The organism is Streptomyces erythrochromogenes, from assembly GCF_040684695.1.
Lineage (GTDB): Bacteria > Actinomycetota > Actinomycetes > Streptomycetales > Streptomycetaceae > Streptomyces > Streptomyces erythrochromogenes_C.
This window is the reverse complement of record NZ_JBFBGM010000022.1, coordinates 1-115,343: the sequence shown is the minus strand read 5'-3', so window position 1 is coordinate 115,343 and position 115,343 is coordinate 1. Positions and strand designations below refer to the sequence as shown.

At 74.2% G+C, this 115,343-nt stretch carries 89 protein-coding genes and 1 riboswitch (1 of these 90 running past the window's edge); of the genes, 39 read left to right on the top strand and 50 right to left on the bottom strand.

Features of this window, described 5'->3' with window-relative positions; translation table 11 throughout:
* The 10 genes from AB0O53_RS27885 to AB0O53_RS27840 all read right to left on the bottom strand — a co-directional run.
* Window positions 1-208: the 5' portion of a hypothetical protein gene (locus AB0O53_RS27885; protein WP_350992520.1), read on the bottom strand. Its footprint begins 857 nt before the window's first position; 208 of the gene's 1,065 nt are visible here — the first part of the coding sequence; its start codon is at window positions 206-208; the stop codon falls past the left edge of the window.
* A gap of 10 nt (window positions 209-218) precedes the next feature.
* Window positions 219-1,667, bottom strand: a complete 1,449-nt coding sequence (locus tag AB0O53_RS27880) for an oligosaccharide flippase family protein (RefSeq protein ID WP_365199142.1) — start codon at window positions 1,665-1,667, stop codon at window positions 219-221.
* Complete coding sequence (locus AB0O53_RS27875; protein ID WP_350992524.1) at window positions 1,664-2,401, bottom strand: YveK family protein; 738 nt, start codon at window positions 2,399-2,401, stop codon at window positions 1,664-1,666. Before AB0O53_RS27875 ends, AB0O53_RS27880 begins: the two co-directional genes overlap by 4 nt.
* 30 nt (window positions 2,402-2,431) lie before the next feature.
* Entirely contained in the window at window positions 2,432-3,562 is a 1,131-nt protein-coding gene (gene wecB, locus AB0O53_RS27870; protein ID WP_350992526.1) for a non-hydrolyzing UDP-N-acetylglucosamine 2-epimerase, read from the bottom strand.
* 4 nt (window positions 3,563-3,566) lie between these two features.
* On the bottom strand, window positions 3,567-4,823 hold the full coding sequence (locus AB0O53_RS27865; protein ID WP_350992528.1) for a nucleotide sugar dehydrogenase: 1,257 nt from the start codon (window positions 4,821-4,823) through the stop codon (window positions 3,567-3,569).
* Window positions 4,823-5,593 carry a WecB/TagA/CpsF family glycosyltransferase gene (locus AB0O53_RS27860; protein WP_350992530.1) on the bottom strand — a complete coding sequence of 257 codons (771 nt, stop codon included), beginning with the start codon at window positions 5,591-5,593 and terminating at the stop codon, window positions 4,823-4,825. Before AB0O53_RS27860 ends, AB0O53_RS27865 begins: the two co-directional genes overlap by 1 nt.
* Window positions 5,590-6,759 carry a hypothetical protein gene (locus AB0O53_RS27855; protein ID WP_365199137.1) on the bottom strand — a complete coding sequence of 390 codons (1,170 nt, stop codon included), beginning with the start codon at window positions 6,757-6,759 and terminating at the stop codon, window positions 5,590-5,592. Before AB0O53_RS27855 ends, AB0O53_RS27860 begins: the two co-directional genes overlap by 4 nt.
* A gap of 431 nt (window positions 6,760-7,190) precedes the next feature.
* Entirely contained in the window at window positions 7,191-7,790 is a 600-nt protein-coding gene (locus tag AB0O53_RS27850) for an acyltransferase (RefSeq protein WP_350992534.1), read from the bottom strand.
* Window positions 7,791-7,968: 178 nt separating this feature from the next.
* The gene (locus tag AB0O53_RS27845; protein ID WP_365199134.1) at window positions 7,969-8,916 is read right to left on the bottom strand and encodes an AIR synthase-related protein; all 948 of its coding nucleotides are present in this window, start codon (window positions 8,914-8,916) and stop codon (window positions 7,969-7,971) included.
* A gap of 92 nt (window positions 8,917-9,008) precedes the next feature.
* Complete coding sequence (locus AB0O53_RS27840) at window positions 9,009-10,496, bottom strand: MFS transporter (RefSeq protein ID WP_350992538.1); 1,488 nt, start codon at window positions 10,494-10,496, stop codon at window positions 9,009-9,011.
* 334 nt (window positions 10,497-10,830) lie between these two features.
* Between AB0O53_RS27840 and AB0O53_RS27835 the strand changes: the two genes are divergently transcribed.
* The 4 genes from AB0O53_RS27835 to AB0O53_RS27820 are packed head-to-tail and all read left to right on the top strand — an operon-like array spanning window position 10,831 to window position 18,605.
* Entirely contained in the window at window positions 10,831-11,835 is a 1,005-nt protein-coding gene (locus AB0O53_RS27835) for an AfsA-related hotdog domain-containing protein (RefSeq protein ID WP_350992540.1), read from the top strand.
* Between the two features lie 5 nt (window positions 11,836-11,840).
* Entirely contained in the window at window positions 11,841-14,540 is a 2,700-nt protein-coding gene (locus tag AB0O53_RS27830; protein WP_365199130.1) for an AfsR/SARP family transcriptional regulator, read from the top strand.
* 10 nt (window positions 14,541-14,550) lie between these two features.
* Window positions 14,551-16,881, top strand: a complete 2,331-nt coding sequence (locus tag AB0O53_RS27825; protein ID WP_365199127.1) for an ATP-binding protein — start codon at window positions 14,551-14,553, stop codon at window positions 16,879-16,881.
* Window positions 16,872-18,605, top strand: a complete 1,734-nt coding sequence (locus AB0O53_RS27820) for an AMP-binding protein (protein WP_365199124.1) — start codon at window positions 16,872-16,874, stop codon at window positions 18,603-18,605. The genes AB0O53_RS27825 and AB0O53_RS27820 overlap by 10 nt, the downstream gene beginning before the upstream one ends.
* A gap of 104 nt (window positions 18,606-18,709) precedes the next feature.
* Here AB0O53_RS27820 and AB0O53_RS27815 read toward each other — a convergent pair whose 3' ends face one another.
* The 3 genes from AB0O53_RS27815 to AB0O53_RS27805 all read right to left on the bottom strand — a co-directional run bounded on the left by AB0O53_RS27815 (window position 18,710) and on the right by AB0O53_RS27805 (window position 23,545).
* Window positions 18,710-19,657, bottom strand: a complete 948-nt coding sequence (locus tag AB0O53_RS27815) for a polyprenyl synthetase family protein (protein ID WP_365199121.1) — start codon at window positions 19,655-19,657, stop codon at window positions 18,710-18,712.
* 225 nt (window positions 19,658-19,882) lie between these two features.
* Window positions 19,883-22,573, bottom strand: coding sequence for a helix-turn-helix transcriptional regulator (locus tag AB0O53_RS27810; RefSeq protein ID WP_365199118.1), 2,691 nt, complete (start codon window positions 22,571-22,573; stop codon window positions 19,883-19,885).
* Between the two features lie 144 nt (window positions 22,574-22,717).
* Window positions 22,718-23,545 (bottom strand): metallophosphoesterase family protein, encoded by an 828-nt coding sequence (locus AB0O53_RS27805; protein WP_350992550.1) that lies wholly within the window; start codon window positions 23,543-23,545, stop codon window positions 22,718-22,720.
* 311 nt (window positions 23,546-23,856) lie between these two features.
* On the opposite strand from AB0O53_RS27805, the gene AB0O53_RS27800 reads away from it, so the two are divergent.
* Both AB0O53_RS27800 and AB0O53_RS27795 read left to right on the top strand, forming a co-directional pair.
* Window positions 23,857-24,585, top strand: coding sequence for a 4'-phosphopantetheinyl transferase family protein (locus tag AB0O53_RS27800; protein ID WP_350992552.1), 729 nt, complete (start codon window positions 23,857-23,859; stop codon window positions 24,583-24,585).
* A gap of 388 nt (window positions 24,586-24,973) precedes the next feature.
* On the top strand, window positions 24,974-26,005 hold the full coding sequence (locus AB0O53_RS27795) for a LuxR C-terminal-related transcriptional regulator (RefSeq protein ID WP_350992554.1): 1,032 nt from the start codon (window positions 24,974-24,976) through the stop codon (window positions 26,003-26,005).
* On the opposite strand, the gene AB0O53_RS27790 is transcribed toward AB0O53_RS27795, so the two are convergent.
* The 8 genes from AB0O53_RS27790 to AB0O53_RS27755 are packed head-to-tail and all read right to left on the bottom strand — an operon-like array spanning window position 26,002 to window position 36,896.
* Complete coding sequence (locus AB0O53_RS27790; RefSeq protein WP_350992556.1) at window positions 26,002-26,859, bottom strand: 4'-phosphopantetheinyl transferase family protein; 858 nt, start codon at window positions 26,857-26,859, stop codon at window positions 26,002-26,004. The genes AB0O53_RS27795 and AB0O53_RS27790 overlap by 4 nt on opposite strands.
* Window positions 26,856-27,092, bottom strand: coding sequence for a hypothetical protein (locus tag AB0O53_RS27785; RefSeq protein ID WP_350992558.1), 237 nt, complete (start codon window positions 27,090-27,092; stop codon window positions 26,856-26,858). The genes AB0O53_RS27790 and AB0O53_RS27785 overlap by 4 nt, the downstream gene beginning before the upstream one ends.
* Window positions 27,079-28,986: an HAD-IIIC family phosphatase gene (locus tag AB0O53_RS27780; RefSeq protein WP_365199113.1), complete on the bottom strand. Its 1,908-nt coding sequence runs from the start codon at window positions 28,984-28,986 to the stop codon at window positions 27,079-27,081. The genes AB0O53_RS27785 and AB0O53_RS27780 overlap by 14 nt, the downstream gene beginning before the upstream one ends.
* Before the next feature lie 8 nt (window positions 28,987-28,994).
* Window positions 28,995-30,035 carry a 3-oxoacyl-ACP synthase III family protein gene (locus AB0O53_RS27775; protein WP_365199110.1) on the bottom strand — a complete coding sequence of 347 codons (1,041 nt, stop codon included), beginning with the start codon at window positions 30,033-30,035 and terminating at the stop codon, window positions 28,995-28,997.
* Window positions 30,032-32,977, bottom strand: a complete 2,946-nt coding sequence (locus tag AB0O53_RS27770; protein ID WP_365199108.1) for a type I polyketide synthase — start codon at window positions 32,975-32,977, stop codon at window positions 30,032-30,034. Before AB0O53_RS27770 ends, AB0O53_RS27775 begins: the two co-directional genes overlap by 4 nt.
* Window positions 32,977-33,276 carry an acyl carrier protein gene (locus tag AB0O53_RS27765; RefSeq protein WP_350992565.1) on the bottom strand — a complete coding sequence of 100 codons (300 nt, stop codon included), beginning with the start codon at window positions 33,274-33,276 and terminating at the stop codon, window positions 32,977-32,979. Before AB0O53_RS27765 ends, AB0O53_RS27770 begins: the two co-directional genes overlap by 1 nt.
* A 54-nt stretch (window positions 33,277-33,330) precedes the next feature.
* Window positions 33,331-35,091, bottom strand: coding sequence for an acyl-CoA dehydrogenase family protein (locus AB0O53_RS27760; RefSeq protein WP_365199105.1), 1,761 nt, complete (start codon window positions 35,089-35,091; stop codon window positions 33,331-33,333).
* Window positions 35,085-36,896, bottom strand: a complete 1,812-nt coding sequence (locus AB0O53_RS27755) for a fatty acyl-AMP ligase (RefSeq protein WP_365199102.1) — start codon at window positions 36,894-36,896, stop codon at window positions 35,085-35,087. Before AB0O53_RS27755 ends, AB0O53_RS27760 begins: the two co-directional genes overlap by 7 nt.
* A gap of 251 nt (window positions 36,897-37,147) precedes the next feature.
* On the opposite strand from AB0O53_RS27755, the gene AB0O53_RS27750 reads away from it, so the two are divergent.
* From AB0O53_RS27750 to AB0O53_RS27735, 4 genes are all read left to right on the top strand, one after another.
* Window positions 37,148-38,707, top strand: coding sequence for an acyl-CoA carboxylase subunit beta (locus tag AB0O53_RS27750; protein ID WP_365199099.1), 1,560 nt, complete (start codon window positions 37,148-37,150; stop codon window positions 38,705-38,707).
* Between the two features lie 23 nt (window positions 38,708-38,730).
* Entirely contained in the window at window positions 38,731-38,907 is a 177-nt protein-coding gene (locus AB0O53_RS27745) for a hypothetical protein (protein WP_350992573.1), read from the top strand.
* A 37-nt stretch (window positions 38,908-38,944) separates the two neighbouring features.
* On the top strand, window positions 38,945-39,715 hold the full coding sequence (locus tag AB0O53_RS27740) for a thioesterase II family protein (RefSeq protein WP_350992575.1): 771 nt from the start codon (window positions 38,945-38,947) through the stop codon (window positions 39,713-39,715).
* 150 nt (window positions 39,716-39,865) lie between these two features.
* A complete protein-coding gene (locus AB0O53_RS27735) occupies window positions 39,866-40,774 on the top strand; it encodes an ion transporter (protein WP_365199096.1) in 909 nt (302 codons plus the stop codon).
* A gap of 16 nt (window positions 40,775-40,790) precedes the next feature.
* Here the strand turns inward: AB0O53_RS27735 and AB0O53_RS27730 are convergent, their stop codons facing one another.
* The 5 genes from AB0O53_RS27730 to AB0O53_RS27710 all read right to left on the bottom strand — a co-directional run bounded on the left by AB0O53_RS27730 (window position 40,791) and on the right by AB0O53_RS27710 (window position 50,165).
* The gene (locus AB0O53_RS27730) at window positions 40,791-44,390 is read right to left on the bottom strand and encodes an SAV_2336 N-terminal domain-related protein (protein ID WP_365199093.1); all 3,600 of its coding nucleotides are present in this window, start codon (window positions 44,388-44,390) and stop codon (window positions 40,791-40,793) included.
* Complete coding sequence (locus tag AB0O53_RS27725; protein ID WP_350992580.1) at window positions 44,387-45,517, bottom strand: AAA family ATPase; 1,131 nt, start codon at window positions 45,515-45,517, stop codon at window positions 44,387-44,389. The genes AB0O53_RS27730 and AB0O53_RS27725 overlap by 4 nt, the downstream gene beginning before the upstream one ends.
* Before the next feature lie 30 nt (window positions 45,518-45,547).
* On the bottom strand, window positions 45,548-47,620 hold the full coding sequence (locus AB0O53_RS27720) for a VMAP-C domain-containing protein (protein WP_350992582.1): 2,073 nt from the start codon (window positions 47,618-47,620) through the stop codon (window positions 45,548-45,550).
* Window positions 47,617-48,891, bottom strand: a complete 1,275-nt coding sequence (locus AB0O53_RS27715; protein ID WP_365199089.1) for a hypothetical protein — start codon at window positions 48,889-48,891, stop codon at window positions 47,617-47,619. Before AB0O53_RS27715 ends, AB0O53_RS27720 begins: the two co-directional genes overlap by 4 nt.
* An 89-nt stretch (window positions 48,892-48,980) precedes the next feature.
* Entirely contained in the window at window positions 48,981-50,165 is a 1,185-nt protein-coding gene (locus AB0O53_RS27710; RefSeq protein WP_365199086.1) for a GDSL-type esterase/lipase family protein, read from the bottom strand.
* Window positions 50,166-50,420: 255 nt separating this feature from the next.
* On the opposite strand from AB0O53_RS27710, the gene AB0O53_RS27705 reads away from it, so the two are divergent.
* Window positions 50,421-51,380 carry a trypsin-like serine peptidase gene (locus AB0O53_RS27705; RefSeq protein WP_365199083.1) on the top strand — a complete coding sequence of 320 codons (960 nt, stop codon included), beginning with the start codon at window positions 50,421-50,423 and terminating at the stop codon, window positions 51,378-51,380.
* A 74-nt stretch (window positions 51,381-51,454) separates the two neighbouring features.
* Window positions 51,455-51,991 carry a proline dehydrogenase gene (locus tag AB0O53_RS27700; RefSeq protein ID WP_350992590.1) on the top strand — a complete coding sequence of 179 codons (537 nt, stop codon included), beginning with the start codon at window positions 51,455-51,457 and terminating at the stop codon, window positions 51,989-51,991.
* Window positions 51,992-52,273: 282 nt separating this feature from the next.
* Here the strand turns inward: AB0O53_RS27700 and AB0O53_RS27695 are convergent, their stop codons facing one another.
* Window positions 52,274-53,248 carry an oxidoreductase gene (locus tag AB0O53_RS27695; RefSeq protein ID WP_365199080.1) on the bottom strand — a complete coding sequence of 325 codons (975 nt, stop codon included), beginning with the start codon at window positions 53,246-53,248 and terminating at the stop codon, window positions 52,274-52,276.
* Window positions 53,249-53,394: 146 nt separating this feature from the next.
* Between AB0O53_RS27695 and cbiE the strand changes: the two genes are divergently transcribed.
* From cbiE to AB0O53_RS27680, 3 genes are read left to right on the top strand one after another with little or no spacing between them, the layout of a single operon-like run.
* The gene (cbiE, locus tag AB0O53_RS27690; RefSeq protein WP_365199077.1) at window positions 53,395-54,702 is read left to right on the top strand and encodes a precorrin-6y C5,15-methyltransferase (decarboxylating) subunit CbiE; all 1,308 of its coding nucleotides are present in this window, start codon (window positions 53,395-53,397) and stop codon (window positions 54,700-54,702) included.
* Window positions 54,699-55,448 carry a precorrin-4 C(11)-methyltransferase gene (gene cobM, locus AB0O53_RS27685; RefSeq protein ID WP_350992595.1) on the top strand — a complete coding sequence of 250 codons (750 nt, stop codon included), beginning with the start codon at window positions 54,699-54,701 and terminating at the stop codon, window positions 55,446-55,448. The genes cbiE and cobM overlap by 4 nt, the downstream gene beginning before the upstream one ends.
* Window positions 55,438-56,223 (top strand): cobalt-precorrin-6A reductase, encoded by a 786-nt coding sequence (locus AB0O53_RS27680; RefSeq protein ID WP_365199074.1) that lies wholly within the window; start codon window positions 55,438-55,440, stop codon window positions 56,221-56,223. Before cobM ends, AB0O53_RS27680 begins: the two co-directional genes overlap by 11 nt.
* Before the next feature lie 112 nt (window positions 56,224-56,335).
* Here AB0O53_RS27680 and AB0O53_RS27675 read toward each other — a convergent pair whose 3' ends face one another.
* The 3 genes from AB0O53_RS27675 to AB0O53_RS27665 are packed head-to-tail and all read right to left on the bottom strand — an operon-like array spanning window position 56,336 to window position 59,780.
* Window positions 56,336-57,835 carry a precorrin-2 C(20)-methyltransferase gene (locus tag AB0O53_RS27675; protein WP_365199071.1) on the bottom strand — a complete coding sequence of 500 codons (1,500 nt, stop codon included), beginning with the start codon at window positions 57,833-57,835 and terminating at the stop codon, window positions 56,336-56,338.
* Entirely contained in the window at window positions 57,832-58,479 is a 648-nt protein-coding gene (locus AB0O53_RS27670) for a precorrin-8X methylmutase (RefSeq protein ID WP_031152007.1), read from the bottom strand. The genes AB0O53_RS27675 and AB0O53_RS27670 overlap by 4 nt, the downstream gene beginning before the upstream one ends.
* Window positions 58,476-59,780, bottom strand: coding sequence for a ferredoxin-like domain-containing protein (locus AB0O53_RS27665; RefSeq protein ID WP_365199068.1), 1,305 nt, complete (start codon window positions 59,778-59,780; stop codon window positions 58,476-58,478). Before AB0O53_RS27665 ends, AB0O53_RS27670 begins: the two co-directional genes overlap by 4 nt.
* A gap of 471 nt (window positions 59,781-60,251) precedes the next feature.
* Window positions 60,252-60,379, top strand: a riboswitch (cobalamin riboswitch).
* Window positions 60,380-60,419: 40 nt separating this feature from the next.
* On the opposite strand from AB0O53_RS27665, the gene cobN reads away from it, so the two are divergent.
* Entirely contained in the window at window positions 60,420-64,037 is a 3,618-nt protein-coding gene (cobN, locus tag AB0O53_RS27660) for a cobaltochelatase subunit CobN (RefSeq protein ID WP_350992602.1), read from the top strand.
* 118 nt (window positions 64,038-64,155) lie between these two features.
* Here cobN and AB0O53_RS27655 read toward each other — a convergent pair whose 3' ends face one another.
* The 4 genes from AB0O53_RS27655 to AB0O53_RS27640 form a co-directional block, all read right to left on the bottom strand.
* Window positions 64,156-64,377, bottom strand: coding sequence for a hypothetical protein (locus tag AB0O53_RS27655; protein WP_031152000.1), 222 nt, complete (start codon window positions 64,375-64,377; stop codon window positions 64,156-64,158).
* Between the two features lie 91 nt (window positions 64,378-64,468).
* Complete coding sequence (locus tag AB0O53_RS27650; protein ID WP_350992603.1) at window positions 64,469-65,986, bottom strand: immunity 49 family protein; 1,518 nt, start codon at window positions 65,984-65,986, stop codon at window positions 64,469-64,471.
* Window positions 65,987-67,163: 1,177 nt separating this feature from the next.
* Entirely contained in the window at window positions 67,164-67,466 is a 303-nt protein-coding gene (locus tag AB0O53_RS27645; protein WP_350992606.1) for a hypothetical protein, read from the bottom strand.
* Window positions 67,453-67,956, bottom strand: coding sequence for a hypothetical protein (locus AB0O53_RS27640; protein ID WP_365199063.1), 504 nt, complete (start codon window positions 67,954-67,956; stop codon window positions 67,453-67,455). Before AB0O53_RS27640 ends, AB0O53_RS27645 begins: the two co-directional genes overlap by 14 nt.
* Here AB0O53_RS27640 and AB0O53_RS27635 point away from each other — a divergent pair.
* The 3 genes from AB0O53_RS27635 (at window position 67,913) to AB0O53_RS27625 (ending at window position 73,571) form a co-directional block, all read left to right on the top strand.
* Window positions 67,913-68,806 carry a ricin-type beta-trefoil lectin domain protein gene (locus AB0O53_RS27635; RefSeq protein WP_365199060.1) on the top strand — a complete coding sequence of 298 codons (894 nt, stop codon included), beginning with the start codon at window positions 67,913-67,915 and terminating at the stop codon, window positions 68,804-68,806. The two genes, AB0O53_RS27640 and AB0O53_RS27635, sit on opposite strands and share 44 nt — an antisense overlap.
* A 338-nt stretch (window positions 68,807-69,144) precedes the next feature.
* Window positions 69,145-71,205: an ABC transporter ATP-binding protein gene (locus AB0O53_RS27630; protein ID WP_365199057.1), complete on the top strand. Its 2,061-nt coding sequence runs from the start codon at window positions 69,145-69,147 to the stop codon at window positions 71,203-71,205.
* 110 nt (window positions 71,206-71,315) lie between these two features.
* Window positions 71,316-73,571, top strand: coding sequence for a terpene synthase family protein (locus tag AB0O53_RS27625; RefSeq protein ID WP_365199054.1), 2,256 nt, complete (start codon window positions 71,316-71,318; stop codon window positions 73,569-73,571).
* Window positions 73,572-73,621: 50 nt separating this feature from the next.
* Here AB0O53_RS27625 and AB0O53_RS27620 read toward each other — a convergent pair whose 3' ends face one another.
* The 6 genes from AB0O53_RS27620 to AB0O53_RS27595 all read right to left on the bottom strand — a co-directional run bounded on the left by AB0O53_RS27620 (window position 73,622) and on the right by AB0O53_RS27595 (window position 82,071).
* Window positions 73,622-74,854 (bottom strand): GNAT family N-acetyltransferase, encoded by a 1,233-nt coding sequence (locus tag AB0O53_RS27620; protein ID WP_350992614.1) that lies wholly within the window; start codon window positions 74,852-74,854, stop codon window positions 73,622-73,624.
* A 261-nt stretch (window positions 74,855-75,115) separates the two neighbouring features.
* A complete protein-coding gene (locus AB0O53_RS27615; protein WP_350992616.1) occupies window positions 75,116-76,267 on the bottom strand; it encodes an XdhC family protein in 1,152 nt (383 codons plus the stop codon).
* 107 nt (window positions 76,268-76,374) lie between these two features.
* Window positions 76,375-77,838, bottom strand: coding sequence for an NCS2 family permease (locus AB0O53_RS27610; RefSeq protein WP_350992618.1), 1,464 nt, complete (start codon window positions 77,836-77,838; stop codon window positions 76,375-76,377).
* A 326-nt stretch (window positions 77,839-78,164) separates the two neighbouring features.
* Window positions 78,165-80,561 carry a xanthine dehydrogenase subunit D gene (pucD, locus tag AB0O53_RS27605; RefSeq protein ID WP_350992620.1) on the bottom strand — a complete coding sequence of 799 codons (2,397 nt, stop codon included), beginning with the start codon at window positions 80,559-80,561 and terminating at the stop codon, window positions 78,165-78,167.
* A gap of 2 nt (window positions 80,562-80,563) precedes the next feature.
* Window positions 80,564-81,175, bottom strand: coding sequence for a (2Fe-2S)-binding protein (locus AB0O53_RS27600; RefSeq protein ID WP_365199049.1), 612 nt, complete (start codon window positions 81,173-81,175; stop codon window positions 80,564-80,566).
* Between the two features lie 2 nt (window positions 81,176-81,177).
* Window positions 81,178-82,071, bottom strand: coding sequence for an FAD binding domain-containing protein (locus AB0O53_RS27595; RefSeq protein WP_030665373.1), 894 nt, complete (start codon window positions 82,069-82,071; stop codon window positions 81,178-81,180).
* Between the two features lie 253 nt (window positions 82,072-82,324).
* Between AB0O53_RS27595 and AB0O53_RS27590 the strand changes: the two genes are divergently transcribed.
* Together AB0O53_RS27590 and AB0O53_RS27585 are read left to right on the top strand one after the other, a co-directional pair.
* On the top strand, window positions 82,325-84,004 hold the full coding sequence (locus AB0O53_RS27590) for a PucR family transcriptional regulator (RefSeq protein ID WP_350992624.1): 1,680 nt from the start codon (window positions 82,325-82,327) through the stop codon (window positions 84,002-84,004).
* 166 nt (window positions 84,005-84,170) lie between these two features.
* Window positions 84,171-84,956, top strand: coding sequence for a hypothetical protein (locus AB0O53_RS27585; protein ID WP_350992625.1), 786 nt, complete (start codon window positions 84,171-84,173; stop codon window positions 84,954-84,956).
* A gap of 111 nt (window positions 84,957-85,067) precedes the next feature.
* Here AB0O53_RS27585 and AB0O53_RS27580 read toward each other — a convergent pair whose 3' ends face one another.
* Window positions 85,068-85,679, bottom strand: coding sequence for a GntR family transcriptional regulator (locus AB0O53_RS27580; RefSeq protein WP_365199178.1), 612 nt, complete (start codon window positions 85,677-85,679; stop codon window positions 85,068-85,070).
* A 180-nt stretch (window positions 85,680-85,859) separates the two neighbouring features.
* Here AB0O53_RS27580 and AB0O53_RS27575 point away from each other — a divergent pair, with 180 nt between their 5' ends.
* Together AB0O53_RS27575 and AB0O53_RS27570 are read left to right on the top strand one after the other, a co-directional pair.
* Complete coding sequence (locus AB0O53_RS27575) at window positions 85,860-86,720, top strand: (2Fe-2S)-binding protein (RefSeq protein WP_350992627.1); 861 nt, start codon at window positions 85,860-85,862, stop codon at window positions 86,718-86,720.
* Window positions 86,721-86,968: 248 nt separating this feature from the next.
* Complete coding sequence (locus AB0O53_RS27570) at window positions 86,969-88,027, top strand: DUF2637 domain-containing protein (RefSeq protein ID WP_350992628.1); 1,059 nt, start codon at window positions 86,969-86,971, stop codon at window positions 88,025-88,027.
* Between the two features lie 39 nt (window positions 88,028-88,066).
* Here the strand turns inward: AB0O53_RS27570 and AB0O53_RS27565 are convergent, their stop codons facing one another.
* From AB0O53_RS27565 to AB0O53_RS27550, 4 genes are all read right to left on the bottom strand, one after another.
* On the bottom strand, window positions 88,067-88,624 hold the full coding sequence (locus tag AB0O53_RS27565; RefSeq protein ID WP_350992630.1) for an ATP-binding protein: 558 nt from the start codon (window positions 88,622-88,624) through the stop codon (window positions 88,067-88,069).
* 31 nt (window positions 88,625-88,655) lie between these two features.
* Entirely contained in the window at window positions 88,656-90,398 is a 1,743-nt protein-coding gene (locus AB0O53_RS27560) for a pyruvate dehydrogenase (protein WP_350992631.1), read from the bottom strand.
* A gap of 28 nt (window positions 90,399-90,426) precedes the next feature.
* A complete protein-coding gene (locus AB0O53_RS27555) occupies window positions 90,427-92,439 on the bottom strand; it encodes a protein phosphatase 2C domain-containing protein (RefSeq protein WP_365199042.1) in 2,013 nt (670 codons plus the stop codon).
* 102 nt (window positions 92,440-92,541) lie between these two features.
* Window positions 92,542-96,312, bottom strand: a complete 3,771-nt coding sequence (locus tag AB0O53_RS27550; RefSeq protein ID WP_365199039.1) for a S8 family peptidase — start codon at window positions 96,310-96,312, stop codon at window positions 92,542-92,544.
* A gap of 198 nt (window positions 96,313-96,510) precedes the next feature.
* Between AB0O53_RS27550 and AB0O53_RS27545 the strand changes: the two genes are divergently transcribed.
* The 4 genes from AB0O53_RS27545 to AB0O53_RS27530 all read left to right on the top strand — a co-directional run bounded on the left by AB0O53_RS27545 (window position 96,511) and on the right by AB0O53_RS27530 (window position 99,021).
* Window positions 96,511-97,488 carry a helix-turn-helix domain-containing protein gene (locus AB0O53_RS27545; RefSeq protein WP_359122322.1) on the top strand — a complete coding sequence of 326 codons (978 nt, stop codon included), beginning with the start codon at window positions 96,511-96,513 and terminating at the stop codon, window positions 97,486-97,488.
* Between the two features lie 24 nt (window positions 97,489-97,512).
* A complete protein-coding gene (locus tag AB0O53_RS27540; protein WP_350992639.1) occupies window positions 97,513-97,995 on the top strand; it encodes a DUF456 domain-containing protein in 483 nt (160 codons plus the stop codon).
* A gap of 118 nt (window positions 97,996-98,113) precedes the next feature.
* A complete protein-coding gene (locus AB0O53_RS27535) occupies window positions 98,114-98,731 on the top strand; it encodes a GNAT family N-acetyltransferase (RefSeq protein ID WP_365199035.1) in 618 nt (205 codons plus the stop codon).
* 110 nt (window positions 98,732-98,841) lie between these two features.
* Window positions 98,842-99,021, top strand: a complete 180-nt coding sequence (locus AB0O53_RS27530; protein ID WP_350992643.1) for a hypothetical protein — start codon at window positions 98,842-98,844, stop codon at window positions 99,019-99,021.
* 8 nt (window positions 99,022-99,029) lie between these two features.
* Here AB0O53_RS27530 and AB0O53_RS27525 read toward each other — a convergent pair whose 3' ends face one another.
* The 3 genes from AB0O53_RS27525 to AB0O53_RS27515 all read right to left on the bottom strand — a co-directional run bounded on the left by AB0O53_RS27525 (window position 99,030) and on the right by AB0O53_RS27515 (window position 101,631).
* Window positions 99,030-99,590, bottom strand: a complete 561-nt coding sequence (locus AB0O53_RS27525; protein WP_350992645.1) for a DUF4352 domain-containing protein — start codon at window positions 99,588-99,590, stop codon at window positions 99,030-99,032.
* Between the two features lie 109 nt (window positions 99,591-99,699).
* Entirely contained in the window at window positions 99,700-100,806 is a 1,107-nt protein-coding gene (gene rsgA, locus AB0O53_RS27520) for a ribosome small subunit-dependent GTPase A (protein ID WP_365199030.1), read from the bottom strand.
* Between the two features lie 282 nt (window positions 100,807-101,088).
* Entirely contained in the window at window positions 101,089-101,631 is a 543-nt protein-coding gene (locus AB0O53_RS27515) for a GNAT family N-acetyltransferase (protein ID WP_350992649.1), read from the bottom strand.
* 683 nt (window positions 101,632-102,314) lie between these two features.
* Here AB0O53_RS27515 and AB0O53_RS27510 point away from each other — a divergent pair.
* Window positions 102,315-102,716 (top strand): VOC family protein, encoded by a 402-nt coding sequence (locus AB0O53_RS27510; RefSeq protein ID WP_350993779.1) that lies wholly within the window; start codon window positions 102,315-102,317, stop codon window positions 102,714-102,716.
* On the opposite strand, the gene AB0O53_RS27505 is transcribed toward AB0O53_RS27510, so the two are convergent.
* The gene (locus AB0O53_RS27505) at window positions 102,647-103,381 is read right to left on the bottom strand and encodes a helix-turn-helix domain-containing protein (RefSeq protein ID WP_365199026.1); all 735 of its coding nucleotides are present in this window, start codon (window positions 103,379-103,381) and stop codon (window positions 102,647-102,649) included. The two genes, AB0O53_RS27510 and AB0O53_RS27505, sit on opposite strands and share 70 nt — an antisense overlap.
* 30 nt (window positions 103,382-103,411) lie before the next feature.
* Window positions 103,412-104,527 (bottom strand): YihY/virulence factor BrkB family protein, encoded by a 1,116-nt coding sequence (locus tag AB0O53_RS27500; RefSeq protein WP_350993783.1) that lies wholly within the window; start codon window positions 104,525-104,527, stop codon window positions 103,412-103,414.
* Between the two features lie 17 nt (window positions 104,528-104,544).
* On the opposite strand from AB0O53_RS27500, the gene AB0O53_RS27495 reads away from it, so the two are divergent.
* The 11 genes from AB0O53_RS27495 to AB0O53_RS27445 form a co-directional block, all read left to right on the top strand.
* On the top strand, window positions 104,545-106,188 hold the full coding sequence (locus AB0O53_RS27495; RefSeq protein WP_365199023.1) for an acyl-CoA dehydrogenase family protein: 1,644 nt from the start codon (window positions 104,545-104,547) through the stop codon (window positions 106,186-106,188).
* A 336-nt stretch (window positions 106,189-106,524) separates the two neighbouring features.
* Window positions 106,525-107,817, top strand: a complete 1,293-nt coding sequence (locus AB0O53_RS27490) for a GAF domain-containing protein (RefSeq protein ID WP_365199175.1) — start codon at window positions 106,525-106,527, stop codon at window positions 107,815-107,817.
* 5 nt (window positions 107,818-107,822) lie between these two features.
* Window positions 107,823-108,386 carry a GNAT family N-acetyltransferase gene (locus tag AB0O53_RS27485; protein WP_350993787.1) on the top strand — a complete coding sequence of 188 codons (564 nt, stop codon included), beginning with the start codon at window positions 107,823-107,825 and terminating at the stop codon, window positions 108,384-108,386.
* Window positions 108,387-108,950: 564 nt separating this feature from the next.
* Window positions 108,951-109,127 carry a hypothetical protein gene (locus tag AB0O53_RS38365; RefSeq protein WP_434094411.1) on the top strand — a complete coding sequence of 59 codons (177 nt, stop codon included), beginning with the start codon at window positions 108,951-108,953 and terminating at the stop codon, window positions 109,125-109,127.
* Between the two features lie 140 nt (window positions 109,128-109,267).
* Window positions 109,268-110,974, top strand: coding sequence for a nitrite/sulfite reductase (locus AB0O53_RS27475; RefSeq protein ID WP_365199018.1), 1,707 nt, complete (start codon window positions 109,268-109,270; stop codon window positions 110,972-110,974).
* On the top strand, window positions 110,971-111,168 hold the full coding sequence (locus AB0O53_RS27470) for a hypothetical protein (RefSeq protein WP_365199015.1): 198 nt from the start codon (window positions 110,971-110,973) through the stop codon (window positions 111,166-111,168). The genes AB0O53_RS27475 and AB0O53_RS27470 overlap by 4 nt, the downstream gene beginning before the upstream one ends.
* Window positions 111,165-111,893: a phosphoadenylyl-sulfate reductase gene (locus tag AB0O53_RS27465; RefSeq protein ID WP_365199012.1), complete on the top strand. Its 729-nt coding sequence runs from the start codon at window positions 111,165-111,167 to the stop codon at window positions 111,891-111,893. Before AB0O53_RS27470 ends, AB0O53_RS27465 begins: the two co-directional genes overlap by 4 nt.
* A 44-nt stretch (window positions 111,894-111,937) precedes the next feature.
* Window positions 111,938-112,483, top strand: coding sequence for an adenylyl-sulfate kinase (gene cysC / locus AB0O53_RS27460; RefSeq protein WP_350993795.1), 546 nt, complete (start codon window positions 111,938-111,940; stop codon window positions 112,481-112,483).
* The gene (cysD, locus tag AB0O53_RS27455; RefSeq protein WP_365199007.1) at window positions 112,480-113,418 is read left to right on the top strand and encodes a sulfate adenylyltransferase subunit CysD; all 939 of its coding nucleotides are present in this window, start codon (window positions 112,480-112,482) and stop codon (window positions 113,416-113,418) included. Before cysC ends, cysD begins: the two co-directional genes overlap by 4 nt.
* A 2-nt stretch (window positions 113,419-113,420) precedes the next feature.
* Complete coding sequence (locus AB0O53_RS27450; protein ID WP_350993799.1) at window positions 113,421-114,770, top strand: sulfate adenylyltransferase subunit 1; 1,350 nt, start codon at window positions 113,421-113,423, stop codon at window positions 114,768-114,770.
* Window positions 114,771-114,966: 196 nt separating this feature from the next.
* A partial coding sequence (locus tag AB0O53_RS27445; protein ID WP_365199004.1) for an ABC transporter substrate-binding protein occupies window positions 114,967-115,343 on the top strand: 377 nt, incomplete at its 3' end.

Below are 115,343 nucleotides of genomic sequence, written 5' to 3'. Positions count from 1 at the left end.
GGGCCGTCGGGGAGGGTGTGGCCGTCGGGCCCGGTGTGGTGGTGGGAGCGGGCGTCGCCGTATCGGGCAGGGCGCCCGAAGGCGCCGCGGAAGGCGCGGCCTTCGGGTCGCTCACGCCGGTGCGGTCGGCGTCGTAGAGGGTGAGGACGACGGCCAGGACCACCCCGGCGAGCAGCCACGCCACGAGGCGCCTTCGGTTCCGTAACATGGCCGGTCGCCTATCCTCGGAGCGTTTTTCGGGCGGGCAGGAGGCACACGGCGTACACCAGGGTGCCGGCGGCCGCGGTGGCCAGGAGCGCGGGCACGGAGTCGCCGAGGTAGCGCTCCAGTACGAGGAGCGCCGCGGCCATCACGGCTCCGCCGAGCAGCGGCCAGACGCAGGCCCGGACGAGGGTGCCCAGGGGGATGCCGCCGCGGTGCAGGGCGAGGAGGAACACCGGGACCACCACGGCCCCGGCGACCACGACGTGGCCCTGGGCCACGCCGACGATGCCGCCGCCGCGGGCGCCGATCACCAGGGCCGGGATCAGCAGGACGAGCCACAGGCCCTGGACGGCGATGAGCGAGCTGCGCCGGCCGATGGCCACCAGGCAGTCGTAGGCGAGTTCGCAGCCGATGCGGACCAGGCCCAGGGCCATCAGCCAGGGCAGGGCGCCGGCCGCGGGCAGCCAGCGTTCGCCGTAGACGAGCCCGATGACGGGTGCGGCGAGGGCGGCCAGCAGGACGCAGAGGGGGACGGTGGCCGCGGTCACCACGCCGAGGGCGCGGGCGAATCCGGCGGCCAGGGCCTGTGGTGTGTCGGCCAGCCGGGAGAAGCCGGCGAAGGAGACGCGGCGGGCGGCTTCGGAGATGATGCGGACGGGCCAGCCGGAGATGTTGAAGGCGAGCACGTAGAAGCCGAGGGCGAGGGGGTCCAGGGTGGAGCCCACGACCATGGTGTCCACGTTGACCACGCCGAGGGCGAGCATGCTGGCCCCGGCGAGCGGCAGGCCGAACTTCAGCAGGGCGCGGGCCTGTTCCCGGTCCCAGCCGAACCTCAGGGTGCCGGGAGCGGCGAGGCAGCAGCCGATGAGGGCGGCGACGTTGCCGACGACGGATCCCCAGGCGAAGCTCATCGCGCCCCAGCCCTGGACGGCCAGCAGCAGGGTCACGGCGGTGCTGAGGACGAAGTTGAGGCCGTCGACCGCCATCCTGCGGCCCTGGGCGAACTCGCGTGTGAGGAAGCCGGCCGGTACCTGGGAGAGTCCGTCGAGGACCACGCACAGGCACATGACCCGCAGGACCCCGGAGGCTTCGGGTGAGCCGAGCACGTCGGCGACGGCCGGGGCGGTCAGGAAGAGCACGGCGTAGAGCAGGCAGCTGGAGGCGGCGCTCAGGGTCAGGACGGTGGGGGCGAAGCGGCGCGGGTCGCCCTCCCAGCGGACGATGGCGAGGGAGACGCCGAGTTCGTTCGCGGAGAGCAGGACGAGCAGGACGGTCTGGGCGATGCCGTACACGCCCCAGGCCTCGGGCCCGAGGAAGTAGCGGGCGAGGACGATGCCGGTCGCGAAGTTGCCCAGGCGCATCACGACGGTGTTGATCAGGCTCCACTTGGCGGCGGAGCCGACCTTGCGCCCCAGGGAGGGCGCCGCGGGGGCGGTCTGCGTGCTCGTGCCGGTGTCGGTCACGTCGCCCCCGCCCCGCCCGGGCCGACCGTGCGCAGGGCCATGGTCTCGTCGGTCGCGCCGGCTGCCGCGCCGACGGGTACGGGAGCCTGCGTGGCGGTGGGCGTCCCGGCGGGGGCCGGGCGGTTCTTCCCGCGCGGGGTGCGCCTGCGGGCCTCCACGAAGAAGACGGCGACCAGGCTGAGGACGAAGCCCAGCGCGCCCACCATCACGATGTACTGGATGCGGGTCTTGGTCTGTGCCTCCGGCTTCTGCGGGGGCACGATCGTCGCCATCCGGATCATGGCCTCGGGGGCCACGGACTGCTGGGTCTGGAACTCCTTGAGCCGCTTGTCGGCGTAGCCGGCGAGGAGTTCGTCGGACTTCAGGACGGCCGCCGGGTCGGTGCCGGTGACGGTCAGCCACATGAAGGGGCCCTGGGCGTTGTCGGCGATCTTCACTTCGTGCTTGCCGGTGACGCCGAGGGCCTTCAGGTCGGCCTTGGCCCCGTCCGAGTTGAGGTTGCGGGCGAGGCCGTCGGCCATGCCGGTCAGCGAGGCCTGCGTGCTGAGGAAGGGGTTTCCGTCGAAGGCCTCGGTGGCCTTCGACGAGTTGAGCAGCGTGACGGTGCTCTGCGACTGGTACTCCACCGGGATCAGCAGGTGCACGGCGGTGGTGAGTGCCGCCGTCAGCAGCAGTCCGGGCAGCAGCACGTACCAGCGCCTGCGCATGACCCGCCATATCTCGGCGAGATCCATGGTCTTCCCCCTTGTTGCGGATGTTTCCGGTTACTGCGGTCCGTGCCCGGCGGCCGGCACGAGGTCGGTGGGTCTGGGCCGGGTGCGGGCCGTGCCGCCGTCGAGGAGGACGGCGGCGATGCGCTCGCTGGCGCGGCCGTCCCACAGGGCGGGGCAGCGCGGTGCGGGCGGGGTGTCGAGGACCTGGTCGACGGTGGCGACGATCCGGTCCGGGTCGGTGCCGGCGAGGACGTTGGTGCCCTCTTCGACGGTGACGGGGCGCTCGGTGTTCTCCCGGAGGGTCACGCAGGGCACGCCCAGCGCGGTGGTCTCCTCCTGGACGCCGCCGGAGTCGGTGAGGACCAGGCGGGCGGAGTCCTGCAGGGCGATGAAGTCGAGGTACCCCGCGGCCGGTACGAGCCGGATGCCGTCGGGGACGCCCAGGTCGGCCAGCCGCTCGGCGGCCCGCGGGTGCACGGGCAGCAGCAGCGGGCAGCGGCCGGCGATCTCGCCGAGGGCCTTGAGCAGGCCGCGCAGCGCGCCGGGGTCGTCCACGTTGGCGGGCCGGTGCAGGGTGACCAGGCCGTACTCGCCGCGGGTCAGGCCGTAGCGGTCCAGGACGTCGGACTGCCGGGCCCGGTCCAGGTTGGCGAGGAGGGTGTCGATCATGACGTTGCCGACGACGTGGATCTGGTCCTCGCGGTAGCCCTCCGCGCGCAGGTTCACGGCGGCGTCGGGCGAGGGGGCCAGAAGGTAGTCGCTGACGCGGTCGGTGGCGACCCGGTTGACCTCCTCGGGCATGCTCCAGTCGCGGCTGCGCAGCCCTGCTTCCACGTGGGCCAGCAGCGGGCCGGCCTTGGCGGTCACCAGGGCGCAGGCGAGGGTGGAGTTGATGTCCCCGACCACCACCACGGCGTCCGGGGCCAGTTCGTCGAGCAGCGGCTCGAAGGCGGCCATCACCCGTCCGGTCTGCTGGGCGTGGCTGCCCGATCCGGCGCCGAGGTACCGGTCGGGCGGCCGGATGCCGAGGTCGCGGAAGAACACGTCGTTCATGGACTCGTCGTAGTGCTGTCCGGTGTGGACGAGGACCACCTCGGCGCCGCGGCGCTCCAGTGCGTCCATCACCGGTTTGATCTTCATGTAGTTGGGGCGCGCCCCGGCGACGCAGACGATCCTGGTCATGGGTTCAGAGCACCTCCACCTTCGGTCCGGTCATGCGGTTGCGGGTGTCGAGCACGAAGGAGGCGTGCTCGGTGATCATCTGGTAGTCGAAGGAGTCGTGGTCGGTGAGCAGGACGACGACGTCGGCGGCGGCCAGCTCCTTGCGGGTGGCCTCGACCCGGGCGAGGCGGGCGTCGACCTTCACGCTCTCGACCACGTGCGGATCGACGGCGCGGACCTTGGCCCCCATGTCGAGGAGCAGCTGAGCGATGCGTACGGCGGGCGATTCGCGGGCGTCGCCGGTGTTCTTCTTGTACGCGAGGCCGAGCAGGAGGATCCGTGAGCCGTTGACGGAGCGGCGCTTGGCGTTGAGGGCGTCCATCACGCGGCGCGTCACGTATTCGGGCATGTGGTTGTTGATGTCGTTGGCGAGTTCGACGAAGCGGAAGTTCTGGCCCAGTTCGCGCTGGACCCGCCAGTTGAGGTACGAGGGGTCGATGGGCAGGCAGTGCCCGCCGACGCCCGGGCCGGGGGTGAACTTCATGAAGCCGAAGGGCTTGCTGGAGGCGGCCTCGATGGACTGCCAGACGTCGATGTCGAGGTGGCGGGCGAACATGGCGATCTCGTTGACGAGGGCGATGTTCACGTGCCGGAAGGTGTTCTCCAGCAGCTTCGCCAGCTCGGCCTCCTTGGGCGAGCGCACCGGCACGGTGGTGTCGACGAGCTGCCCGTAGAAGGCCTCGACGGCCTTCAGGGAGGCGGCGTCGACGCCGGAGACGACCTTGGGCGTCTGCTGGAAGCCCCAGACGGTGTTGCCCGGGTCGATGCGCTCGGGGCTGTATCCGAGGTGGAAGTCGGCGCCGGCGGTGAGTCCGGAGCCGTCCTCCAGGATCGGGGCGAACAGCTCCTCGGTGGTGCCCGGGTAGGTGGTGGATTCCAGGATCACGGTCGCACCCGGGCGCAGGAAGCGGGCCAGGGTGTGGGCGGACTCCTCGATGTAGCGCAGGTCGGGAGCCCCGTCCTGTAAGGGGGTGGGGACGGTGACGACGGCGACGTCGAAACCGCCGCAGTCCCGGGCGAGTTCGCTCGGGCGGTAGGTGCCGCGCTCCAGGGCGCGGGCGAGGCGTTCGGAGGTGACGTCCTCCACGTACGACTCTCCGGCGGCGAGGCTCTTGACCCGCCGCTCGTCGACGTCGTAACCGATCACCTGGTGGCCGACCTCGGCGGCCCTGATGGCCAGCGGAAGTCCGACGTATCCCTGTCCCACGACGACGACGCGCATCAGCAGTGACTCCTGTTCGCGGAACCGGCAGACGGTGTGCGGTGGATGAGCTCCCGGACCGTCATGGCGAGGAAGGCGGCATTGGTGGTGAGGTAGCGCTTGCCGAGGCGGCGCGGTTCCTGGAGGGTCCGGTAGAACCATTCGAGGCCCATGCGCTGCCAGACGAGCGGGGCCCGCTTGGTGATGCCGGCGAGGATGTCGAAGGAGCCTCCGACGCCGTGGACGACGTGGGCGCCGGTGCGCTTGCCGTAGCCGGCGGTGAAGATCTCCTTCTTGGGCGAGGTCATGCCGAGGAAGAGCAGGCGGGCGCCGCTGTCGGCGACACAGTCGGCGATCTCCTCCTGGTCGGCGTCGCCGAAGTAGCCGTTGCGGCTGCCGGCGACCCGCAGTCCGGGGAAGCGTTCGGAGATCTGCCCGAGCATCATCTCCAGCACTTCCTGCTGGGCGCCGAGGAGGTAGACGGGGATGTCCGCGACCTCGGCGGCGGCGAGGAGACGCATGAACAGGTCGATGCCTGCGACCCGTTCGGGCAGCCGGACGCCCAGGACACGGCCGGCCCAGACCACGGCCTGGCCGTCGGCGAGGACGAGGTCGCAGCCTGCGACGGCTTCGGCGAGGGCCGGGTCGCGCCGCATGTTGACGAGCTTGGCGGCGTTGACCATGCCGATCTCGATCTGCTCCCCGCGCCGGACGGCGTCCAGGCAGCGCTGGACGGTCTCGTCCATGGTCAGGGGGTCGAGTGCGACCCCGAAGAGGGTGTGACGGGTCATCTCTGCGGCCCCCCGAGCCAGGCGAACAGCATCCAGCCGAACTCGTACGGACGGCACTCGCGGTCCACGGCGCGGGGGCGGAAGAGCACGTCCAGGGGTGCGAGCCTGGCGTGCGGGGCGACCCTGGTGGTGAGCCCGCGGGCGGCCCGGACGGCCTTCTTGGGGTCGCCGCGGTAGACCTTGCGCCAGGTGAGGCCGAGGTCCTCCCGGATCATCGGCTCGCGCGGGGTCCCGGTGGGTCCGGCGAGTTCGGGGACCTCCGTCATCCAGCGCAGTCCCCGGCGGATCGCCGCGCCGAAGTCGGTGCCGCCGGCCTCGGCGAGGTCGAACAGGGCGGTCGGGGCCATCGCGTGCTGGTGCACGCTGTAGACGGGGTAGCCCTCGATCACGCCGCCCTCGCGGGCGTCGTAGTGCCACCACCACTGTCCGCCGTCGCCCTGGAGGTCGACGATGCGGGCGGCGCAGGCGTCGGCGGCCGCGAGGGCCTCCGGGTCGTCGCCGCTCGCGTGCAGCCGGGCGAGGGCCTGCAACGGGTAGGTCTGGTCGGCGAAGCAGGCCACGTGCGCGCGGTAGCCGGGCACCAGTCCCGGGCCGGTGGCGTGCGGGAACAGCGGACTGCTGCCGGTCCGGGCCGCCAGCAGGCGGTCGCGGGCGGCCGCGAGGCGTTCCTCGATGTCCACGGCGCTGCGCGCGGCCGCGAGGGCGGAGAGCACCCAGGCCGCCTCGACCGTGTACTGCGGCCGTCCGTGCAGGTCCAGGGCGGCGACCCGGTCCAGGGCGTCGGACAGTTTGGGGTGGCCGGTCTCCGCGGCGGCCCAGGCGATGAGCGCCGCGTCGCCGAGGTTCACCACCCCGGGCAGCCTCTCCACGAGCAGTCCGGTGAACTCCTCGGCGCTGCGTCCGCCGAACAGGGCGCGCTGCCGTTCCTCGGGCAGGAACCGGGCACCCAGTGCGGTGATGGCCGCGTACCGGGTGCTGGTCCCCCGCAGTTCCAGGCGGCGGGTGCCCTCGGGCGAGACCGCTCCGGCCCTGGTGAAGACGAAGGTCTCGGCCTCGGGCAGATACATGGCGGGCAGACCCGCCTCGGCCAGCCCGAGCAGCCGCTGCGCCAGCGCGTGCAGCGTCGGGTCCTCTTCGGCCAGTGCTCCTAATCGTGTGATGGTCATCGGGTCCCCACCCCGACGCCCCGGGTGCCGCTCGCACCCCGCATGTCCGAGCTCTTCGGCTCCAACACACCTACCCCCTCTGATCGCTCCTCGGACGGACCTGGCGGTCGTCATTCCGCGGAGGGGGACTGCGCGTGACGGCGCCCGTGCCCGCGGCGTTGCGACGCCGCGGGCACGAGCCGTCCCAGGCTGCCGTCTGGATCCCCCCAGCGATGCCTCGGACCGGGACACGCGCGCACGGCAGTGTCGGCGGGCACGGTGGAACCGTGCTCCGCCGGGCGCTGCCCGCGGTGCCCTCGTCGTACACAACCCCCCACTGAACAAGGCCTGTTGCCTGCTCAGATCCCGTGTGCAGGGACACGTTATGCCCACGGATGTTCATTGATTGTGGTTTTGAGGAAATGCTTGTGGCCTAAATTGCCGACATTCCGTCAGTTGCGCTCGACGAGCGTGCCGTCCTTCTCGTCGTGCAGCGCCCCCGTGCGCGGACACTCCCACGTGCCCGGCTCGCCGTCGCGCTCCACCAGCCGGACGCCGGCCCGGCCCACCCAGCCGATCCGGCGGGCCGGCACCCCGGCCACGAGCGCGAAGTCGGGCACGTCCTTGGAGACCACCGCCCCGGCCGCGACGAGGGCCCAGCGCCCGACGCGCACCCCCGCCACGCACACCGAACGGGCCCCCAGCGAGGCACCCTCGGCCACCACGACCCCGGCGGCCTCCCAGTCGCCGTCGCGTTTGATCCTGCCGTCGGGGTCGACCGCGCGCGGGTAGAAGTCGTTGGTGAGGACGGCCGCCGGGCCGATGAACACCCCGTCGCCGAGCTCCGCCGGCTCGTACACGAGCGCGTAGTTCTGGAGCTTGACGTGGTCGCCGATCCGTACGCCCGGCCCCACGTACGCGCCGCGCCCCACGATGCACCCGCGGCCGAGCCGGGCCTCCTCGCGTATCTGTGCCAGATCCCAGATCGTGGTCCCCTCGCCGAGCTCGGCGCTCTCGTCGACCTGCGAGGTGGGCTGAATGCGGACACTCACGGCACGGTCCCCTATCGGTTCGTGAGACGTACGGCGCACAGACGTGCGAAGGCACGGACGTCCGGGTGTTCAGACGTTCCGGTGCTCAGGCGTACGGAAGTACGCGCCGAGCATATGCGCCCGCGGGCCGCTCCACCCGTGGATCAACCGACTGTTCATCCAACGCACTTGGGAGTCGTCACAGGAGGCGTTCGGGAACCGGGACCGCGGGGGCGGCGTGCACGCGCAGCCGCCCGCCGGACGAGCGGAACTCCACCTCTCCCATGGGGTCGGCCGTGACCTCGCCGACGACGGCGGCCAGCCGGCCGCGGGGGTGGGCGTGCAGGGCCGCCAGCACCCGGGCGGTACGCGCGGGCGGGACGAACAGGCACAGGCACCCGGCGCACGCCGCGTCCAGGGGAGCGAGGCCCCGGGCGCCGAGGGCCACGCGGGCCTCGTGGCGTACGGGCAGGGCGGACTCCTCGACGCGCAGCGTCAGGCCGCGGCCCGCCGCGGTCTGGCGCAGCACCTCCGCCAGGCCTCCCGCGACCACGGTCCGGGCGTGGCGGACGTCGGCGCGCACGGTGCGCATCAGGTCGGCCAGGGGGGCGCAGTCGCTGGGCACGTGGTGCTCGTAGCCGAGGCCGTCGCGCAACGAGACCAGGTGGGCGGCGTGGCTGCCCAGCGGCCCGGTCACCACGATGCGGTCCCCCGGCCGGACCGCGTGGAGCTCCAGGGCGGGCCCGGCGCCCGGCACCCCGAACGCGGTCGTGGTGACGAAGACCCGGTCCGCCTCGCCCGCGCGGACGACCTGGGTGTCCACCGCGGCGACGGCGACCCGGGCCTCGGCGGCCGCGGTGCGCACCGATGCGGTCAGCCGGTGCACCAGTTCCAGCGGGAGGCCGGCCTCCAGCACGATGCCGAGGGCGACGTGCCGGGGCTCGGCGCCGGTGGCGGCCAGTTCGTTGACGGCTCCGCAGACGGCCACCCGGCCGATGTCGCCGTTGCCGAAGAAGGGCGGGTCGACGACGTAGGTCCCGGTGCGGACGACCAGGCCGCGGTCCGGGAGGAGTTCCTCCTCGACCAGGGCGCGCACGCCCGGGCCGAAACCGACCTGGGCCGCGTCCCATCCCTGTGCGTACGTCACGCCGCCCCCCGATGCGCCCGCCGGTTCATGATCGCCCCATCATCCTGCGCCCGGGGGGCCGCGCCTACCCGTGTCACGCGCGCGGCGGCCGTTCAGGGGTCGGTAGGGGCGGGCGGGCGGTCGTAGCCGCGCAGGAGGAGGACGGCGGCCGCGGTGGCGAGGGCCGGCAGGGCCGCGAAGCCGGCCAGCACGCCCAGTTCGGCGGTCGCGCTCTGCTGCGCGGCGCGGCCGGTGCCGGAGGAGGCGTAGCCGGAGAGCTGGAGCACGAGCCCGAAGAGGAAGGGGCCGGCGGCGATCCCGAGGCCCTCGCCGGTGGTGAACAGGCCGGACAGGACGCCCGCCCGGCCGCTCCCGTCCCGGCCGGCGCCGCCGCGTATCCCGTCGCGGGCGATGCACTGCGGCAGCATGGCGTACAGGAAGAGCAGCTGGCCGGCGTGGCCGGTGCCGGCGAGGGCCATGACGGCGAGGACGGCGGCGTGGGGCAGCCCGGGGGCGGCGAGGAGGAGCAGGCAGCCGGCGGCGAACAGCGCGGACGCCCAGCCGTAGCCGCGGCGGCCGCGCAGCCGTGACCAGAGCGGGACGGTCAGCAGGTTGGGGGCGACGAACGCGACGACGAGGGGGCCCAGCCCGGCGGAGTCGCGCAGCACGTGGTCGGCGAAGTACGGGGCGCCGGCGAGCAAGACGCCGGTGGCGGCCGACTGGACGACGGCGCACCACAGCAGCGCCCGGAAGGACGGGTCGGCGCGGGCGGCGGCAAACTGATCGCGCAGCCCCAGGGCGTGTGGAGCGGATCCCGCGGGCCGCACCCGTGCCCCGCGGCGCCGGGACTCCCCCGGGCCTCCGGGGGTCGGGGCTCCTCCCGGCGCGCTCCCGGCGCCCGGCGGGCGGCCGGACGGGGCGGAGGCGGAGACGGAGGCGGCACCGGCCGTGCCGGCGAAGACCCAGAGCGCGCCGAGGGCGATGACCACGGCGCCGAACGCCCCGGCCCAGCGGTGGCCGGCGAGACCGCCGCCTCCGGCGTCGATCAGGGCGGGGGCGGCGGCTCCGGTGACGAGGGCGGCCACCCCGATGACCGCGACCCGCCCGCCGACCAGGCGCATGCGGTCCTCGTCGCGGTCGGCGAGTTCGGCGGGCATGGCCACGTACGGCACCTGGAAGAAGGCGAACGCGGTGGCGGTGAGCAGGTATCCGGTCGCCGTGAACCACGCGCCCGCGGTGCCCGGCAGCGGACCCGCGAAGGTCAGCGCGAAGGCCGCGGCCATGGCGAGCCCGCCCAACAGGACGTACGGGCGGCGGGCGCCCCACCGGGTGCGCGTACGGTCGCTGGCCCGGCCGACCAGGGGGTTGAGCAGGGCGTCCCAGGCCTTGGGCAGGAACACGACCGCGCCCGCGAGCGCGGCGCCCACGCCGAGGGTGTCGGTGAGGTACGGGAGCAGCAGCAGGCCGGGGAGGGTGGTGAAGGTCGCGGTGACGAGGGAACCCGAGGCGTAGCCGAACCGCAGCCGGGCCGTCGGACCGGCCGGCCGCCCCGGTGCGGGCGGTGCCGTGCCTGCGGTGCGCACGGTCGCTGGGGTGGCCATCGGGGGCTCCCTTCCGGGATCGGGGAAAGCGGGGAACGCACGGGGGTACGGCGGAAGCGGCGGGTGCCGGGGCCCCGCGCCCGAAGGGTGGGGGTTGCCCCGAAGGGGCGGGGCCCCGGCCGTGTCCGTGAAGTCCCGCCGGTTTCCGGGGAACCCCACGGAAGCTCCCTGGCACCCACCCTCCGGCGTACGGCATGGACCGCGCTAAAGCCCCCTCCCGGTCGACGGGTCCGGCGGGCCGGACGAGTTCCTGCCATGCACTTTGCTGACACCGGCTCCGGCTGGCCGCCCGCTCCGCGGCCGCCCCACCATGGCTGCAGAGAAGGAGAGGGACATGACAGTCGACAACGGCACGACCTCGGCCCCCACCATCCATGGACATGCGACCGCGGGCACCCAGCACCTGATCCACCGTCCGCCCTCGCGGGCGTACTACGCCCTCGACGCACCCAGCCTCGGTGAGGAGAACTTCACCCTCGTCGGCGCGACCCCCGTCACTCACCCGCTCTTCAACGACGGTCCGGGCCGCTTCCACGACCTGCAGATCGCCACCGAGACGGTCCGCGAGATCGGCGAGTTCGTCGGCCACCGCTACTTCGGCGTCCCGGACGACCGGCCCGGCCTGTTCTACCGCTTCGCCCTCGACTTCACCGACCTCTCCGCCTGGCGCACGGACGCGGGCGTCCCCCGTCCCGTGCCGCTGGCCACCCACATCCGGGCCCGTCCGGCCAACGTCGTGGCCGAGGTGCCGCGCGGGCTGGACTTCCACCTCCAGGTGACCATCGACGGCCGCCCGTGCGCGACGGGCGCGGCCGGACTCGTCTTCCTCATGCCGAAGCTGTACCGCAAGCACGTGGAGCACTCCCGGCGGGCCCTGCAGGCCGCGCCGGAGATCGACGACGCTCCGGACGGTCCGCTGCGCCCGGCCGGCTCCGCCGAGGCGGGCCGCTGCGCGCCCGAGAACATCGTGATCAGCGAGCCGACCGACTTCTCGCGCGGCCGGCTGAGCACGTGGCTGCTCCCCACCCCAGTCAGCCCGGTGTTCACCGGCGAGGACGGCCAGTACTCCGGCCTGCACCTGCTGGAGGCGCTGCGCCAGACCTCGCTGGTCGCAGCGGGCCGCACGCACGGCCTGAGCTCCGCGCACAGCACGCTCGGGGCCTGCCGGATCCACTTCCGCGGGCCCGCGGAGCGCGAACTGCCGCTGCGCTGCGCCGCGGTGGCCGGCCCTCTCGGGCGCGACGACGAGGGCCGGCCGACCGTCGCGGTCACGCTCACCCTGACCCAGCGGCGGCGTGCGGTGGCCGAGGCCCGTACGACCGTGGTGCAGGACCACTGAGCACCATGCGCTTCGGGATCCTGGGCCCGCTGGAGGTCACCGGCGCCGCGGCGCCCGCGGACGGACACCGCGAGCCCTCGTACGCTCCGCAGGCCGCCAAGCTGCGGGTCGTCCTCGGCACACTGCTGCTCCGTGCGAACGAGGTCGTGTCGGTGGAGAGCCTCATCGACGAGCTCTGGCCGGACGCGCCGCCGCGCACCGCGACGACCACGCTCCAGGTGTACGTGTCCCACCTGCGCAAGACCCTCCAGAGCGCCGATCCCGAGGGCGGCCGCGAGGCCCTGGTCACCCGCCGCCCGGGATACCTGCTGCGGGTCGGCGCGGACGCCCTCGACGCGCTCGACTTCGAGGACCTGTACCGGCGCGGCCACCAGGCCCTGCAGACCTCGGACTTCGCCGCCGCGGCCGAACTGCACCGGCGGGCGCTGGCGCTGTGGCGCGGGCCGGTGCTGTCGGACACCCCGCACGGGCCGGTGCTGGAGGGCGCGGCCGTGCGGCTGGCCGAGGCGCGCACCGGCGCGCTCGACGAGCGGATCCGGGCCGAGCTGCACCTCGGGCTGCACCGCGAACTGGTCGCCGAGCTCCAGGAGCTGGTCGCCGAGCACCGGATGCACGAGGAGTTCCACACCCACCTGATGGTGGCCCTGTACCGGTGCGGACGGCAGGCCGAGGCCCTGCGGGTGTTCACGACGCTGCGGCAGACCCTGGTCGAGGAGCTCGGGATCGAGCCGGGGCCGTCGTCGAGCCGGCTCCACCGGCGCATCCTGGAAGGCGACCCGGCACTGGCGCGTGCCGGGGGCCGGGCCGCGGGTCCGCCCGCCGGACCGTCCACCGTGCTGGCGGGCCCGGCGGACCCGGCGGCCGTGACCGGCCGGGACCCGGGTCACGACGGGCGGCCCCCGGCCGCCGCGGACACCGGCTTCGGCCCGGTCGCGGGAGCCGGCGGCTGGTCCCCGGCGCTCGGCGCGCTGCCCGCCGCCGACCCCTGCTTCACCGGCCGCACGGAGGAACTGGCCGAGCTGGAGAGGCTGTTGCGCAGCGCTCCGGCGGGCGGCTGCGTCGCCGTGACGGGCATGCCGGGCGCGGGCAAGACCGCGCTGGCCGTCGAGACCGCGCACCGGGTCGCGGACGCCTTCCCCGACGGGCGGCTCTTCCTGGACCTGCGGGCCGGAGCCGGATCCGGCCCGCCACCCTCCGCCGGAGCGGTCCTGGACCGGCTGGCGCGCGCGTCCGGCGGACCCGGCGCCGCCCCCTCGGACGGCGCCGCGGCGGCCCCCCGGCTGCTGCTGGTGCTGGACGGGGTCGGCTCGGAGACCGACGTGCGGCCCCTGCTGCCCGCGCTGCGCGGCGCCGTGGTGCTGCTCGTGGCCCGGCGGGTGCCCGCCGGGCTCCCCGGGCTGCGGTCGGTGCTCCTCGGTCCCTGGCGCCCCGACGAGGCGCAGCGGCTCACCGGGCTGTTCACCGGACGTGCGGGGACCCGCGCGGGGGCGCTCGGCGTCGCGGCGGCGCCGGACGCCGGGCCGGGCCCCGGTCCCGACACGGTGGCCGAGATCGTCGAGCTGTGCGGGCGGCTCCCGCTCGCCGTGCGGACGGCCGCGGCCCAGCTCGCCGCCCGCCCGCACTGGACGGCCGCCGTCCTGGCGGACCGGCTGCGGGACGAGGGCGGGCGCCTGGACGTGCTGCGCACGGGTGACGTGGACGTCCGCTCGCGCCTCCTCGATGCCTACGAGGCGTGTTCCGACCCGCAGCGGCGGGCCTTCCGGCTGCTGTCCCTGCTGCCGCCCGGCCGGTTCGGTGCCCGGCAGGCCGCGGCCGCCCTCGACCTGACCGAGCCGCAGGCCGCCGCGGCCCTGGAGGCGCTGGCCGACGAGCGGCTGGTGGCCGTGGACCGCGACGGCTGCCGCCTCCCGGAACTGCTGCGGCTGCTGGCGGTGGAACGGCTGGCCCTGGAGGAACCGCCCGAGGTGGTGCGGGCGGCGGCGGAGCGCGTGTGCCGGTCCTACGCGGACGCAGCCGCGGAGCCGGGCCGCGTCTCGGACGCGGGCGCGCGCGGGCTCGTACGGCTGGCCCGGACCGCGTACGGGGCGGGGCTGTGGACCCTGACCGTACGGCTGACGGACGCCCTGGCCGGGTGGGTTCCGGACGACGCGGAGGCCGTGTACGCCCTGGCCCTGGACGCGGCTCGGCGCTGCGCGGACCGTTCGGCGCAGGCGCGGATGCTGCGCGCGCTCGGTGAACTCGCCTGGCAGTACCGGCGCGTGGAGCGGGCGGACGAGCTGTTCTCGGGCGCCCTCGAACTGGCCCGGGAGGCCGGTGACGAGGAGGAGGCCGCACGCGCCCTGGTGGGCCTGGCCGAACTGCGGCTGGACGCCGGGGACTCGGCTCGGGCCGCGGCCCTGCTGGAGCCCGCGCTCGCCGCCCTGTCGGCGCCGGGCCGCACCCGGGGACGGTACGAGGCGAGCCGCGCGCGGGCCCTGCTGGCGCTGGCGCTGGAGGGCCGGGAGAGCGCCCGGGCCTGGTTCGGCGAGTGCCTGGAGCTGGCGGGCGCGCTGCGCGACCAGCGGCTGGAGGTGTACGCGCTGCGCTCGCTGCGCGCACTGAGCCTGCCGCCGCGGGGCGGCTCCGGCCCGGGGTCGCGGGCCGTGGAGATCCGCCCCGGCCTCTGGCGCATCGACCCGGCCGCCGTCCCCGCCCGACCCCTGTGAGAGGAGCACCATGAGCGCGATGGGCACCCTGCCGGCATCGCTCGGCCCGGTGACGGAGCTCGTCGGCCGGGAGTCCGAGGCGGCCATGCTGCGCGAGCGGCTGCGGGACCCGCTGGTACGGCTGGTCACGGTCACCGGCCGGGCCGGGGTGGGCAAGAGCCGGCTGGCGCTGGAGGTCGTACGGGAGATCGGCGGGGAGTTCGGCCGGGTGGAGGTCCTCGACGCCGGGGCTCCGGACACGCCTTCCGCGCTGGCCACGCTGGCCGGACCGGAAGGACCGTGTTCTGCGTCCGCGCGGGGCGGGGAGGCCGCCCGGCTCCTGGTCCTGCTCGACGGCTGCGACCACGAGGCGCGCGCGGGCGCCGCCGCGGCCCTGGAGGCCCTCTCCGGTGACCCTCGGACGGTGGTGCTGGCCACGGCCGTGGAACCGCTGGGGGTGTACGGGGAGTTGCTGCTGCCGCTGGCCCCGCTGGCGGTTCCGGGAACCGTGCCGGGTGCGGCCGGCGGCGCGGCCGGGGCCGATCCGCAGGAGCTCCGTGACGTGGCCTCGGTGGCGCTGTTCGTCCGCCGGGCCCGGGCCGTCGACCCGGCCTTCGCCCTCACCCTGGAGAACGCGGCGGCCGTCGCCGAGATCTGCACGCTGCTGGACGGTCTGCCGCTGGCCGTCGAACTCGCCGCGCGCCGACTGCGGCTGATGCCCCCGCACCTGCTGCCGGTACGGCTGCGGGAGCGTACGACCGTCCTGTCCGGCGGGCCGGCGAACGCGCCCGAGCGGCACCGCTCGCTCGCCGCGCTCGCCGAGTGGAGCTGCCGCGGCCTGGACGGCCCGGCCCGCGCCCTGCTGGGCCGGCTCGCGGTGTACGAGCCGGGCTTCGGCCTGGCCGCGGCGGGGCTGTCGGCCGAACCGGCCGTGGACACCCTGATGGACCGCGGCCTGCTCGTCGTGGTGGGCGAGGAGCAGGGGGAGCTGCGGCTGGCCGTCTCCGAGCCCGTACGCTCCCACGCCCGCGAGGCGCTGGCCCGGGCGGGCGGTGAGGACGCCGTCCGGGACGCGCACGCGGAGCGCTACCGGACGCTGGTGGGCTCCGCGCAGGCCGGGCTCGGCGGGACCGGCCAGGACCACCTCCTGCGGGAGCTGGCGGCCGAGGGCGCCAACGTGACCGCGGCCCTGCGCCGGCTGCGCGAGCGGGGCGACGGCGAGGCCGCTGCCGCCCTGGTCCTCGGCTGCCGCCTGCCCTGGCTGGCGCAGGGGCGGCTGCGGGAGGGCCTGGAGTGGTGCGACGCGAGTGACGGTCCGGGCGGGGCGGACGGAGCGGGCGGAGTGGGCGGTGCGGGCGGTGCGGGCGGTGCGGTGCTGCCGGACGCCGTGCGGGCCCGTCTCTGCGACATGTCCGGTGTCTTCGCGCTGGCTCTGGGTGATCCGCAGGAAGCGGTCCGCCGCCACCGCCGCGCCCTCGCCCTGGGCAAGGGCGTGGGCGACCGGCGGCTGAACGCCCTCGTCTCCGCGCACCTCGGCGCGGCCCTGCTGGAGGCGGGCGATCCGCCGGGGGCGCGGGCCGTGCTGGTGACCGCGCTCAGCGCGCTGGAGTCGATGGGCGTCACCGGGGGCGCGGCCGGGGCGGCCGTCTCGCTGGCCGGCGTCCTGCGCGCCGAGGGCGACCGGCGCCGGGCCCAGGAGCTGCTGGACCGGGCGGTGGAGGCGCTGCGGCGGACCCGGGACGGGCGGGGGCTCGCGGGCGCCCTGCGCACGGAGGCCGCGCTCGCCCTCGACGGCGACGAGCCGGCCCGGGCGGACCGGGCACTGCGGGAGAGCCTGCGGCTCTACGGGGAGATCGGCGAGCGCACCGAACTGCCGGGGCTGCTGGAGGAGTTCTCCCTGCTGCTGATGCGCACCGCGCCCGCCCAGCGGCCGCGCACCGTACGGCTGCTGGCGGCGGCCGACACCCTGCGCGCCGGGACGGGCGCCGCCGTCGCGGACGAGTGGCGGTCCGCGGCCGAGCGGGCCCGTACGGATCTGAGCGCCCGCCTGGACTGGACGGACTTCGCGGTGGCCTGGGCCGAGGGCGTACGGATGACCGCGCCGCAGGCGGTGGCGGAGGCGCTGTCGGCGCCCCCGCCCGCACGCCGCCCGACGACCGGGCCGGCCCCCGAGGACCGGTCGCTCACCCCGCGGCAGGTCCAGGTGGCGCTCCTGGTCTCCGAAGGCATGACGAATCGTCAGATAGCGGCCAGGCTGGACATATCCGAGTGGACCGTGGTCAACCACGTGCGGCAGGTCATGCGCCGCCTGGGCTGCTCCTCGCGGGTGCAGGTGGCGGGGGCGGTGGGCAGATGGACCTGACCGGCCCGGCGGCCACCGCCCGTACGGCCGCCCGTACGTCCGGCCGTACGGGTCGGGCCCCCGCGCGGCCGCTGGACCTGGCGCCGCCCGCCGGGGTCGCGGACCGGTTCCGGGCCGCCGGCTGGTGGCGCGGGGAGACCTTCCTGGACGACCTGTACCGTACGGCCGCCCGGGCACCGCAGCGCCCCGCGATCGTCTCCGAGCGCGCCCACCGGCCCGCCGGCGGGCGCCTGGTCACGGTCACCTACGCCCAGCTCGCCGCGTACGTGGACCGGTTCGCCGCCGCCCTGTCGTCCCTCGGTGTCGTGGCGGGCGACCCGGTCGCCTACCAGTTGCCGAACTGGTGGGAGACCACCGCCCTCACCCTGGCCTGCCTGCGGGTCGGCGCGGTCGCGGTGCCGGTCCTGCCGACCGTACGGGCCCGCGGGCTGCACCGGATCCTGGACGGCACCCGGGCGCGGATCTGCGTGGTGCCCGACGTCTGGGAGGGCTTCGCGCACGCCGAGGCCCTGGCGGACCTGGCCGGGCGGCTGCCGTGGCTGCGCCACCGGGTCGTGCTGGGGGACGCGGCGGCGACCGGGGCGGTTGACTTCACCGCGTACTTCCGGCGGACCGCGCACGAGCGCACCGCGGCGGGCCTGCGCGGCGGTCCGCGCGCCGGACGGGCCGACCGGCCCGCCCTGCTGATCAGCGTCACGGGGCTGCGGGACGCCCATACCTCGGTGCTGCACTCCCCCAACACCCTCTACGCGAACGTCTCGGCCCAGAGCGCGCCCGACGGGCCCGGACGGCGGCCGGGCGAGGTCTTCCTCAGCACGCTGCCGCTCACCTCGCTGGCCTCGCTGATCTACACCGTGTGCTGGCCTCTGGCCGTCGGCGGGACCGGGGTGTTCCAGGACGTGTGGGATCCGGGCCGCTGCCTGGAGCTCATGGCGGCGGCCGGGGTGGACCAGGTGTACGCCGAACCGGCCTACCTCGCCGAGCTGGTGGGCGCGCAGCGGCGCCGGCCGCGGGCGGCGCGGCGGTTGCGGCTGGTGCTGTCGGGGGGCCGCACCAGTACTCCGGCGCCGCTCGCCGAGGAGCTGCGGGAGGTCTTCGGGGTACCGGTGCTCTCCGTGTGGGGGGCGCCCGAGCTGGGCATGGGCGCGCTCTCCGGAAACGGCGGCGGTGACGGGGTACGGCCGCTGGACGGGCTGGAGGTGTCGGCCGCGCACGAGGGCTCGGCGCTGGAGGTGCGCGGGCCGTCGGTCTGCCTGGCCACCTGGCGGCACGGCGCCCCGGCGCCGGTGGCGACCTGGGAGCACGGGGACGGCTGGCTGGACACGGGCGACCTGGCGGCGGCCGGCCGGGACGGCGGGATCCGGGTCCTGGCCCGGTCGGGCACGCGGACCGGCGCCATCTTCATGGTGCCGGTCTCCGAGGTGGAGGAGCGGCTGCTGGCCCACCCCCGGGTACGGGAGGCGGCGGTGGTGGCCTACACCGACCCCGAGCACGGTGAGCTGCCGTGCGCCGTCGTGGTCCCGGCCGCCGAGGACGGGCCGCCGGGACCGGCCGAGCTGCGCGAGCACCTCGTCTCGCTGGGCGTCGCGGAGGCCTTCCTGCCCACCCGGCTGGAGATCGTCGGGGCGCTGCCGCGCGACGACCGCGGGCGGCTGCGCCGCGAGGCCCTGCGCAGCTGGCTGGCCCGCCTGCGCCCGGGCGCCCCCCGCCCGGCCCCGTCCTGACCACGCCCCCGACCGCCCCGGCCCGGACCGGGTACCGGCCGAGGGGCCGGGAGGCGGGCGGGCAGGGACGACGGGCGGGATTCGTCCCGGACGACGGGACAGGGTCAGCCGGCGATCTCGCGGGCGAGGGCGCCGAGTTCGTCGCGCCACTGCGGTGCGATCCGGGCGCCGGCCACGGCCCGGTCGGCCCGGACCACGAGCGCCGCTATCGTCTCCTCGGCCCGGTCCCGTGCCCCGGCGTCGAAGAACACGTCGCGCAGGAACTGCGCGTCTCCGTCGAAGCCCGGGCCCCCGCCGAGGAAGCCGCGGATCCGCCAGGCAGCGTGCAGGGCCCGCGCGTACTCCTCGTAGGCCTCGTGGAGGTCCTCGCGCCCCGCGAGCGCGGCGCCGATCAGCAGCGCGTGGCGCAGTCCGTACCAGCCCGCGCCGCAGCCGGTCGCGCAGCCGTCGAGGCACTGGCCGGGCCAGGCGTCGTCGAGGTACTCGGTGGCCGCGGCGGCCTCCATGTGCGAGCCGATCGCCCGCTCGACGCGCAGGTCGTCCCACAACAGGCGCGCCTCGGGCGGCAGTCCGGCGGCGAGCCGGTCCCCGTAGGCGAGGGTGAGGTCCCCCGCGAGCACGGCGGTGCCCTCGCCGAACCGGCGCGGCTCGCCGCGCCAGCCGTTGCGCTCGTGTTCGGCGGCGTGGCTGATGTGCAGGGTCGGGATGCCGCGGCGCATCGGGGCGTTGTCGCGCACGTCGGCGCGGATCACCCAGCACGTGTCGAGGAGTTCGAGGGCGGCGGCCGCCGCGAGGGCTTCCCCGGCGTCGGGGTCGCCGCCGGCGGCGAGGTACCCGGTGAGGCAGATGGCGGGGCGGGCCCGTTCGCCGCCGGCCTGGATGAGCTCGGCCACCCCCATCACCAGGACGGCGCTGCGCGGATCGGCGGTGCGCCGGGCTCGGTGCTCCTGCGCGAGGAGCTTCGCGAGCTCCTCCTCGACCCGGTCGAGCATGGCGTCGCGGACCTCGCCGGGCGACGCGGTGCGCCACGGCTGGTCGTGTGTTGTGGTCATGGTGCCCTCCCTGCGGGCTACGGCTCATGACCGACTTTCCCGGACGGGGCGCGCGGAAGCCACCCGTTCGGCGTTCGGAGGCGGAAACGGACGGTGTGTCGGGTCCGTCCGCGCCAGATGTCTGTCACGGGCGGGCCGTTCGGGCGGGGCTTGCCATGACCTTGCCATGGGGGCCGCTGCTCCGGCCCGGACGGCGAGACCCGCCGGCCCGGCCCGGACGCGTCCTCAGGCGCGCCCTCCGACACCCGCGGGGTCGAGGTCGACCGGCAGCGCCCGCCGGCCGGGGATGTTCAGCTTGCGGTAGACCCGGGTGAGGTGCTGTTCCACCGTGCTGACGGTGATGTAGAGCTTCTTGGCGATCTCCCGGTTGGTGTGGCCGTGCACCGCGAGCAGGGCCACGCGCCGCTCCGACTCGCTGAGGCTCGCCACCAGTCCGGCGTCGGGGGTCCCGGTCCCGCCCGCCCGGCCGGCGTCGTCCTCCTCCGTGTGGCCGGGCAGGATCCGCTCGCGCAGGGCGTCGGCCCCGCAGGTCTTCGCGAGGTGCCAGGCCTTGCGGTGGACCATGGCCGCCCGCGCCGGTTCCCCGGCCTCGCGCAGCGCCTGCCCGAAGTCCGCCATGGCGCGGGCCAGTTCGTACCGGTCCCCCGAACGCCGCAGGTCGTCGACGGCCCTGGCCAGCATCGCCTGGCGTTCACCGGGCCCGCGCAGCGACGCCCGCAGCCGCAGGGAAGTGCCGCGCACCCAGGGGTCGGCGGCGTCCCGCGTGGTGAGCTGGTCCGCGAGGAAGCGCTCGGCCCGGTCCGCCTCGCCGAGCCGGAGCAGGGCCTCGGCCGCGTCCGCGCGCCAGGGCAGGACCCGGGGCCGGTCCAGGCCCCAGAGCTTCGTGTACCGGCCGATGTCCAGGAAGTCGCCCAGGGCGGCGTGGAAGCGGCTCGTCGCCAGGGCGTGGTGGCCCCTGGCGCGCAGGTACGCCAGTGCGTGCACGCCTCCCGGGTGCTCCGCGGGGGCGGGCCGGGCCAGGACGGCCGCCGCTTCCTCCAGCCGGCCCATCGCGGTGTACGCCCGGGCCAGGGTGCCCGCCACCGCGCCGAGGAGCCCGCCGGCGCCGCCCGCGGGCGCCTGCCGGAGGGCTCCCCCGGCGGTTTCCGCCGCGCCGGTCAGGTCGCCCAGGCGCAGCCGGGCCTCGGCGGCGAGTCCCGCGAAGACGGCCAGCCAGCCGGTGGCTCCGCGCCGGGCCGCTTGGCGGGCGAACTCCTCGCACCAGGGCAGGGCCCGGGCCGCGCCGTCCAGGTGGAGCAGGGTGCGCAGGGCCTGGGCCACCGGTTCCACGGTGCCCTCGGCGAGGGTGGCGCCGCGCAGGAACAGCTCGGCCGAGCGGGCTGCCGCGCCCTCCTCCGCCTCTGCGGGCAGCGCCCACAGGGCCGCCGGGTGGACGGTGGTCCCGGCGGACCGGACGGCCCGGTGCGGGCCGGGCTCCGCGGGGGTGCGCCGGCGGCCCGGGGCCCACCGGGGGAACGCCGACAGGCCGTCCAGCGGGTCGCCCGCGGGGCCGGCGCCGCGCCGCGCGCCGTCGGCCGCCAGGCGTTCCAGTACGTCGGCGGACTCCTCGACACGGCCCTGCGCGGCCAGCGCCCGGGCCAGGGGGGCGAGGGCGCGCGGGCCGAGCCGGCCGGCGGCCGCGTCCGCCAGGGGGGCCGCGAGGCGGTGTTCGGCGGCGGCCGGATCGGTGCGGCCCAGGACGACACCGAGCCGGATGTCCACCTCGGCGCGGGTGGTGGCGTCCGGGCAGGCCTCGTGGGCGAGCCGCAGGAGTGCCGCGGCCCGGTCGGTGTCCCCCTGTGCCGCGTGCAGGTCCGCTGCGGAGCGCAGGACGGGCAGGGACCACTCCGGCCGGGTGTCGTGCGCGGCGAGGAGCTGTGCGGCGACCTCGGTGTCGGGTGCGTCCGCCGTGCGCGCCAGCCGGGCGGCCCGCGCGTGCAGGGCCGACCGGTCGGCGGGGTCCATGGCTTCCAGCACGGCGGCCCGGGCGGCGGGGTGGCGCAGCCCGTGACGCCCTGCGGGGGCGAGCAGTCCGGCGTCCGCCAGGGCCGTCAGGGCGCGGGCCGCGGTGGGCTCGGTGGTGCCGCTCAGCCGGGCGAGGTGCTCGGGGGCGGCCAGTGCGTCCAGTACGGCGATCGCGCCCGCCAGTTCGGGGGTGACGGGGCCGCAGCGGTGCAGGCAGGCGAGGACGGCCTGGGCGTAGGCGTCGCCGGGCCGGCCCTGCGGGTCCTGGAGCAGGGCGCGCAGCAGCAGCGGGTTGCCTCCGCAGGCCTCGTGGAGCCGGGCGGCCTCCGCCTCGGTGCGGTCGGGCAGCAGGGACCGGACGGCGTCGGGGGTGAGCGGCCCCAGGCGCAGGCGGACGAAGTGGGGCAGTCGGAGCAGTTCGGTGCGCAGCAGCGGGTCGTGGTGTTCGTGCGGGGACGCCGCCAGGACGAGCAGGACGGGGGCGCGGCGGGTCGCGTGCGCCAGGTGGAGCAGGAGGCGGCCGGAGGGCCCGTCGACGTGGTGCAGGTCGTCCACGCAGATCACCACGGGTGCGGTGGCGCTCAGTTCGCGGACGGCGACGGCCAGGTCGCGCAGGGCCAGGGGGTCCTCGCCCTCGTCCGGCGACGACGGCACGGGCAGCGCGCCGGGCGGGGCGTCGGCGGCCAGCCGGCGCAGGACGTCCAGGGCGCGGCCGCGTCCGGCGGGGCTGCCAGCGGCCCGCAGCACGAGGGCGCCGCGGTTCTCGGCGCGCGCGGCGACCGTTTCGAGGAATTCGCTCTTTCCGCAGCCGACGGCCCCTTCCACGAGAAGAAGTCCGGCATTTCCTTCGGCGCAGCCGTCGAGCAGCGCTTCCCATAAGGACAGTTCCTCGGCACGGCGAAACGGCAGCATGTAAATCCCCCAGGACCCCGTCCCGAATATCCGAAAGAGGAACTCGAATACCGAACGGGGATGTTCGAGCATGGAGCGAGCGAGAATTCCCGAGCAGTCTAGGGGCCGGATCCGCACCCGGTGGTGTCCGGAAGTTGCCTGGCATCAATCCCCGCGGCCGGCGGCGGGGAAGATCCGGCGGGGGATATTCCGCGGGTGGCCGGGGCGCTGCCACTCGCGGGGATAGCCGACGGAGACCTCCTCGAAGCGGACGCCGTCGTACCAGGTGGTGCGCGGGATGTGCAGGTGGCCGTAGACGACGGCGGCGGCCCGGAAGCGGACGTGCCAGTCGGCGGTGAGCTCGGTGCCGCACCACTGGGCGAACTCGGGGTGGCGCAGCACCTCCGTGGGGGCGCGGACCAGCGGGAAGTGGTTGACGAGGACCGTGCGCAGGTCGGGGCCGCAGGCGGCGAGCCGCGCTTCGGTGGCGGCGACCCGGGCCCGGCACCAGGCCTCGCGGGAGGCGTAGGGGTCGGGGTGCAGCATGAACTCGTCGGAGCACACCACCCCGGCCTCGTAGGCCTGTTCCAGGGCCTGTTCGCGGGTGGCGGCGGTGGGCGTGCGGAAGCTGTAGTCGTACAGCAGGAAGAGCGGGGCCACCACGAGCGGGCCGCCGGGCCCGGACCAGACGGGGTAGGGGTCCTCCGGCGTGTGCACGCCGAAGGACCGGCAGATCTCGACGAGCCGCCGGTAGCGCGCCTCGCCGCGCAGGGGCTCGGGATCGTCCCGGACGGTCCACAGTTCGTGGTTGCCGGGCGCCCACACCACCGTGGCGTAGCGCCGGGTGAGGAGGTCGAGCACCCACCGGAGATCGTCGAACGACTCGCTCACGTCGCCGGCCACGACGAGCCAGTCGGCGGGACTGTCGGGATAGAGGTCCTCGACGATCCGGCGGTTCTCCGGGAATCCGACATGGAGGTCGCTGATACCCATGAGGTTTCCGTGCGGCATTCCGTGAGTGTGCACGGCCGGTGATCGTTTGAACACCCCTTAACCGCCCCTCAATTGACTCCGGGCGTCCGCTCTTCGGGTGCATGGCAGGGGGATGGCAATGCCGGTGCGGCCGACTGCCGGGGGACGGGCAGGCGCCGGGCGGGTGCGGCGGTGGGATGGCAGCGGCCTGGCACAGAACCGGGTCGCGCCCCGGGTCATCCGGTTGACCTGCGCCTTCGGCCCTGGGCCGGCCGGCGCGGCGGCGTGAACGTGGGAGCTGTCCGACCGGAACAGCGACCCGAGGGAACGCCGTGCTCACAAAGCTCCTGCCCGCGAACGTCGCGACCGCCGAAGCCACCACCGACCCCGCCGACGTCTTCCTCTACCCCGAGGAGGAGCACCTCGTCCGCAACGCCGTACCCAAGCGGCGTCTGGAGTTCGGCACCGTCCGGTGGTGCGCCCGCCGCGCCATGGGAGAGCTGGGGCTGCCCCCGGCTCCCGTGGTGCCGGGCCGGCGCGGTGTCCCGCAGTGGGCGCCCTCGGTCGTCGGGTCCATGACCCACTGCGCCGGCTACCGGGGGGTGGCCCTCGCCCGCTCCGCCGAGTTCGCCTCGGTGGGGGTGGACGCGGAGCCCAACGCCCCCATGCCGGAGGGCGTCCTCGACTCGATCGCGCTGCCCCGGGAGCTCGATCTGATCGCCGGACTGGAGCGGACGGCCCCCGGTGTGGCGTGGGACCGGCTGCTCTTCAGCATCAAGGAGGCCGTCTACAAGACCTGGTTCCCGCTGACGGGCCAGGAACTCGACTTCACCGACGCACTGGTGAGCGTGGACCCGGTGCGCGAGACCTTCCACGCCCGGCTGCTGCCGGATCCCGAGACCCTCTCCCCGGCCGGACCGACCGCCTTCGACGGTCGCTGGTCGGCGGAGCGGGGCGTACTGCTGAGCGCGATAGCGGTGCCGGCCGCCCGGCTTGCCGCCGCGGGCGCTCCGGTACGCGGAAGCGCTCCCCGCATCTGCCGTGCGGGGAGCGCTTCGTGAACCGCCGGACGTGGTGTCAGATCACGTCCACTGGTCGTCCTCGGGCTTGGCCCCGACGTCGGTGCCCGTGTCGGAGTCGGTCAGCGGGGCGGTGACGGCCGACTCGGCGGAGGCTCCGGACACGACCGGTCCCGTCATGACCTGAACCCCCACTGCCATTACCACACTCGCCACCGCAGTCAAGCTAATCGAGAAGACCTTAACGGAAATTGTTCTCACGACTTCCCCCAGTCGAAGATCGAGATCTGCTCATCCGTACCGCTCGCCACTTCCGGCTCTGCGGCTCGGTTGATGGGAACAGAGTGCTCGCTCTCGATCAATCCCGCCAAGGGCGGTACGTTGGCGTAAAGTTACGTGGCAGCAAATACATCAATCAGCGGGGGCTGACATGTTTGCAGGGGAGGGCTCGGATTCGGGGTTCGCCGAGCTGGACGACGTCAGTGCCGCGGCATACGGCCTGGCCGTCGAGTACGGCCGCTTCGAGCGGGAACGGATCGCCGAACAGCTGTCCCTGACGCCCGAGGAGATCGCCCGGGTGGAACAGGTACTGAGCGGGGTCCGCCTGTTACAGGCGATGCCGGGGAACCCTGCCGAACTGACCCCCGTCACGCCCGACGTCGCGGCCGCGTCCCTGGTCGCGCCCGCCGAGCGGCACATACGCGACCTCCAGCAGGCGGTCACGGACGTCCGGGCCAAGCTGCTGTCCCTGACGCCCCTGTACTTCGAGGGCCGCCGGGTGCGCAACCGGCTGGAGGCCTTCGACGTCATCACCGACGTCTCCCGCATCCAGTCCATGCTCAACCACCTGACCCAGAGCTGCCAGAGCGAGATGCTCACCGTCCAGCCCGGCGGGGCCCGCCCCGCGTACGCCCTGGCGCAGGCCCGGGAGTCCGCGCTGACGACCCTCTCGCGCGGGGTCGCGATCCGCACCATCTACCAGCACACCGCCCGCAACGACCTGCCGACCCGCAGCTACGTGCGCGAGGTCAGCGAACAGGGCGCGGAGATCCGTACCGCCGACGAGGTCATCGACCGGCTGATCATCTACGACCGGGAGGTGGCCTTCCTGCCGGAACGGTCCGCCGGCGACCGCACGCCCGGTGCGGCGATCGTGCGCGAGCCCACCCTGGTGGCCTTCCTGTGCTCGGTCTTCGAGTACCTGTGGGACGGCGCGAGCCCCTACGTGGTGGAGTCCCAACGCTCCCCCGCCTCCTCCGACGAGCTCAAGTGGTCGATCATCCGGTTGATGACCAAGGGCTACAAGGACGAGATGGTCGCCCGGCGGCTCGGCATGTCCGTGCGCACCTGCCGCCGCCACATCGCCGAGATCACCGAGGAGCTGGAGGCCACCAGCCGCTTCCAGGCCGGCTACAACGCCGCCCGGCAGGAGATGCTCGCCGGGGGGTCGGTGCCCTCCTAGGCCGGGTCCGGGGCCTCGTCGAGCGCCTCCGTGATGGCGTCCACGCAGTCCTGGTCGAGCATCGTCGTCACGTGGGCGTCCTGGAGCCGGCCGAAGCCCGCGTCGTACACCGCGGCACTGACCACGTAGCCGTCGGCGACCGGGAACGTACGGAAGATCCACTCGTCCCCGGTCCCGGCGGTGCCGTCGGGCCGCTGGACCCGTACGGCCCGGCCGTCCGGGCCGAAGCCGAACTCGGTGAAACGGAACTGCATGCCCTGGCCGATCGCCTTGCTGTAGGCCTCCTTGAGCGTCCACAGGCGTACGAGGGCGTCGTTGCGCTGCTGTTCGGGCATCCCCGACAGCAGCACCGACTCGTACGGGGTGCAGATGTGCCGGCCGAGACCGCTGCCGTGCATCTCGCGGTCGGCGCGCTCCGCGTCGACCCCGATGAGCCCGCAGGTCGTCAGACCGACGAGCAGCAGGTCGTCGGTGTGGCTGAGACTGATGTCGATCTGGTCGCAGCCGCGCAGGTACGGGCGCCCGGTCGGCCCGTAGGCCAGCTCCAGGTCGGCGGGATCGCTGTCGAGCACCGCGCTCGCCGCGTGCTTGAGGAGCATCCGGGAGGCGATGTAGCGGCCGCGCACGTCGGCGTGCGTCAGGTCCAGGTAGCGGGTCCAGTCGCGGCCGAGCAGCTCGCGCAGCCCGTCGCCGGAGGGCACCACGGGCTCCAGGTCCCTCAGCCACGCGTAGACCAGGGCGGTCCCGTGGGTGGCCAGGTCCTCCCGGACCCGGTCCCACGAGTCGCCGCCCGGTACCACGGCGACGGGCTCACCGAGCGGCGGGCCGAGCGAGGGGCTGCCCGGGGCAGTCATCCGTACTCCTTCACGAGGGTGTGGACCTCCCGGAGGCAGCGCGCCTCCAGCAGGCGGTGGACCGGTACCCGGTGGCCGGACTCCTCCAGGAGCGCCACCAGTCGGAGCAGGTTCAGCGAGTCCCAGCCCGGCAGATCGCCCAGGGCCGTGTCCGCGCCCCCGGGCACGGCGATGTCCAGGGCGAGGTCGTCGCGGACCGTCCGCAGGAACACGTCGAGGCTATCGAGGCCCATCGGGCGCCCCTCCTCCCGGGGTTTCGGTGACGCGCACGTGCGCGGGCACCTGCGGCAGCCGCGCCAGGTCGTGGCGGAAGTCCACCGCACCGTCCGCGGAGCCGCCGCCCGGGCCGGGGTGGGCCGGGGTGAAGCCGGCGGACGGGTAGAAGTCCCGCGCGCGGTGGTTGCGGGCCGTGGGCACGTACCGGGCTCCGACCGCGGACAGCCCGAGCTCCCGCGCGCGGGCCAGCAGCAGCGCGAGGCAGGCCTGTTCCACGCCGCGGCCGAGCACCCGGCAGCTGAGCCACATGCCGTCCAACCGGAGCACGTCACCGGCGACGGATCCGAGCACCGCGCCCACCAGGCCGTTGTCACCGAACCGGTCGGCGCTGCGCGCCACCAGGAGCAGCCGCCCGGGCCCGGCGGACCGCCGGGCCAGCTCGGCTTCCGTGTACCCCACACCGGTCAGGTTGAACTGGTTCGTCCGCAGGGTCAATTGGGACACGCGGGCGAATTCGTGGCGGCGGGGCGGGCCGAGCCCGACGCTCACCTCCAGGGCCCGCAGGAACTCCTCGTACGAGCCCGAACCGGCCCGCAGTGCCCCGCGCTCGCGCCTCCTGCGGTACTCGCCGGTCCTGGCGCGGTCCTCCTCGGTCAGCCGCAGGGTGTCGAACCAGCCGTCGCAGAGCAGCCGGGTCACGTGCAGCGCGGGCTCCTCGTCGAGCGCGACGACGGCGACCCCGGGTGCGCCGAACCGGACCTGGGCGCGTTCGGCCGGCGAGTCGTCGGCGAAGACCAGGGCGTCGGGGGCGAGGTCCAGGGTCCGGGCGATGCCGGCGAGGTGGGCGTCCTTGGGCTCCCAGTCGGCCCTGACCGCGGCGAAGTCCGGCTCGCGCAGGACGAGATCGGGATGCGCGGCGAGCGTCTCCCGTACGAGGTCGTCGTCGTTCTTGCTGCTGACGGCGAGCAGGACGCCCTGGGAGGCGAGCTGCTTGACGCATTGCTGGAAGGCGCCGAACGCCTCCCCGCGCAGGGTGCCGGCCGCCGCGACGCCGTCGGGGCCGTCCTCGCCGAGCACCCCGTCCCACAGCGTGCCGTCGAGGTCGAGCACGAGGCACTTGCGGACCCGGCCCCGGACCGCGCGGGCCAGGTGCCCGATCTCCCGGGCGTACGCCGCCAGGAGTCCGGCGCCGAGCCGGACCTCGGCGTACCGGGCCAGGCGCGGGTCGGTGACCGGCCCGCCCTCGCCGACCAGCGGGTCCAGGTCGATCACCACGAGCCGGTCGGCGGACTCGGTCAGCCGCAGCAGGCGGGCGTTGAACTCCCGCCACACGGCTCCCAGTCGGGCCCGGGAGCGGTGGTCGACGAGCTGGTGGCTGCGGGAGCGGGGCAGCGGGACGGTGTTGAGCACCAGGGTCCCGGGGGCCCCGGCGGCGAGGGCGGCGCACCGGCCCAGCGCCTCCTCCCCCGCCCGCTCGACGTCCTCGGGTCCCCACACCGCGGGGACCTGGGAGAAGAGCGTCTCGGCGTCCAGCAGGCACAGGGTGAGGTCCGGCGCCGCCGCCCGCAGCTCGCCGGCCGGATCGGTGAGGTCGCGCAGGTAGGTGCCGTGCTCGCCGAGCACCGCGCGCAGCAGCATCCCGTGGCGGGCCAGTTCGCCCCTGAGCGGGTCGACGACGTGGCCCACCGTGGACTGGCCGGTGACCACCACCGTCACCACCGGGGTGTGCGGGTGGTGGCCGAGCACGGCGTCGTGGTCGAGGCCGGCGAGCAGCCGGCCCGCCGCGGCGGCGTCGGCCGGCCCGCCGTCCTCGTCGGCGAGCAGCGCCGGCACCCGGTCGTAGGACTTCTCCAGCAGTCCCCGCTCGTGCAGTGCGCGCAGTTCGCGCAGCCGGTCCGGTTCCTTCGTCACGGGGGGCCTCACACCTTCTCCAGGGCGAACCCGGCTCTGATCCACCGGCTGGACTCCACGCACAGGGCCAGCGCCCGGTCCCCGGTGGCGAACTGCGGCAGCAGCCGGTCGACCTGCAGGAAGGGGAGGGCGTTGCCGGTGTTGCCGGTCTCGGAGACGCAGGAGACCTCCCGGGCGGGCCCGGCCGGCAGTCGTTCGACGACGCGGGCGGTCATCCGCTCGGACAGCTGCGGCGGCAGCAGGAAGGCGAGGTCGTCCAGGCCCCATCCGAGCCCGCCGAGCAGCTCCCAGAGGATCTCCACGGAGAGGGCGGGCACGTGCTCCTCGATCGCCTTGTAGTCCTCGGCCAGCATCCGCCGCTGCGAGTCCCGGTCGGTGGTGCCGTACCAGTCGAGGAGCTGGCCGGGCGGACGGCCGCGTCCGGTGAAGGAGTTGAGGACGGACCGTACGGCGATCCGCTCGCCCTCGGGTTCGTCCGTCAGGACGGCGGCTCCGGCCCCGTCGCCGAACAGGACGTGGTTGACCAGTTCCTCGGTGGGCATCCGGGCGGCGTCCCGCCGGGGCGACAGGAAGCGGTGGGTGACGTCGCCGCCGAGGACCAGCCCGGCCCGTCGGCCGCCGAGGACCAGGGTGCGGCCGAGGTCGAGGGCCTGCACGGCGCCGGAACAGCCGGCCTGGATCTGGTAGACGGGCAGGTGGTCGAGGCCGAGCCGGTCGGCCACCTCGCTCGCGGTGGTCGGCAGGAGCGTGTCGGGGGTCGCGGTGGCCAGCACCACGAACTCGATGTCGGCGGGGCCGAGTCCGGCGGCGTCCATGGCCCGGGCGCCGGCCTCGGCGCACAGGTCGGCGAGCGAGCCGCGGACCTCGCCGGTGACCGGGTCCCATCCGAAGTGCCGGGTCCGCGTGCCGACGAAGAGGTCGATCCACTCCTCGCCGACGCCGAGCAGCCTGCCGAGCGCGGTGTTGTCCACCGGGTCGCCGGGCAGCGCCGTACCGGTCGAGGCGAGGTAGACGGTGCCGCGGTCCCCCGCGTCCGGTCCCCGTGTCACGCCGACCTCGCCATGGCCACGTCCCCCAGGAACTCGGCCAGCGCGCCGACGGACCGCAGGGCGGGCAGCATCTGCTGCACGGACACCTCTCCGACCCGGGGCAGCCGGGCCTCCACCTGGTTCTTGAGCTGCATGATCATCACCGAGTCGAAGCCGAGGTCCTCGTAGAAGCGGGCCTGGGGCACCACGCGCTCCGGCGGATGGCCGCCGACCTCGCAGACGGCGCGCACGACCGCGTCCAGCACGGGGTCGCCGCCGGCGGCGTCCGCCCCGGCGGCCCCGCGAGGCGGCTCCGGCCGTTCGGCGGTGACGGCGGTGACGGGCGCGGCGGCCGGCCGGACCGTCTGCACGAAGGACTCCCGGTCCCAGGAGCGCCGCGCCGGGGAGAAGACGTACGGGGCCGGCGGCTCGGCGCCGCGGTGCCCGGGGGCGTACAGCTCCTCCCACAGCGGGTCGAGCCCGCCGCGGTACAGGGCCGCGAGGACCTCGGCGAGCTCCAGGCCGGTGGCTCCGGGGCCCGGGGACGGGTGCAGGTGCTCCACGCCGGGTGCGCGCCCGCCCCGGGCGGCGATCTGCAGGAGCAGCCCGCGCGGGCCGATCTCGATCAGATGGGTGGGGGCGACGTCGGCGACGAGCGCTCCCAGCGCGCCGTCCATGAGGACCGGCTCCTCGATCTGGGCGGCCCAGTAGCCTGCGTCCATGGGCTCGTCGCGCAGCACCCGCCCGTACCGGGTCGAGGCCAGCGGCACAACGGGCGGCGCGCACCGCACCGTCTCGGTGCGCAGTCCCGCGGCGGCCGGGGCCATCCGGGGCGAGTGGAAGGCGTGGGAGACGGGCAGCGGCCTGACCCCGACGCCGCGCCGGGTGAGCAGCCGCGTGATCCGCTCCAGTGCGTCCAGGGGGCCGGAGACCACGGTGTCGGCGGGGCCGTTGAGCGCCGCGGCCACCGTGCCCGGCTCGGCGGCCAGCAGGCCGGCGAGCTCGTCCGGGCCCGCGCCGGTGGCGATCATGCCGCCGCCGGCGGGGAGTCCGTCCGTGAGGGCGCCGCGCCGGACGACGAGCCGGGCCGCCTCCTCCAGGCCGAGGGCGCCCGCGGTGACGGCGGCGGCGTACTCGCCGAGGCTGTGGCCGAGGACGGCGGCCGGGGTGACGCCCAGCGAGGTGAGCGTACGGGCCAGGGCGTACCCGACGGCGAACAGGGCGGGCTGCGCGAACCGGGCCCGGTGCACCCGCTCGTCACCGCCGAGGAGGAGGTCGCGCACCGACTCCCCGAGGTGCGGGGCGAGCGCCTCGTCGGCCTCGGCGAGGTGCCGGCGGTAGAGCGGCGAGTCGTGGTGCAGGCCGGCCGTCATGCCGGGGAACTCGCTGCCCTGGCCGGTGAAGAGGAAGGCGGTGACGGGCCTGCCCCACGGACGTCCGCCGCCTGCGGCGGTGTCCTGGAGCGCCGCCCGGCGCAGGGCGTCGACGAGTGCGCCGGTGTCGCGGACCGGGACCGCGAAACGGTGGGGCAGGCCGGTCTTGACCCGGTTGCTGCCGAAGCACAGGGCGGCCGCACCGCCGGGCGGCCGCCCGGCCACCGCGTCGGCCTGCGCGGCGAGGTTGCGGCGCAGCGCCTCGGGGGTGTCGGCGCTGAGGGTGAAGACGCCGACGGCGTCGCGCGCTCCGCGCGTACGGGCCCCGTCGGCGGTGCGCGGGGTGCGGGGTGCGGAGCCGAGGACCGCGTGGGCGTTCGTGCCGCCCATGCCGAAGCTGCTGACGCCGGCGAGGCTCTCGCCCCGCGGCAGCCGCATCGGTGACTTCAGCAGCCGCAGGCCGCGCTCGCCGAGCCGCAGCCGCGGGTTCTCCCGGTCGGCGAAGAGGCTGGCGGGGACGATGCGGTGGTGCAGCGCGAGGGCGGTCTTGATGAGCCCGGCGATGCCCGCCGCGCCCTCGGTGTGGCCGAGGTTGCCCTTGACGGAGCCGATCGCGCACGGGGTCTCGCGCGGGACGCCGTGCACGGCGCCGAGCGCCGCGCACTCGATGGCGTCGCCCAGCACGGTCCCGGTGCCGTGTGCCTCCACGAACGCGACCCGGTCCGGGGTGACCCCGGCGCGCCGGTACGCGGAGTCCAGCACCCGCTGCTGCGACCAGCGGTTGGGGGCGATCACGCCGTTGCTGCGGCCGTCCTGGTTGACGGCGCTGCCGCGCAGCACGGCGTAGATCCGCTGGCCGTCCGCGAGGGCGTCCGCCAGCCGGCGCAGCACGACCAGGCCCACTCCGTCGCTGCGGCCGATCCCGTCGGCGTCCGCGCTGAAGGGCTTGCAGCGTCCGTCTGCGGCGGCCAGGCCGAGCTGTCCGTAGACCATGCCCAGCGACGGCGAGAGCACGATGTTGGCCCCGCCGGCCAGGGCGGTGTCGCACTCCCCGGTCAGCAGGGAGCCCGCCGCGAGGTGGACGGCGACCAGGGACGACGAGCAGGCCGTGTCGACGGCGAGGCTCGGTCCGGTGAAGTTGAAGTGGTAGGAGATCCGGTTGGCCGCCATGCCGGCGCTGCTGCCGGAGCCGAGCAGCGGCGTGACGCGGGCGAGGTCGCTCATCGTGAGGCGGCCCCACTCGCCGCCCATCAGCCCGACGAACACGCCGGTCTCGGTGCCGGCGAGGTCGCCGGGGGCCCTGCCGGAGTCCTCCAGGGCGCGCCAGGCGCACGGCAGCAGCAGCCGGTGGTGCGGGTCCATGGCGGCGGCCTCGCGGGGGGTGACCGAGAAGAAGTCGCTGTCGAAGACATCGGCGTCGTCGATGAAACCCCCGCTGTCGCTGACGGCGGGGAAGTCCCGGGCCTCCCAGCGCTGCGCCGGGACCGGGGCGATGCCGTCCCCGCCGCGCATGAGGAGGTCCCAGTACGCCCGCACGCCCGCCGCCCCGGGGAACGTGCAGTCGATCCCGACGATGGCGACGTCCCCCATCAGTGCCGGTCCCGCGCGTGGGCCGGGGCGGTGGGGAGCACCGCCGTCAGGTGGCCGACGAGGCTCTCCACGGTGGGGTGGTCCCAGAGCAGCGTCGGTTCCACCTCCAGGCCGAACTCGTCCTCGAGGTCGCCGCACAGGCTCAGCGCCGCCACCGAGTCCATGCCGTACTCGGCGAAGGGCACGGTGGGGTCGATCGTCTCGGGGGCGCGCCGCAGGTACAGCGAGAGCCGGGCGTACAGCCACTCGTGCGGCAGGACGCCGCCGGCGGCGGCGGGCGGGCCGGTGTGAACGGTCATCGTGGGGCTCCTTCGGTGCGTACGGCGCATCCGCCGGCCGGCCGGGGCTGCCGGTCAGCCGGGGATGGGAGTGGAGTAGAGGTCGTAGCTGATCTGGGTGCTGAAACGGAGCTGGACCTCGTGCCGGATCCGTGTCTCGCACTCCGCCGGCAGGTCGGCGACGCGCGTGCCCAGCCGGCGGGCGATGCGGTGCAGTGCGGCGGCCGCCCAGGAGGGGTCGGCGAGGAACGGGTCGGGGCCGTGCCGGGCCCGGTCCCACAGGCCGAGCACGGCGGCGGCGGCGAGCAGCAGCGCGTACCGGTCCATGAGGGCGAATTCCGCGGGCCTGGCGGTGGCCTGTGCGCGGGCCGCCTCCAGCGCCAGCACACGGCGGCGTACGTCGCGGAACTCCCCGACGAGCTGCTGGGCGAGGGTGCGCAGGGCCAGCTCGACGGGGCCGTGGCCGTCGATGCCGGCGGTGACGGCGAGCAGGGTCGCGCTGAGGGAGTCCCGCCCGCAGGCGAGGCTGAGCCGTTCGGTCCGCAGCGGCGGCAGGTCGCCGTGGAGCCGGAACAGGCCGGCGGGCGCCTCGTCCTCGACGAACCAGGAGGACCGTGCCAGGCGCGGCATCTGCGGGATGACCGTGGCCTGGCAGGCGACGGTCCCGGCGTGGCCGAGGCTGAGCACCGGCACGTCCCTGACGTGTTTCTGGAAGATGCCCAGGGTGCCCTCACGGGTGTAGAAGCCCGAGCCGAGCACGATGGACAGGTCGTACATGGTCTCGGTCAGCACGCGGGGCAGCAGGTACTTGAGCGCCGCCGAGTAGACGCTGGTCTCGGCGGGCAGCAGGTGCAGGGCGCGGGTGGCGACGACGGCGAGGGCGTCGTAGAGCAGCAGGTTGACGAAGGCGTTGGTGAGCGCCGCCCCGGTACGGCCGCCGTCGCGGCCGCCCCCGCCGGCCTGCCAGCCGCCGGAGCGCTCCCGGTCGAAGCGGACGGCGGTGCGCAGGCTGGTGTCGAGGGCCGCGACGGCCGTCGCGGCGATCACGGTGCGGCTGATCTGGAACGAGCGCAGGGCGGTCCGGATGCCGCTGCCCTCGGGACCCAGCAGGGCCGATCCGGGCACCGGGCAGTCGTCGAACTCCACCCCGGCGAACCGGCAGCCGCGCAGCCCGACGGGGGTCGGGCGGGGCGTCACCGCCGCCCGTGCGCCGGTGAGCTGTCCGGGCTCCAGCAGGAGCACCGAGTGGCTGCCGCTGCCCGGGGCGGGGTCGGTGCGGCAGAACAGCACCAGTGCCCCGGCCCGCTGCAGGTTGTTGACCATCGGCTTGCCGCCGCTGATCAGGTAGCCGCCGCCGGTGCGGCGGGCGGTGACCTGGCTGCGCACGAAGTCGTTGCTGTGGGCGGTCTCGTGCTGGGCGATGGCGGCCTTGCCGCCGGCGCGCAGCAGCCCGGCGAGCCAGTGGCGCTGCCGGGAACTGCCCGCGGCCCAGACGTCGGAGGCCGCCATGAAGGTGGTCATGCCGTGGCCCATGGCCAGTCCCACGTCCCGGCGGAAGACCGGGCGCATGATCCTGACCAGGGTGTCCATCCCGTCCAGCCGCCCGCCGAGGGCGCGCGGCACGTACTCCTCGGCGATCCGGAAGTCGTCGAGCAGCGCCTCGCCGGCGGCGAAGGGCACCGCGGCCCGGTCGGCCTCCAGCAGGGCGGTGTAGCCGACCGGGTTGCCGGGGTCGGTGGGGTCGCCGAACCGGGCCTCCAGTTCGGCCACCCGGGCGCGGACGGCCTCCTCGCGGGGCGGTGCGGCCGCCGGGTCCTCCAGGAGCCGCGTCACCACCGTCTTCCTCCGTCGGCTCCTTCCGGACGCAGCAGGTCCTCGCCGAACAGGACGTCCTCCGGGCGCGCCAGGGCCCGTACGTCCGGGGTCAGCACCTCGTAGTCGCCGCGGAGTCCGCCGTCGAGGAAGAGCTCCCGCATGAGGGTGCGCCGGACCTTGCCGCTGCTGGTGCGGCGTACGGTGCCGGGGCCCACGAGGAGCACGTTGCCGGCCGGGATCTCGAACTCCTTGCCGATCAGGGCCTGGATCCGCTGGGCGACGGTCCGCAGTCCGTCGCCGCCCGCCCCGCGGACCTCCTGGACGAGGACGAGCTGTTCGCCCCCGGCGTCGACCGAGAACGCGGCGCCGGCGCCGAAGGTCAGCGCGGGGCTGACCGTGCGGGCGGCCCATTCGACGTCCTGGGGGTAGACGTTGCGGCCGTTGACGATGACGACTTCCTTGAGCCGGCCGGTGACGAACAGCTCGCCGTCCTCCAGCATGCCCAGGTCGCCCGTGCGCAGGAAGTCGCCCTCCTCGCCGTCGAGGCCGGCGCGGAAGGTGTGGGCGGTCTCGGTGGGGCGGCGCCAGTAGCCGCGGGCCACGCCGTCGCCGCGCAGCCAGATCTCGCCCACGGCGCCGGCCGGGAGTTCGTGGTGGGTCAGCGGGTCGACGACGCGGACCTCCACGTCGACGGGGCTGCCGCAGCCGATCAGGGTCCGCACGCGCCCGCCGGCCGCCGGTCGGAGCACCTGGTCGCGTTCCAGGGCGGTCCGGTCGAAGTCCTTCCGGACGTGCGGGGAGCCGGGGACGCCGCCGGAGACGACGAGGGTGGCCTCGGCCAGCCCGTAGCAGGGGTAGAGGGCCTCGGGCCGGAAGCCGGCGGGGGCGAAGCGCCGGGCGAACTCGTCGAGGCTCTCGGGGCGTACGGGTTCGGCGCCGTTGAGGGCCAGGCGCCAGCGGGAGAGGTCCAGTGCGGCGATCTGCTCGTCCTTGATCCGGCGTGCGCACAGGTCGTAGCTGAAGTTGGGGCCGCCGCCCACGGTGACGCCGTGGCGGTCGACGGCCTGGAGCCAGCGCAGCGGGTGCTTGACGAAGGACAGCGGGCTGACCTGGACGCAGTGGGTGCCGAGCCAGACCGGGTGCAGCAGGTGGGCGACCAGGCCCATGTCGTGGAAGTGGGGCAGCCAGCTGCCGAAGCGGTCCTCGCGGGTGGTGCGCAGCACCTTCTGCAGGGCGGCCTGGTTGGCGAGGAGGTTGCGGTGCGAGACCGTCACGCCGCGCGGTTCGCTGACGGAGCCCGAGGTGTACTGGAGGAACACCAGGTCGTCGGGGCGGGCGGGGACGGGCTGCCAGGCCTCGGCGTCGCCCACCCCGGGCGCGTCGGCGACCAGGCAGGCCGTGTCGGGGCGGGAGTTGCGGGCGAGCCACAGGGCGACCTCGGGCGCGGCGGCCGTCTCGGTCAGCACGAGGGTGGCGCCGGTGTCCGCCAGCACGGCGGTGGTGCGGCCCAGGCGCTTGTCCCGGCCGGCCTCGCCCGGCATCGGTACGGGTACGGCGACGGCTCCGGCGTAGAGGCAGCCGGCGAAGGCCTTGAGGAACTCGACGGTGGAGGAGTGGACGAGCAGCACGGGCCGGCCGGCGACGTCGTACTCCTGGAGGGCGGCGGCGATCCGTCTCGCCTCGCGGTCCAGCGTCCCGTAGGTGAGGTGCTCGGCCTCCACCCCGCCGGCCGTCTCGCGCAGGAGGACGTGGACGTCCTCGTCGGCGAGTTCGGCCGCCCTGGCCCGGAGGAGTTCGGTGAAGGTGGCGAAGCGTGGCTCTGACATCCGCGGCGTCCCCCCGGGTCTGCGGGCCCGTGGAGTGGCGGACCTCGATTCCCCGGATCATGCGTGCGCCGCCTTAAGGGGCGCTTGCGCCCGCCCGGCGGTGCGGCGGGCGGGGCGCGCGGGGCGCCCGACCCCTATTCCGGTCAGGGGGGTGGTCGCTGTTCTCCGCGTGCGCCGCCGGTGCCTTCAATGGCAGGCACTGTCCAGGGCCGCCGTGGGCGCGCCCCGACGGCCGAGGAAACGGGTGGAGCATGACAGTTGGCGATGTCGGTGTCCGAGTGGCCGAACTAGGAGCGATCAAGGAGTCCGTCGAGCTGGGACCGGCGCCCGGTGCCTCCGAGGCGCAGCACGCCCGCGGCAAGCTGACCGTGCGCGAACGGCTGGACCTGCTCTTCGATCCGGGTACGTTCCGCGAGATCGAGCAGTTGCGGCGGCACCGGGCGACGGGCTTCGGCCTGGAGGACCGCAGGCCGCACACGGACGGTGTGGTGACGGGCTGGGGCAAGGTCGGGGGCCGGCGCGTGTTCGTGTACGCGCACGACTTCCGGATCTTCGGCGGTTCGCTCGGCGAGGCGCACGCGCAGAAGATCCACAAGGTGATGGACCTCGCGCTGGCGGCGGGCGCCCCGCTGGTGTCGCTCAGCGACGGCGCGGGCGCCCGGATCCAGGAGGGGGTCACCGCGCTCGCCGGCTACGGCGGCATCTTCCGCCGCAACGTGGCGGCGTCCGGGGTGATCCCGCAGATCAGCGTGATGCTCGGGCCGTGCGCGGGCGGGGCGGCGTACTCCCCCGCCCTGACGGACTACGTGTTCATGGTGCGCGACATCGCGCAGATGTACATCACCGGCCCCGACGTGGTGCAGGCGGTGACGGGCGAGCGGATCAGCCACGACGACCTCGGCGGCGCGCAGGTCCACTCCTCGGTGTCCGGCGCGAGCGCCTTCCTGTACGACACCGAGGAGGAGTGCCTCGAAGAGGTGCGGCACCTGCTGTCGCTGCTGCCGGCCAACAACCGCGAGCTGCCCCCCTCGGTGGTCGCCTCCGATCCGGCCCACCGGCGCACGGCGGCGCTGTCCGAGCTGGTGCCGGCCGACCCGGCCCGCTCGTACGACATGCGCGCCGTGATCGAGGAGATCGTCGACGACGGCGACCTGTTCGAGGTGCACGCCCACTGGGCGACCAACATCATCTGCGGGCTGGCCCGGCTCGACGGCCACGTGGTGGGCGTCGTCGCGAACCAGCCCGCCTCGCTCGCCGGGGTGCTGGACATCAGCGCCTCGGAGAAGGCCGCCCGGTTCGTGCAGACCTGCGACGCCTTCAGCATCCCGCTGGTGACGCTGGTGGACGTACCGGGCTTCCTGCCGGGCAGCGGCCAGGAGCACAGCGGTGTCATCCGGCACGGCGCGAAGCTCCTGTACGCGTACTGCGCGGCCACCGTGCCCCGGGTGCAGGTGATCCTGCGCAAGGCGTACGGCGGCGCCTACATCGTGATGGACTCCCGCTCGATCGGCGCGGACCTGTCCTTCGCGTGGCCCACCAACGAGATCGCCGTCATGGGCGCCGAGGGCGCGGCGAACGTGGTCTTCCGCCGCGAGATCGCCGCCTCGGACGACCCGGAGGCGGCGCGGGCGCAGCGCGTGAAGCAGTACCGCCAGGAACTCATGCACCCCTACTACGCCGCCGAACGCGGCCTGGTGGACGACGTCATCGACCCGGCCGGGACCCGGCAGGTGCTGGTGGACGCGCTGGAGGTGCTGCGGGCCAAGCACGTGGCGCTGCCCGAACGCAAGCACGGCAACCCGCCGTTCTGATGGACGCGCGGACCGAACCACCGTTGAGGATCGTGCGCGGCGCCCCCGACCGCACGGAGCTGGCGGCCGTCCTCCTCGCGCTGCTCGCCCTCGCCCGGCAGCCGGACGACGACGCCGGCCGGGCCGCCGCTCCCCCGCCGCGGGCCCCTTGGCGTCCGCCGCACGGCTGGCGGCCGCCCGGCTCCTGGACCGCCCCCTGAACGGGGCGGGCCCCCACCGAAAGGAAACCGACCGACGATGACCCCCACGACCACGGCCGCCCCCGCCCTGCCGGCGACCGGTGCCTGGCTGCGGCGCTTCCACCCCGCCGACGACGCCCCCGTACGGCTGTTCTGCTTCCCGCACGCGGGCGGCGCGGCGAGCTACTACTTCCCGATGTCCCGGGCCCTGTCCCCGGACGCCGACGTGGTGCCCGTCCAGTACCCCGGCCGCCAGGACCGCCGCGGCGAGCGCTGCGTCGAGGACCTGATGGAGCTGGCGGACCTGGTCACCCGGGAGCTGCTGCCCTGGTGCGACCGGCCGGTGGCGCTGTTCGGGCACAGCCTGGGTGCGTCCCTGGCCTTCGAGGTGGCACTGCGGCTGCGGGAGGCCGGGAAGCCGGATCCCGTGGCCCTGTTCGCCTCGGGCCGCCGGGCCCCCTCGCACCACCGCGAGAACCAGACGGTCCACCTCGCTCCCGACGAGCGGCTGCTGGCCGAGATACGGGCCCTGAGCGGAACGGACCCGGCGGTCCTGGCCGACGACGAGCTGCTGCGGTCGGTGCTCCCGGCGATCCGCGGCGACTACAAGGCCGCCGAGACCTACCGCTACCGTCCGGGCCCCGCCCTGACCTGCCCGATCACGGTCCTCACCGGGGACGCGGACCCGGCGGTGACGGCCGAGGAGGCCGCGGGCTGGGCCGACCACACCGAGGGTCCCTTCGCGCTGCACCGCTTCACCGGCGGCCACTTCTACCTCGGCCCGCACGCCGCCGAGGTGAACGACCTGGTCCGGCGGCACCTGCCGTGAGGCCGTCCGTCCCCACCGCCGTTCGGACGGTGGGGGCGCACGCCTCGGCGCGTTGCGGCGCACGCGGGCGTGAAACCCGATCGGCTTTGGGGCGTTAGGGAAGGTGGGCCGCCGTTCGCCCGTGGTGCACGCGAGAGTACGAGGAGCACGATGACAGTCCCCAGGCCCGCCGGACGCGGCCGGATGAAACTGGCGGCCCGCTGCCGGGTGGCCACCGAGGCCCCCGCCTTCGGCATGGTCGTCTTCTGCGTGATCCTGCTCAACGCCGCGCTGATGGGGGTCGAGACGTACAGCGGGCTGGCCGCCGAGTACCAGCGGCTCCTGCGGACCGCCGAGCAGTGCTGCCTGGCCCTGTTCACGCTGGAGATGCTGCTGCGCATCGGCGCCTTCGCGGACCGGCCGAAAGCATTCTTCCGCGATCCGTGGAACCTCTTCGACCTCGCGGTCGTCGCCTCCGCCTTCGTCCCGTTCGTCCGCGAGAACACCACCCTGCTGCGGCTGCTGCGGCTGGCCCGGGTGCTGCGCACGGCCCGTTTCCTCCCGCACCTGCGCATCCTGCTGATCGCGGTCGGCCGCAGCCTGCCGGGCACCGCCAACTTCCTGTTCGTCGGCGGACTGGTCCTGTACGTGTACGCCATGGTCGGCTGGGTCTGCTTCGCCGAGTCGGACCCCGGACACTACGGCTCGGTGGGCCGCGCGATGCTCACGCTGTTCCTGCTGACCACCCTGGACGGCCTGACCGACGCCGTCCGCGCGGGACTGCAGATCTCCCGCCTCAGCATCCTCTACTACGCCTCCTACGCGCTGCTCGCCTCCTTCGTGCTGGTCAACGTCCTCATCGGGGTGGTCCTCAACTCCCTCGACGAGGCGCGCGAGATCGAGGACGCGGCCGACCGGGACCGCAAGCAGCCGGGCCCGCCGCCGGCCGCGGGCCCCGACGCGGACGTCCGGGACCGCATCGCGACGGCCCGGCGCGCCCTGGACGAGATCGAGGCGAGCCTGCCCGCCCAGGACGGCCGCTCCCCACGCCGCCTGGAGGCCTCCCACACCGGCTCCTGACCGGGCCCGGACCCGCTCAGTCCCCGTCCCCTGCGAGCAGGCTGATCTCCCACGAGCCGTCGGGGTGTCCGCGGACGTCCCAGCGCTCCGGCTCATCGCGGAAGGGCACCCCGCCCGGGGGGAAGGTGACGTCCTCGAACCGGACCTGGCCCTGGAACGACGCGTCGTCGAAGGTGGCGGGGCCGCCGAAGACCGTACCGGTGGCCAGCAGCCCCCGCTCCCACCTGGTGCGGGTGAACACCGCGGCCCCGGCGAACTGGGCCTCGCTCAGTCCGAGCACCTCACGGAAGGCCGCGCGCGTGAAGTCGGCCGTCCCCTCGACACGGATCCCGTTCAGATCCACGACGTCCTCGAACACCGTCCGGGTGAAGTCGAGTCGGCGCCCGAAGGTGGCGTTCGTGAAGCCCACGGCGTCACGGAAGACCGCCCGGCAGAAAGAGGCCTCTTCATGGAACTCGCTGCGGTCGAAGGCGGCGAAACGCTCGAACACGGCGCTGTCGAAGACCGCCCGCCCCGAGAAGGCGGCTCTGTTGAACAGCGCCTGCCCGGAGAACATGGTGCGGCGGAAGGAAGCACCTCCCGTGAACGACGTCTCCTCGTTCCAGGAGTCGACGAAACGAGCGCGGTCGAAGGAGGCGGGGCCCATCCGGGCCTCTCCTCCGCCCCGCACTGCGGCGAAGACCTGCCGCAGCAGGCCCTCGGAGAAGGTGGTTCCCCGGAGGTCCACCGGTGCCTCCGGGCGGAGCGTCGCGAGGTAGGCGACCCGTTCCTCGCTCGCCGCATGGGCCAAGCACCGCCGGCACCCGGGAAGCCGGATTCCGATGCACTGCGACCGTTCATCGCCCTGCAGCGTATGGAATCCGCAGGTCGGCCAGTCGATCTCGCGGCCCGGGAGCTCGCCAGCCTCCGCCAGCGCATTCCCCAGCTGGTCGGGGTCACCCGCACACATCCAGCCCTCCCCCGGGAGGCCCAGGGGTGCAAGGGAGTACAGCCCCGTCGGCCCCAACTGCTCACGGAGCTCCTCGTACACGGTGTGGGAAACGCCCAGGACGAGGGGGCCCGAGGGGCGTCGGTTCCGATCGACGACCCCGAGATGGCGGACGACCCGGACGGCTTCGGACATCACCGGCCCGCCCCTGCCCGGTACGCCCGCCTCCGCAGGCCCCATGGCCAGGCCCACTTCGAGGGAGGGATGGCCGCCGGCCATCCTCCGGGCCGCGAACAGGGCCATGGTCCTGGGCAACGCGGCCAGCAGCCGGCCGACGCTGCCGAGGGCCCCCGGAGCGTCCAGTTGAAGGAGCACCGGGGCGAGCGAGTCGCCATGGGTCAGGCGCCCGGTGACGTCCGCGTCCCCCATGAGCTGCGCCATCAGGTCCCTCAGTTGATCGTGCGCCGAACTCCCGACCGGGTAGATCCCGTCGTCCCCGGGGCGCACCGCGAGGCACACCACGGTGTCCTGCGGCGGGACGGCAGCCGACCCGTGTTCGGCCATCACCACCCGGAAGCCGGGCTGTTCCAGCAGGGCGCGGCCCGACAGGAACACCATGCGGTCCGGCCAGACGCCGTGGACGACGCCGATCAGCGCGCCGTCCCGGGACACCGGGGCGCCGCGGTAGTGGGTCCAGGCCTCCGGCTCCGCGGAGAGCAGCACCAGCTCCCCGTTGCGGGCTCCCTCGTACGGGACCACCTCGCCCGTCAGGGCGACGGGTTCGCCCTGGTCGGTGCGGCCGTCGACCCGCACACGGGCGAAGTGGTGGTCCGCGGTCAGCCAGGGCAGCGGCTCCCCGCACACGGCCGGGTCCGCCAGGTCCTCATCGGCCAGCAGCAGCGACACCCTGGGCAGAGCGTCGTCCCACCACACCGGCCGGCACGGGACCTCGCGGTCGCCGGCCCGTGCCCAGGCGACGGTGCTCCAGGCCGGCGGGGCGTCCCCGACCGTGAGGACCAGCCGCGGTGTGAGCAGGACGCCGACCTCCTGCGGCTCCGGCATGGGCTCGTGGCGGACCCGGACGACCCGGTCCGTGAGGCCGGGGTCCTGCGGTGGGCGGGCGGCGAAGGGCTGGGCGCCCTCGGCGACGCCCCGGCGGCCCTCCCGCCCGTCGGTGACGCGGGTCGCGGAGAAGTCCGGCCCGGTACCCCGGCTGCGGGACATGTACTCCCACACGCGGCGGCGGACCAGCTCCCGTACGGCGGCCACGTCCCCGCGCAGCTGCGAGCCGAGCAGGGCCTCGCGCACGCCCGGCAGGAACGCGAACTCCACGTCCTCGGCGTCCCGTTCGTGGTCCCAGGGCGCGAACAGCCCGCCGAGGGCGACCTCCGCGAGGTGGCCGTGCTCGGAGTCGCGCAGCAGGGAGCGCCGGACGAGGTTCATGACCGGCAGGGTCAGCGGTACGGCGGCCAGGTGCGCCGCGAGCTGCTGGGCGGTCGGGGAGGCGCTCGCGCGGAAGCGTTCGACCACCTCCAGCGGGCTGAGCGTCCCGGCCGGCGGTGCCTCGCGCCCCCGCGCCGCCGCCGGGTCCGGTCCCGCGTCCGGGTCCGGGCCCGCGTCCAGCCGCAGGCAGGCCAGGCGCCGCCAGCGGCCGTCCCCGGAGACCACCCGTACCAGCCGGGCCAGGCTGCCCGGGGAGACGCCGACCACGGGGACGACGTCGGGGGCGCGCCGGCGGCCGGCGCGGGAGCGGCGGGCGGTCGCCGCCCGCTGCCAGGAGCGGGTGGCGGCCGCGGGCCGGTCCGCGCGGACGGCGAAGGGGACGGGGTGGACGGCGCCGCGCGTCCAGAGCCGTTCGGGCAGGACGTTCAGCACGGCGACGGCGTTGTGCGCGCACCAGTGCCGCAGCACGCCCTGCACGGAGGCCTCGCGCCAGCCGCCGGCCAAGGTGTCGGAGAGGACGAGGATCAGCCTGCGGCCGGCGGGGTCGGCCAGTTCCAGCGGGTTGCGCGGGGCACCGGACCGGCCGCAGGTGAGCATCGGGGTGGCGCCCGGGCCGGTGCCCGTCAGCCGCCAGGTGCGTACGTCGCGGAAGACCCCGCTGCGGGTCAGCACGCGGCGCAGTTCGTCCACGAGGTCCGCCCAGAGCAGCATCGAGTGGTGCGTGTCCACGACCAGGGCCAGGTCCAGCCAGCGGCTCTCGGCCGGCCGCAGGACGGGGGTCGGCACCATTCGCTCGATGCTGCGCTCGACGGTGAGCTGCTCGTCCAGTTCCTCCCCGGGGCCGCCGATGGAGCGCCGGCCGACGGGGCGCAGGGCGCGCATCAGGGCGAGCGGGTCGTCGAGGGAGGCGGCGCGGGGCAGCCGCAGGGGCGAGCCCCGGCGGCCGGCGCCGTCGTCGGCCGGTTTCCCGGCCGGGCCGGGTACGGAGGCGGGGAAGATCCGGACGGCGGGCCGCCCGTCGGCCGGGCCGTCGGGAACGGCCGGGGCCTCGGGGCCCGGCGGGTCGGCGGCCGGTGGGGGCAGGCCCGCGAAGTCGCCGGGCGTCACCGCGGGCGCGCCGGGCCCGGCGGGATCCACCCGGGCGGCCAGCCACAGGATGTCGGCGATCTCCTCCGCCCCGACGCCGGGACGCGGGCCCGCGTCCTCGGCGCCGTCGGCCAGGGCGGCGAGCAGTTCCTCGATCACGCCGTGGGCCCGGTCAGGTGCTGCATGACGGTCTTGAGGAAGCGGTCGCGGTCGCCGGGGGCGGACCAGGCTCCGGCGAGGCGCAGCTGGATGGCGTTGAGGAGCTGGTCGGTGGCGAGGTCCCCGTCCCCGGCGCGGTCGATGAAGTCCCGGACGAGTTCCTGGTACTCCCCGCCGGCCTCGACGTCGATGCCGAGCCGGCGGCGCACGATGAGGGCGAGCTTCTCCTCGCCGGGCGGCTCCAGGTGCAGGCGGACGCAGCGGCGCAGGAAGGCGGGCGGGAAGTCGCGTTCTCCGTTGCTGGTGAGGATGACGACGGGGAAGTACCGGCACTGCACGCGGCCCTGCGGGATGCGCACGGCGGCGTCCGGGTCGTCGTCGGTGCCGATGGCGACGGTGGGGTCCTCCTGGGCGAGGCGGGCCAGCTCGGGGATGACGAAGCCGCCGTCCTCGAAGACGGTCAGGAGGTCGCCGGGGAGGTCGATGTCGCTCTTGTCGATCTCGTCGACGAGCAGGACGCGGGGCCGGTCCTGCGGCAGCAGGGCGGTGCCGAGCGGCCCGAGGCGCAGGTAGCGGGAGATCGACGGCGCGGGGGCGGGCTCGGCTTCGGACGCCGGGGTGGCCGCGCCGTGGGCCGCAGTGGCCGCGCCGTGGGCCGGGAGCGCGGCCGCCGGTCCCACCGGGCCCGCGGGCCTGCGCAGTTGCTCCAGGCCGGCCTCCTGGAGGCGGCCGATGGCGTCGTACAGGTAGAGGCCGTCGCGCAGGACCGTCCGGCTGGTGATGGGCCAGTGCAGGACGGGCCCCAGGTCCAGGTCCGAGGCGATGCTGTAGGCGAGGGTGGACTTCCCGACGCCGGGCTTCCCGGTGATCAGCAGCGGCCTGCGCAGGTGCAGGGCCGTGTTGACGACGTCCTTCTCCTGCTCGTCGGGGACGTAGCCCTCGCCGCGCCGCCGGGTGCGCTCCCAGGCCGGGCCCTCGCACCCGGGGGGCGCGTACCCGGGGTCGGGGACGCCGGTGAAGTCCCGCCAGGGCGGCGGGGATCCGGATTCCAGGCGGGCGCGCCGGTCCGCGCCCTCGCCGGTCCCGTGGTACAGCCACCAGTCCTTCACCACTGCCTCTGCCTCCATCGTCGTGTCGCCGTCTGTCAGTGGTCGGGGTCAGGCCAGGGACCGGAAGCCCGGTATGTCGTCGGGATCGTCCCACAGGAGCACCAACTGGTCTTCCCCTGAGGGGTGTTGTGCGGCGCTTTCGGCGCTCGCGGCGGCCCCGGCGGCCGCCCGGCGCACTTCCCGCACGCGCGCCGGCAGGGCCAGTACGTCCAGTGCGCCGGGGTCCGGGCGCCCGTCGGGCCCGGCCGGTGCGAGCAGGTCGAGGAGCGGGGGCGCCGGTTCTCCGCCCCCGCGCCGCCACACCGCGACCGGGACACCGCCTTCGAGTACGGCTTCCAGCAGTCCGGCGTGCGGGGCGGCGGCCGTGTGGGCCAGGACGCACGCGGGCGCCGGCCGTTCGGCCAGTTCCATCCCGAGCGCGTCCGTGACCTCGGCCTCCTTGACCACCCGGACGGCCTCGGGGTGCCGGCCGCCCCGGGTGCACAGCCAGCGCCAGCTGGCCCGCCACTCGGCCCGGGTGTCCGCGCGTTCCTGCGGGCACCGCACCACGACCTGGTGGAGCAGGCCGAGGGCGCGGGGCCGGCCGGCCGGGCCGCGGGGCACCGGCCACTGGTCGAAGTCGGTGTCGAGCAGTTCGTAGGGCACGTGGAACTCGATGCGGTCGATGCGGTCGGCGCCGCCCCGCAGCCGCGGTCCGGCCCGGTCGCCGTCGGCGGGCGCCGCGCCGACGAGGACGAGCTGCCGCAGGAGTTCCTCCCGTACGGCGTCCAGGCGCACGGGTGCGCCCTGCGACTCCCAGATCTGCTCGGTGCGTTCGCCGCCCAGCCACATGCGGGCCCGGAAACCGGGACCGCCGTCGGGCGGCGGCTCCAGGGCGACGTGCACGACCGTCGTGCGCGCCGGGGGCGGGGGCGGGGGCAGCACCGGCAGGGCGAGCCGCTCGCGGGCGCTGTGGACCCAGTCCGTCAGCCGGTCCGCCCACGCCGTGTCGCCCGCGGCGGCCACCCGGTCCGCGAGGAACCGTACGAAGGGCACCGCCAGCGGCATCCCGCCGCGCCCGCCCTGGCGTTCGTCCAGGTCCTGGACCACCTCCAGGAGGCCGTCGCCCGGCAGGCCGCCGCCGACCGGGGTGGTGCAGCCGGCCGCCTTGAAGGCCCATGCGTAGGCCTCGTGGGCGCAGCGCGGCAGTTCGCGGCCCTCGAAGAGCTCGCCGAGTCCGTCCCAGGCCTGCTGGTCGAGCCGGGCCGCCCGGGGCGGCGCGGGCGCGGTCGGGTCGTCGTCGAGGAAGGAGCAGGCGTCCCAGTCCCGGTCCACGAGGAACTGCGGGAGCTGCCAGCCCCCGCCGCGTTCGCGCAGGTCCTGGAAGGTGCGGTGGATGCTGCGGGCGGCGGCCGGCAGCCCGCTGACGCTCTCCCGTACCGAGCGCGTGCCGAGTTCCGCGAGGAGGGCCTCGGTGAAGCGGCCGGCGCCGCGCTCGGCGTCGTTCTGCGCGGCCTCGCCCTCGCGGGAGGCGTAGAGCCGGAACTGGCGTCGGCCCGGCACCGAGTTCCCGCCGCCGTAGTCGGTGCTGCCGAAGTTCCACCGGGCGTCGCGGGGCGCGTCGACCCGGCAGGAGTCGACGAGGGCGGCCTGGAGCGGGAAGCTGCGGTGTTTGACGAGGTCGGTGCGCCACCAGCGCAGGGCGGAATCGAGGTTGAGGTGGCGGATCTGGCTGGGGCGGGCGTCCGAGCAGGGCAGCATCAGCTCCTGGCGCGGCCCGAGGTAGCCGTGCCCGGCCCAGAAGATCCACAGCAGGTCGCCGTCGCACTGCGGGAGTTCGTCGAGCAGCGCCGCCTTGACGTTCTCCTCGGTCGCCGGCCGGTACGCGGCCCGCAGGGCGGCCATGGCCGGGGAGTCGGGCCAGTCCAGGGCGCCGGGGTCGTCGAGCGGGGAGAGCAGCAGCCTGAGGTTGCCGGGCGGCACCTGGCCGGGGCCGGTCAGCCAGTGGGCGAAGCGCAGGGCGTCGCGGGCCGGGCCGCGCAGGTTCCAGCGGTGGCTGATGTCGTAGCTCTCGACGCCGGCGACGAGCGCGAAGGTGCGCTGCGGGCCGAGGGCCGGGGGCAGGAAGTCGGCGGGGATCACCCGATCTCCGCTTCGGCCACCGCCTGTTCGATCCGTTCGTAGAGGGCGTCCTGTTTCCAGTAGGCGCTGTGGCAGGCGGGGAAGGGCTGGCGGCTGCCGATCTCGTGGTCGGTGATGCGGGGGTCGCCGGGGAAGATGGGCGCGGCGAGGTAGGACAGCACGTCGTGGCGGTCGTAGACGTTGAGCCAGCGCGGGAAGCCGTACGGGAGTTTCGCGCCCGGTTCGAGCGCGGTCAGGGCGCCGAACTCGTGGAGGAGGGGGGCCTGGGAGCCGACGGTGACGAGCAGTTCCGTGCCGGGGACGGCTTCGCCGCGGGCGGCGGCGAGGGCGAGGAGGTCCACGAGGGCGATCCCGCCGAGGCTGTGGCCGATCAGCACGGTCGGCTCCGGGGACCCGGTGATCCGGGCGTGCAGGAACTCCCGCAGTTCGTGGCCGCGGGCCTGGTAGCGCAGGATGTCGCCGAGCGCGGGGGTGGCTCCGACGGTGAGGGAGCCGCGCCGGGCGTTGAGCAGGGGCTGGGTGGTGACCCGCAGGGCGAGCCGGCCGAGGAAGGCGGCGGCGCGGGCGCCGGGCACCCGGGCGTCGCCGCCGAGGCGGGTGGTGAGCAGTTCGACGAGGCGGTCGCGTTCGGCGCCGGTGCAGTCGGCCTCGGCTCCGGCCGCGGCGAGGGCGCCGGCGGCCACGGCCCGGGCGAGGGCGGTGGCCAGCTCGCGCGCCTGGGGGTCGCCGGTGGCGCGTTCCGCGGCGCGGGCCGCCTCGGCGGAGCGGGCGGCGGAGTCCAGGGCGGCGGGGAAGTCCGCGGCGAGGCCGGTGCCGTGCAGCAGGGCGCCGAGCTCGTCCCCGGGGTGGGGCGGCGCCGGGGGTAGGCCGGCCAGGGCCGCGAGCACCCCGGTACCGGCGGCGCGTACGCCGGGCATCGCGAAGGGGTCGTCGTCCGCGGCGGCGTCCCCGGCCCCGGACCCGACGGACCCGCCGGGCCAGCCGGCCTCGGCGAGGACCCTGAGTTCGCACAGCGGGTCGGCGAGCAGCAGGGCCCACTCGGCCGTCTCGGCGTCGGCCTGGTCGGGCTCGCCCGGGACGCCTGCGGCGGGCTTCAGTCCGGGCACGGACCGGCCGCCGGCTCCCAGGGTCGCCCCGAAGCGGTCGCCCCAGTAGCAGGAGTCGACGGCGGCGCCGGGGAATCTGGCCGTCAGCCGCTCGTGGACCAGGGCGAAGAGCCGCTCGTGCCGCTCGCGCCGTACCCCCGTGCCGTGGACAAAGAGAAAACGCATCGCCGCCCCGCCCCCTCGTGCAGTCACCCCTCCGCCCCGGCACGATAGCGCCGGGCGCCCGGCAGGGGGGTGGGAACGCCGGGTTCGACTCAGCGGGCCCAGGTGGAGCCGAAGGCGTGTGCGGCGAAGTTCTCGGCGATACGGCGGTGGCCGGCGGCGTCCGGGTGGAGGTCGTCGGGCAGCGGGAACTCGGCGAAGTCGGCCTCCCCGTACAGGGCGCGCCCGTCGAGGTGGTGCAGGTGGGGGTCGTCGGCGGCGCGCGCCGCGGTGATGCGGGCGAGTTCGTCGCGCACGGTGCGCAGGGTGAGCCGCCCGTGGGCGGCCTCCGCCGGGTCGCCGAGGGCGCGGAAGCGCAGCGTCCCGTCGCCGAGTTCGGCGGCGGCCGGGCCCGGGGTGTCCTCGTGGATCGGGCAGTGGAGCGGGGAGACGACCAGGACCGGCGTGGTGGGGTGTCCTTCGCGAAGGGTGTCGAGGAAGCCGTGGACCGCCGCGGTGAAGGCGCGCAGGCGCATCACGTCGTGGTTGACGAGGTTGATGCCGATCTTGAGGCTGATGAGGTCGGCGGGGGTGTCCCGCATGGTCCGCGCGGTGAACGGGTCGAGCAGGGCGTTGCCGCTGAAGCCGAGGTTGACCAGTTCCACGCCGGCCCGGGCGGCGGCCAGCGCGGGCCAGGTGCCGGTCGGGCCGTCGGCGTTCGAGCCGTGGCTGATCGAGCTGCCGTGGTGCAGCCAGACGCGCCGGCCCGGGTCCTGCGCCGGCTCCACGGGGGCGTCGGTGCGCAGGGCGATGAGTTCGTGGATCCCCCGGTACGGCAGCCAGATCTCGATGTCCTTCGCCGTGTCGGCCAATCCGGTGAACCGGACGGTGCCGGGCGGCCCCGGGGTGAGGACCTCGGTCCAGCTGGAGACGTCGACCGTACGGAGGTTGCCGCCGTCGGCGACGGCCCGGCCGGCCGGGCGGCCGTCGACCAGCAGCTCGTACACGGCGTCCGGGGGCTGCGGGGCGCCGCGGTAGACCGTCGTCGTGGCGAGGACGTCCAGTTCCACGGAGGTGGCCCTGGTGCGGAAGGCCAGCCGGACGCCGGCGGGCTGGGCCACGACGTCGGTGAGGTCGGCGGGGGCCTGGCAGCGGGCCCAGGCGGGCAGCCGGTACGGCAGGACGCCGTGCTCGGTGCGTTCCACCTCCATTGCGCCGCGCAGGAGTTCCGGCCCGACCGGGGTGGTGATCCGGCCGGGTCCGCCGTCGGGGGATGTGTGCTGTGCCAGGTCGTCCATCCCGCCACCCTGTCAACCGAGGGCGCGTCCCGCATCCGGTTTCGCAGCGGGCCGGGCCGGCGGTACGGCGGTCGCCCGGCCGGTGGTACGGCGGTCGCCCGGCCCGGAGCGGTGCACGGCGGGCCGAGTCGGTGGATGGCATGCACACGCCGGTAGGATCGGTTGTGAGAACGGACACGTACCGGCCTCGGAACCCGGGCCGCGCTCCCCCCATCGAACCGGGAGGCGGACGCGTACGCGGGGCGGGAGGGCCACATGTCCAGCAGGGCCGAGGGGCGGGAGCGGCACCGGACCGCGGCACGGGGCGGCGTGGCCGTCGGCCTCGTGTGCACCGTGGTCCTCGCGGGGGCCGGGTACGTGGCCTGGGAGCTGCGCGGCATCGTCGCCACCCGCGCGGACGGCGATCCGGCGCGGGGCGTCTACCAGCAGGATCCCGAGCGGGCCGACCGGACGGCGGCGGCCGTGCTCGACGGGATCGTCCGCGAGGAGGCGGAACCGCCCACGGACGGCAAGGTCTTCGCCGGGAGCGGTGCGGTGGACTGGCGCTCCGGCGGCTGGAAGCCCTCCGATCCGCTGGAGGCGCGGCCCGCCCCGGCCGAACCCGCGATCGGCGCGCTCTTCTCCCCCGGCGGCGACGGCGACCCGGACCACCACTGCTCGGGCGTCGTGGTCCACTCCCCCGGCGGCGACCTCGTCGCCACCGCCGCCCACTGCGTCCACGCCGGCGGCTTCCGCACCAACCTCGCCTTCGCGCCCGGCTACCGGGACGGGGTCGCTCCGTACGGCGTCTGGGTGCCCACCCGCATCGACGTGGACCCGCGCTGGACCGCGGACCAGGACCCCGACCACGACATCGCGTTCCTCCGGCTGCGCCGGCCCGGCTACCCCGGCCAGCGCCTGGAGGACGTCACCGGCGCCATGACCATCGCCTTCGGGACCGAACTGCCCGCTCCCGCACGGCTCGTGGGCTACCCGAACTCCTCCGAGCAGCCCCTGGACTGCCGGACCACCGCCCTCCCGGCCGGTCCCACGCAGCTGCGGCTGGACTGCGCGGACGTGCCCAACGGCACCAGCGGCGGCCCGGTGCTGACGGACGGGCACACCCTCATCGGGGTGATCGGCGGACGCGACGGGGGCGGCGACGACGAGACCTCGTACAGCGTCCGGTTCGGCGACGCCGCACGCGCCCTCCACGAACGCTCCATCCGGCCCTGACCCGTTCCCGCACGGTCCTGACCCGCTCCTGACCCGCTCCCGACCGCTCCGGGCGGGCCCGGCAGAATTCCCCCATGGACGCAGCACTCACCGCACTGATCGGCGCAGCCGTGGGCTCGCTCGCCACCCTGGGCTCCGCGATGCTGACCGGACGCAACACGGCCCGCGCCCAGTTCGTCCAGTGGCGCAGGCAGCACCGCCGGGACGCCTACGCCGGATACCTCGGCGCGCTGCACGACCGCGACCTCGCGAGGGACGCCGTACTGGAGGCCCTGCGCCCGCAGGACCCGGACCTGCCGGAGGTGGACGCGAAGGTCGAGCGCTTCGTGACGCTGGCCCGCAGCGTCCACCGGGCCGCCGAGATCGTCCACCTGGAGGGGCCGGCGGCCGCGGTGGCGGCGGCCGACGACGTGGCCCGCGCCTCCGAGGAACTCTCCGCGGTCGTACGGCGCATGGTGGAGCGGGCCCGCGCCGGGGACACCTCGGGCAGGGCGGCGGACACCGCTCTCGCCGCGGAGCGCGAGCACGACCTCTACCAGGCCGTGAAGGCGTTCCGCACGACGGCCGCCGGCGCCCTCGGGCAGCCCGGCACGGGCGGCGTCCGCCAGTAGCTCAGTGCGCTCGCCCGGCCGGGAACGCGCGGGTGCGGGCCGCCGCGCGCCGGCCGGCGTCGGGTCGTGGGTGGTTGTCCGCAGCGTCGTCGTCCATGGCGACGAGTCTGCACCGGCGGGCGGGTGCGGGGACAGACCCGTGGCGGGGCGCCCGGGGGCGCCCCGGGGGCGGACGGGCTCACGGCGGGTACCGGCCCGGCTCACGGCGGGTGCGGCTCGCGGCGGGTGCCGGGCCGGCTCACGGCGGGTGCGGCTCGCGGTGGGTGCCGGGCCGGCTCCGGATCAGCGCGGCAGGGTCGCGTAGCTGACCCCCGTCAGCTTCTCGGAGGCGGCCCACAGCCGTTCGCCGGCCGTGTCGTCGAGGGTCCACCCGGCCCGCCAGGACGGCGCCGGCGCCCCGCGCCAGCCGAACCGCGGGCCGATGAAGGCGTCCTGCGCGACCCCGGGCGCGGTGGCCGCGTAGAGGGTGGGCAGGGCGCCCGAGGCCGTCGGCTGCGCGAGGACGGCGTTGCCGAGGGCCGCAACGCGCGAGTTCAGGGTGGGGCCCTCCAGCTTCGACGCCCCCGAGTGCAGGTTGCTGGAGGCGTAGCCCGGGTGGGCCGCGGCGGCGGTGATCGTGGAGCCGGCGGCGGCGAAGCGCCGGGCCAGCTCGTGGGTGAAGAGCAGGTTGGCGGTCTTGGAGCGGCCGTAGGCGACCCAGCGGCGGTAGCCGTGCTCGCTGCCCGGGCCGCCGAGGCCGCCCGTCTCCTCGGGACCGTCCTCGCCGAAGCCGATCTTCCCCAGGACGTGGAAGCCGCTGGAGACGTTGACGATCCGCGCCCCGGCCGCTCCGGCCGCGGCGGCCCGCAGCCTCGGCAGGAGCAGCCCGGTGAGGGCGAAGTGCCCGAGGTGGTTGACACCGAACTGCGTCTCGAACCCGTCGGCGGTCCGCCCGAACGGGAGCGCCATCACGCCGGCGTTGTTCACCAGCAGGTCCAGCGAGGGGTGCCGCCGCCCGAACGCGGTGGCGAACTCCCGCACGCAGGACAGGTCGGCCAGGTCGAGCGGCAGGAACTCCGCCTCGGCCCCGGGGACCTCCGCCCGCAGCCGGACCACGGCGGCCCGTCCGCGGGCCGCGCTGCGGCAGGCCAGGACGACCGAGGCGCCGGAGCGTGCGAGCTCGCGGGCCGTGACGTAGCCGATGCCGCTGTTGGCCCCGGTCACGACGGCGGTCCGGCCGCTCTGGGCGGGGATGTTCCTGGCGTTCCAGCCGGGCATGGCGGCTCCCTCGATCGCGGTGGGCCACCGAGGGTAGACCCGGGGGGTGCGCGGGGACTCGCGAGGGTGGGCGCGGGCGGCGGACCCGCAGGCCAGTAGGCTGCGGGTCCGCACTCTTTCCCCTTCCCGCCCCGAGGTACAGCGCAGTGAGCTCCGCACCGCCCCCCATACCCGTGACGGTCGTCGGCCTCGGCGCCGACGGGTGGGCCGGGCTCACCGCCGCCGCGCGGTTCTCGCTGTCCTCGGCCGAGGTCCTGATCGGCGGGCCGCGCCAGCTGGACCTGCTGCCCGCCGACGAGTGCCCCGGGCAGCGGGTGGCGTGGCCGAGCCCGCTGCGGCCGGCCGTGCCCAAGCTCATGGCCGAGCACGCCGGGCGCCGGATCGCGGTGCTGGCCAGCGGCGATCCCATGTTCTACGGGATCGGCCGCGCCCTGGCCGAGGAGCTCGGGCCGGACGCCCTGCTGGTCCACCCGCACCCCTCGTCCGTCTCCTACGCCTGCGCCCGGCTGGGCTGGCCGGTGGAGGACACCGAGGTGGTCACCGTGGTGGGCCGCCCGGTGGACCGGCTCGCGGCCGCCCTGTACGACGGCCGCCGGGTGCTGGTGCTCAGCGCCGGAGCCGCCTCACCGGGCGAGATCGCCGCACTGCTGCGCGAGCGGGGCTTCGGCCCGAGCCGGATGCGGGTGCTCGAACAGCTCGGCTCCGAGCGCGAGGACGCGTACGAGGGCACCGCGGACGGCTGGGACCACGCGCCCGGCGACCCCCTGAACGTGGTGGCCGTCGACTGCCGCCGGGACCCGGCCCGCGGCGGGCCGCGCCTCGGCGCGACCCCCGGCCTGCCGGACGCCGCCTACGAGCACGACGGCCAGCTCACCAAGCGCCACGTGCGCGCCGCGACCCTGTGCGCGCTGGCCCCGGCCCCCGGCGAGCTGCTGTGGGACATCGGCGGCGGCTCCGGCTCCATCGGGATCGAGTGGATGCGTACGCACCCCTCGTGCCGGGCGGTGGCCGTGGAGCGCGTCCCGGAGCGGGCCGCCCGGATCACCCGCAACGCGGCGGCGCTGGGCGTGCCCGGCCTGCGCGTGGTCGTCGGGGCCGCGCCGCAGGCGCTCACCGGGCTGCCGGCGCCCGACGCGGTGTTCATCGGCGGCGGGCTGACTGCCCCGGGCCTGCTCGACGCGGTGTGGGCGGCGCTGGCCCCCGGCGGCCGGCTCGTGGTCAACACGGTCACGCTGGAGTCGGAGGCGGTCCTCGCCGACCGCTACCGGCGCCACGGCGGCGACCTGGTCAAGCTGGCCGTCGCGCACGCCGTGCCGGTGGGCGGCTTCACCGGCTGGCGGCAGGCCATGGCGGTCACCCAGTGGTCGGTGACGAAGCCGGTGACGGAGCCGGAGCCGAAGCCCGCGACGGCAACCCCGACGGACGCGGACACCAAGGAGAAGGATCAGACATGACCGTGTACTTCATCGGTGCGGGCCCCGGCGCCGCAGACCTGATCACGGTGCGCGGTGCCCGGACCCTCGCCGCCGCCCCGGTCTGCCTGTACGCGGGCAGCCTCGTCCCGCGCGAGCTGCTCGCCGAGTGCCCGGCGGATGCCCGCCTCGTCGACACCTCGCAGCTGAACCTGGACGAGATCGTCGCCGAGTGCGTGAGCGCCCACGAGGCGGGCCAGGACGTGGCGCGGCTGCACTCCGGCGACCCGTCGATCTTCAGCGCGGTCGCCGAGCAGATGCGCCGGCTGGACGCGGTGGGCATCCCCTACGAGGTGGTCCCGGGCGTACCGGCCTTCGCCGCCGCGGCCGCCGCCCTCAAGCGGGAGCTGACCGTGCCCACGGTCGGCCAGACCGTGATCCTCACCCGGATCGCCCAGCAGGCGACCCCCATGCCGCCCGGCGAGGACCTGGCCACCCTGGGCCGCAGCGGCGCGCTGCTCGTGCTGCACCTGGCCACCCGCTACGTGGACCGGGTGGTCGAGGAGCTGCTGCCGCACTACGGCGCCGCGTGCCCCGTCGCGGTGGTGGCGATGGCCAGCCGCCCCGACGAACTGATCCTGCGCGGCACCCTGGCCGACATCGCCGGGCAGGTGAAGGAGGCGGGGCTGGTCCGCACCGCCGTCATCGTGGTGGGCCGCACGCTCGGCGCGGAGCAGTTCCGCGACAGCCACCTGTACTCCCCCGAGCGCGACCGGCATGTCTGCTGACGCGGCGCCCCTCCCGGCCGAACCCGCGCCCCTCCCGGCCCACCACGTCCTGATCCTGGGCGGTACCACGGAGGCCCGCCGCCTCGCGGAGGCGCTGGCCCCGGACCCCTCCTGCCACGTGACCACGTCGCTCGCGGGCCGGGTCGCCTCGCCCGTGCTCCCGCCGGGCGACACCCGGATCGGCGGCTTCGGCGGCATCGCGGGCCTCGCGGCCTGGATCGTCGCCCACGACGTCACCCGCGTCGTCGACGCCACCCACCCGTTCGCGGAGCGGATGAGTTTCCACGCCGCCGAGGCGCAGGCGCTGACGGGGGTCCCGCTGGTGGCGCTGCGCCGCCCCGGCTGGACACCGGAGCCGGGCGACGACTGGACCTTCGTGGACTCGCTCGACGAGGCCGCCGACCGGCTGCCCGGGCTCGGCGCCCGTGCGTTCCTGACCACCGGACGGATGGGCCTGCACGCCTTCGCGCACCTCGACGACACCTGGTTCCTGGTGCGTTCGGTGGACCCTCCGCAGGCGCCGGTGCCGCCCCACCTGGAAGTCCTCCTCGCCCGGGGCCCGTTCACGCTGGACGACGAGCGGGAGCTGATCGCCCGGCACCGCATCGACGTGCTGGTGACGAAGGACAGCGGCGGCTCGGCCACCGCCCCCAAACTGGCCGCCGCCCGCGAGGCGGGCATCCCGGTCCTCGTCGTGCGCCGCCCGGCGGTCCCGGAGGGCGTACCGGAGACCGACTCGGTCGAGGTCGTCCTGGACTGGCTGGGCACGGCCTAGGCCCGCCTCCCCCCACCGTGTCCGGACGTGCCGTCGCACCGGACGGGCGAAGGCCCGGTGCGCTCCTCGCACCGGGCCTTCGCCTCGTACCGATCCGCCGGGCCGCGGCCCGTCACGGGTAGCGGCGCGGCGTCCACGTGATCCGCGAGCCGTCCGGCCGCTCGGTGACCTGCGTCTGCGAGGAGCCGATCAGCAGGATGGTGCGCATGTCGACCTCGGAAGGCTCCAGTTCGGCGAGCGTGACGATCCGCACGGACTGCTCGGGGCCGCCCACGTCGCGGGCGACGACCACCGGGGTCTGCGGCGAGCGCAGTTCCAGCAGCAGCTCGCGGGCCTGGGCCACCTGCCAGGTCCGGCTGCGCGAGCCGGGGTTGTACAGGGCGAGGACGAGGTCGGCCGCCGCGGCCGCGCGCAGCCGCTCCGCGATGACCTCCCAGGGCTTGAGCCGGTCGGACAGCGAGATCGTGGCGTAGTCGTGGCCGAGCGGGGCGCCGGCCGCGGCGGCCGCCGCGTTGGCCGCGGTCACGCCCGGCAGGACCCGTACGGGCACGTCCTTGTACTCGGCCTGCCCGGCGACCTCCAGGACCGCCGTTGCCATGGCGAAGACGCCCGGGTCGCCGCCGGAGACCACGGCCACCCGCTTGCCGCGGCGGGCGAGGTCCAGGGCGAACTCGGCGCGCTCCGACTCGACCTTGTTGTCGGAGCCGTGCCGGACCTGGCCCGGCCGGACGGGCACCCGGTCGAGGTACGTCGTGTACCCGACCAGTACCTCGGCGTCCGCGAGGGCGCGCCGGGTCTGCGGGGTGAGCCACAGCGGGCCGGCCGGTCCGGTGCCGACGACGGCGACCTCGCCGGGGCCGGACGGCACGCTGCCGGGGTTGCCGATCCGGCTGGGCACCACGGCGACGGCGAAGTACGGCACGCTGTCGGCGTCGGTGTCGGCGAGGAGGCCGGTGCGCTCGCCCTCCATGGTGGCGCGTTCGACGTAGCGGGCCTCGGCGAGCCGCCCGCTGTTCTCCATCGCGCCGCGCACGGCGGGGAAGGTCCGGCCGAGCTTCATCACGACCGCCGAGTCGGTGGCGGCGAGGCGGGCGGTGAGTTCCTCCTCGGACAGCGTGCCGGGGAGGATGGTCAGGACCTCCTCGCCCTCCACGAGCGGCGTGCCGAGCCGGGCTGCGGCGGCGCTGACGGAGGTGACCCCGGGGACGACCTCGGTGTCGTAGCGGTCGGCGAGCCGCTTGTGCATGTGCATGTACGAGCTGTAGAAGAGCGGGTCGCCCTCCGCGAGCACGGCGACGCTGCGGCCGGCGTCCAGGTGGGCGGCCAGCCGGGCGGCGGCGGCCTCGTAGAACTCCTCCATCGCGCCCTGGTAGCCGCCGGGGTGGTCGGTGGTCTCGGTGGTGACCGGGTAGACCAGCGGCTCCTCGATGTGGCTCTCGCGCAGGTGCTTCGCGGCGATCGAGCGGGCGATGGACCGGCCGTGGCGGGCGCTGTGGTAGGCGACGACGTCCGCCTCGCCGATCACCTCGACGGCCCGCAGGGTCATCAGGTTCGGGTCGCCCGGGCCGAGCCCGACCCCGTAGAGGCGGCCCTTGGGCTGCGCGTCGCTCATTCGGCCACGCTCGCGATGGCGTTGAGGGCGGCCGCGGCGATGGCGCTGCCGCCCCGGCGGCCGCGCACGACGAGGTGGTCGAGGCCGGACGGGTGGGCGGCGAGGGCGTCCTTGGACTCGGCGGCGCCGATGAAGCCGACGGGCACGCCGATGACGGCGGCCGGGCGCGGGGCGCCCTCCTCGATCATCTCCAGCAGCCGGAACAGCGCGGTGGGGGCGTTGCCGACGGCGACCACCGAGCCCTCCAACAGACCCCGGTCGCGCCACACTTCGAGGGCGGCGGCGCTGCGCGTGGTGCCCATCTTCGCGGCGAGTTCCGGCACCGCCGGGTCGGAGAGCGTGCAGATCACCTCGTTGTCCGCGGGCAGCCGCTTGCGGGTGACCCCGCTGGCGACCATCTGGACGTCGCACAGGATCGGCGCGCCCGCCTCCAGCGCGGCGCGGGCGCGCAGCACCACCTCGGGGGTGTACCCCAGGTCCTGCGGAAGGTCGGTCATGCCGCAGGCGTGAATCATGCGCACCGCGACCTGGGCGACCGAGGCGGGCAGCCCGGAGAGGTCCGCCTCGGCGCGGATCGTGGCAAAGGACTGGCGGTAGATCGCGGCGCCGTCCTTCTCGTACTCAAACACGGTGTACTCGCTCATTTCTTCACTGCGTCTTCGGACTCTGGGGTGGTGCGGCAGGTCTCGCGTGCGGCCGTGAGGGCGGCCGCCAGGTCGGGCCGGCCCGGCAGGGTGCGCCCGTCGACGGTGAGCCGGTAGCCGTCCTGCGTGGCGAGCGCGTCCACCCACAGGGTTCCCCGCGGGTGGCCGCACCGGCGCTCGCAGCCGGACCAGTGGACGGGCAGCGGCCCCCGCGCCCGTTCCACGAGGGCGCGCGCGTCGGCGCGTACGTCCGCGAGGGACTTCGCGCAACCGGGGCGCCCGGTACAGGCGGTGACGGACTGCCAGGGGCTGTCGGCGGCCACGACCAGGCCGGCTTCCTCCAGCAGAGCGGGGCCGTCGACGGGGCCGCGCAGGGGGGCGTCCGGGAGGACGACGGTGCGCCAGGGGGTGATCCGCAGCCCGTCGCCGTACCCGGCGACCTCGGCCAGGACCCGCCACTGGCCGGTGGTCATCCGGCCCAGCGGGGGCAGGACGCACACGTCGCCGCGCGAGCCGGGCCCGCGGCCCCACGGCCGGGGCGGGGCGGTGTACGGCCAGTCCACCTCGGGTACACGGGCCGCGTCGATGCCGGCGGCGGTCAGGCGGGCGGCGAACTCCGCGTCGTCCAGGGCGTGTCCGGCGGGCAGTTCGGCGACGCGCCAGGCGCGGGTGCCGGCCGCGTCCGCGGCGTCGAGGAAGTACTCGGCGGCGAGCAGCGCGGCGCGCGGGGCGTCCTGCGCGGCGACGGCCACGGCTCCGGCGGCCGCGCCGAGGCGTACCAGCGCCCGGTCGCCGGGCTGCCGGTCCGGCCGCGCCAGGACGGTGACGTCGGGTTCCAGGGCGGCCACGTCCCCGCGCCCGTCGTCGAGGGCGAACAGGAAGCGGCCGGACAGGGCGGTGACGCGGGTGTTCGCGCACAGCAGCCGGTCCAGTTCGCGGACCCAGGGCAGGACGTCCTGCGAGGTCGGGGTGGCCACGATGTTGCGTACGCGTTCGTGGCCGGGCGCGGGCAGCAGCCCGGCCGTGTCCAGCAGTGCGGCGAGGCCGGCGCCGCAGCCGTCGGCGAGTCCGCGCAGCTGCACGTTGCCGCGGGAGGTGAGCTCCAGGTGGCCGTCGCCGAAGCGGTCGGCGGCCGATGCCAGGAGGGCGGCCTGGTGCGCGGTCAGGGCCCCGCCGGGGATCCGGACGCGCGCGAGGTGTCCGTCGTCCGCCGCGTGGAGCCGGAGCGCGCCGGGGCAGGCGTCACCGCGGTCCCGTATGACGGGTTCGTCCCGCGATACGGCGGAGGGCGGCTGGGGCATGGCGGCGAGCATACCCACGATTCCCCTCCCCGGAACTGTGTCCGGCGCCACCCCGGCCCGCGCGTCTGCGCAGGCCCGGCCGCTTCCGGCCGGCTGCGGGGCGTGCCGGGGGCACCCGGCCCTTCGCGCCGCGCGGCGCGTCGCGTGCGCCGGCGCAGCACCCGAAGACCGGCGGGGTCCGAGGGGCCGGCAGCACCCGAAGGCCGGCGGGAAGCAGCCCGACCCCTGCCCGGGGCCCGTGGACCGCCGGCCCCGGCCCGGGGCCCGTGGATCGCGGGCCCCGGTCTTCCCGTCCCGGCGGCGTTTGGGGCCGGGGGGTCCGGGGGCAGAGCCACTGGGGACCCGCCCGCGTCCGGACCGGGCCCCGCACGCCCGACCACCGCCCCGGCCGGCCGCCGCCCCACCCCGGGCCACGACCCCACCCCCGGCCGACCCGTTGCACCCGCCCCCTAAGATGACCTTCCGGCGGCCCACACGGTCCGCCGTCGCCGAGGACGGCGACATGGGAGGAAGCCCGGTGCGAATCCGGCGCGGTCCCGCCACTGTGAACCCGGCAGAGCCACTCGGCCGGGTGAGTCAGGAACTCCCGCTGTCCTCACTGCCCGGGGCGCGGAAACCCCGAGGAAGGCCTGCCGCCGCATGATCCTGCTGCTGTCGACGTCCGACACCGATCTGCTCAGCGCTCGCGCAGCGAACACGGCGGACGCCCCCGTCCCGTACCGGTTCGCGAACCCCTCCCGCCTCCCCCTCGACGACCTCCCCGGCCTCCTCGACGGCGCCGACCTGGTCGTCGTACGCCTCCTCGGCGGCCTGCGGGCCTGGCAGGACGGCCTGGACCTGCTGCTGGCCCCCGGCCAGACCCGCCCGGTCGTGGTCCTGACCGGCGAACAGGCCCCGGACGCCCAGCTGATGGAGGCCTCCACCGTTCCGATCGGCATCGCGGCCGAGGCCCACGCCTACCTCGCGCACGGCGGCCCCGCCAACCTGGAGCAGCTGGCCCGGTTCCTCTCCGACACCGTCCTGCTCACCGGCCACGGCTTCGAGCCGCCCGCCGCCGCCCCCACCTGGGGCCCCCTGGAGCGCACCGCGCAGCGGACGGACGGCCCCGAGGTCGCCGTGCTCTACTACCGCGCCCACCAGATGAGCGGCAACACCGGTTTCGTGCACACGCTCTGCGAGGCCATCGAGGCCCACGGCGCCCGGCCGGTCCCGCTCTACGTCTCCTCCCTGCGCAGCCCCGAGCCGGAGCTCGTCGCGGCCCTGGGATCCGCGGACGCGGTCGTCACCACCGTCCTCGCGGCGGGCGGCACCAAGCCGGCCACCGCCTCGGCGGGCGGCGACGACGAGTCCTGGGACGCGGGCGCGCTCGCCGGCCTCGGCGTGCCGATCCTGCAGGCCCTGTGCCTGACCGGCTCCCGCGCCGCGTGGGAGGAGAACGACGAGGGCCTCTCCCCGCTGGACGCCGCGACCCAGGTCGCCGTGCCCGAGTTCGACGGCCGGCTGATCACCGTCCCGTTCTCCTTCAAGGAGCTCGACGAGGACGGTCTGCCCGCCTACGTGGCCGACCCCGAGCGGGCCGCCCGGGTCGCCGGCATCGCCGTGCGCCACGCCCGGCTGCGCCACATCGAGCGCCGCGACAAGAAGATCGCGCTCGTCCTCTCCGCGTACCCGACCAAGCACTCCCGCATCGGCAACGCGGTCGGCCTGGACACCCCGGCCAGCGCGGTGGAGCTGCTGCGCACCCTCATCGCCGAGGGCTACGACTTCGGCCCGGTCACCGAGATCCCCGGTCTGGTCTCGGGCGACGGCGACGAGCTGATCCGCGCCCTGATCGAGGCCGGCGGCCACGACCAGGACTGGCTCACCGAGGAGCAGTTGGCCCGCAATCCGGTCCGCATCCCGGCGGCCGACTACAAGCGCTGGTTCGCCGAGCTCCCCGCGGAGCTGCGCGGCAGCGTCGAGGAGCACTGGGGCGAGGCCCCGGGCAGCATGTTCGTGGACCGCTCGGCGAACCCCGAGGGCGACATCGTCCTGGCCGCCCTGCGCCGCGGGAACCTCCTCATCCTCATCCAGCCGCCGCGCGGCTTCGGCGAGAACCCGATCGCGATCTACCACGACCCCGATCTGCCGCCCTCGCACCACTACCTGGCCGCGTACCGCTGGATCCAGGCGCGTGCGGAGGACGGCGGCTTCGGCGCCGACGCCATGATCCACCTGGGCAAGCACGGCAACCTGGAGTGGCTGCCGGGCAAGAACGCGGGCCTGTCCGCGGCCTGCGCGCCCGACGCCGCGCTCGGCGACCTCCCCCTCGTCTACCCGTTCCTGGTCAACGACCCGGGCGAGGGCACCCAGGCCAAGCGCCGCGTGCACGCCACCCTGGTCGACCACCTGGTGCCGCCGATGGCGCGCGCGGAGTCGTACGGCGACATCGCGCGCCTGGAGCAGCACCTGGACGAGTACGCCCAGATCTCCGCGATGGACCCGGCGAAGCTGCCGGCCATCCGCGCGCAGATCTGGACGCTGATCCAGGCGGCGAAGCTCGACCACGACCTGGGTCTGGAGGAGCGTCCGGACGACGACGGCTTCGACGACTTCCTGCTGCACGTCGACGGCTGGCTGTGCGAGGTCAAGGACGCCCAGATCCGCGACGGCCTGCACGTGCTGGGCGGCGCGCCGACCGGTGAGGCCCGGGTCAACCTGGTCCTCGCGATCCTGCGCGCCCGCCAGATCTGGGGCGGCACCACGGCCCTTCCGGGTCTGCGCGAGGCGCTCGGCCTGGACGAGTCCAAGGCCACCCGCACCTCCGCGGACGACGTCGAGGAGCAGGCCCGCGCCCTGGTCCAGGCGATGGAGGACGCCGGCTGGTCCCCGGACGCCGTGGCCCGGGTCGCGGCGGAGCACCCGGCGGACGTCGCGGAGGTCCTGTCCTTCGCGGCCCGCGAGGTGGTCCCGCGCCTGGCCGGCACGACGGACGAGATCGCCCACGTGGTCGCGGCCCTGGACGGCCGCTTCGTCCCGGCCGGGCCGTCGGGCTCGCCGCTGCGCGGCCTGGTCAACGTCCTGCCGACGGGCCGCAACTTCTACTCGGTCGACCCCAAGGCCGTTCCGTCCCGCCTCGCGTGGGAGACCGGCCAGGCCCTGGCGGACTCCCTCCTCACCCGCTACCGCACCGACAACGGCGAGTGGCCCGCCTCGGTCGGCCTGTCCCTGTGGGGCACGAGCGCGATGCGCACCGCGGGCGACGACGTCGCCGAGGTGCTCGCGCTGCTCGGCGTCCGCCCGGTCTGGGACGAGGCCTCGCGCCGCGTGACCGGCCTGGAGGCGATCCCGCTGGTGGAGCTGGGCCGGCCCCGCATCGACGTGACGCTGCGCATCTCGGGCTTCTTCCGCGACGCGTTCCCGCACGTGATCGGGCTGCTGGACGACGCGGTCCGGCTCGCCGCCTCGCTGGAGGAGCCGGAGTCGGAGAACTACGTCCGCGCGCACGCCCAGGCGGACCTGGCCCTGCACGGTGACGAGCGCCGCGCGACGACCCGTATCTTCGGCTCGCGCCCGGGCACGTACGGGGCGGGCATCCTCCAGCTGATCGACTCCCGCGACTGGCGCACGGACGCCGACCTGGCGGAGGTCTACACGGTGTGGGGCGGCTACGCCTACGGCCGGGGCCTCGAAGGACGCCCCGCCCGGGACGAGATGGAGACGGCCTACAAGCGGATCACGGTCGCGGCGAAGAACACCGACACCCGCGAGCACGACATCGCGGACTCGGACGACTACTTCCAGTACCACGGCGGCATGGTGGCCACGGTCCGCGCGCTGCGCGGTACGGCCCCCGAGGCGTACATCGGCGACTCGACCCGCCCGGAGACGGTCAAGACCCGCACCCTGGTGGAGGAGACCAGCCGCGTCTTCCGCGCCCGCGTCGTGAACCCGAAGTGGATCGAGGCGATGCGCCGCCACGGCTACAAGGGCGCCTTCGAGCTCGCGGCCACGGTGGACTACCTCTTCGGCTACGACGCCACGACGGGCGTGGTCGCGGACTGGATGTACGACAAGCTCACCGAGACGTACGTCCTGGACCCGGTCAACCGCGCCTTCCTGGAGGAGGCGAACCCGTGGGCCCTGCACGGCATCGCGGAGCGCCTGCTGGAGGCCGAGTCCCGCGGCATGTGGGAGAAGCCGGACCCGCAGATCCTGGAGTCCCTGCGCCAGGTGTACCTGGACACGGAGGGCAACCTGGAGGGTGAGGCGGAGTAGTCCTCCGGCTGTAGCCGTCCGACGACGAAGGCCGTCCTCTCCACCGCTTCAGCGGGTGGGGAGGACGGCCTTCTCCCGGTCGGATCCGCGTACCCCGAGTACGCGCACCGCCCGGCGGCTACGCCTTGACGGTCTGGTTCAGGGCGACGAGCGCCTGCGCCCACCGTACGTACTTCAGCTGCCCGAAGTCGGCGACGGTCTTGACACCGAACGCCTCGTGCAGCAGTTCGCCGTCCTTCTCGCTGACGCCCTTCAGCGCGGCCACGGGGGCGGCGAGCACGTCGGCCAGCGGCTTGTCGGCCCAGGCCTTGTCGAGCACCTTGTCCAGATCGATCGCCATGAGTGTCCCTCCGGGAACATCGGCACCACATACGCGGGCAAACCTAACTCAATCGGACAATCACCTCGCGTTGCGGCGCGCCGCCGGTGTGTCAGGAGATGTGCTCGACCCTCTTGCCGTCGACGAGGTACCGGGGCAGGTGCGGCAGCCGTTCGGGGTCGAGCGGGAAGCCCTGGTCGTGGGCGAGGCAGGCCATGGCGAGCGGACCGAGCGCCACCCGGGCGCGCGGCGCCCCGGACTTCCCCCAGTAGCCGCCGTGTTCCGCGAGGGCCTCGGTGAGCGCCTCGGCGAAGGCGTCGTGGTCGCGGGTGAAGAGGCGGTGGAAGAGCGCGACGGGCTGGTAGTCGACGCGGTTGACGAACTCGGCCGGCGAGTGCGTCAGCGTCTCGGGGAGGGATGCCTGCATGGTGGCGAGCAGCTTCTCCACGACCGCGTCGCCGGTGCCGCCGGAGAGGTAGGTCCGCAGGGTGTCGACCCAGTGCAGGACGTAGGCGTCGACGGTGTCGTCCTGCCGCAGCGTCTCCAGCGGGACCCGGCACAGCCGGGCCACCCGGTCGTGGGCACGGCAGGCGAGTGCGAGGTACACGGCGTCGAGCCAGGCCCGGGCATCGGCGGGCGGGACCGCGGACGCGGCGGGCAGCCGGAGGAGGTTCTCCTCACCCAGGTACCACTGCTCCGCCTCGGATCCGGCGAACAGCGCGGAGCCGAGCCGCACGGCCGTCTCCCAGGCGTCCCACGTGACGACGTCGGACGCGCGCGGATCGGCGGTGCAGCGCACGTGGGCGAGCGCCAGGGCCGAGCCGAAGGCGCCACCGAGCCCCGACGGATCCTCCGCGAGCCGGGCCACGGACTCGACGGTCGTACGGGTCAGCTCGGCCGGATCGGGGGCGGGCCGTTCCGCGGAAGAAGTGGCGATCCGGCCGGCGCGATCCAGCCCGACCAGGCCCTTCATGAGGGCGAGCAGTTCCTGCGGCGGCGCGAGCGACAGCGTGCGCGCGTCCTCGTCGACGACCGTGAGGGAGGTCAGGCCGCCCTGGTGCCACCAGTACACGCGCGGCGACAGGGGCCCGGGCCCGTCCTCGTAGGCGCCCAGGGCATACATCGCGAGGTCGTTGAGGGCTTCCACCGCCGAGCCGTCGACTATCGGGTGGAAGGCCAGCAGGTGGCGGGTGGGAACGACGACGAGGGCGCCGGCGGGCGGCAGCGGTTCACCGGTGACCTGCCGCGCCAGCTCCCCGAGGTAGAGCGCCTTGGAGGCCACGAAGTACGAGTCGCCGTAGACGGACTGCAGCGTGGCATGCCCCTCCAGGGAGATCTCCTCGTGCGAGACGGGCACCCGCATCAGGTTGGCGTACGCCGCCCGCCCCAACTCCTCGATCCCGACGCGCTCCACGTCGCGGTCGCTGAGGGAGCGCACGCTGGTGGGCCCGTCGTAGGCGTACGCGAAGACCAGCTCGTCGGCCACGATCCGGGCATAGCGCATGCCGCCGGCGACCTCCGGCGTGACCAACCCGACGGGCAACAGCCGCGCGTGCACCCCGCGCAGCAGCTCCTCGACGCTCTCGCCGCCGTGACCGGCGCTGGATTCGGATGAGTTGTCTCGATTCACCCCCGAACCCTACGAGACGCCACCGACATCACGGCGCCCAGGCCTCGGGGGGTCCGTTCCCGCCCCGGACCCCCGTCAGGCTCGGAGCGGTACAGGCCGACGGAAGCACAACGCACGGAGCTGCGCGGCCCCTTCCCGTCCGAGAGAACGAACATTCCGGCTCGGCACGACGCCGGAATCCGAACCGGCCTCCGACTCCTCGGTGACGGACAGCTCGCCCCCGTCCACACCGGGGGCAACGTCATCTCCCGGACACCGCGGAACTCGATGTCCAGCGCGCCGACCCCGGCAGGCCGTCCCAACTGCGCAGCACCAGCCGCCGGTCTTGATGCTCGTGGGACCAGACACAGAAGCCCCGCTGAAACGTGAACGGCGGCCGCATGTCAGCACCGTCGCTCAGCGTCCTGGCTCGATGCTGCCGACGCGCCTGCCGCTGCACGTCGGAGGACGTGAGCGCGACGTCCCCGGCCCGGACGACGAACCGCGGCCCGAACACCTCGTCGAGCTGCTCACCGGACACCTGCCCGCCAAGACCGGTCCCGACCCACTCCGTCGCACACCGCGTCTGCGCGAGGTCAAGCTCGAAGGCCAGTCACGGCCGATCATCATGTCCTGGGACGTGACCAAGGGATCCTTGTCCCCGAAGTCGGCACTGAGCCGGTTCAGCGTCCGGCGGACAGATCCCCCACATTCCTCTGCATGGTCGCGTCAGGACGCACCTGACGGGGCATCATGTTTGCTACTGCATGACTCACGCCACGAGAGCTACGGCGGTCACGAAACCCTCAGCAGCAATACCGGGGCGGGTCCACAACCAGACCGAGTTCTTCCGTGGGTACGATGCCGCCTACCTCCCGGCGGCCAGAGAAAAACTTCTCGAATCACCACTCAGGCGGCGGCCGCCGCGTCCCCAGGATTGCCACCCCTCCCTGGCCGTCTGATAACGCAAAGAATCAGGGGAATACCGTACTTCACCGAAGAACTCGATCGCTCATGTCATCAGCGTTTCCTTGCCGTCAAAGCCCCAACACCCATGGAACGGAAACTGCTGGGGAGTGCGTCCGCGCACTCCCCGGCAGTTTCCCCTATTTATTAGCGCTAAGCGTCAGGAAATCCGTGCGCATTCACTGCCGAAATGCCGTCCCAGCGGGCATTTCGAACAGATTTTCAGGTCCTCTCATTGCGCCCCCCGTTGCCTCGCGAGCGACGATGGGCGAGCCGAAAGACGCAGTTCACCTCCCGGCATGAAACCTAGCGTCACAGCTTCAAGGACGTCACCCACTGGAGGGAATTCAGCTGATGTCGGATGTCGCTCATCATCAGTCAGCATGACGAAATCAATGAAGGCCGTAACGCTTGATTCAGGATCAATGAGCGATACCTCTACGCCGAAACGACCTCGATGCCCCGTGACGACACAGCGCACGACTTGGAACTGCCGGAGCCCACTGAGCTGCCACATCCCGTCACGATCTTCCATGAAACCCTCCCTCAGAAGTGGACGCCCTTCTTTCAAGGTACCCATTCGGTCTTGTCGTGATCGATGAAGGAGTTGAAATCATCGAAATCCATGTCAGACCGACGGAAGCGTGCGCGCCTTCTCGGTCAAGGGCACCGCACAGGCGCCCGACCTCAGCGGCTTCACCGACCCCGCGGCGGGCCCGGTCATCGGGAAGATCGATCCCATCGCCCACCCGGATCGGCTCCGACGGCGACCTCACCGGCGACGGCCTTCCCGACCTGTGGGCCGTCGACGCCAATCGCCAGCTCCTCGCCTTCAACGGCACCGGCACCACCCCCAGCTCGGTCGGGAACTTTCCCGCCACCGCGACCGGGGTCACCTGGCCGACCGCCACCATCGACGGCCGCAGCACGAACCACGCCGCCTTCGACGGCCCCTCCTCCGCCATCAGCACCCCCAGCCCGGTGATCGACACCCGCAAGAGCTTCACCATCAGCGCCTCGGTCATGGCCACCAAGGCAGGAGGCGTCGTCCTCGGCCAGGGGCCGAAGGGGAACGCCTCCCTGCTGCTCTTCCCCAACCATCACACCAACACCTGGGAGTTCTCCCTGGGCAATCCGAGCGCCGCCGGTCGGCCCTACGACACCACCGCACAGACCAACAGCGCAGCCCGTATCGCCTTCGGCACCTGGACCCGGCTCACCGCCGTCTACGACCACACCACCGGGCAGATGCGCCTGTACGTCAACGGCACTCTCGCCGGAACCGGCCACCACAGCGCCTCCGCCGGTCAGGCCCCCGCCGGCCCGCTCACCCTGGGCCGGTTCCAGGAGGGTGAAGCCACCTCCGGCCTCACCGGCGGCATCAGCAACCCGGCGGTCTATCCCTACGCCGCCTCCGTCACCGCCACCGAGGCCGTCAGCCCCATCAACCTGACCGCGGCCGCCGGCAACTGCGTCGACAACGACGGGAACAGCACCGACGACGGCAACAGGATCCAGATCTACGCCTGCAACGGCAGCGACGCCCAGAAGTTCCAGATCCGCGACGACGGCACCATCCGGACCCGCGGCGCGTGCCTGAACGCGACAGCCGCCGGTACCGCCAACACCACGCCCATCGAGCTGCGCGCCTGTGACGGCAACTCGCCGAGCCAGAAGTTCCTGCCCCGCGCCGACGGGACCATCATCAACCCTGTCTCGGGCCGGTGCCTCGACCTCGGCAACACCGACACCACACCGGGCCGCCAGCTCTGGCTCTGGGACTGCAACGATTCCACCGCACAGCGCTGGAGCGTTCCCATCCTCGGCACGGCACCGCTGCCCGTGCCCGTTCCCGCTCCCGTTCCTGTCCCGTAGGACACCCGGACCACCACACGGAGGCCGTCTGCCCGAGCCCTGGGCGGGCGGCCTCCGCCGTCTTTCGCGGCGCCCGTCCGCGGAGCCCGGGCGCAATCCCTCGAAGGGGGGCATCGACACCTCCGGGTGATTCGAACGCCCCGCTTCCGGCGCGCCCTTGGGCTTCGGGCGGGCGTCGCAACTGTGTGCGGGCGTTCGTTCCCCGCGGGCCGTGACGCCGCTCTGAACAGCCACGTTCTTCCGGCGTCAGTTCGCAGCCGCAGCCCCTCGGGAGGAATCTTGCGATCCGTGCACGTTCATGTGGTGTTCGACCAGGCACCGGGGGGAGGTGGCCGCGCATGAGGCTCCTCAAGCGGCCCACGGTCCTCCAGCCCGCCGTCTCGGCGAGCGAGCGGCGGCTCTTCGGCGGGCCCCTGCGCTACGACGCCGGCTGGTCCAACCACGACTACGCCCGCCTGGAGGGACGGCTGCTGTCCACGCTGCGCTCGATGCCCCGCATGGTCGCGGGGACCCTCCGGCTGGCCTGGGACACCGACCGGCCCGCGCTGCTCACCGTCGCCGCCGCCGAGGCCGGGCAGGGGGTCACCTCCGCCGTCGGGCTGCTCGTGCTCAGCGAGGTGCTCCGTACGCTGCTCGGCGCGGGCACGCCCGCCGAGCGGCTGCACGCCGCCATGCCCGCCCTGGCCGCGGGCGCGCTGGTCGCCGTACTGGGCGCCGTACTGGCCTCCCGGTCCACGGCGGCGGCCGGGCGGCTGGAGCCGAAGATCGAACGGGCCGCGCACGAGCAGTACTTGAAGGCCGCCGTCGAGGTGGAACTCGAAGCCATCGAGGACGGGGAGTTCCGGCGGCTGCTGGACAGCGCCCAGTGGGGCCCGCCCTCGGCCCGCCGTACCGTCGGCGCCTGCGTGGCCACCCTCGGCGGGATCATCTCCCTCGTCGCCACCGCCGGGGTGCTGACCGTGCTGCACCCGCTGCTCCTGCCCATGCTGCTGCTGATCGCCGCCCCGCGCGGCTGGGGCGCGATGCGCGTGGCGCAGCGCCGCTACCTGTCCGTCATCACCTGGGTCGAGCACGTACGGGCCGCCCGGCTCATCGGCCAGCTGCTGATCTCCCGTACCTCGGCCCCCGAGGTACGGGTGCACGGCGTCGGCCGCTATCTGCTGGGCCACTACCGCAACATGGCCGAGGTGGCCGAGACCGAAGCCACCCGCCTGGCCAAGGACAAGGCCGCCACCGAGCTGCTCGCCGCCGCGCTGTCCGGCGCCGCGGCGCTGGTCACGTACGGGGCGATGGTCGCGCTCATCGTCACCGGCCGGATGGACCTCGCCGTCGCCGGCACCGCCGTGATCGCGGTGCGCACCGGATCGGCGAGCCTCGGCGCGCTGGTGGCCACCACCAACACCCTGCACGAGGAGTCCCTCTACGTACGGGACCTGGAACGGTTCGTCGCCGAGGCCGGGCGGCGGGCCATCCCGGACGGCGGGCGGCCGCTGCCTCAGCAGCTGGGCGAGGTACGGCTGGAGAACGTCTCCTTCCGCTATCCGGACCGGGAGGAGCCCGCGCTCGACGGGATCTCCCTCACCATCGAGGCAGGCACCGTGGTCGCGCTCGTCGGTGAGAACGGGTCCGGCAAGAGCACGCTGGTCAAGCTGCTCGCCGGCCTGCACCTGCCCGATTCCGGATCGCTGTCCTGGGACGGGGTCGACGTACGGGACGCCGACCGGGAGCAGGTCTTCGACCGGGTCGCGCTCCTCACCCAGGACTTCGAGCGGTGGCCCGTGACCGCCCGGACCAACATCGCCATCGGCCGGCCCGGGGCGGAGGGGTCCGAGGAGGCGGTCGAGCGGGCGGCGGAGGTGGTCGCCGCGGCCCGGTACGCGGGGGCCGACCGTGTCGTCGAGAAGCTTCCGAACGGCTACGAGACCCTGCTGGCGCGGGTGTTCAGGGGCGCGTCGGAGCTCTCCGGGGGCCAGTGGCAGAAGTTCGGGCTGGCCCGCACCCGCTTCCGGGACGCCCGCGTCATCGTCGTGGACGAGCCCACCTCGGCACTGGACCCGGAGGCGGAGATCGCCGCCTTCGACAGCATCCGGGGGCTCACCGGACCGCAGCGCGCCGTCGTGCTCGTCACGCACCGGATGTCCGGCGTGCGGTACGCCGACGTCATCCACGTGCTCCACGAGGGGCGGCTCGTCGAACAGGGCGGACACGAGGAGCTGATGGCACTCGGCGGCCGGTACGCGTCGATGTTCCGGATGCAGGCCGAGCAGTTCGCCCAACAGCCCCTGTCCCCACCCCCGTCACCGTCACCGTCCCCGTCACCGTCCCCGTCGCCGTCGGCCCCGTCCTCCCCTATCCCCCGGCAGACCGGGGCGGAGCCCAATGGCACCTCCGTCACCTGAAGCGGTGAACTCCGCCTTGGTGCGCGCACACCACGGGTAGGGCACTGCTGATCTCTTGCGGGGGCCGGTCCACCGGCCCCCGCACCTTTGGACGAAGGGCCTACCACGCCGTGACGCAGCCGTTCCGACTGCCGGATTTCTACGTGCCGTATCCGGCACGACTCAACCCCCACCTGGAGGAGGCGCGGGTCCACACCAAGCAGTGGGCGCGCGACTTCGCGATGCTGGAGGGTTCCGGCGTCTGGGAGGAGAGCGACCTCGACTCGCACGACTACGCCCTGCTCTGCTCCTACACCCACCCCGACTGCGACGCCGAGGCGCTGTCGCTGGTCACCGACTGGTACGTGTGGGTCTTCTTCTTCGACGACCACTTCCTGGAGACCTTCAAGCGCTCCCAGGACCGCGCCGGCGCCAAGGCGTACCTCGACCGGCTCGCCGCCTTCATGCCGATGGACCTGGCCGACGGCTTCCCCGAGCCGACCAACCCGGTGGAGGCGGGCCTCGCCGACCTGTGGCGGCGAACCGTTCCCGCGATGTCCGCGGACTGGCGGGAACGGTTCTCCTTGTCCACGAAGAACCTCCTCGACGAGTCGATGTGGGAGCTCGCCAACATCGACATCGGCCGCGTGGCCAATCCCCTCGAATACATCGAGATGCGCCGCAAGGTGGGCGGCGCCCCCTGGTCGGCCGGCCTCGTCGAGTACGTCGCCGCCGAGGTCCCGGCGCGCGTCGCGCACTCCCGCCCGCTCGGCGTGCTGCGGGACTCCTTCTCGGACGCGGTCCACATCAGGAACGACCTCTTCTCCTACGAGCGCGAGGTCACCGACGAGGGCGAACTCTCCAACGCCGTCCTGGTCCTGGAGACGTTCCTCGGCTGCACCACCCAGGAGGCCGCCGAGGTCTCCAACGACCTGCTCACCTCCCGGCTGCAGCAGTTCGAGCAGACCGCCCTGCACGAACTCCCTCAGCTGTGCGCCGACCTCGCACTCGAACCGGCGGAGATCGCGGCCGTCCTCGCCTACACCAAGGGCCTCCAGGACTGGCAGTCCGGGGGCCACGAGTGGCACATGGTCTCCAGCCGGTACATGAACAAGGAGGCCCGGGCGACCTCCCCGGTCACCCTGCCGTTCATGCCGTCCGGGCTCGGCACCAGCGCCCTCGACCTGAGGTCCGTCTTCAACCGGCGCTCGATGGAGCTGCGCCGCCGCTCCTTCACCCACACCCCCTTCGAACGCACCGGGCCGTCCGTGATCCCCGAGATCTACATGCCCCACGCGCTCTCCCTGAGTCCCCATCTGGCACACGCGCGCGAGGAATCGGTGGCCTGGGCCCGCCGGACGGGCCTGCTGGATCCGCAGCCGGGCGATCCCGGTTCGGCGATCTGGACCGAGGACAAGCTGCGCGGCTACGACTTCGCGGTCTGCTCGGCCGGACTCGACCCGGACGCCACCCCCGACGAACTCGCGCTCAACGCCTGCTGGCTGACCTGGGGCACGTACGCGGACGACTACTACCCGGTGGTGTTCGGGCAGACCAAGGATCTGGCGGCGGCCAAGGCGACCACGGCCCGGCTGATCGCCATGCTCCCCGTCGACGCCGGCGAACCCGTCGACCCCGCCGAGGGCACCCGGCACGCCGATCGCCCGCAGCCCGCGACCGCGCTGGAACGCGGGCTCGCCGACCTCTGGGCGCACACCACCGCCGGCATGGCGGTGCGGCAGCGCACCGAGTTCCGGGCGACGCTGGTGGACATGCTGGAGAGCTGGCTGTGGGAGGTGGACAACACCGTCCAGAACCGGATCCCGGACCCGGTCGACTACGCGGAGATGCGCCGGCGCACCTTCGGCAGCAATCTCACGATGTACCTGTGCCGCCTCGGCCACCAGGGCCGGGGCATTCCCGAGGAGATCTACGCCTCGGGGACCGTCCGCTCACTGGAGAACGCCGTCGCGGACGCGGCCTGCCTGATCAACGACGTCTACTCCTACCAGAAGGAGGTGGAGTTCGAGGGCGAGGTCCACAACCACATCCTGGTGACGCGGAACTTCTTCGACATCGGCTACCCCGAGGCCCTGCACATCTGCCACGCCCTGATGACGCAGCGCACCGAGGAGTTCGAGCACATCGTGGCGACACAATTGCCCTTGCTCTACGACGACTTCAAGCTCGACGCCGGGGCCCGGGCGGCCATGGACGCGTACGTGCAAGAGCTCCGGGACTGGCACGCCGGCGTCCTCAACTGGCACGCGACGGTGCGCCGTTACCGCCCCGAGGACCTGAGCCGGCCGGGCGGCGGCAGCCTGGCCGGCGCGGTCCTCGGTTCCGGCTTCGGCATGGCCGCGGCACGGCTCTCCCTGCCCGTGTGAGTCCGGTCCGGCGGCGGGGGCGGTCCGCGCCCTCCCCCGCCGCCGGCACCTCAGAACTCGTCGCTCGTGTGCGGCAGCACGGGGGTGCGCAGGGCGTCGTCCAGTGCCGCGGCGGCCCCGGGCGTGTGTTCCTGGACCAGCCCGGCCGCGACCAGCTCGGTGACCCTGGTCCCGCCCAGGTAGCAGGCGGCGAGCTCGCGCACGTCGAGGGCCAGGTCGGCGGGGCCGTCCGCATGGCCGTACGTCGCCCCGTGCGGCCCGGCCTTGAGCCGGAAGCGCCCGGCGTTGTCGGGAAGCCGCGCGTCGTGCACCTCCAGCACCAGTTCCACGGGCGCGGCCCAGGACCGTGCGGTCAGCGCCGCGCGTACGTCGAGCAGGCGCAGCCAGAGCGCCGGGAACTGGGCGGTGACCCGTACCTGGTCCCGGTCGGCGGCAAAGTGCAGCAGCGGGTCGTCGGCGGGGCGGCCCCACGCGGAGACCTTGCCGGTGAGGTCGAGGGCGGCCACGCACTCCCAGAGGGCGGCGGCCGCCGCCGGGGTGTCCGCCTCCAGCTCGTCGACCCGGACGAGGCCCGGGGTGCGGGCGGCGCCGCCGTCGTCCTCCGGCTTGGTGCGGTAGATGACGTACCCGGCGATGGGCTCGCCCGGGTCGCCGAGGACGATGATCCGGGGCGGGCTCAGCTCCTCGTCCTCCTCGTCCTGTTCGGTGAGCCACTCGTCGCGCCAGCGCTCGGGGCTGCGGTCGGGGCGGCCGGCCCGGCCGGCGCGGGCGGCCTCGTGGAAGGGGCCGATCACGTCGACGGCGTCCTCCGGATCGACCAGCCGCAGCGGGCGCCGGTCCGGGTCGATGCGCAGGGCCAGTGGCCGGGTGGAGTCGATCTCGACGGTGGCTCCAGTGGTGGCGCCGCCGTAGCCGAAGCGCCCGTAGATCGCGGCCTCGGAGGCCCAGAGGGCGGCGATCGGGCTGCCGGAGTCGGCGGCGCGCCGCATCATCCGCGTCATCAGCCCGGTGAGCACGCCGCGGCGCCGGTGGGTCGGTGCGACGCAGACGAAGGTGAGCCCCGGGCAGGGCAGGTCCGCCCCGGGCACCGAGAGCCGGAAGTCGTGCGCGGCCATGAAGCCGACCAGGACGTCCCCGACGTAGGCGCCGATCCGGTCGCAGCGCGCGAGCAGCGCGTGGTGCCGCTCGCGGACCTCTTTCTCGGGCCGGTCGTGGAAGACCAGGTAGGCGAGCTCCAGGGCGCGGTCGATGTCGGCCTCGGGTACCTCACGGATGTCCACCATGATCGCGAGACTAATCGGTCATCGAGGACCAGTCATCCCATATTCGCTTGATCTGCGGGTTCGGCCGATTCCAGCCCCTTCGTCCGCCGGCCGGGGGCGCCTGCGACGACCGGCTCGGGCAGGCCAGGACCGGACCGGACAGGGCCGTACACAGGACCGAACCCGGACCGGACAGACCCGGACCGGGCAGGACCGGAGGAACGCCGAAAGGGCGCGACCCCGCGGGGGTGCGCCCTTTTCTCACCTTCCGCCGTCACTCCTTCAAGCGACGGAGCCGATCCTGTCGATCACCGTGTGCGTGACGTCCGGGTGGATCGGGATGTGCGCGCCGGTCAGGGCCGCGCCGCTGCCGCCGCGGCGGTTCGCGACGATCTCGGCGGCGATGGACAGCGCGGTCTCCTCCGGGGAGCGGGCGCCGAGGTCCAGGCCGATCGGGGAGCGCAGCCGGGCCAGCTCCAGCTCGGTGACGCCGACGTCGCGCAGCCGCTTGTTGCGGTCCTCGTGGGTGCGGCGGGAGCCCATGGCGCCGACGTAGGCGACGGGCAGCCTGAGGGCCAGCTCCAGGAGCGGGACGTCGAACTTGGCGTCGTGGGTCAGGACGCACAGGACGGTCCGGCCGTCCACGTCGGTCCTCTCCAGGTAGCGGTGCGGCCAGTCCACGACGATCTCGTCGGCCTCGGGGAAACGGTTCTTCGTCGCGAAGACGGGCCGCGCGTCGCAGACGGTCACCCGGTAGCCGAGGAACTTGCCGATCCGCACGAGCGCCGAGGCGAAGTCGATGGCGCCGAAGACGATCATCCGCGGCGGCGGGACGCTGGACTCGACGAGCACCTTCAGCGGCTCTCCGCAGAGCCTGCCGTCGGCGCCGATCTCCAGCACGCCGGTACGGCCGGCGTCCAGCATGGCGCGGGCCTCCTCGGCGACGGTGCGGTCCAGCTCGGGGTGTCCGCCCAGGCCGCCTTCGAAGGGCCCCTCCGTACGGACGAGCACGGCGCGGCCCATCAGCTCGGCCGGTCCCTCGGCGATCCGGGCCAGCGCGGCGGCCTCACCGCGCGAGGCGGCGGCCAGCGCGGCCTCGAACACCGCACGTGCGGGCGAGCCCACGGGGACCGGGGTGACGAGGATGTCGATGATCCCGCCGCAGGTCAGACCTACTGCGAAGGCGTCGTCGTCGCTGTAGCCGAAGCGCTCCTGTACGGTCTCGCCGTCCTCCAGCGCCTGCCGGCACAGCTCGTAGACCGCGCCCTCCACGCATCCGCCGGAGACCGAGCCGATGGCCGTGCCCTCGCTGTCGACGGCGAGGGCCGCACCAGGCTGCCGGGGTGCGCTGCCGCCCACCGCCACGACCGTGGCGACGGCGAAGTCACGTCCCTGCCGTACCCACCGGTTCAGCTCTTCGGCGATGTCCAGCATGTGCGGCCTCCTCGGAGGATTCGGTTCCAGTATCGGGTACGGGGGGTGCGGTTCCGCTGCGGACCGGCCGGTCCGGGCCTCGCGACCCGGACCGGCCGTGCGCGGGGTCAGCCGACCCCGAGCCAGCCCTCGATCGGGTGCAGGGCGAAGAAGACCACGAAGATCCCCGACAGCGCCCACATGAAGCCGCCGATCTCCCGGGCCTTGCCCTGAGCGATCTTGATGGCGACGTAGGAGAGCACACCGGCGGCGACGCCGGCCGTGATCGAGTACGTGAACGGCATGATCACGACGGTCAGGAAGACCGGGATCGCCGTCGCGCTGTCGGCCCAGTCCACGTGGCGGGCGTTCTGCATCATCATCGCGCCGATGACCACCAGGGCCGCGGAGGCGACCTCACCCGGGACGATCTGCGTGATCGGGGTGAAGAAGAGGCAGGCCGCGAAGAACAGGCCGGTCACGACGGAGGCGAGACCCGTGCGGGCGCCCTCGCCGACGCCGGTCGCCGACTCGACGAACACGGTCTGGCCGGAGCCGCCCGCGACACCGCCGATGGCACCGCCGGCGCCGTCGATGAAGAGCGCCTTCGACAGGCCCGGCATGCGGCCCTTGTCGTCGGCCAGCTTGGCCTCGGTGCCGACACCGATGATGGTGGCCATCGCGTCGAAGAAGCCGGCCAGCACCAGGGTGAAGACGATCATGCCGACCGTCATGTAGCCGACGTCGCCCCAGCCGCCGAACGAGACGTCGCCGAAGAGCGAGAAGTCGGGCATCGAGACCGCGGAGCCGGTGAGCTCCGGCGGGCCGCTGTTCCAGGCCTTGGGGTCGATGTTCGCGACGGCGTTCACGATGGCCGCGACGACGGTGCCGCCGACGATGCCGATCAGGATCGCGCCGCGGATCTTGCGGGCCTGCAGCATGAAGATCGAGAGCAGGGTGAGGCAGAAGATCAGGACCGGCCAGCCGGCGAGCTCACCGACGGAGCCGAGCTGGAGCGGGGGCCCCTGCTCGGGACCGCGGCCGACGAAGCCGGCCTTCACGAGACCGATCAGGGCGACGAACATGCCGATGCCCATGGTGATCGCGTGCTTGAGCGCGAGGGGGATCGCGTTCATGATCATCTCTCGGAGGCCGGTGACGACCAGGAGACAGATCACGACACCGTAGACCACGCACATGCCCATGGCCTGCGGCCAGGTCATCTGCGGGGCCACCTGCGAGGCGAGCACACCGGAAACGGAGAGTCCGGCGGCCAGGGCCAGCGGGACCTTGCCGACGAAGCCCATGAGGAGCGTCGTGACGGCTGCCGCGAACGCCGTGGCGGTGATGATGGCCGAGGCCTCCATCGAGGTGCCGGCGACGTCCTTGCCCGAGAGCAGCAGCGGGTTGAGCAGGAGGATGTACGCCATGGCCATGAAGGTCGTGATACCGCCACGGACCTCGTTGCCGACGTTGGATCCTCTATGGGTTATGTGAAAGTAGCGGTCGAGCCAAGAACTGCCCGCCGGAGTGGGGGAGCCGTCTCCGGCTTCCTCTGCGGTGGTCTTGGACTCCACTGACGACTGGGTCATGGTGCCTAACTCCCAAGGTTCAAAGGGGCACCCGCTTGGGGATTGGAGATTGCGGGATTTGGGATGGTGCGTTTGGCTGCACGACCCGGGGTGACGGCCCGAGGCGACGCGAATGTTCACTGCGTGTACTGCGGGTAGTGCGGGGTGACCGCTGGTACTACATGGGGGTTTTCGCAGGGGTACTGCCGGCTGAAGGGGACCGCGAGCGGTGCGGTGCTTCGTGTGTACTCCGGGCGGTGCGGCGGTGAAGTGTGACGTTCCCGAGTCACACCGCCCGGAGAGTCCGAGGGGTCCGGGGGCCTCGCGGCCCCCGGACCGGGTCCGTCCTAGAGGGTCCCGGTGAGGGCTTCCGGACGGATCGGGGTCTTGTTGAGCTCCAGCCCGGTCGCCTGCCGGATCGCCGCGAGGACGGCCGGGGTGGACGACAGGGTCGGTGCCTCGCCCAGACCGCGAAGGCCGTACGGCGCGTTCGGGTCGGCGAGCTCCAGGACGTCGACCGGGATGGTCGGGGTGTCGAGGATGGTCGGGATCAGGTAGTCCGTGAAGGAGGGGTTGCGCACCTTCGCGGTCTTCGGGTCCACGATGATCTCCTCCATGACCGCCACGCCGAGGCCCTGGGTGGTACCACCCTGGATCTGGCCGACCACGGAGAGCATGTTGAGGGCCTTGCCCACGTCCTGGGCGGTCGCCAGCTCGACGACCTTGACCAGGCCGAGCTCGGTGTCCACCTCGACGACCGCGCGGTGCGCGGCGAAGGTGTACTGGACGTGGCCGTCGCCCTGGCCGGTCTTCAGGTCGAAGGCGACCGTCGGACGGTGGCGGAACTCCAGCTCCAGGTCGATCGCCTCGTTCTCGAGGATGTCGGCGATGTCCGCGAGGACCTCGCCGCCGTCGGTGACGACCTTGCCGGCCTCCAGGAGGAGCTCGGCGTGGGCCCAGGCCGGGTGGTAGGAGCCGTTCTTGCGGCGGCCCATCTCCAGCAGCGCCTCGCGGACGTGCTCACAGGTGTTCTTCACCGCACCACCGGTCATGTACGTCTGCCGGGAGGCGGACGTGGAACCGGCGGAGCCGACCTGCGTGTCGGCCGGGTGGATGGTCACCTGCGTGACGCCCAGCTCGGTACGGGCGATCTGTGCGTGGACGGTGACACCGCCCTGGCCGACCTCCGCCATGGCCGTGTGGACCATCGCGACGGCCTCGCCGTTGATGACCTCCAGGCGCACGCGGGCGGTGGAGTAGTCGTCGAAGCCCTCGGAGAAGCCGACGTTCTTGATGCCGACCGCGTAGCCGACGCCGCGCACGACGCCCTCGCCGTGGGTGGTGTTCGACAGACCGCCCGGCAGCGCCCGGACGTCCGCGCCCTCGCCGGCCGTCTCCCACTGGCGCTCCGGCGGCAGCGGGCGGGCCTTGACCCGGCGCAGCAGCTCGGCGACCGGCGCCGGGGAGTCCACGACCTGGCCGGTGGGCATGATCGTGCCCATCTCCATGGCGTTCAGCTGGCGGAACTCGACCGGGTCCATGCCCAGCTTCGCCGCGAGCTTGTCCATCTGGGCCTCGTACGCGAAGCAGGCCTGGACGGCGCCGAAGCCGCGCATGGCGCCGCAGGGCGGGTTGTTCGTGTAGAGCGCGATCGCCTCGATGTCGACGTCGTCGATGACGTACGGGCCGACGGAGAGGGAGGAGGCGTTGCCGACGACGGCCGGGGAGGCCGAGGCGTAGGCGCCGCCGTCGAGCACGATCTTGCACTTCATGTGCGTGATCTTGCCGTCCTTGGTGGCGCCGTGCTCGTACCAGAGCTTCGCCGGGTGGCGGTGCACGTGGCCGAAGAAGGACTCGAAGCGGTTGTAGACGATCTTGACCGGCTTGTTGGTCGCGAGGGCCAGCAGGCAGGCGTGGATCTGCATCGAGATGTCCTCGCGGCCGCCGAAGGCACCGCCGACGCCGGAGAGCGTCATGCGCACCTTCTCCGGCGGCAGGCCCAGGACCGGGGCGATCTGCTGGAGGTCCGAGTGCAGCCACTGGGTGGCGACGTAGAGGTCGACGCCGCCGTCCTCGGAGGGCACGGCCAGACCGGACTCCGGGCCGAGGAAGGCCTGGTCCTGCATGCCGAAGGTGTACTCGCCCTCGACGATGACGTCGGCGCGCTTGCGGGCCTCCTCCACGTTGCCGCGGATGATCGGCTGGCGGTGCACGATGTTCGGGTGCGGGACGTGACCGGAGTGGTGGTCGTCGCGGCCCTCGTGGATCAGCGGCGCGTCGGCGGCCAGGGCGGAGGCCTCGTCCGTGACGAGCGGCAGCTCCCGGTAGTCGATCTTGATCTTGGCGGCCGCGCGGCGGGCGGTCTCCGGGTGGTCGGCGGCCACGAGGGCCACCGGCTCGCCGTGGTGGCGTACCCGGCCGTTGGCCAGGACCGGGGTGTCCTGGATCTCCAGGCCGTAGTTCTTCATCTCGGCCGGCAGGTCGTCGTACGTCAGGACCGAGTAGACGCCCGGCATGGCCAGGGCCTCGGAGATGTCGATGGACGCGATCTCGGCGTGGGCGACGGTGCTGCGCAGGGTCTGGCCCCACAGCATGTCCTCGTGCCACATGTCCGAGGAGTACGCGAACTCGCCGGTGACCTTGAGGGTGCCGTCCGGGCGGAGCGTGGACTCGCCGATGCCACCCTTGGTGTGCTTCTGGGTGACGTTCGTCGGCGTGCCGACGGTGCGGGTGTTCTGGGCCATGGTCAGACCGCCTCTCCCTGACGGGCGGCCGCGAGGCGGACCGCGTCGAGGATCTTCTCGTAGCCCGTGCAGCGGCACAGGTTGCCGGAGAGGGCCTCACGGATGTCCTGGTCGGACGGGTCCGCGTTGCGCTCCAGGAGCTCGTCGGCCTGGACCAGCAGACCCGGGGTGCAGAATCCGCACTGGACGGCGCCGGCGTCGATGAACGCCTGCTGGATGTTGGAGAGCTCGATGCCCTCACCGGTCTGCGAGTCGCCGGGCTTGGCGGCCCACTTCTTCGCCTCGTCGGTGGACACGCCCTTGCTGCCGCAGCCGCCGCCGGCGCCGGTGCCGCAGGCACCGCCGTGGCCGTGCTGCTCGCGCTGCTTGGCGAAGTCGGCCAGGCCCTCGACGGTCACGACCTCGCGGCCCTCGACCTGGCCGGCGGCCACCAGACAGGAACAGACCGGCACGCCGTCGAGGCGGACCGTGCAGGAACCGCACTCGCCCTGCTCGCAGGCGTTCTTGGAGCCGGGCAGGCCCAGGCGCTCACGCAGCACGTAGAGGAGGGACTCGCCCTCCCAGACGTCGTCGGCTTCCTGCTGACGACCGTTGACGGTGAAATTGACGCGCATGATTACGCAGCCCCTTCAAGCGAGCGGCCGTTCGTGCCGCGGTACTGCTCCCAGGTCCAGACGAGCTGGCGGCGAGCGAGGATGCCAACCGCGTGACGGCGGTACTTCGCCGTGCCACGGACGTCGTCGATCGGGTTGCACGCGCCGGAGGCGAGCTCACCGAACTGCTTGGCGATCGACGGGGTGATGACCTTGCCGTTGTCCCAGAAGCCGCCCTCTTCGAGCGCGGCGTTCAGGAACTCCTCGGCGGCCTTGGCCCGGATCGGGGTCGGGGCGGCGGAGGCGATGCCCGTACGCACGGTGCGGGTGTCGGGGTGCAGGGCGAGGCCGAAGCCGCACACCGCGATGACCATCGCGTTGCGGGTGCCGACCTTGGAGTACTGCTGGGGGCCCGTGGCGTTCTTCAGGTGGACCGACTTGATGAGCTCGTCGGCGGCCAGCGCGTTGCGCTTCACACCGGTGTAGAACTCGTCGATCGGGATCATGCGCGAGCCGCGTACGGACTCGACCTCGACCTCGCAGCCCGCGGCCAGCAGGGCGGGGTGGGAGTCACCGGCGGGCGAGGCGCAACCGAGGTTGCCGCCGACACCGCCGCGGTTGCGGATCTGGGGGGACGCGACCGTGTGCGAGGCGAGCGCGAGACCCGGCAGGGTGGTCCGCAGGTTCTCCATGATCTGGGTGTACGGGACGGAGGCGCCGAGCTTGGTGACCTCCTCGCCTACCTCCCACTCCCGCAGCAGCTCGATGCGGTTGAGGTCGAGGAGGTACTCCGGACGGCGGTGGTCGAAGTTGATCTCGACCATGATGTCGGTGCCACCCGCAATCGGCACAGCTGTGGGGTACTCGGCCTTAGCGGCGAGCGCCTCCTCCCAGCTGGCGGGGCGAAGGAAGTCCATGTCGGCTCTCTTCTTCTTAATCGGGTCGTTCACTTCAAGCCAGGAGGCCCAATGGCCCTCGACTGGTCGTTCACGTGCTGTTAACGCGGTGTGGACTCAGTACACAAGCCGCGCGTCCCCCGGGTGCAGTCACCGAAACCATGAAGGAGTTGGCTGACGGCCTCCCTCGTCTTGTAGATTCGTATGAAAGGCAGGATGCGACGACCTGCCCGATTTCCAACGGCAACATTCGAGACAGATCGGCGGCGACATCATGCGGCTGCGCGCACTGCTGGAGACCGAGGCGCTGGGGCTGCGGCTGCTCGGCGGCGAGGACGAACTCGACCGTACGGTCCGCGGGGTCATGACGACCGACCTGCGCGATCCCAGCCGGTACCTGTCCGGGGGCGAACTCGTCCTCACTGGCCTGGCATGGAGACGAAATTCAGCCGACTCCGAGCCATTCGTACGAATCCTCGCGAGCGCCGGCGTCGCGGGGCTCGCGGCGGGCGAGGCGGAGCTGGGCGACATCCCCGACGATCTCGTCTCGGCCTGCGTGCGCAACCGCCTGCCGCTGTTCGCCGTGAACGAGGACGTTGCATTCGCCACGATCACCGAGTACGTCGTACGGCAGGTCTCGGGCGAGCGCGCCGGGGACCTGGCGGCCGTCGTGGACCGGCACCGCCGCCTGATGACCTCGGGTCCGGCGGGGGGCGGCCCCGACGTGGTGCTGGATCTCCTCACCACCGACCTCGACCTCCGGGCCTGGGTGCTGTCCCCCACCGGCCGGCAGATCGCCGGAGCGGGCGAGCCGCTGGCGCCGGGCATCTGCGCAGCGCTGGCGGGCGAGCACCTCGCGGCGGTCCGGACGGGCCGCAGGGGGCCGCACCGGATCTCCATCCAGGGTATTACCTACTCGCTCTTCCCGATCAGGGGACACGGCCGCGGCGCGGCGGGTCCGGCCGCGCGCGACGTGCGCGAGACCGTGCTGTCCGACTGGCTGCTGGCCGTCGAGGCGGACGCCGGCGACTGGCCGGCCGAGCGCCTGGACCTGCTCCAGGGCGTCACCCAGCTGATCGCCGTGGAGCGCGACCGGCGCGACGCCGCCCGCACCGTGCGCCGCCGCCTCGCCCAGGAGGTCCTGGAGCTGGTCCAGACGGGCGCCGCACCCGCCGAGATCGCCGCCCGCCTGCGGGTCGCGGCCCCGGTGCTGCTGCCCGGGCTGGGCGCCGCCCCGCACTGGCAGGTCGTCGTGGCCCGGGTGGACTGGGACAGCGGGGACATCCCCGGCGGCCCGGTCGCCCAGTCGCTGCTGGAGGAGATCCTCGTCGATCCGTCCGTCTCGGGCCCGGAGCCGTCCGACCGGATCGCGGTGGCCCACGCGGGTGACGAGGCCATCGCGCTGGTGCCGCTGCCCTCGCTGTCCGGCGACGCCGGCGAGGACAAGGGCCCGGACTCGGCCCTGCACGCCGACGAGCTGCTGGCGACCGTACGGGAACCGCTGGCGGCCGGCCTGGCCGACGACGGCCGGCTCACGCTGGGCGTCAGCGCCGCCGTCCACTCCGCCGAAGGGCTGCGCGGGGCGCTGGAGGAGGCCCGGCACGCCCGCCGGGTCGCCGCCGCCCGGCCCGGCCGGGTCTGCGCCGCGGGCCACCACGAGCTCGCCTCGCACGTGCTGCTGCTGCCGTTCGTCCCGGACGACGTGCGCCGCGCCTTCACCGCCCGGCTGCTGGACCCGCTGCGGGACTACGACCGGCGCCACCGGGCGGAGCTCATCCCGACCCTGGAGGCGTTCCTGGACTGCGACGGCTCCTGGACCCGCTGCGCGACCCGGTTGCACCTGCACGTCAACACGCTGCGCTACCGGGTCGGGCGAATCGAGCAGTTGACGGCTCGGGACCTCTCCCGGCTGGAGGACAAGCTCGATTTCTTCCTGGCACTGCGCATGAGCTGAGGAGATCCTCTCCGCCGGCGGCCACGGGGTGGCCGGCGGCGCTGATGATCCGTCCGGACTTTGTGAAAGAGTTCACCCGACCCCTTGGCCGGAGCCCGCGATCCGTGCTCTCATTTCGCCCCAGGGCTCAACCATGTGCTGCTTGATTGCTTTCGGGGAGGGCAATGTGGCGGATACCGCCATGTCGGGTGCCGGATCCACCGGGGGAGACGACCCCCTCCAGCGGGCGATATGGCGGCTGCGCTCGCGCGGCTGTTGGACCGACGCGGCGGCCCTGCTGACGCCTCACGTCGGCAAGGCCGGCCAGGCGGCCGCCGCCGTGCAGCGCACCGCGCTGCTGGTCGAGCGGTGCCTGTTCACGGGCCAGGGCTGGTCCGAGGCCGAGGACGCGCTGCGGGTCGCCGAGGCGGTCGCCCAGGACGACGACGACCGGGGCGCGGCCGCCTGCGAGCGGGGCCAGCTGGCCTACGCCGCGACCGTGCTGGGCGTGCGCGACCGGGCCGACGAGGCCCGCTCCGCGCTGGGCCGGGCCGCGGCCCTGCTGTCACCGGGCTCCCGGACCCGTCCGCTGCTGGACTTCCGCCGCGGCCTGGTCGCCGAGCACCTCGCGGACGCCCCGCAGTCCGCCCGGCCCGCCTACCGCCGCGCCCATGCCGGGGCGGAGGCGCACGGGGACACCCTGCTGCTGTCGTTCACGTTCCGGCACCTGGCCGCGCTGGCCCTGCGGGACGGCGAGGTGGCCGAGGCCCGCAAGGGGTTCGCGGAGTCGCTGCGGATCCGGGAGGACCTGGGCTTCCTGATCGGCACCGCCCCGGCGCTGGCGGCGCTGGCCGAGGCCGAGCCGGAACCGGAGGCCACCCGGCTGCGTGCGGAGGCCCGTCGGCTCTTCCACCTCCTGGGCGGCATCCCCACCTGGCTGGCGGACCAGCTCCACCCGGCACCTGCGGTGTAGCCCGGCCGACCGTACGGCGCCGCCCGTCCGGCGTCCGAGGCCCGCCCGGGTTCGGGCGGGCCCGGGGCCGGGCGGGCCCGGGCCCTGGAGCCGCCGGGCTCCCCGCAGGGGTCAGGCGCCGGCGAAGTGCTCGCGGACCAGGGCTTCGACCACGGACAGGTCGCGGGCGATCAGGGCCTCCAGCAGGGCCGAGTGCTCGGCCGCGTCGGCGACGAGATCGGCCCGCCGCACCCGCGGGGCGCCCGGCAGGGGCCACTGGGAGCGGCGGTGGAGTTCCTCCGCCACCTGGACCAGCTGCTCGTTGCCGGCCAGCCGGAGCACCGCCCGGTGGAAGGCCCGGTCCGCCTCCGCGTAGCCCGGCAGATCGCCGGCGGCGGCGGCCTCGGCCGTGGCGGCGGCGGCCGGGCGCAGGGTCTGCCAGGTGGTCTCCGGCACCGTGCGGGCCAGTCGCAGCATGACGGGGACTTCGAGCAGCGCCCGGACCTCGGCCAGCTCGGCGAGCTCGCGCGGGGTGCGGGTCAGGACGCGGAAGCCCCGGTTCGGGAGGCATTCCACCGCTCCCTCCGCGGCCAGCTGCTGCATCGCCTCGCGCACGGGGGTCGCGGAGACCCCGAAGCGCTCCCCCAGTGCCGGGCCGGAGTAGATCTCCCCGGGCACGAGTTCGCCGTCGACCAGTGCCGCGCGCAGGGCGTCGAGGACCTGCCCGCGCACCGAATGGCGCATGACCTTCCGCTGTTGTTCCGGTACCCGGGCGTGGGCCGTTTCGTGCACTCGGTCCTCCTCCTCCGGGTCTCGACCTGTCCCGAGAATAGGTGACGCGCTGCGTGACGGGTGGGTGCGGATCGTTCCGAATCAGGTAAGGTAAGGCTTACCTGTTAACGATCGTGTGATCGGTGGTCCGCCATGCCCGTCTCGACCCTCCCGGCGCTCGCCCCCGCCCCGCCCGGCTCCGCGGTGGCGGAAGCGTACGCCCGGCTGGCCGACGTCTACGCCGGACTGCGGGTCGTCGAGCGGGCCGCGCACGAACCCTCCCCTCGCGGTGTGGGGTGGGTCGGCGCGGACGAGCTGGCGGCCGGCGGGGCCGCCCTGGACGCCTTCCTCGCCTGGGACAACGCCCAGGTCCTGAGGGACTACGGCACCCAGGGGCGGCCCGACGTGATCGCGAGCTTCGGCCTGCACCGGTACGCGTGGCCCGCCTGCCTGCTCATCACGCTCCCGTGGTTCCTCCACCGGCGGGTCCCCCGCCTCCCGGTCTCCGAGGTGGCCTACCACCGGACCCAGGGCCGGATGTCCGTGCACGTCGAGAGCTTCGCGTGCCTGCCGGACGACCCGGCGGCCGGTCTCCCCGGGGCCCGGGTCGTGCCCGACGAGGAGGCGCTGCGCGAGGAGGTGCGGGCTGCGGTGGCCCAGCACCTCGAACCCGTGCTGAAAGGTTTTGGCCCGCGCATGCGGCGCGGCCGCCGCGCCTTGTGGGGCATGGTGACGGACGAGGTCGTCGAGAGCCTCTGGTACGTGGGCGAGCTGCTCGGCGAGGAGCAGCGGACGATGGCCGAGCTGGAGGCGCTGCTGCCGGGCTCGACGGCCCCGTACACCGGGGGCGCCGGGTTCCGTACGCTCTCCGGCCCCGACGGCCGCGAACTCCCCACCCGGGACCGGGCCAGCTGCTGCTTCTTCTACACGATCCGGCCCGAGGACACCTGCGTCACCTGCCCCCGCACCTGCGACGCGGACCGCGTCACCCGCCTCACGGCAGAGGCCGCCTGACCCCTCGGCCCCGCCCCGGACCGCCGCCCGATCCGGGGGACGGCCGCCAAGCCACCCGTAGAGGTGGCCTCAATCGAACACAACTCCACTGATACGGGAGTCAGTTCGAGTTACAACACCCTATCCGGCGGGCCCCGCCCCCCGATGGCGTCCACTTGCCCCGAAACCCGCGTGCACGGTGCACCACCTGCGTCACTATGGCGCCCGGAAAACCGCACAGCCGCATACGCGAGGCAAGGGACATCCGCATGAGACTGACCGACATATCGCTGGACTGGCTGCTGCCCGGCAGTCTGCTGATCCTGGGCGTACTTGCGGCGGTTGCGGTACTGGCACGTGGCAGGCGCGAGAGCGAGAAGGCCGCGGCCGAGGACAGCTGGGAGCGCAGCGAGGAGCGGCGGCGGCGCAAGGAGGCCGTCTACGGAACGGCCTCCTACGTCCTGCTCTTCTGCTGCGCGGCGGTGGCCGCCGCGCTCTCCTTCCACGGGCTGGTCGGCTTCGGCCGGCAGAACCTCAACCTCTCCGGAGGCTGGGAGTACCTGGTCCCCTTCGGCCTCGACGGCGCCGCCATGTTCTGCTCGGTGCTCGCCGTCCGCGAGGCCAGCCACGGTGACGCGGCCCTCGGTTCGCGCATGCTGGTGTGGCTGTTCGCGGGGGCGGCCGCCTGGTTCAACTGGGTGCACGCCCCGCGCGGTCTGGGGCACGACGGCGCTCCGCAGTTCTTCGCGGGGATGTCGCTCTCGGCGGCCGTCCTCTTCGACCGCGCCCTCAAGCAGACCCGCCGGGCGGCGCTGCGCGAACAGGGCCTGATCCCGCGGCCGTTGCCGCAGATCCGGATGGTCCGCTGGCTGCGGGCCCCCCGGGAGACCTTCGGCGCGTGGTCCCTCATGCTGCTGGAGGGGGTGCGCACCCTCGACGAGGCCGTGGACGAGGTGCGCGAGGACAAGAAGGAGCGGGAGGCGGACCGGCACCGCAGGCGCGACCAGAACCGGCTCGACCGGGCGCGCATCAAGGCGCTGGGCCGGCAGAACCGGGCGTTCGGGCGGTCCCGCGGCCGCCAGGTCGAGCTCCCGGAGCTGACGCAGGGAGCGGGCTCCGCGCCGGTCGGCGCGGAGCCGGCCATACCGGAAACGGGACAGCTGCCGCTACGCCTCCGGCCCTCCCTGCAGGCCGTCAACCCCATCGAATCCACTGACGTGACCGGCACCCGAACGGTGGACCTCACCGCCGAGGACGACACCCAGACCATTCCCCGGCTGGACTCGCTGGAGCGCAAACTGAAGGACCTGGAGCAGCAGTTCGGCTGACAGGTTCGACTCAGGGGACACCCCGCAGGGCCCGCCCGTTCAGGCGGGCCCTGCGGCGTACGGGGCCTCGCGGCGCCCGTCGAGCTCGAACCACACCACCTTGCCGCCGCCCAGGGCGAGCGCGTCCACGCCCCACTCGTCGGCCAGCGCCTCCACCAGCACCAGTCCCCGGCCGTGCGTACCGTCGTCGGCGGTCGGTACGTACGGCCGGGGCCGGCGTGCGGCGTGGTCGCGGACCTCCACCCGTAACCGTGCGGCCGTGAGGCTCGCGGACACCTCGGCGCCCCGGTCGGTGTGGACGAGGGCGTTCGTGACGAGCTCCGTGATCAGCAGTTCGGCCACGTCCGTGGCATCGGTCGCGCACCGGTGGCGCATCAGCTCCCTGAGGGCCCGGCGGACCTCCCCCACCGCCTTCAGGTCCGCGCGGCGCACGCTCCGGGTGATGCGCAGCGAGTCGGCCGCTCCCCCGTCCTCTGCAGTGGACGGTTCGCGCGGTACCGGCGCCCCTCTTCTCCACAGCTTCCCCGTCTTCGCCCCCACCCGCACGGCGGTGTCCCTCCCGTGTCCGTTGCTCTCGAACAGGCCTACGGGATGCATGCCCTCCGGGGGGATCCGCACTCCTGCGGGCTTACGGGCGGGGCACGTTGCGGAGGTTGGATCGAGCCATCTGGATCATGCGCCCCACCCCTCCGTCGAGCACGATCTTGCTGGCCGACAGTGCGAATCCGGTCACCATTTCGGCGCTGATCCTCGGAGGAATCGACAGGGCGTTGGGGTCGGTCACCACGTCCACCAGAGCGGGTCCCCGGTGCCGGAAGGCGTCCTTCAAAGCGCCGGTGAGCTGCTTGGGCTTCTCCACGCGCACCCCGTAGGCGCCCGCCGCGCGGGCGATCGCGGCGAAGTCCGGGTTCGTGTTCCGGGTCCCGTAGGAGGGAAGGCCGGAAACCAGCATCTCCAACTCGACCATTCCGAGGGATGAGTTGTTGAAGAGCACCACTTTGACGGGGAGGTCGTACTGCACCAGGGTGAGGAAATCTCCCATCAGCATGGAGAAACCACCGTCACCGGACATCGACACCACTTGACGGCCGGGATCGGTGAACTGAGCGCCGATGGCCTGCGGGAGGGCGTTGGCCATCGAGCCGTGGCTGAAGGATCCGATGATGCGCCGCTTGCCGTTCGGGGAAAGATAGCGTGCCGCCCACACATTGCACATGCCCGTGTCGACGGTGAACACCGCGTCCTCGTCGGCCAGTTCGTCGAGCACCGAGGCCACGTACTCGGGATGGATCGGGGTGTGCTTCTCGACCTTGCGGGTGTAGGCCTTCACCACCCCCTCCAGGGCGTCCGCGTGCTTCTTCAGCATCCGGTCCAGGAAGCGGCGGTCCGTCTTGGCCTTCACCCGGGCGTTCAGGGCGCGCACGGTCTCCCGTACGTCTCCCCACACGGCGAGGTCCAGCTGGGAGCGGCGTCCGAGGTGTTCGGGGCGGATGTCCACCTGGACGATCTTCACGTCGTCGGGCAGGAAGGCGTTGTACGGGAAGTCCGTGCCGAGCAGGATCAGCAGGTCGCACTCGTGGGTGGCCTCGTAGGCCGCGCCGTAGCCGAGCAGCCCGCTCATGCCGACGTCGTAGGGATTGTCGTACTGGATCCACTCCTTGCCGCGCAGGGCGTGCCCGACGGGTGCCTTCACCCGGCCGGCGAACTCCATCACCTCCGCGTGCGCCCCGGCGGTGCCGCTGCCGCAGAAGAGCGTGATCCGGTCCGCCTCGTCGACCAGCCGGACCAGTTTCTCGATCTCGCCGTCGCCGGGCCGCACGGTGGGCCGGGCGGTGACGAGGGCGTGCTCCACCGCCTTTTCGGGTGCCGGCCGGGCGGCGACGTCCCCGGGCAGCGCGACCACGCTGACGCCGCTGCGGCCGATGGCGTGCTGTACGGCGCTCTGGAGCAGCCGGGGCATCTGCTGCGGGTTGGAGATCAGCTCGCTGTAGTGGCTGCACTCGCGGAACAGCTGGTCGGGGTGGGTCTCCTGGAAGTAGCCCAGGCCGATCTCGCCGGAGGGGATGTGCGAGGCCAGCGCGAGGACCGGGGCCATCGAGCGCTGGGCGTCGTACAGGCCGTTGATCAGGTGCAGGTTCCCGGGGCCGCAGGAGCCCGCGCAGGCGGCGAGGCGGCCGGTGATCTGGGCCTCGGCGCCCGCCGCGAAGGCCGCGGTCTCCTCGTGGCGGACCTGGATCCACTCGATGCCGTCCGTCCGGCGGATCGCGTCCACCACCGGATTGAGGCTGTCGCCGACCACTCCGTACATCCGCCGCACGCCGGCGCGCACGAGGATGTCGACGAACTGCTCCGCCACGTTCTGCTTGGCCATGCCTCCCATCCAGCCATGCCCGCGCCGGTTACGCCTCCCAGACGGCGGCGGCCGTGCGGTCGTCGGCGTACCCCTTGAGGCGGAGCTGGATGTCCGCGAGGAACGCGGCGAGGCCGGGCGGCTCCGGCTCGGCCCAGCGGGCGGCGAGCTCCTCCCGGAGGGCGGCCTCCTCCCGCACGGGCTCCGCCAGGCCGCCCGTGCACAGCAGCAGGGTGTCCCCCGGTCTGCCCACGGAGGCCCGGAACCGGAAGACGCTGCCGGGCTCGCCCACGGCGTCGGCCCGCTCGGCGGCGTCGGCCGCGGGGGCCGGCCCGGGTGCAGCGGGGCCGGTGGGCTCCAGGTCCTGCCATTGACCCGAACGGAGCCGGAACAGCCCGCCCGCGCCGGATCCGAAGCACACCCGGGTACGGCATTCGGGGTCCACCGGGAGCAGCAGTCCGCGCAGTCCCGCCGTGTACTCCTCCTCCGCGAGCCCCAGCTCGGCGGCGCGGGCCCGCAGCCGTCCGTAGCCGCGGTCGGTGAGCCGCTGGAGGCCGGAGCGCAGGGCGTCGCGGCGCCCGGCCCGGATGTCGTCGGCGAGCCTGCCCTGGCTGCGGCCGACGGCCGCGGCGACCGTGCGGCACAGTTCGGCGGCGGCCTCGGCGGCGCCGGGCGCGGCCCGGTCCCCGCCGGCGAGGGCCACCAGGACCAGGGCGTCGTCGCCGCTGCCGAAGCGGGCGGTGAGCAGGAAGTCCCGGCGGTTCTCGCCGCGGTAGCGGGCCGAGTCGCCGCGCAGGGAGGCGGCCCGGAGGGTGTGGGCTCCGTAGCGGGCGCCCTCCAGGACGGTGTCCGGGACGAGGGCGTCGAGGGCGGCCGGGTCCGCGGGCGGGAGCGGGCCCGGTTCGGCGGCGTAGGTGGGGGCGCGGTCACCGAGGTGGCGTACCTCGGGCCGCTGCTGCGGCGCCGCGTCCGCGGGGGCGGGCGGGCCGGCCGGTGGGTGTTCCGGTGCGGGCGGGGGCGAGGGCGCGGGCTGCGGCACCTCCTCGGTGCGGTCCTGCGGACGCGGCCCGTGGGCCGGCCGGACGGGCAGTTCCCGGCCGGGCGCCGGCGGCACCTCGACGCCCCCGAGGGCGTAGCCGGTGGCGCCGCCGGTCCGCGGGTCGCGCGGCTGGGCGCCGTGCCAGGGCGGAGCCGGGGGCGGCGGCGGCCCGTACCGCTCGCCGGGCGGGGCGGTCGGCGCAGGCGCGTGCGGTGGCGCGGCGGGCGCGCCGGAAGCGGTCCCCTGCGCGGGCGGCGGTGAGAGCGGCCCGAACCCCGGTCCGGTCGTGGCCCCTTGCGCGGCCGGCGCCGCCGGCGGTGGCCCGGCCGTGTCACCCGGGAGGGGCGCCCGTGCGGGCGGCGGGCCGTACGCCCCGCCGGGCAACGGCACCTGCACCGCGGGCTGGTCGAGCGCGAGCCCCGGCGGCTGCGGCGGAACGCCGGGCGGAGCCTCCGGCGCCGCGGGCGGCCCGGCCGGCGGCGCGGGCGGCCCGGCCGGCGGCGCGGGCGGCCCGGCCGGCGGCGCGGGCGGCCCGGCCAATGCGTCACCAGCCGTCGTCGGGGCAGGCGTCGGCGGCGGAACGCTCCGGTCGCCCGCCGGGGCCCACTCCCCGGCGGGTGGCACGGCCGGCGGCGCGGGCGGTGCGTCACCGGCCGTGGGCGGAGCAGGCTGCGGGGCATACGCCCCGCCGGGGGGCGCGGGCAGCGCGTCGGGGGCCGGGCGCGGCGCGGGGACGGGCCCCGCCACCGGGGGCAGGGCGGGCTCCGGGCGAACCGGGTCCGCCCGCGGCGGCCGCGCGGGCAGGCTGGTGTCCGGCTCCGGGCGGGGTGCCGGCAGCGGCCCGCGTCCCGACCCGGGGGCGGCCTCCGGTACCGGGTCCGGCGGTGCCCCGGCCGGGTCGGCCGTGACGCCGGCCGCCGACCGGAACCGGTTGTCGAGGGTGTCCCCCGGGTCGGGTGCCGGTCCCGCTTCGGGATCCTCGTAGAGCTTCTGCCACCAGTCGTCCGCGCCCTGCTGACTCATGCCCTCATTCTCGGCCTCCGGTGGGGGCCGAAAACGCCGAATGCGCGAAAAGGGTCCACCGGGCCGCCGCCCGGTGGACCCCTTCCGTCCTGCCCGTACGGATCAGCGGACGTCGTACGCCCGCGCGACCGTCTGGGTGACCGACGCGCCCTTCGCGTCGGTGAGTTCGACCCTGAGCGAGACCGGCTTGCCGGAGGCCCCGGCGTGGTCGACGACCGCCGTCCACATGCCGCCGCGCTCGGTGACCTTCGCCTGCGTCCAGTGCTCGCCGTCGTAGGAGTAGGCCAGCGCGGCCGACTTCAGCGCGCCGGGCGCGTAGCCCGCGTGGCCGGTGACGCCCAGCCCGATCGTCAGGCCGTTCGCCGCCGGGACGGTCTTCATGCCGTCCATCGGGGCCGCGTACCGCGGGAAGAGGACCGGCAGGCCCTGCGAGTACGCCGCCGCGTCGAGCTTCGAGGTGAAGCCCCAGGTCGTGGTGACCGAGGTGGACCGCTGCCAGGTGCGCGCGGGCGGCCCGATCTTCTCGATGGACTGGGTCAGTTCGTAGCGGCCCTCCTCGGCCGGGACCTCGAACACCCCGAACGGGTACCAGCTCTCCCCCACGTCCTCTCCGTCGCGCCGGAGCCGGAGGTTGCCGATGTCCCCGAAGGATCCGGGCTGCGCGGCGTGCGCGCTGTCGCCCCACATGGCGGGCGCGAAGCCGATCAGGTTGCCCTGGCGTTCGGCGGCGAGGGCCTCCTTGCCGGCGAGGTCGCGGGGGGCGACCGGGCCGGTCACTCCGTCGTACCAGGCGGCCCTGGTCCGGGCGCCCTTGGCGTAGGTGCGCTGCTCGCCCGTCATGAACTCGCCCCAGGGGAAGCTGCTGGAGAGCAGCTGGTCCCAGGCGGTGTCTCCCGCGGAGTAGAACTCGGTCCGTGTGCCGGGCGTCGCGACGGTCTCGATCCCGCCGAAGTACACGGCGCTGCCGATGGGCCGGTAGGCGCCCGCCATGTCGACGAAGTCGGCGGCCACGCCCATGGAGTTGTAGGTGGACTCGACCTGGCCGAGGTCGCGGTCGCGGACCCGGTGGGTACGGCTGCCCTTGATCTCGCCCGTCTCGGGGAAGGCGAGGGAGTAGACGTACGGGCTCTTCGCCGTGGCCTTCCAGGACAGGGTGACCTTGCCGGCGGCGAGCCTGGCCAGGAGCGCCTCGGCCTCGGCGGCCTCGATGGTCATCGTGGGCAGCGAGCCGCCCGCGTAGCCGGTGAAGGCGGTCCAGCGGCCCGGTGCCTCGCGGTGGACGAGGACGGCCTTGGCGCCCGCGGCCTTCGCGTTCTGCGCGACCTCGTGGAGGGCTCCGTCCACGGCCTTCACCAGGACGACGGCGCCCTCGGCGCCGGCCGCGGCGAGTTCCGCGGGCGTGCCGGAGCCTGCGTCGACGAGCGGGGCGCCGCCGGTGCCGTCGAGGTTGTCGCTGCCGGTGGAGGCGGTGATCGGGTGCAGGACCGGTCCGCCGGCGGCCTTCAGCTCGGAGACCAGCGGGGCGGCCGCCCGCCAGTAGCCGGTGAACTCGAAGTCGCCGTCCTTCGCGCGGCCTTCGACGGAGGCGTAGAAGCCGCGGATGGTGCGGCCGCCCATGGCGGTCCCGGCGTGCAGCCAGGTGTCGTCCCAGCTGCGGGCGAAGCCGAGGGTGGTGTTGCGGGCCTCGACGGGCCGGTCGGCCTCGATGGTCAGGCGCCCTGCCCTGCGGGCGTCGAGCACGATCGTCGTGTCCTTCTTCACCTCGGTCTGGGGGCGGCCGAGGTAGGTGAGGGAGTCGATCAGTTCCGCGCCCTCGCCGGCGTCGGGGGTGGCGACGAAGGCGGACAGGAAGTAGGCGCCGGGGCGGACCCGGTAGACCTGGTCGGCGGCCCCGTCGTTGAACCGGCGCTCGCCGGAGGCGTCGTCGGTGCCGATGACGTCCAGCGAGGAGGGTCCGGTGGCGGGCCGGCCGGCCCGGTCGAGGAGCTTGACCCGCAGGGTCACCGTCTCGGGCTCGACGTAGAGGGAGAAGGGGGTGGAGAGGTGTACGCCGTCGGCCGTGGCGACGACGCGGCCGGTGACGTCCCCGTACTGGGAGCGCTCCAGCTTGGCGGCCGGGTCGAGGGCGAGGGGCACCGTGACGGTGGCGCCGGCCGGAACGGTCACGGTGCGCCGGTCGAGCCGGGCGACCTGGCTGCGGACGGCGGAGCCGTCGTTGCCGGTGACCTTCTCGACGGCGAGGTGCAGGGTGACGGGGGTCTTGCCGGGGTTGGTGTACGGGACCTGGACGCTGGTGCGGTCGCTGCGGTCCTGCGGCCAGTGGTACGTGCCGCCCTGGACGGCGGGCGCGCCGGTGACGGTGGTGTCGAGGGCGGCCTTGACGTCGAGGCGGCCGGCGCCGGTCTCCCGTACGTCCCCGGGGACCTTGGTGTTCGCGGAGCCGACGAGGGCGGCCTTGATCTGCTGTCCGGTCCAGTCGGGGTGGCGCTGCTTGACGATGGCGGCGGCGCCGGCGACGTGCGGGGTGGCCATGGAGGTCCCGGACATGGCCTGGTAGGCGTACACCCCGCGGCCGCCGGCCGCGGCGGCGGAGATGCCGACGCCGGGTGCGGAGATCTCGGGCTTGAGGGTGTGCTGCGGACCGGCGGGTCCGCGGCTGGAGAAGGGGGCCGTGGTGTCGTCGCGGTCGACGGCGCCGACGGTGAGCACGCTCGGGGAGCAACCGGGCGAGGAGACCGTGTTGTTGCCGGGGCCGGAGTTGCCGGCGGCGACGACGAAGAGCGGGCCCTGCCGGGAGAGCCGTTCGGCGGCCGCGGCGAGGGGGTCGTCGCAGGCGGTCCGCGAGGGGTCGCCGAGGCTCATGGAGACCACGTCGGCCTGGGCGGCGGCGGCCCACTCCATGCCGGCGATGATCCACGAGTCGAGGCCGTAGCCCTGGTCGTTGAGTACTTTGCCGCTGAGCAGTTCCGCGCCGGGAGCGACGCCCTTCTTGGCGCCGCCGCTCTCGGCTCCCGAGCCGCCGACGGTGGAGAGGGTGTGGGTGCCGTGGCCCTGCCGGTCGGTGTCGGTGTCGGAGTCGGTGAAGTTCAGCGACGCGGAGACCCGGCCCTTGAGGTCGGGGTGTTCCAGGTCGGTGCCGGTGTCGAGGACGGCGACCTTGGTGCCCTTGCCGTCGTATCCGGCGGCCCAGGCGGCGGTCGCGGCGACCTGGCGCGTCGAACGCTCCAGGTTCGCCCGGACCCTGCCGTCCAGCCACAGCTTCTCCAGACCGCCCGCGGCCGTACGCGCGGTGGAGCCCGTACCCATGGCGTCGGCCCAGAAGGCCGTCGCCTGCTCCTTGTCCGCGGAGAGGGCGACGGCGCCGATGGAGCCGAGGACGCGGGAGCGGTCGGCGCCGCGGGGTGCGGGCGGCGCGGCGCGCGCCACGTTCACGGATCCGTCGTAGACCGCGATGAGCGGCAGCTTCTTGGTGTGGGCGTCGTCGTAGCCCTGCCGGACGAGACCGGTGACGTTGAAGAGTTCGTGGTCGACGCGGCCCGCGGCGAGGGCCGCGACCGCCGCCTGCGGGTACACGTACAGGTCCTGGCCCGACTGCCGGGTCTGCACGAGCGGCTGGGAGCCGTCCCCGCGCGGCATCGCGGTCGCGGCGGTGCGGCCGGACGGGTCGGTGGACACCAGGATCCGGTCACCGGTGACGAGGGTCACGGTGACGGGTGCGGTGGGCTGCTTTCCGGCCGCCTGGCTCCCGACGAGTGGTCTCTTTCCCGCTCCGGGCGCTCCGTCGGCCGGCTGCGCCGTCGACGGGCCGACGGCGGTGGCGGCGAGGACGGCCGCTGTGGCCGCCCCGATCACCGTGCGCGATATCGGGCGCATCGCTCTCCCCAGGTGAATTCCGGCCAACTGCTGCATTGCACGCCAAAGATGCCGCGCAAATGGCTTCTGGCCGGCGGATGTTGGTGCTGCGGTGGCGCAACCTTGGCAGAGGGGCGGGGGGTGCGGCGATGATGTCGGCGGCGGGTTTGCGCCGTGGCCGCTTCCCGCCAGGAGCCGTGTCGAAAGGTGGTGGACGGGTTGCTGGGTGCGATAGGCCTGGACGAGGGCCAGGAGTCCGCGTACCGCGCGCTGGTGGCGCTGGGCGCGGCCGAGGTCCCCGACCTCGCGCACCGGCTGACCCTGCCGGTGCCGCAGACCGAACGGGCCCTGCGCCACCTGGAGCGGCACGGGCTGGCGGCGCAGTCCTCGGCCCGGCCGGGGCGCTGGGTGGCCGCCCCGCCGGGGGTCGCGCTCGGGGCCCTGCTGACGCAGCAGCGGCACGAGCTGGAACAGGCGGAGCTGGCGGCGGCGCTGCTGGCGGAGGAGTACCGGGCGGAGGCGTCCGAGCCGGCGGTGCACGACCTCGTGGAGGTGGTGCAGGGCGCGAGCGCGGTGGCGCACCGCTTCCACCAGCTCCAGCTGGGTGCGGAGAAGGAGGTGTGCGCGCTGGTCAGCGGCCGCCCCCAGGTGGTGACGGGAACGGACAACGAGGCGGAGGACCGGGCCTCGGTGCGCGGGGTCGACTACCGGGTGGTGATCGAGCGGGAGGTGCTGACCCTGCCGAGCGGGATCCGGGAGGCGTCCACGGCCCTGGCCCGGGGCGAGCAGGTCCGGGTGACGGCGGAGGTCCCGACGAAGCTGGTGATCGCGGACCGGACCCTCGCCATGGTCCCGCTGACGGCGCGCGGTGCGGAGCCGGCGGCGCTGGTGGTGCACGCGTCGGGGCTGCTGGAGTCCCTGACGGGCCTGTTCGAGGCGGTGTGGCGGGAGTCGCTGCCGTTGCGGCTGGGGGCGGCCGGTTCGCCGGAGGAGTCCGAGGGCATCCCCGACGCCACGGACCTGGAGGTCCTCTCGCTGCTGCTGGCGGGCATGACGGACGCGAGCGTGGCCAAGCACCTGGAGCTCGGCCTGCGGACGGTGCAGCGCCGGGTCAAAGGGCTGATGGAGGCGGCCGGGGTGACGACCCGGCTGCAGCTGGGCTGGCACGCGTACGAACGCGGCTGGGTGGCCCGCTAGCCGACCGTCGGGCACGCTGGGCGGGTGGACGTGCCGCAGCTGCTCCTGGTGGGTCTGGTGCTGCTGTTCGGGCTGGTCGGGGTCCTGGTTCCCGGTGTGCCGGGGACCTTGCTGGTGTGGGCGGGTCTGCTGTGGTGGGCGCTGCACGAGCGGTCGGCGCTGTCGTGGTCCCTGCTGGTCGCGGCGACGGCCCTGCTGCTGGTGGTGCAGGTGGTGAAGTGGCAGCTGCCGCCCCGACGGCCGCGCGGGCTGCCGGCCACCCCCCGGACGGCGGCCTTCGCGGGCGCGGGCGCGCTGCTGGGCTTCGTCCTGGTCCCCGTGGTGGGGGCGGTCCCGGGTTTCGTGGGCGGCGTCTATCTCTGCGAGCGGCTGCGGCTGGGCGGGCACGGCGACGCCTGGGCGTCGACGCGGGCGGTGATGCGGGCGGTGGGCACGAGCGTGCTGGTGGAGCTGTTCGGGTGCCTGCTGGTGGTGGGGGCGTGGGTGGGCGCGGTGGCCGCCGAGTAGGCCCCTGCCGGATCGGGGCCCTGTTCAGGCGGTCGGCGGGGGTGCGTCGACGGGGGGCGTCGGCGGCGGGCGCCGACGAGCGGACCCCCGCGCAGAGCAAGATCATCAAGGGTGCAGAATGACCCGTATGCCCATAACGAACGCTCCGAAAACGGCAACGGTCGACGATGCGCGCATGGTCGGCCGCACCCTGGCCGCCGCCTTCGACGACGACCCGATGATGCGCTGGTTCTTCCCCGACGACGCCTCCCGCGGGGCGGGACTGAACCGCTACTTCACCACGCTGTTCACCCGGCAGTACGTCCGGCACGGCGTGTGCGAGCGCACCGACGCCGCGGCCTCCTTCTGGGTGGCGCCCGAGGGGCGGGCGAAGGCCGTGCCCGACGCGGAGACCGTCCGGGAGCTCCAGGACATCCTCGGCGACCGGGCCGCGCTGTTCCGGGAGGCCGTCGAGGAGGCCGCGAAGCACTCCCCGACGGAGCCGCACTGGTACCTGGCGGTGGTCGGCGCCGACCCCGCCGCCCGCGGCCGGGGGCACGGGGCGGCCCTGCTGCGCTCGGGCCTGGCCCAGGCGGATGCGGCGGGCCTGCCGGTCTACCTGGAGTCCTCCAAGCCCGACAACCTGCCCTTCTACGAGCACTTCGGCTTCACCGTGCTCGGGGAGGCGCGGCTGCCCGGAGGCGGCCCGGCCCTGTGGGCGATGCGCCGGGCCCCGCGCACCCCGGCCGAGGCCTGACACCGTACGCCGGGCCGGAGGGGTTCGACGGTGAACGCCCTGCGGCCCGGCCGGATACCCTCTCGGTGTTCGAGGCGGTGCCACCGCCTCCGCCCGTCCGGGGAGCCGCCGTGGACACGCCCGCACCGGACCGGCACGTTCCCGGCCCGCCCGCCGAGCCGTCGGACGCCGGTGAGCCCGCCTGCCTGCTCCACCTGGTCTGCGACGCCTGCGGACGCCTCGGCACCGACCGCTCCCGCGACGCCCGCTCCTGCACCGCCTGCGGCGCCCCGCTCCCGGACACGCCCTGAAGGACGTCTCAGGTCTGCCGGACCGGTCCGGTGCCCGGGTCGAGGGGGCCGGTCCAGTGCGCGCCGTCGTGGGTGATGACGTCGGGCACGACCTCCAGGTCGAGCTGGTCGACGCCCGCCTTGGGGATGTCGAACACGTACGTCACGGTCGCGGACCGGCCGGGGCTGATGCTGCCCTCGAAGCCGGCGCCGATGCCCTTCGCGGTGTCGAAGACCCGCTCGGCCTGCTCGCCCGCCTTCCCGTACTTCGCGTACACGGCGACCAACGCCGTTGCGAAGGCCTCGGTGGTCGCGTTCTTCAGCGTGACCTTCCAGGCCACCGCCTGGTTGCCCGGACGGTGGCCCGCGGAGGTGGCGCTCGGGGTGAAGGCGGTGGGCCGGGCGACCGTGACGGCCAGACCGTCGCCGTAGGTCCTGGTCTCCCCCCAGGTGAGGGTCGAGGGGCCGGCCACGTGCTGGACGGCCCCGGCGTTCGTGGCGAACCCGAGTGTCAACACGCTCGCCATGACCGAGCACGCGGCCAGCCGCCTGCCCGTACGGACCGCTCTCGGGCGTTGGATGGTGTCCATGCATCCAGCATCGGCCCAGCCGCCACGACCCGCGCGGCAGGCGCCCGCCCGGTCCGCGGCGGGGTCCGTCCGCCCCCGGACCGGGGACCGGGGGCGGACGGGGACCGGGTCAGACCCGGCCGCCGCGCTTGGCGGAGTAGTTGGCCCGGCCCTCGGCCGACTTCAGCCGCCAGTCGCGGCGGATCTCCGACCGCAGCCGGGCGTCGGTCTTGGCCACGATCCGCTGGTTCTCGCGCAGGAGCTTGCGGTAGCTCTCCAGGCGCCGCTCCGGCAGGGCCCCCGATTCCAGCGCGGCGAGCACCGCGCAGCCCGGCTCCGCCTCGTGGGCGCAGTCGTGGAAGCGGCAGTCGGCGGCGTAGTCCTCGATCTCGGAGAAGACCTGCCCGACCCCCGCCTCCGCGTCGAACAGCCCGACGCCGCGCAGGCCCGGGGTGTCGATGAGGACCCCTCCGCCCGGCAGGACGAGGAGGTTGCGGGTGGTCGTGGTGTGCCGGCCCTTGCCGTCGATGTCACGGGTGGCCTGGACCTCCATGACGTCCGAGCCGAGCAGCGCGTTCGCCAGGGTGGACTTGCCGGCGCCGGAGACGCCCAGCAGGACGCTCGTGCCGGAGGCGACGATCGCACCGAGGACGTCGGTGCCCTCCCCGGTGTGGGAGGAGACCGTGAGGACCTGGACGCCCGGGGCGGTGGTCTCCACGTCCTGGACCAGGTGCCCGAGGGTGACCGGGTCCGGGACCAGGTCCGCCTTGGTGAGGACGACCAGCGGCTGCGCCCCCGACTCCCAGGCCAGGGCCAGGAAGCGCTCGATGCGCCCCAGGTCGAGTTCGACGGCGAGGGAGACGGCGATGATCGCGTGGTCGACGTTCGCGGCGAGGATCTGCCCCTCGGACCGCTGCGACGAGGTGGAGCGTACGAAGGCGGTCCGGCGCGGCAGGTACGCCTTGACGTACCGCGGGTTGCCCGCCGTCTCGACGGCGGCCCAGTCACCGGTGCAGATGACGCGCAGCGGGTCGTGGGGGGTGACGAAGGCGGTGTCGGCGCGGACGATGCCGTCGGCGGTCAGGACGTCGCACTGACCGCGGTCGACGCGTACGACCCGGCCGGGCACGAGGCCCTGCTCGGCGTACGGGGTGAATTCGGCAGCCCACGCGTCGTCCCAGCCGAGGGGGGTGAGGGTGTGCGCGAGGGAGGCCTGCGGGAAAGCGTTGAAAGACAAGGGGAACCCTTCACAGGGTGGCCCCGGCCGCACGCGCCCGCTCTGCGGCGGCGCGTGGAGAGGAAGGTGAGGTCAGCCGGAGACCACGGGGGTGACATCGATGGTCTTCTGAGTGCGGGCAGCGCCCTGCGCAACGACAGTCATCAATGAACTCACCTCCGGGTCATGCACGTGGCCGTGGTCCCTCACCACTCGGTGGGAACGGACCGACTTTAACAAGCCCGCTCCCGCGGGGGCCACTTGTTTTTCCGCGCGGGTTTCCGGTCCCGGTTTCGCGGGCCGTCAGGCGGGGGCCGGGGCGACCCGCCGGGCCAGGACCTGTCCCGGCCAGTCCCCGGCGAGGAAGCGCTCGGTGGGGGCGAAGCCGTTGCGCTCGTAGAACGCGACCAGTTCGCCACCGCCGCCCGCCCAGCAGTCGACCCGCAGGAGGGCGACGCCGGCCCGCCGGGTCTCCTCGGCGGCGTGCGCGAGCAGCGCCGCCCCGATGCCCCGGCCCGCGTACCGCCGGTCGGAGACCAGCAGCCGCACGTACCGTTCGGGCTCCCCGGCCGGCGCGATCGGCAGTTGCGGGCTGGGCCCGTGGTCCAGCACCAGGCCCCCGACGGGCACCCCGTCCAGCTCCGCGACGTACGGGGTGTTCTCGGTCGTGTACCGCTCGACCCGCTCCGGCCCGCCGGGGCGCCGCGAGTACGGTGTCGTGCCCCACTGCTCGGTGTTGCCGCGGGCGTTCATCCAGGCCACGGCCGAGTCGAGCATGTCCAGCAGGGCCGGCGCGTCCGCCGGGCCACCGGGCCGGATCCGTATCGCGTGTGCGGTGTCGTTCACGGCGAAAGCCTATGCGGAACCGAGCCTCGCGGGGCGGGGCAGGGTCCGGGCGCGGTGCGGGTTCCCTCGCGGGAGGCCGGGCGGGATCCGGGCCCGGTGGCGGCCGGGTCGCGGTGCCGATTCCCTCTCGGGAGGCCGGGCGGGATTCAGCATCGTGCGGGCGGGTCGCGGTGCCGCCGAGGGGTATCTCCTCGGCTCGGCGCGTGCGGGCACTTCGCGGCTGTGCAGGGTGGTCGCGCCTCGTCCTGCGGGGACACCCCTCACCGTCCCCACTCCGACAGCGCGGGCCCGGTTCCGGGAAACACCGAAGCCTGGGCGTGGGGCGGGGACACGGCGGAGTGTCCCCGCAGGACGAGCGCGCAACCACCGCCCGACAGCCGCGACAGGCCCGCACGCGCCGAGCCGAGGAGACACTCCGGCGGGGCACCGCCCCACCCCTCGCATCCCGCCCCGCGGAAACCCGGCCCCATTCAGCCTCGCCGGCGATTGAGGCGCGGGGTCCGGGGCCGAGCCCCGGGAACACCCCGGCCCCGCCCCGCGGAAACCCCGCAACCCCGGCGGGAGCCGAAGGGCGGGAGCCGGAGCCGGTACAAGCCGTGGCCGGATCTGGCGCGTCGTCAGCCCGTCCGGCGGTGTCCGTTTCGTTCAAGACCGGCGGGGCCACCCGTGCCTAGCCTGCCGGCATGACTCCACGACTCGACATGATCGGCATGGTGGTCTCCGACATGGCCGCCTCGCTCGCCTTCTACCGCCGCCTCGGCCTGGACGTCCCGGCCGAGGCCGACCGCCTCCCCCACGTAGAGGCCACGCTGCCGGGCGGGCTGCGGATCGGCTGGGACACCGAGGAGACCGTGCGTTCCTTCGACCCCTCCTGGGCCCCGCCCACCGGCGACGGCCGCCGTGACCTGGCCTTCCTGTGCGACTCCCCCGCCGAGGTGGACGCCCTGTACGACGACCTGACCCGGGCCGGCCACCGCGGTCACCTGAAGCCGTGGGACGCCTTCTGGGGCCAGCGCTACGCCGTGGTCCTCGACCCGGACGGCTGCGGCGTCTCCCTCTTCGCCCCGAACCCGCCCCCCGAGTAGGCGGTCAGCGTCGTCCCGGCCAGTGCGCGCACCTCGCGGGCGAGGTGCGCCTGGTCGGCGTAGCCCGCCGCGTACGCGACCTCGGCGTAGGGCAGGCCCCGGTCCGCCAGGGCCAGCGCCCGCCGCAGCCGCAGGATCCGGCCGAGCGTGCGCGGCCCGTACCCGAAGACGTCCAGGCAGCGCCGGTGCAGCTGCCGTTCCCCCATGCCGGCGGCTGCCGCGATCGCCGTCACCGCCCGTCCGGCCCGGAGCCCGGCGACGACCTCGGCGGCGAGGGGATCGGGCGGCCCGGCCGCGTCGGCGCGCGCCCGGGCCAGCGCTTCGAGCCCCGCGCGCGGATCTCCGTACCCGGCGACCAGTCCGGTGAGGCGGCGCACCTCGCGGGCGGGCCACAGGTCGGCGAGCCCGACGCGCAGGTCCCGCAGGGCGTGCGCCGGTACGCCGAGCAGGCCGGGCGCGGTGCCGGGCGCGAGCCGGATCCCGGCGACGGCCCCGGCGTGGACCTCCCCGGCCGGGTGCGGCCCTGTGTCGGGTCCGGCCACCAGGAGCCGCCCGTCGGCCCAGAGCAGGTCCATGCACCCGTCGGGCAGTACCACCCCGCCGCCGCCCGAGGTGCGCCACAGCACGGCGCCGGGCATCCCGGCCGACGGCGTCTCCTCGTACACGGCACCAGGCTACGCCCGGCCCTGCGGTCGTCAGTGCTTGCGCAGGCGCGAGGAGTAGTCCTCGGGCGGCAGGAACTTCGACCAGCGTTCGGGGAACTCCGACGGCATGCCCTCGTCCTCGTCGTCCTCCGACTCGCCCTCCGCCATCGCCCGCCAGGCGGCGGCCCGCGCGATCAGCTGCGCCGCCTCCGCCTCGCGGGCCCGCTCGTTCGCCTCGCGCGCCGCCGCCGTGGCCACCGAGGGCCAGACGCGGTCGATCGCGGCGTTGACGGCGGCGCCGACGAGCACCGCGAAGGCCGAGATGCCGATCCAGAGCAGGACGGCGACGGGCGCGGCCAGGGAGCCGTAGATGGTCGGCCCCTCCACGGTGTTGGTGAGGTAGATCCGCAGCAGGAACGAGCCCAGCACCCACATCGCCAGGGCGACCAGCGCGCCCGGCACGTCCTCGATCCACGGTGAGCGCACGGGCACGGACACGTGGTACAGCGTGGTCAGGAAGGCGATGGACAGCAGGGTGACGGTCGGCCAGTACAGGACGGCGATCACCTCGGTGCCCCACGGCACCAGCCGGACGACGGCGTCCGGCCCCACCACCATCAGCGGCAGCACGATCGCGCCGATCAGCAGGGCGATGATGTAGAGGAGGAAGGCCAGCAGCCGGGTCTTGACGATGCCGCGCTGCCCGTCGAGCCCGTACATCACGGTGATGGTGTCGATGAAGACGTTGACGGCCCGGGATCCGGACCACAGGGCGAAGGCGAAACCGAGGGAGATCAGGTCGGGCCGGCCGCTGCGGGTGACGTCGTCCAGCAGGGGTCTGGCGATGTCGTTGACGCCGCGGTCGGACAGGACCGTGCCGACCGCGCGCAGGATGTTCTCCTCGATGCTCTCCACGGTGCGGGTGTCCGTCCACCCGTCGACGTAGCCGAGCAGGCCCAGCAGGCCCAGGAACAGCGGGGGCAGGGAGAGCAGGGTGAAGAACGCCGCCTCGGCCGCGAGTCCGAGGATCCGGTACTCGATGCACGAGTTGACGGTGTCCTTCAACAACAGCCAGCCCATCTTCCGCTTCGATACGTTGCGGTAGAGGGCGCGGGCCCGGTGGAGCCGTCCTGGGATCCGCTCGGGTGTTTCTTTTGCTGGCTGCACGTCCTTACGGTATCCGCATGGCAGCCACCACCCACACAGTCAGCAACCAGGCCCCGCCGCTGGTCGGCCACGACGTCTACGGCGGCGATCGGGCCCTGACCGAGGGCGTCGAGCGTCACCTGGCGTCCGCGGATCCCGAACTCCTCGGCGAGGTACGGGAGGAGCTCACGGACCTCGGGCGCGCGGCCGGTTCCGCGCAGGCCCAGGAATGGGGCGCGCAGGCGAACGAGAACCCTCCGAAACTGCGCACGCACGACCGGTACGGGAACCGCGTCGACGAGGTGGAGTTCCACCCTGCGTGGCACCGGCTGCTCGGGCACGCCGTGGGCTCCGGGCTGACGGACGCCTGGGGGCGCCCGGCCGGGCACCTGCGCCGGGCGGCCGGATTCTTCCTGTGGTCGCAGGCCGAGGCGGGCCACGGGTGCCCGGTCTCGATGACGCACGCGGCCGTGCCGGCCCTGCGGGCCGATCCGTCGATCGCGGCGGAATGGGAGCCTCGGCTGACCTCGCACGTGTACGAGCAGGGGCTGCGGCCGGCCGCGCAGAAGGCCGGTGTGCTCTTCGGGATGGGCATGACCGAGAAGCAGGGCGGCAGCGACGTACGGGCGAACACGACGACCGCCGTGCCGCTGGACGCGTCCGGCGAGTACCTGCTGACCGGGCACAAGTGGTTCTGCTCGGCGCCGATGTGCGACGGCTTCCTGGTGCTGGCGCAGGCACCGGGCGGGCTGACCTGCTTCCTCGTGCCGCGGGTGCTGGAGGACGGCACGCGCAACGTCTTCGCCATCCAGCGGCTGAAGGACAAGCTGGGCAACAAGTCGAACGCGTCGAGCGAGGTCGAGTTCGACGGGACCTGGGCGCGGCGGGTCGGCGAGGAGGGCCGCGGGGTGCGGACCATCATCGAGATGGTCGCGGCGACCCGGCTGGACTGCGTCATCGGCTCGGCCGCGCTGATGCGTCAGGCGCTGACGCAGGCCGTACACCATGCGGAGCACCGCTCTGCTTTCGGAGCACTGCTCATCGACCAGCCGCTGATGCGCAACGTCCTCGCGGACCTCGCCCTGGAGTCGGAGGCCGCCACCACCCTGACGCTGCGCCTGGCCTCCGCCTATGACGCCGGGACCGAGCAGGAGAAGGCCTTCCTGCGCCTCGCGGTGCCCGCCGCCAAGTACTGGGTGACCAAGCGCTGTACGCCGATGGTCGCCGAGGCCCTGGAGTGTCTGGGCGGCAACGGCTACGTCGAGGAGTCCGGGCTGCCGAGACTGCTGCGCGAATCCCCGCTGAACTCCATCTGGGAGGGCTCGGGCAACGTCCAGGCCCTGGACGTACTGCGCGCCCTCCAGCGGGAGCCGCAGGCGCTGAACGCCTTCCTCCAGGAGGTGGGCCTGGCCCGCGGCGCCGACCACCGGCTGGATTCGGCCATCAAGGACCTGCTGACGGATCTCGCCGATCTGGAGGGCATCGAGGCGCGGGCCCGCCGGGTCGTGGAGCGCATGGCCCTGGTGCTGCAGGGATCGCTGCTGGTCCGGTGGGCTCCGCCGGCGGTCGCGGACGCGTTCTGCGCCTCGCGGCTGGGCGGCGACTGGGGCACGGCCTTCGGCACGCTGCCGCACAGCCTGGACCTGCGCACGGTCGTGGAACGGGCGCGGATCACGGGCTAGGGAGGAGCCCCCGTCGGGCTCCCCTGCGGTCCCCAAACCGCTCCGAGCCGGGATCCGGGCCCGTCGACCGGCTCAGAGGTGGCGCCGCGCCGACTCGGCACCACCTCTGAACCGAAGCCCCGAGGAGGAGCTGTCACGCCGCTCGGGCGACGTCCGGACATTTTCGGTCGGACGACCGGGACTTGGCGAGAGTTGCATAGCGTTGCAACCTTTGAGTCGGCAGCCGCCCGTCGGGGCCGCCGGGGGAAGCGGCCCCGAGGCACCTGCGGACCGCCGGGCGGCCGGCGTCGTACGTCCTGTTCGCACGGGGAGGTTCCGGTGGCCGACACCACAGGCATGACGGTCGATGTGGCACGCATCTCGGCCATGCACCCTCAGGAGGCCACGCGTCTGCTCAAGGGGGTGCGGGCGGCCGCGCTGGCGGGCGACCGCCCGCCGGCCGCGCCCCGGCCGGAGATCGCGGAGTCCTGGCGCCGGATGCTGGCCGGCGGCGTGCACCCGGACCGGGACGCGCGCTCGCGGATGCTGTCGGCCGCCGAGACGGAGGAGCGGCGCCTGGTCTCGCCGCTGCGGGAGGTGCTGCCCGTACTGCGCGAGGGCCTGCTGCCCGCGCTCGACGGGGCGCTCCACATCATGGTCGTCGCGGACGCGGACGGGCGGCTGCTGTGGCGGGAGGGCCACAGCTCCATCCTGCGCAAGGCGGACCGGCTCGGCTTCGCGGTCGGCGCGGACTGGGACGAGGCCGTGGTCGGCACGAACGGCGTGGGGACCGCCCTGGTGGCCCGGCGGCCGGTGCAGGTGTTCTCGGCGGAGCACTTCGTCTCCAGCCACCACGACTGGACCTGCGCGGGTGCGCCCGTGCGGGATCCGCGGGACGGGCGGCTGCTGGGCGTGGTCGACGTCAGCGGGCCGCTGGCCACGATGCACCCGGCGACGCTGGCCTGGGTGAGCTCGGTGGCCCGGCTCGCGGAACGGGAGCTGCGGATCCGGCACCTGGAGTCCCTGGAGCGGCTGCGGGCGGTGGCGGCCCCGCTGATGGCCCGGCTGCCGGGGCGGGCGCTGGCCGTGGATCCGCACGGCTGGACAGCCGCGGTGACGGGCCTGGCCCCCGCGGACCGGATCCCGCTGCCGAAGGACCTCGCGCCGGGCCGGGTGTGGGTGCCGCAGCTCGGCGACTGCGTGGCGGAGCCGCTGCCCGGCGGCTGGCTGCTGCGGATCGCACAGGACCGCGCGGGCACGGCGGCGACCCGGGTCGTTCTGGACCTCAGCCGTACGGGTTCGTGGTCGGCGACGGTGTACGGGTCGTCGGGGAGCTGGTCGCAGGAGCTGAGCCCGCGCCACGCGGAGCTGCTGTTCCTGCTGGCGGAGAGCCCGCGGGGGCGCTCGGCGGCGGAGCTGTCCGCGGAGCTGTTCGGGGATCCGAGCCGCACGGTGACGGTCCGGGCGGAGCTGTCGCGCGTACGCCGGCACCTCGCGGGCGTCCTGACCCACCGGCCGTACCGTTTCGCGGAGGACGTGGAGGTGGAACTGATCCGCCCGCAGGACCCGGCCGCGCTGCTGCGTCACTCCACGGCCCCGGCGGTGCAGCGGGCCCGCCTGGGCCGGACGGGACCCGGCATGATTCCCTGAGCTGCATGAGCACCATCACCCTCACCACCTGGTCGCTGGAGATGACCTCTCCGGCGGACCTCGTCCCGGCGGCTCCGGCTGGCCCGGAGATATCCGTCGTGCGGTCGGAGGTCCCCTCCCCCGAGTTCAGCCGCTTCCTCTACGCCTCGGTGGGCGGCGACATCCACTGGACGGACCGGCTGTCCCTCACCCGTGCGCAGTGGGTGGAGCAGCTCGACCGGCCGGGCGTGGAGACGTGGGTCGCGTACGACCGCGGCACGCCGGCGGGGTACGTGGAGCTCGACCCGCAGGACGACGGCGTCGTGGAGATCATGTACTTCGGCCTGCTCCCCGACTTCCGCGGCCGCCGCATCGGCGGGCACCTGCTGACCCTCGGCGTGGAACGGGCCTGGGACCTCGCGTCGCGCTGGCCGCAGCGCGAGGCGACCCGCCGGGTGTGGGTCCACACCTGCAGCCAGGACGGCCCCACCGCGATGAGCAACTACCAGCGCCGCGGCTTCAAGGTCTTCAAGACGGAGACGGAAGAGAAGGAAGAGACCGCGACCCCGGGCCCCTGGCCCGGCGCGTAACGCCTCCGGCGCGGCCCGCCGATCCGGGGCGCTGCCCCCGTTCCCCGGCTGCGGCCCGGCGGGGCTGGGCTGGCTTCGGGGTGGGGCGGTGCCCCTCCGGGGGCTCTCCTCGGCTCGGCGCGTGCGGCCGTGTCCCGGCCAGGCGGCCCGGGTCGCGCGCTCGTCCTGCGGGGAGCCCCCGCAGTGCCCCCACCCCACGGCACCCGGGGTGGGGGTGTGGGGACGGTGGGGGGTGTCCCCGCAGGACGAGCGCGCAACCACCCCGAACGGCCGCGACATCCCCGGACGCGCCGAGCCGAGGAGACACCCCCCGGCGGCCCCGCACCCCCACCCCCCGATCCCGACCCCGCCCGGGGACACCAACCCAGCCCCGCCAGGGGGACACCTCCCAGCGGTAGCCGGGGGAGTTTGAGGCGCGGCCACCGGGCCGCACCCGGAAGACAACCGCACCGCCGCACCGCACGCGCCCGGCCGGGGTCCGCACGTGACCCCTGTCACGCCATCCCATTATTCGGGACCAGTTCGTCCGCATCCTGGACAGTAGTGGACTCCTCCAATCGGCCCATGACACGCTTCCGCCATGAATGGAGCTGGAATTGCCTTGGTGAGTCGGCGGCACGTCGACCTCGGCCGCATGTCCAGCGCCATCTGTCCGGCGTGCTGACGGAACCAGCAACCGCCGCACATCGCCGCAATCCCGGCATCGAAGCCGTGGAAGTGTCGATCATCGCAGTCCCCTGAAGGCCGAATTCCGCCCTGTCCGCCGGTCACCCCCGGCAAGGCGCGGGCAATCAGCCGCACCCGCTCAGCGTCCAGGGGTCACGCCACCCCGCCCGCTTCGCCCGCCCCTGCCCTGAGCCGCCCAAGAAGGACGTACCGCCATGGCCGCCACCCCCGAAACGCCCGCGCCCGCCGCCGCAGCCGCCGCGCGCCGCAAGACCGGCCGTCACCGCGGCGAGGGACAGTGGGCCGTCGGACACCACACCCCCCTCAACGGCAACGAGCAGTTCAAGAAGGACGACGACGGTCTCAATGTGCGGACACGCATTGAGACGATCTACGCCCACCGCGGCTTCGACTCCATCGACCCCAACGACCTTCGCGGCCGTATGCGCTGGTGGGGCCTCTACACCCAGCGCAAGCCCGGGATCGACGGCGGCAAGACCGCGATTCTGGAGCCCGAGGAGCTGGACGACAAGTACTTCATGCTGCGCGTGCGCATCGACGGCGGCCGGCTGACCACCGAGCAGCTGCGCGTCATCGGTGAGATCTCCGAGGAGTTCGCGCGCGGCACCGCCGACCTCACCGACCGCCAGAACGTGCAGTACCACTGGATCCGGATCGAGGACGTCCCGGAGATCTGGCGCCGCCTGGAGGCCGTCGGCCTGTCCACCACCGAGGCCTGCGGTGACACGCCCCGCGTCATCCTCGGCTCGCCCGTCGCCGGCATCGCCCAGGACGAGATCATCGACGGCACGCCCGCCATCGACGAGATCTACCGCCGCATCGTGGGCAACAAGGACTTCTCCAACCTGCCCCGCAAGTTCAAGTCCGCGATCTCCGGCTCGCCGCTCCTCGACGTGGCGCACGAGATCAACGACATCGCGTTCGTGGGCGTGAACCACCCCGAGCACGGTCCCGGCTTCGACGTCTGGGTCGGCGGCGGCCTGTCCACCAACCCCAAGCTCGGCGTGCGCCTGGGCACCTGGGTCTCGCTCGCCGAGGTCCCGGACGTGTACGAGGGCGTCATCTCGATCTTCCGTGACTACGGCTACCGCCGGCTGCGCACCCGCGCCCGCCTGAAGTTCCTCGTCGCCGACTGGGGCGCGGCCAAGTTCCGCCAGGTCCTGGAGGACGAGTACCTGGGGCGCAAGCTGACCGACGGCCCCGCCCCCGAGCAGCCCTCCGGCCAGTGGCGCGACCACGTCGGCGTCCACCAGCAGCAGGACGGCAGGTTCTACGTCGGCTTCGCGCCCCGCGTGGGCCGCGTGGACGGCGCCACCCTGACCAAGATCGCGGACATCGCGGAGCAGCACGGCTCCGGCCGGCTGCGCACCACCGCCGAGCAGAAGATGATCGTGCTCGACATCGAGTCCGACCGGGTCGACTCGGTCGTCGAGGCGCTGGAGGCGCTGGACCTGCGGGTCAAGCCGTCCCCGTTCCGCCGCGGCACGATGGCCTGCACCGGCATCGAGTTCTGCAAGCTGGCCATCGTCGAGACGAAGGCGCGCGGCGCCTCGCTGATCGACGAACTGGAGCGCCGCCTGCCGGACTTCGCCGAGCCGCTGACCATCAACATCAACGGCTGCCCGAACGCCTGCGCCCGTATCCAGGTGGCGGACATCGGTCTCAAGGGCCAGCTGGTCCTGGACGACGACGGCAACCAGGTGGAGGGCTACCAGGTCCACCTGGGCGGCGCCCTCGGCCTGGAGGCCGGCTTCGGCCGCAAGGTCCGCGGCCTCAAGGTCACCTCGGCCGGTCTGCCCGACTACGTCGAGCGGGTCGTCAAGAGCTACGAGGAGCAGCGCGAGGACGGCGAGCGCTTCGCGGCCTGGGTCGCCCGCGCGGACGAGAAGAGCCTCTCGTGAGCGAGCGAGCCGCACCGTTCTACTGCCCCTACTGCGGCGACGAGGACCTGTTCCCCCACGAGACGGGTCACGGCGCGTGGGAGTGCAGGGCCTGCAACCGGGCCTTCCAGCTGAAGTACCTCGGGCTGCTGGCCCGGGGCGTCCGGTCCGATGCGGCGGGATCTCCGGAATCAGGGGGAGGCGACGAGATATGACCACCACTCAAGACGCCAGTCTCAGGAACGCGGGCCTGAAGGCCGCGACCCTGAAGGAGCTGGCCGAGCAGGCGGGCCGCGACCTGGAGGACGCCTCCGCGCCGGACATCCTGCGCTGGGCGGCCGAGACCTTCGGCGGGAAGTTCGCCGTGACCTCCTCCATGGAGGACGCGGTCGTCGCCCACCTGGCCTCGCGGGTCTTCCCCGGTGTGGACGTGGTCTTCCTCGACACGGGCTACCACTTCGAGGAGACCATCGGCACCCGGGACGCGGTCGAAGCGGTGATGGACGTCAACGTCATCACGCTGACCCCGCGTCAGAGCGTGGCCGAGCAGGACGCCGAGTACGGCCCGCGGCTGCACGACCGGGACCCCGACCTGTGCTGCGCGCTGCGCAAGGTCAAGCCGCTGGAAGAGGGCCTGACGGCGTACGACGCGTGGGCGACCGGCCTGCGCCGCGACGAGTCCCCGACCCGGGCGAACACCCCGGTGGTCGGCTGGGACGAGAAGCGGCAGAAGGTCAAGGTGTCGCCGATCGCCCGCTGGACGCAGGACGACGTGGACGCGTACGTCGCCGAGCACGGCGTACTCACCAACCCGCTGCTGATGGACGGCTACGCATCCGTCGGCTGCGCCCCCTGCACCCGCCGCGTGGCGGAGGGCGAGGACGCGCGGGCCGGCCGCTGGGCCGGGCGGGGCAAGACCGAGTGCGGACTGCACGGCTGATGACGACCGGCGAAGAGTTCGAAGACCTTACGGAGACAGAGCAGATGAGCGTGAGCGACCAGGGCGCCACCGTGTGGCTGACCGGGCTGCCGAGCGCGGGCAAGACCACCATCGCCTACGCGCTGGCCGAGCGGCTGCGCGCCGAGGGCCACCGCGTGGAGGTGCTCGACGGCGACGAGATCCGCGAGTTCCTCTCCGCCGGCCTGGGCTTCACCCGCGAGGACCGGCACACCAACGTGCAGCGGATCGGCTTCGTCGCCGAACTCCTCGCGAGCAACGGCGTCAAGGCGCTGGTGCCGGTGATCGCGCCGTTCGCGGACAGCCGCGAGGCCGTGCGCAAGCGGCACGCCGCCGAGGGCACCTCGTACCTGGAGGTGCACGTGGCCACCCCGGTCGAGGTGTGCTCCGAGCGTGACGTGAAGGGTCTGTACGCCAAGCAGGCGGCGGGCGAGATCTCCGGTCTGACCGGGGTCGACGACCCGTACGAGGCGCCGGAGTCCCCGGACCTCCGTATCGAGTCGCACACGCAGACCGTGCAGGAGTCGGCCTCGGCCCTGCACGCGCTGCTCACCGAGAGGGGTCTGGCATGACGACGACCGTCGCACACATCCACGGCGAGACGGACGCGCCCTACGCGCTGTCGCACCTCGACGCCCTCGAGTCCGAGGCCGTGCACATCTTCCGCGAGGTGGCGGGCGAGTTCGAGAAGCCGGTGATCCTCTTCTCCGGCGGCAAGGACTCCATCGTCATGCTGCACCTGGCGCTGAAGGCGTTCGCGCCGGCGCCCGTGCCCTTCGCGCTGCTGCACGTCGACACGGGCCACAACTTCCCCGAGGTGCTGGAGTACCGCGACCGCACCGTCGCCGAGCACGGGCTGCGCCTGCACGTGGCGTCCGTCCAGGACTACATCGACGCGGGCAAGCTGCGCGAGCGCCCCGACGGCACCCGCAACCCGCTGCAGACCGTCCCGCTGACGGAGGCGATCCAGGAGCTGAAGTTCGACGCCGTGTTCGGCGGCGGGCGCCGTGACGAGGAGAAGGCCCGCGCCAAGGAGCGGGTGTTCTCCCTGCGCGACGAGTTCTCCCAGTGGGACCCGCGCCGCCAGCGCCCCGAGCTGTGGCAGCTCTACAACGGCCGCCACGCCCCGGGCGAGCACGTGCGCGTCTTCCCGCTCTCCAACTGGACCGAGCTGGACGTGTGGCAGTACATCGCCCGCGAGGGCATCGAGCTGCCGGAGATCTACTTCGCCCACGAGCGGGAGGTCTTCAAGCGCAACGGCATGTGGCTGACGGCCGGCGAGTGGGGCGGACCGAAGGAGAACGAGACGCCCGAGACGCGGCTCGTCCGCTACCGCACCGTCGGCGACATGTCCTGCACCGGCGCCGTCGACTCCGACGCCGTCACGCTCGACGCGGTGATCGCCGAGATCGCCGTCTCCCGCCTCACCGAGCGGGGCGCGACCCGCGCCGACGACAAGATGTCCGAGGCCGCGATGGAAGACCGCAAGCGCGAAGGGTACTTCTAGACATGACCAGCACCACCGATCAGGTCTCCGGGCGGGGCGACCTCGCGGCGACCACCCTGCTGCGCTTCGCGACCGCCGGCTCCGTCGACGACGGCAAGTCCACCCTGGTGGGCCGGCTGCTGCACGACTCCAAGTCGGTCCTGACCGACCAGATGGAGGCCGTCGAGGCCGTCTCCGCCCAGCGCGGCCAGGAGGCCCCCGACCTGGCGCTGCTCACCGACGGCCTGCGGGCCGAGCGGGAGCAGGGCATCACCATCGACGTCGCGTACCGCTACTTCGCCACCGCGCGCCGCCGGTTCATCCTCGCGGACACCCCCGGGCACGTGCAGTACACCCGGAACATGGTGACCGGCGCCTCCACCGCCGACCTGGCCGTGGTCCTCGTCGACGCCCGCAACGGCGTGATCGAGCAGACCCGCCGGCACGCGGCCGTCGCGGCCCTGCTGCGCGTCCCGCACGTGGTCCTCGCCGTGAACAAGATGGACCTCGTCGGCTACCAGGAGTCGGTCTTCGCCGCGATCGCGGAGGAGTTCACCGCCTACGCCTCGGACCTGGGCGTCCCGGAGATCACTGCGATCCCGATCTCGGCCCTGGCCGGCGACAACGTGGTGGAGCCGTCCGCGAACATGGACTGGTACGGCGGCCCGACGGTGCTGGAGCACCTGGAGACCGTCCCGGTCAGCCACGACCTCACGGCCTGCCCGGCGCGTTTCCCGGTGCAGTACGTGATCCGCCCGCAGTCCGCGGAGCACCCCGACTACCGGGGCTACGCGGGCCAGATCGCCTCCGGCGTGCTGCGCGTCGGCGAGGCCGTCACGGTCCTGCCGTCGGGTCGCACCTCGGTGATCGAGGGCATCGACGCGCTGGGCGAGCCGGTGGACATCGCCTGGGCGCCGCAGTCGGTGACGGTGCGGCTGAAGGACGACATCGACATCTCGCGCGGCGACCTGATCGCGCCGTCCGCGAACGCGCCCGCCACAACGCAGGACGTCGTCGCGACCGTCTGCCACGTGGCCGACCAGCCGCTGTCCGTGGGCGCCCGGGTGCTGATCAAGCACACGACCCGCACGGTCAAGGCGATCGTCAAGGAGATCCCCTCGCGGCTGACCCTGGACGACCTGTCGCAGCACCCGGAGCCGGGGCAGCTCGTGGCCAACGACATCGGCCTCGTGGTCGTCCGTACCGCCGAGCCCCTCGCGCTCGACGCGTACGCCGACTCCCGCCGTACCGGATCGTTCCTGCTCATCGACCCGGCCGACGGCACCACGCTGGCGGCGGGCATGGCGGGCGAGTCCTTCGCCTCCAAGGCCCAGGCGACCGTCCTGCCGGACGACGAGGGCTGGGACTTCTAGGCCGTGTTCACCGATCTCTACTCGACCTTCGCGAAGGAGGGCGGCCGCGTCGGCAGCGGCGCCCTCGGCAGCGGCCAGGGAGGGGTGGCGCGATGTGTGCGATGACCGCCCCCGTCCCCGACGAGCCGTACCTGCCCCCGTCCCACAGACGAAGACCCGCGCCGTAGAACACGGCGCGCCGAGAGGAAGTCCTCCCGTGCCTGCCACCACCCGTACCGCCCTGCGCCGCGGCCTCGCCGCTGCCGCCGCCCTGCCGCTGCTGATCGGCGCCCTCGCCTCCTGCGGCTACGGCTCCCAGGCAGACGGCAAGGGCGACAAGACCGCGAACGCCGCCGCCGGCGGGGACGGCAAGAAGCTGTCGGCGTCGGAGGTCCGTATCGGGTACTTCCCGAACCTGACCCACGCCACCGCCCTGGTCGGCCTCCAGGAGGGCCTGATCCAGAAGGAACTCGGCGGCACGGCGGTCAAGCCGCAGACGTTCAACGCCGGTCCGTCGGAGATCGAGGCGCTCAACGGCGGTTCGCTGGACATCGGTTTCATCGGTCCCTCGCCGTCGATCAACGGCTACGTGAA

What these genes read in the sequence shown, in the direction of transcription:
- AB0O53_RS27805 (WP_350992550.1), bottom strand. Translation starts at nt 23,545, where the DNA reads ATGGGTATCAGCGACCTCCATGTCGGATTCCCGGAGAACCGCCGGATC.
- AB0O53_RS27615 (WP_350992616.1), bottom strand. Translation starts at nt 76,267, where the DNA reads ATGCTGGACATCGCCGAAGAGCTGAACCGGTGGGTACGGCAGGGACGT.
- AB0O53_RS27465 (WP_365199012.1), top strand. Translation starts at nt 111,165, where the DNA reads ATGACCACCACTCAAGACGCCAGTCTCAGGAACGCGGGCCTGAAGGCC.
- AB0O53_RS27595 (WP_030665373.1), bottom strand. Translation starts at nt 82,071, where the DNA reads ATGGACTTCCTTCGCCCCGCCAGCTGGGAGGAGGCGCTCGCCGCTAAG.
- AB0O53_RS27550 (WP_365199039.1), bottom strand. Translation starts at nt 96,312, where the DNA reads ATGCGCCCGATATCGCGCACGGTGATCGGGGCGGCCACAGCGGCCGTC.
- AB0O53_RS27815 (WP_365199121.1), bottom strand. Translation starts at nt 19,657, where the DNA reads ATGACCACAACACACGACCAGCCGTGGCGCACCGCGTCGCCCGGCGAG.
- AB0O53_RS27695 (WP_365199080.1), bottom strand. Translation starts at nt 53,248, where the DNA reads ATGCCCGGCTGGAACGCCAGGAACATCCCCGCCCAGAGCGGCCGGACC.
- AB0O53_RS27675 (WP_365199071.1), bottom strand. Translation starts at nt 57,835, where the DNA reads ATGAGCGACGCGCAGCCCAAGGGCCGCCTCTACGGGGTCGGGCTCGGC.
- AB0O53_RS27710 (WP_365199086.1), bottom strand. Translation starts at nt 50,165, where the DNA reads ATGGACGACCTGGCACAGCACACATCCCCCGACGGCGGACCCGGCCGG.
- AB0O53_RS27485 (WP_350993787.1), top strand. Translation starts at nt 107,823, where the DNA reads ATGAGCACCATCACCCTCACCACCTGGTCGCTGGAGATGACCTCTCCG.
- cobM (WP_350992595.1), top strand. Translation starts at nt 54,699, where the DNA reads ATGACCGTGTACTTCATCGGTGCGGGCCCCGGCGCCGCAGACCTGATC.
- AB0O53_RS27865 (WP_350992528.1), bottom strand. Translation starts at nt 4,823, where the DNA reads ATGCGCGTCGTCGTCGTGGGACAGGGATACGTCGGACTTCCGCTGGCC.
- AB0O53_RS27495 (WP_365199023.1), top strand. Translation starts at nt 104,545, where the DNA reads ATGGCAGCCACCACCCACACAGTCAGCAACCAGGCCCCGCCGCTGGTC.
- cysC (WP_350993795.1), top strand. Translation starts at nt 111,938, where the DNA reads ATGAGCGTGAGCGACCAGGGCGCCACCGTGTGGCTGACCGGGCTGCCG.
- AB0O53_RS27715 (WP_365199089.1), bottom strand. Translation starts at nt 48,891, where the DNA reads ATGCGTTTTCTCTTTGTCCACGGCACGGGGGTACGGCGCGAGCGGCAC.
- AB0O53_RS27860 (WP_350992530.1), bottom strand. Translation starts at nt 5,593, where the DNA reads ATGACCCGTCACACCCTCTTCGGGGTCGCACTCGACCCCCTGACCATG.
- AB0O53_RS27705 (WP_365199083.1), top strand. Translation starts at nt 50,421, where the DNA reads ATGTCCAGCAGGGCCGAGGGGCGGGAGCGGCACCGGACCGCGGCACGG.
- AB0O53_RS27575 (WP_350992627.1), top strand. Translation starts at nt 85,860, where the DNA reads ATGCCCGTCTCGACCCTCCCGGCGCTCGCCCCCGCCCCGCCCGGCTCC.
- AB0O53_RS27700 (WP_350992590.1), top strand. Translation starts at nt 51,455, where the DNA reads ATGGACGCAGCACTCACCGCACTGATCGGCGCAGCCGTGGGCTCGCTC.
- AB0O53_RS27610 (WP_350992618.1), bottom strand. Translation starts at nt 77,838, where the DNA reads ATGACCCAGTCGTCAGTGGAGTCCAAGACCACCGCAGAGGAAGCCGGA.
- AB0O53_RS27665 (WP_365199068.1), bottom strand. Translation starts at nt 59,780, where the DNA reads ATGCCCCAGCCGCCCTCCGCCGTATCGCGGGACGAACCCGTCATACGG.
- cobN (WP_350992602.1), top strand. Translation starts at nt 60,420, where the DNA reads ATGATCCTGCTGCTGTCGACGTCCGACACCGATCTGCTCAGCGCTCGC.
- cysD (WP_365199007.1), top strand. Translation starts at nt 112,480, where the DNA reads ATGACGACGACCGTCGCACACATCCACGGCGAGACGGACGCGCCCTAC.
- AB0O53_RS27740 (WP_350992575.1), top strand. Translation starts at nt 38,945, where the DNA reads ATGACCCCCACGACCACGGCCGCCCCCGCCCTGCCGGCGACCGGTGCC.
- AB0O53_RS27680 (WP_365199074.1), top strand. Translation starts at nt 55,438, where the DNA reads ATGTCTGCTGACGCGGCGCCCCTCCCGGCCGAACCCGCGCCCCTCCCG.
- AB0O53_RS27725 (WP_350992580.1), bottom strand. Translation starts at nt 45,517, where the DNA reads ATGGAGGCAGAGGCAGTGGTGAAGGACTGGTGGCTGTACCACGGGACC.
- AB0O53_RS27510 (WP_350993779.1), top strand. Translation starts at nt 102,315, where the DNA reads ATGACTCCACGACTCGACATGATCGGCATGGTGGTCTCCGACATGGCC.
- AB0O53_RS27825 (WP_365199127.1), top strand. Translation starts at nt 14,551, where the DNA reads ATGAGCGCGATGGGCACCCTGCCGGCATCGCTCGGCCCGGTGACGGAG.
- AB0O53_RS27670 (WP_031152007.1), bottom strand. Translation starts at nt 58,479, where the DNA reads ATGAGCGAGTACACCGTGTTTGAGTACGAGAAGGACGGCGCCGCGATC.
- AB0O53_RS27560 (WP_350992631.1), bottom strand. Translation starts at nt 90,398, where the DNA reads ATGGCCAAGCAGAACGTGGCGGAGCAGTTCGTCGACATCCTCGTGCGC.
- AB0O53_RS38365 (WP_434094411.1), top strand. Translation starts at nt 108,951, where the DNA reads ATGACACGCTTCCGCCATGAATGGAGCTGGAATTGCCTTGGTGAGTCG.
- AB0O53_RS27855 (WP_365199137.1), bottom strand. Translation starts at nt 6,759, where the DNA reads ATGACCATCACACGATTAGGAGCACTGGCCGAAGAGGACCCGACGCTG.
- AB0O53_RS27525 (WP_350992645.1), bottom strand. Translation starts at nt 99,590, where the DNA reads ATGGACACCATCCAACGCCCGAGAGCGGTCCGTACGGGCAGGCGGCTG.
- AB0O53_RS27770 (WP_365199108.1), bottom strand. Translation starts at nt 32,977, where the DNA reads ATGGGGGACGTCGCCATCGTCGGGATCGACTGCACGTTCCCCGGGGCG.
- AB0O53_RS27735 (WP_365199096.1), top strand. Translation starts at nt 39,866, where the DNA reads ATGACAGTCCCCAGGCCCGCCGGACGCGGCCGGATGAAACTGGCGGCC.
- AB0O53_RS27835 (WP_350992540.1), top strand. Translation starts at nt 10,831, where the DNA reads ATGACAGTCGACAACGGCACGACCTCGGCCCCCACCATCCATGGACAT.
- AB0O53_RS27555 (WP_365199042.1), bottom strand. Translation starts at nt 92,439, where the DNA reads ATGAGTCAGCAGGGCGCGGACGACTGGTGGCAGAAGCTCTACGAGGAT.
- AB0O53_RS27490 (WP_365199175.1), top strand. Translation starts at nt 106,525, where the DNA reads ATGACGGTCGATGTGGCACGCATCTCGGCCATGCACCCTCAGGAGGCC.
- AB0O53_RS27630 (WP_365199057.1), top strand. Translation starts at nt 69,145, where the DNA reads ATGAGGCTCCTCAAGCGGCCCACGGTCCTCCAGCCCGCCGTCTCGGCG.
- AB0O53_RS27590 (WP_350992624.1), top strand. Translation starts at nt 82,325, where the DNA reads ATGCGGCTGCGCGCACTGCTGGAGACCGAGGCGCTGGGGCTGCGGCTG.
- AB0O53_RS27755 (WP_365199102.1), bottom strand. Translation starts at nt 36,896, where the DNA reads ATGTCAGAGCCACGCTTCGCCACCTTCACCGAACTCCTCCGGGCCAGG.
- AB0O53_RS27475 (WP_365199018.1), top strand. Translation starts at nt 109,268, where the DNA reads ATGGCCGCCACCCCCGAAACGCCCGCGCCCGCCGCCGCAGCCGCCGCG.
- AB0O53_RS27620 (WP_350992614.1), bottom strand. Translation starts at nt 74,854, where the DNA reads ATGGTGGACATCCGTGAGGTACCCGAGGCCGACATCGACCGCGCCCTG.
- AB0O53_RS27535 (WP_365199035.1), top strand. Translation starts at nt 98,114, where the DNA reads ATGACCCGTATGCCCATAACGAACGCTCCGAAAACGGCAACGGTCGAC.
- wecB (WP_350992526.1), bottom strand. Translation starts at nt 3,562, where the DNA reads ATGACCAGGATCGTCTGCGTCGCCGGGGCGCGCCCCAACTACATGAAG.
- AB0O53_RS27600 (WP_365199049.1), bottom strand. Translation starts at nt 81,175, where the DNA reads ATGCGCGTCAATTTCACCGTCAACGGTCGTCAGCAGGAAGCCGACGAC.
- AB0O53_RS27750 (WP_365199099.1), top strand. Translation starts at nt 37,148, where the DNA reads ATGACAGTTGGCGATGTCGGTGTCCGAGTGGCCGAACTAGGAGCGATC.
- AB0O53_RS27875 (WP_350992524.1), bottom strand. Translation starts at nt 2,401, where the DNA reads ATGGATCTCGCCGAGATATGGCGGGTCATGCGCAGGCGCTGGTACGTG.
- AB0O53_RS27840 (WP_350992538.1), bottom strand. Translation starts at nt 10,496, where the DNA reads ATGGCCACCCCAGCGACCGTGCGCACCGCAGGCACGGCACCGCCCGCA.
- AB0O53_RS27810 (WP_365199118.1), bottom strand. Translation starts at nt 22,573, where the DNA reads ATGCTGCCGTTTCGCCGTGCCGAGGAACTGTCCTTATGGGAAGCGCTG.
- AB0O53_RS27565 (WP_350992630.1), bottom strand. Translation starts at nt 88,624, where the DNA reads ATGCATCCCGTAGGCCTGTTCGAGAGCAACGGACACGGGAGGGACACC.
- AB0O53_RS27790 (WP_350992556.1), bottom strand. Translation starts at nt 26,859, where the DNA reads ATGACTGCCCCGGGCAGCCCCTCGCTCGGCCCGCCGCTCGGTGAGCCC.
- AB0O53_RS27795 (WP_350992554.1), top strand. Translation starts at nt 24,974, where the DNA reads ATGTTTGCAGGGGAGGGCTCGGATTCGGGGTTCGCCGAGCTGGACGAC.
- AB0O53_RS27785 (WP_350992558.1), bottom strand. Translation starts at nt 27,092, where the DNA reads ATGGGCCTCGATAGCCTCGACGTGTTCCTGCGGACGGTCCGCGACGAC.
- pucD (WP_350992620.1), bottom strand. Translation starts at nt 80,561, where the DNA reads ATGGCCCAGAACACCCGCACCGTCGGCACGCCGACGAACGTCACCCAG.
- AB0O53_RS27580 (WP_365199178.1), bottom strand. Translation starts at nt 85,679, where the DNA reads ATGCGCCATTCGGTGCGCGGGCAGGTCCTCGACGCCCTGCGCGCGGCA.
- AB0O53_RS27640 (WP_365199063.1), bottom strand. Translation starts at nt 67,956, where the DNA reads ATGACCGAGGCGCTGATGGTGAAGCTCTTGCGGGTGTCGATCACCGGG.
- AB0O53_RS27820 (WP_365199124.1), top strand. Translation starts at nt 16,872, where the DNA reads ATGGACCTGACCGGCCCGGCGGCCACCGCCCGTACGGCCGCCCGTACG.
- AB0O53_RS27765 (WP_350992565.1), bottom strand. Translation starts at nt 33,276, where the DNA reads ATGACCGTTCACACCGGCCCGCCCGCCGCCGCCGGCGGCGTCCTGCCG.
- AB0O53_RS27655 (WP_031152000.1), bottom strand. Translation starts at nt 64,377, where the DNA reads ATGGCGATCGATCTGGACAAGGTGCTCGACAAGGCCTGGGCCGACAAG.
- AB0O53_RS27570 (WP_350992628.1), top strand. Translation starts at nt 86,969, where the DNA reads ATGAGACTGACCGACATATCGCTGGACTGGCTGCTGCCCGGCAGTCTG.
- AB0O53_RS27450 (WP_350993799.1), top strand. Translation starts at nt 113,421, where the DNA reads ATGACCAGCACCACCGATCAGGTCTCCGGGCGGGGCGACCTCGCGGCG.
- AB0O53_RS27830 (WP_365199130.1), top strand. Translation starts at nt 11,841, where the DNA reads ATGCGCTTCGGGATCCTGGGCCCGCTGGAGGTCACCGGCGCCGCGGCG.
- AB0O53_RS27645 (WP_350992606.1), bottom strand. Translation starts at nt 67,466, where the DNA reads ATGGAAGATCGTGACGGGATGTGGCAGCTCAGTGGGCTCCGGCAGTTC.